We start from the raw sequence: 111,573 nt of genomic DNA, 5'->3' as shown, positions 1-111,573 counted from the left end.
CAAACGGTTGGACGCCATCTGATGCGCGGCCTCCGTCATGCCGTAAGCCTCGATCACCGGGCAGCCGAAGGTCTTCTCCAACTCGGCCATCACTTGCGCCGGCAATGACGCCGACGACGAGCGGATGAAGCGCAGCTTCGCCTCGGCAAGCTGCTCGGGATTGCGGGCGGCACGCGGCAGGATCGCCTGATGCATGGTGGGCACGGCGGTGTACCAGCTGGGCTTGGCCTCGGAGAGCCACTGGAAGAAACGCAGCGCGTTGAAGCCCGGCGTGCAGAAGACGCTGCCGCCGGCGGCGAGCGAGGACAGCACCGCGGCGATCAGCCCATGGATGTGGAACAGCGGCATGATGTTGAGGCAGCGGTCGGCCGGTGTCAGGCCGAGCGTCGCGCCGATATGTGCCGCCGACGCCGCAAGGTTGGCGTGGCTGAGCGGCACCAGTTTCGGACGCGACGTCGTGCCGGAGGTGTGGAGCAGCAGCGCAACATCGCTTTCCGCGGCGAAGCCAGACGAGACCGGCGATCCAACCGGCTCACCCTCGATCGTGAAGGTTCCAGACGGCGCGCCCTCCGGCACGACCAGCCGCAGCACCGGGATGCCGAGGCGCCCGGCAACCTCGACCGAGGGGCCTGCCTCATCCTTGCTCACGAGGATCGCCTTGACGCCGATATCGCTGAGATAAAAATCGAGCTCGTCGGCCCGGTAGGCCGGGTTGAGCGGGGCGGTGGACGCAGCCGCCGCCACCGCGATGAAGGATGTGGCCATTTCCGGGCCGTTCGGCAGCACGATGGCGACGCGGTCGCCGCGGCCGATGCCGAGCGCGTTCAAGCGCGCCACGGTATCGCGGATTAGGCGGCGCAGCCCGCCATGCGAGAGTGCCGTCCGTTCGGGCGCGGCGATGGCCGGCGCGTCGTCGGCGCCGGGGGCAAGACGATGGGCGAGATCGGTGGCGTTTTCGCTGTTTGTCATGGTTCCAGACGATGTTTCGAACGATCGGCTTATGTCCAGCAAAGGCCTGCTCAATATCCGAGCGCCAGGCCGTCCTTGCGCGGATCGGATGCGCCGGTCAGCGTGCCCTTTTCCCAATCGATCAGCACCGCCTGCCCACCGCCCAGCGGATGGTCGGGCTCCACAATGCGATGTCCACGCCGGCGCAGGCCTTCGATGGCCTCGGGATGCACGCTTCGCTCGGCCTCGACGACGTCGTGGTTGTAGAAAACGCGCGCCGCATCGATCGCCTGCTGCGGGTCCATGCCGAAGTCGATCACGTTGGTCAAAAGATGCACATGGCCGAAGGGCTGATAGCCGCCGCCCATGACGCCGAAGGGCATCATCGCGCGGCCGTTCCTGGTCATCATGCCCGGCATGATCGTGTGCATCGGCCGCTTGCCGGGCGCGATGGCGTTCGGGTGCTTGGGATCGAGGCGGAAGCTGGAGCCACGGTTTTGCAGCACGACCCCGGTCTTCGGGCCGACGACGCCGCTGCCGAAGGAATAATAAGTGGAGTTGATGAAGCTCACCGCGTTGCGGTCGCGGTCGACGACGCTGATATAGACCGTGTCGCTGCCCGGAAGATCGAGACGCGGCAGATGGGTCATGGCGCGCTCGGGATCGATCGCGGCGCGCAGGCTGTCGGCATAGGCGCCGGAAAGCAGCGCCTTGACCGGCACATCGACTTGATCCTGATCGGCGAAAAATGCATCGCGATCCTGATAGGCGAGCCGGCCCGCCTCAATCTCGAGATGCAGGCGCGCGGCGCCGTCGGGATCGAGCTTGCCCAGCTCGAAGCCCGAGAGCACGTTCAGCATCAGAAGCGCGGTCAGGCCCTGGTTGTTGGGCGGCATCTGGTGGATGTCATAGCCGCGATAAGAGGTGCTGATCGCGGTCCGGTAATCGCCCTTGGTGGCGGCGAAATCGTCGAGCGTATGCAGGCCACCGAGCGCGCGAAGCCGCCCGACCAGATCGTCCGCGACCTCGCCTTCATAGAAACCGGCGCGACCTTTCCTGGCGATGATGCGCAGTGTCTCCGCCAGCTCCGGCTGGCGATGAACATCGCCGGCCTTCGGCGGCTTGCCGCCCGGCAAAAAGATGCGCATCGCCACCTCGTCGGCCGTCAGGTCGGTCTCGGGATCCTCCCAGTCGAAGGCGACGCGGTCGTGCACGACATAGCCTTCTTCCGCATAACGGATGGCCGGAGCGAGCGCGTCGGCCAAACCCTTGCGGCCATGATCCTCAAGCAGCCGACACCAGGCGTCGACGGCGCCTGGGATGGTGACCGCGTGCGGACCCTGCTTCGGAAGCTCGCTGAACCCCTTGTCCAGATACCAGTCGACCGTCGCGGCCTTTGGCGCACGGCCCGAGCCGTTGAAGGCAAGCACGTTCGCGTCGCCCTTCGGGCAATAGAGGACAAAGCAGTCGCCGCCGATGCCGGTCGATTGCGGCTCGACCACGGCCTGCACCGCGGCCGCGCAGACCGCAGCGTCCATCGCGTTGCCGCCGGAGCGCAGCATGTCGATGGCCGCGAGCGTAGCGAGCGGATGCGAGGTCGCGGCCATCGCCTCGGTGGCGCGGACCGGGGAGCGGCCGGGAAACTGGAAATCACGCATGCGGGTCTGGGTATCCTTGTATCAACGTCCGCGGCCGAAAAGCTGGGCAGCGGACAACAAGACGATCGATAGCACGATCAGGCAAGTCGAAATGGCGGCGATCGTCGGATCGATCTGATCTCGCAGCGCATTGAACATGCGCCGCGTCAGCGTCGTGGTCTCGCCGCCGGAGATGAACAGCGACACCACCACCTCGTCGAAGGAGGTGATGAAGGCAAACAGCGCGCCGGAGACGATCGAGAAGCGTATCTGCGGCATCGTCACCTGGAAGAAGGCCGAGAAGCGGCCGGCCCCGAGGCTGCGCGCCACCATCTCCTGGTTCATGTCGTAGGACCGCAGCCCCGAAAGGACTGTCAGCACGACCAGCGGCAGCGCCTGCACTGTGTGCGCGATGACAAGACCGGTCAGTGTGTTGTTGAGGCCGATGCGGGCATAGAGGAAAAAGGTGCCAATGCCGATCAGGATGACAGGGATGATCAGCGATGCCGTGAGCAGCGCGTTGATCGCGCCGGTCAGCCGCAGTGTGCGGGCGTTGATGGCGTAGGCGGCGGCGGTGCCGAGCAGCGTTGTGACGATCGCCGTCATCACGGCAACCTTGACCGATACGACGGTGGCGTCGCGCCATTCGACCGAGCCGAAATAGCTTTCATACCAGCGCAGCGACCATTCCTGCGGCGGGAACTCTAAGAGCGACGAGCCGGAAAAGGACATGATGACGATGATCACCGACGGGGCGATCAGGAACAGCATGACAAGGCCGCCGAGCGCGTAGAGCCACAGGCGTTGCCGATGCGAGATGGGCAGGGCATTTTCCATACTCATCGCTCACTCCACACACCGGTGGCGCGGGCGCCGAGCAGCCAATGGAAGAGGCCAAGCAGCGCCAGCGTGACGGCGAGCAGCACGACGCCGAGGGCGGCGCCCGCGCCCCAATTGGAATAGAGGCTGGTGGTCTGCTCCATGCGCATCGCCCACATGATGACCTTGCCGCCGCCCATCAGCGCCGGGGTGACGAAGAAGCCGAGGCAGAGCACGAAGACGATGACCATGCCCGAGGCCAGGCCGGGCAGCGACAGCGGGAAGAAAATCTGCCGGAAAGTCGCGGCCGGGCTGGCGCCGAGATTCATACCGGCGCGCAAGCAGTCGACGTCGATGGTCTTCATCGAGGCGTAAAGCGGCAGCACCAGGAAGGGCAGCATGATGTGGGTCATGCCGATGACGACGCCGGCGAAATTGTTGGCGAGTGGCAGCGGCTGACCGATGACGCCGATATCCATCAGCCATGTGTTGACCAGCCCCTTGCGCTGCAGGATGACCAGCCAGGCATAGGTGCGCACCAGCACCGAGGTCCAGAACGGCAGGATGACGAAGATCAGGCAGACCCCGGCGGCGCGGCGCGGCAGTTGCGACAGCATATAGGCCAGCGGATAGCCGAACAGCACGCAGGCCCCGGTGACGACGAAGGCCACCTTGAAGGTGGTGACGAAGGTCTTGATATAGGAGGCCTGCTCGAAGAAGCGCGCATAATTGGCGGCGCTGAACTGGCCGCTCTCGTCGAACAGCGACAGCCAGAACAGCCAGCCGATCGGCACGATGATGACGGCGAAGACCAGAAGCAGTCCTGGCGACAAAAGCGCGAGCAGGCCCCGCGCTTCCCGCCGCGCGTCGGCGCGCAAGGCGTCGGTATTGAGCGCCCCATCGGGCCGTCCGGCGTGGTCGAGGCTGGCGGATGCGAGGCTCATTGGTCCGCCACCAGCACCACGTCCTGCGCATCGATGCCGAGCGTTATCGGCTCGCCCGGCGCCGGCAGTCTCGCCAACACGTCGGAGCGGCAATAGTCGCGCAAAATCACCTGCCGGCCGTCCTTGAGCGCCGCGTAGCAGACGAAGCTGTCGCCCTGATAGATGACGTCGCCGACCGTTGCCGGCAGCGCATTGATGTCGTCAGTCTGTTCGCCAGCGATCAGGCGCAGCTTCTCCGGCCGCACCACCATCAGGTGCCGGCCCGAGGACGGCGCGGCCGCTGTCATGCGAAGCTTCCTGTCCTCGTACCAAACGCTGCCGTTGCGGCTCTCGACCGGAACGAAGTTGGACTCGCCGATGAATCCTGCGACGAACTTCGTCCTCGGCCTGGCATAGAGCGCCTCGGGCTGGTCGATCTGCTCGATGTGCCCGGCATTCATGACGGCGATGCGGTCCGACATGGTGATCGCCTCACGCTGGTCGTGGGTGACGTAGACCGTCGTCATGCCGAGCCGGCGGTGCAGGTTGCGCAGCTCGATCTGCATGTGCTCGCGCAGGCCCTTGTCGAGCGCTGACAGCGGCTCGTCCATCAAGACGATGCGTGGCTCGAAGACAATGGCGCGGGCCAAGGCCACACGCTGGCGCTGGCCGCCGGAGAGCTGGTCGACACGGCGCTCGCCGAGGCCTTTCAGTTGCACAAGGTCCAGCGCCCTCTCGACACGCTCGGCCGTTTCGGCCGTCGACACGTGGCGCTGCTTCAGCGGAAAGGCGATGTTGTGGAAGACGTTCATATGCGGAAACAACGCATAGTTCTGGAACACCATGCCGATATTGCGCTTGTGCGGCGGCATGGTGATGATCTCCTGGCCGCCGACCTTGATGGAGCCGGCATTGGCCCGCACGAAGCCGGCCAGGATCATCAAGAGCGTCGTCTTTCCCGAGCCGGACGGCCCGAGCAGCGTCAGGAATTCGCCCGCCGCCACGTCGAGGCTGAGGTCGCTGAGGATGGAGACAGCACCGAAGCGCTTCTCGATACCGCTGATGCCTATGGGAAGCGCGAACTGCGCGAGAGACAAGAGCATCTCCTTCAACTCCGGATCATTTTTCGCGAAACGATGCGGAGCGGCGCCTCGTGGACGCCGCTCCGATGTCGTTATTGCTGGATCAGGTTGTTGAACTTCTCGGTCGCCTCGACGAGGGTATCGCGCCAGAAGGCGGGATCCTGCAGCACCTGTTTCTTGACGTTCTCCGGCGCGGAATTGATATCCTTGATCCGCTCCGGCGGAATCTTGCCCGTCTCGAAAGCCTTCTCGTTGGCCGGGCCATTGTCGACATAGAGCGGCAGGTTGGCCTGGAGGTCGGGGCTGACGAATTTGGCCAGCGCCTTCATGGCGACGTCCTTGTTCTTGGAGCCCTTCGGGATGACCATACAGTCGGCGGTGAGCACGCCCTGATCGAAGGAGAAGCTGACCGGCGCGCCTTCCTTCTTCAAGGTGCCGGCGCGGCCGTTCCAGATGCTCGCCATGTCGACCTCGCCGTCCTTGACGAGCTGCATGGCCTGCGCGCCGGAGGTCCACCAGGCATCGATATGGCCCTTGACCTTGTCGACAGATTGCAGCGCGCCGTCTATGTCGACCGGATAGACCTTGTCGATCGGAATGCCCTTGGCGAGTGCGGCGACGCTCAGCGTCTCCGTCGCCTGGCTGCCGGAAAGCGCGCGGCGTCCAGGGAATTTCTCGACATTCCAGAAATCGGCCCAGGTCTTGGGGCCCTTGTCGCCGAAAACATCGGTGCGATAGATCAAAACCACCGAGGTGTAGGAAATGCCGACCCAATCATCGTGGACAAGCTTCGGGTTGATGCCGCTCTTGTCGATGACGTTGTAGTCGAGCTTCTCGAACAGGCCTTCCTTGGAGCCGCGCGCGCATTCGTCGGCGCCGAGTTCGGTGATGTCCCATTTGACGGCATTGCCGGTGACCTGCAGCCGCACGTCGTCGAGGCCGTTGGTGGTATCCTGCTTGATGGTGATGCCGAGTTCCTTGGCCGTCGGATCGAAGAAGGCCTTGGTCTCTGCTTCCTGATAGGTGCCGCCCCATGAGGCGACGGTGAGGGTGTCGGCGGCCGAGGCCGGAACGGCGACCGTGGCCAGCAGGCCGGCGACGGCCAAGCCTTGAATACAGAGTCTCTTCGTCATTTTCGCTTCTCCAACCGGTGTTCCCGTTATCGTTGATTTGGTATGCGAATTTGTATACAATTTTGAGTGTAATTCGCTGGAAGCCGATGTCAACATGGGACATCGGGTTTTTGGTGGTGGAAAAGCAGGACGGTTCGGAGCGGCGGCTCGCCCCGAAACGGTCTGTTCAAGCAGGCGCTAAAAGGCACTAAACTGCGATTCCATGGCTGACCGTTGGAGGCGGAACGCTTGAAGGAGAGAAAGAACACGCTGCGCGACTCGGTGTTCGAGAAGCTCAAGGCGTTGATCATCACCGGCCAGATTCCGCCGGGCGGCCGCGTGACGGAAAACGAAATCGCCGAGCGGCTGAAGGTGAGCCGCACGCCGGTGCGCGAGGCCTTCAACCGGCTGGAGCGCGACGGGCTGGTGATCGGGCGGCCGCGCCAGGGTTATGTGGTGGCCGAGTTCAACCTGACCATGTTCCGCGAGGCCTTCGATATCCGCGAGCTGCTCGACGGGCGCGCGACCGAGCTGGCGGCGGCCAACGCGACCGCCGCCGACAAGGCACGGCTGCGCGAGATGCTCGCCGAATGCGAGCGGCTGGCGGCGATCCCGGACCGCAGCACGCGGGAGAAATTCGAGGAGCTCCAGGTCGGCATCGACCTGCACCGGGTGATCGCCGAAATCAGCGGCAATGAGATGCTGCATGGCATGCTTTGCGGCATCCTCGACAAATGCCAGCAATATGTGTGGACCGAGCTTCTGTGGCTGGACGAATGGAAGCTCACCCGCGAGGAACATGCCGGCATCGTCGACGCGATCTGCGCCGGCGATGTCGCCTTGGCCGGCGAGCGCGCCCGCGCGCATGTGCGCGGCTCGCGCGAGAACATCCTGCGCCTGCTGCAGGCCAAGTCCGACTATCAGGGATTCTTCGCCAAGGCGTCTTGAGCCTAGGTCCGTTCCATCAGTTGGAAAGCATGGGGCAGTTGGCGCCGCGCCGCAGGCTGACATGCGCCACGTCGCCGACGCTGAATTGAGTACCGTCGGCGCGGCGTGGGGCATCGATGACGATCGAAGTCCCCCGTCCGAGCTCGGCATGCAGGCGCAGCGTGCGGCCATGGAAGACGACGCCGCTGACCCGTGCCGGCGCAGTGCCTTCGCCGGCTTCACCGACAACCAGGAGATCTTCCGGCCGCACGCCGATGGTTCGCGTGTCGCCGGCGGCCGGCGTCTCGCCGCCGTCTGAGATCGCTTCCAGCGGCAGGTCGCCGGCGGCAAAGCGCAGGCGCTCGCCGTCGCGGCCGAGAAAGCGCGACTGCAACAGGTTCATGGTGCCGATGAAGGAGGCGACGAAGCGTGTCGCAGGCCGGTCGTAAAGTGTGGCCGGCGGCGCGATCTGCTCAATGCGGCCCTTGTTCATGACGACGATGCGGTCGGAGATCGACAGCGCCTCGGTCTGGTCGTGCGTGACCATGACGAAGGTGGTGCCCAGCCGCGACTGCAGCCGCTTCAATTCGACCTGCATCTGCTCGCGCAGATGCGCGTCGAGCGCCGAGAGCGGCTCGTCGAGCAGAAGCACGCGCGGCTCGCAGACGATGGCGCGGGCTAAGGCGACGCGCTGGCGCTGGCCGCCGGAGAGTTCGGAGACGCGGGCGCGCAGCTTGTCGGCAAGGCCTACCATGTCGAGCGCCTCGCGGACCCGCTTGGCCTGCTCGGCGCCGGTGAGTTTGCGCAGCGACAGGCCGAAGCCGACATTGGCGGCGACATCCATATGCGGGAACAGCGCGTAGTCCTGGAAGACCGTGTTGACCGGCCGGTCGAAGGGCCGCAGGCCGGTGATGTCGCGGCCGTCGAGCAGCACATCGCCGCTGGTCGGGCTCTCAAACCCGGCGATGACGCGCAAGCTCGTCGTCTTACCGCAACCGGACGGGCCGAGAAGGGTCAGGAACTCGCCGGGAGCGATGTCGAGATCGACATTATCAAGCCCGACAATGCCGCCAGGAAAAACCTTCGAAACCTTCTGCAGCCGAACGAGCGCGTCAGGCGCCATCACGCACCTCGGACGGTTTTGTCGTGTTGACCCAGAGGATCTGGCAACGCTCGGCGCCGGGATTGCGGAAGGCATGCAGCAGCGTGCTCTTGAAGGCGAAGCTGTCGCCGGCCTTGAGCACATAGGTCGTGGCGTCTACCACCAGCTCGACTTCGCCGTTCATGACGAAGCCGAACTCGTGGCCGGCGTGGGCGTAGGCTTCCGCCGTGCCGCCGCCGGCCTCGACCGTGACCAGCATGCCGGTCAGCGTCGCCGCCGGCGGCGACAGGAGCGCTTTGGCGATGCCTTCGGATTTCACCGGAATCTGCCGTCGCTTGTCGGCGCGTACGCAATAGAGATCGTTGACCGCTTCATTGCCGTCGGCGATCAGCGCCGACGGCTCGATGTCGAGCGCCGCCGCGAGCGGCCAGATCACCTTGACGCGTAGCGAGGACATGCCGCGCTCGATCTGGCTGAGCGCACCGATGGAGATGCCGGCCTTGGCCGCGAGCTCGGCCAGCGACAGCTTGCGCTCGAGCCTGAGCGCCCGCACGCGCCGGCCGACGCGGATATCGGCATCGTCTTTCGGCTTTGCCGCCGCTTCGTCAAGAATGTCCATGCGTTGGTCCTTGTTGTCTTTCCCCGGTGTGGCGCAGCGCCGCCAGGCCCACCCTTCTCCCCCTGCGGGAGAAGGTGGATCGGCGCGACAGCGCCGAGACGGATGAGGGGTGTTCCAGCGAAGTGAGACGTCTGTGTTCCCTGGAGCACCCCTCATCCGGCCGCTTCGCGGCCACCTTCTCCCACAAGGGGAGAAGGAGGAGCTAGTCAGCCCCCTGCCTTCACCTTCTCGAACATCTTCGCCATATCGTCATTCTGCTTCATCGGGCCGGTGAAGATGGTGCTCTTCAGCATCACGTCCGGATCTGCCGGCAGCTGCAGTTTCTCCAGCTCCTCCTTCGACACGCCGGCGAACGCGGTCGACAGCGAGCTGCCGTAGCCATAGGACTGGATCAGGAACTTGCCGGAGTCGGCGTCGAGCCGGCTGTTGATGAAGTCATAGGCGAGATCGACGTTCTTGGCGTCCTTGAGCATGACGAAGCCGCAGGCCCAGGTCAGCATGCCTTCCTTCGGCTTCATGAATTCGACCGGCACGCCCTGCTTCTTGAGCGAGGTGGCGGACGCATTCCAGGTCATGGCGGCGACGAGCTGGCCGCTGGCCAGCGCCTGCTCGACCGAGGTCATGTCGGTGGTGTAGCTCGACAGCAGCGGCCGCTGCTCGCGCAGCTTTTCGGCCACCTTGTCCATCTGGTCGGGCGTCATGTCGAAGGGGTTCACGCCCGCCAGCAACGCCGCGACGATCGGCGTGTCGTGCACGGCGTCGATGGTCGCCATGCGGCCGGCATATTGCTTGTCCCACAGAAGGTTCCAGCTCGCCTCGGGGTTCTTCACCAGGTCGGTGCGGTAGAGAATCGAGGTGTTGCCCCAATCCCAGGGCACCATCCACACCTTGCCGTCGCCGGCCTGCAAGTCGGGCAGGTTCTTGAACACCGGGAAGATCGAATCCCAGTTCTTGATGCGCTTGGTGTCGATCGGCTGCAGCAGGCCTTCCTTGTTCCAGCGCGCCACTTTGTCGTAGCAGGGATGCGCGATGTCCGGGCGGAAGCCGGCCTTGACCTTGGTGAAGGCGTCGTCATCATCGCCGAAGATCGTCGCCTCGACGCCATCGGGATGCGCGGCAAGGAAGCTCTTGTTGAAGTCGGGCAATTCGTAGCCCGACCAGGTGAAATATTGCAGCTTGTCGGCGGCAAGAGCGACTGTCGACGACAGCGCGAGCGCCAGCGCGGCAAGGCCAGCCCGGGCTTTGTGTCCGGCGATCGATTTCAGGTGGACTGTCATTTTCGTTCTCCTCTTCTTTGTTGTGGTTCAGGCTGGATTGCGGTGCGCAGCGCCGAGGCCGCGGTGGCGAAGGATTTCGGCTGTGCCCGCGATGATGAAGGAGACAGTGAGGATCACCGTGCCGAGCGCCATCACGGTCGGCAGCGAGCGCGGGAAGCGCAGCTGGCTCCAGATGTAGAGCGGCAGCGTCGGCTCGGTGCCGGCGAGGAAAAAGACGACGATGAACTCGTCGAAGGAAATCAGGAAAGAGAGCATGAAGGCCGACAGTATGGCGGGCAAGCTGAGCGGCAGCATCACGCGCCGGAACGTCGTCCAGTCGGAAGCGCCGAGATCGAGCGCCGCCTCGCGGATCGTCTTCGGGATTGCGGCGAAGCGGCTGCGCATCACCACGACCGTCGTCGGCAGCGCGACGAGGATGTGGCCGAGCACGATCGAAACGCGCGACGGGCCGAGGCCGATCAGATTGACCAGGATCAAAAGCGAGATGCCGACGATGACGCCGGGGATCAGGATCGGCAGGCGAGCGATGGCGCTGATGGTGGCGGCGATCGGCGAACGGCCGTAGAGGTCCATGTAGGAAACGGTGATGCCGCAAAGCGTCGCGCCGAAGGCGGCGATGACCCCGATGGCCAGGCTGTTGGCCAGGGCGCCGGACAGCGCCGGATTGCCGTAGAGCGTCCAGTACCATTCAAGCGTGAAACCCTGCAGCGGAAACGCCGCCTGGATCGAGTTGTTGAAAGAAAACAGCGGGATCAAGAGCACCGGCAGATAGAGGAAGACGAGATAGCCAAGCACGTAGACGCCGAGCCAGCGGCCGTCGCTATTGATGTCTGCCCGGGCGCTCATGTGCGGCTGCCGAACCGGCGGTCGGCGCCGCGCGCGACCAGCACCACGCAGAGGATGACCAGCATGACACAGACCGAGAGCGCGGCGCCGAACGGCCAGTCATTGGCTTTGCCGAATTGCGACTGGATCAGCGTGCCGATCATGGTGCTGGCCGGACCACCGACCATGGCCGGCGTGACATAGTCGCCGACCGTCGGCACGAAGACGACCAGCGCCGCCGCCAGCACGCCCGGCATCGAATTGGGCAGCACGACGCGGCGGAAGCTGGTGAAGGGCCGCGCGCCGAGATCGGAGGCGGCTTCGAGCAGCGATTTGGGGATCGTGTCCAGCGCCACGTAGATCGGCAGGATGGCGAAGGGCGCGTAGGCGTGCGCGAGTGTCACCACGACCGCGGCCGGCGTGTTGAGGAAGGCGAGCGTCGGCTCCTTCCAAAGGCCGGTCTCGATGAAGGCCGAGTTCAGAACGCCATTATAGGCAAGCACGATCTTCCAGGCGAAGACGCGCAAAAGGTAGCTGGTCCAGAAGGGCAGCGTGACCAGGAAGAGCAGCAGGTTGCGGCGCCGCCCGGCATGGAAGGCGAGGTAATAGGCGACCGGATAGGCAGTGACGACGGTGGCGAGCGTCACGAGGCCGGCGATGACCAGCGAGCGCAGCGTCACCGTCCAATAGAGCGGATCGGTGGCGACGGTGACGAAATTTTCGACCGTCAGACCAACCCCGAGCAGCGAGCCGTCATTTCCCCTGAAGGCGAGAAAGACCACCAGGCCAAGCGCGAACAGGATGAGGAAGAATGTGACCAGCCCGCCCGGCAGCAGCATGGCGAAACGGAAGACCGGCGAGATGCGGTTTTCCGGCAAGGGCCGTGTTGCGGCGATGGTCGACATCGAAGTGCCTGTTGGCTCCATCGGATTTTTGAAATCGCCTGATGTTTTTTCATATTCATGAAACTGTCAAGCAGATTCGCTTGTGCGCTGCACGCATTCGGCGTCAGCGTTCGAACGCGTCGAGCATGCGGTACCAGGTGATTGCCGCGGCGACGCCGACTTGGCGGAAAGCGTGGAACGGGATCGGCTTGATCGGCGACAGCGGAAACGGCAACTGCCTCACGTCGCCGCTTGCAAGGTAGTTTGCCGTGCGCTTGCCCAGCGCGCTCATCAGGCCGACGCCCCTGCCTTGGCAGCCGACAACCGCGAGCAGGCCTTTTTCCGGTTCATGCAGATGCGGCAGGTGATCCGGCGTCAGCGCCACGCGGCCGAACCAGCGCTTTTCGATGGCGATGCCGCCCAGCGCCGGATAGAGGCGGGTGAGCGCGCGTTCGCAATGTGCCCAGTCGGCGGCGCTTGAGGGCAGCGCCATGCGGCCGCGACCGCCCAGCACCATCCGGCCGTCGGGGCTCTTTCGGTAGTAGACCAGGATGCGACGGGAATCGGAAACGGCCTGACCGCCCGGCAGGATGCTTGCAGCAAGCTCGGCCGGAAGCGGCGCGGTGGCGATCTGGAAGGAATGCAGCGGCACAATCGTCTGGGCAAGACCAGGCAGCAGCCCGTCCGTATAGGCGTTGGTGGCGAGCACGACCGACTTGGCCCGCAATTCGGCGCCGCCTTGTGTCGAGACCCGCCATGCGCCGGCTTCCTTGGAGAGCTTCACCACCCGCTGTTGCTCGGCGATCCTGGTGCCGGCGGCCGCGGCGACGCGAGCGAGCTCGAGCGTATAGGACAGCGGATCGATGACGCCGGCCCGGCGGTCCAGCCAGCCGCCGAGATAGCCTTTGGCGCCGGTCATCGCCGCAATTCCCGCTTTGTCGAGCAGCTCGACGTCGGCACCCCGCGAGCGCCATTGGCGATCCCGGTTCGCCGCTGCCTTCAGCGCGGTCTTGGTGTGCGCGGCCTGGATCCAGCCATTGCGTGTGAACGGCACCGCCAGCTTCTCGTCACGGATCACGTCGAACACGGCATCGGCCGTCGAGGCGGAGAACGCGACCAGGGCTTCGCCGCGTTCCTTGCCGAAGTGTTCGATCAGCCATTCCGGATCGTATTTGAGGCCGGGGATGACCTGGCCGCCATTGAGGCCTGAAGCGCCCTGCCCGATCGCGCCGGCATCCAGCACCTGGACGGAACGGCCCGCGCGCGCCGCATGGAGCGCGGTCGACAGCCCCATGATGCCGCCGCCCACGATGACCACGTCAAGAACGCCGCCGGCCGAAAGCTCAGACTGGAACGCCGAGGCCGCCTGGGGCTTTCGCCAGATCGGATCGGAAAAGGCTTCGGCCAAGAGGATCACCTACGCGCTGGAGCTTCGTGAAAATCCTATTGCCGATTTCATGGATTTGAAAGGGCGCTTCGATGGGCCAGTTCGGCCGTGGCTGTGTGACAGCACATGCATCGTCGCAAATGTTGCGGCTGGCGGGATAGACGTTTCCGCGAAATCGGGGAAAAGTGCCGCGCGCGAAAAATTGAGAGGAATGATGCCATGACCGATCCGACCCGTCTGCCCGCCGATGGAATTTTCGTCGGCCGCGCCAAGACCAGCGCCGCTTCCCATCCGCTGGTGGTGACGGTGCGGGACGGCGAGGTGATCGACATTACCTCGAGCGCGGCGCCTACGGTGCGCGATCTTTGCGAGTTGAAGGATCCGGCTGACTATCTGCGCTCGGCCAAGGGCAAGGCGATCGGCGCGCTGGAAGAGATCGCGGCGAACAGCTTCGAGGCCAAACGTGACGCCGGGAAGCCGATCCTGCTGTCGCCCGTCGACCTGCAGGCGGTGAAGGCCTCCGGTGTCACCTTCGTCGTCAGCCTGCTCGAGCGCGTCATCGAGGAGCAAGCGCGCGGTTCGGCCGAAAAGGCCGACGCCATCCGAGCCGACATCGCCGGGCTGATCGGCCACGATCTGTCGAAGCTCAAGCCCGGCTCGCCGGAAGCGATGGAGATCAAGGCCAAGCTGATCGCGCGCGGCGCCTGGTCGCAATATCTCGAAGTGGGCATCGGCCCCGACGCCGAGATCTTCACCAAATGCCAGCCGATGGCTTCCGTCGGCTTCGGCGCCGATGTCGGGCTGCATCCGGTCTCCACCTGGAACAATCCGGAGCCGGAGATCGCCATGATCGCCGACAGTTCGGGCCGTATCGTCGGCGCCACGCTCGGCAACGACGTCAATCTGCGCGACGTCGAAGGACGCTCGGCGCTGCTCCTCGGCAAGGCCAAGGATAACAACGCCTCGGCCTCGCTCGGGCCGTTCATCCGGCTGTTCGACGAAACCTTCTCCATCGCCGACGTGAAGCACGCCACGGTGCGGCTCAGCGTCGAGGGCGAGGATGGCTTCTCGCTGGAGGGCGCGAGCTCGATGGCGGAAATCAGCCGTTCGCCGGAGGAACTGGTCAAGGCGGCAATGGGACCGCACCACCAATATCCCGACGGACTGGCGCTCTATCTCGGCACCATGTTCGTACCCTCGAAGGATCGCGGCGAGAAGGGCAAGGGTTTTACGCACAAGGTCGGCGACATCGTCACCATCTCGTCGGAAAAGCTCGGCGCGCTGGTCAACCGTGTAAGGCTGTCGCCGGACTGCCCGCACTGGACCTACGGCGCCAGCCATCTGATGCGCGACCTAGCCAAGGCGGGCCTGATCTAACCGCGCACCGAAGGGCGGTTGCTTGGAGGCCAATCCGTGCAGCGGATGGTCGATGGCGCCGCTTGCCCAACGAATATCACCGCTGCTGATGCAATCTGATGGGATTGCTGATGGCGCGCGCGCCTGTGCCAACATCCATTGGCGATGGAGGCTTGCCACTGCCTGAAAAAGAGAATGCTCTAGACGTTCCGGTCGGCGCGGGCAGGAGATGCGGCCAAGGTCGCGTCGCACCGATCCAGGAGGAGAGTTCAACATGGGAGGAAATCGAATGCTTTCGCGGCTAAGACTGCTCGTGCTTGGCTTGATCGCGGCTATCGCCATTCCGGCGATGGCCGAGGCCAAGACGTTCTACTGGATTTCGCATGGCGGCCCGGCCGATCCGGTCTGGACCTACTTCCTGGCCGGCGCCAAGCAATGGGCGAGCGACACCGGCAACAAGGTGAACACCTCGTTCCACAATGGCGATGTCGCCTCGCAGCAGGAAGCCGTCCGAGCCGCCATCTCAGCCAAGGCAGATGGCATCGTCACCACCAGCCCCGATCCGGGCAGCCTTGTCGAGATCGTCAAGGAAGCGCGCGCGGCCAACATCCCGATCATCAACTTCAACACGCCCGATCCGAAGGCCAACTTCAACGCCTATGTCGGCGGCGACAACGTCACCTTCGGCAAGCACTGGGCGCAATATCTGGTCGACAAAGGCCTGGTGAAGAAGGGCGATTTCGTCTGGATGCCGGTCGAGGTTCCCGGCGCCACCTATGGCGTGCAGGAAGAGGAAGGCATCAAGAGCGTGTTCGGACCGGCCGGCATCACCTATGAGGTGACAGAAGCGACACTCGACCAGGCCGAAGTGATCAACCGCATGGTCGATTATCTCACCGCCCACAAAGGCAAGGTGAAGGCGATCATCGGCCTCGGCGACCTCGTCACCGGCTCGATCAAGCGCGTGTTCGACCAGGCCGGCGTCAAGCCCGGCGAAATCCCGGTCGTCGGCTGGGGCAACTCGCTCGACACAACGCAGGAAGTGCTGAACGGCTACGTCAATGCCGGGCAGTGGCAGGATCCGCAAGCGACCAGCTATGTGGCGCTTTCGCTGGCCAACATGGCCGCCAGCGGCATTCCTCCGGGCTTCAACGTCATCACCGGCGCGCTCTATGAGAAGGACACCGCCGGCGTCTACGACAAGATCCTGTCCGGCAAATAATCCCTGACATCCACGGTCGCGGCTTTCGGGCCGCGGCCGCTTTCCTGTACCGTCGAGCCCTGCCTGATCGGAGTGGGCTTCAGCCAGTCATTCACGCCGCGGGCTCAATGGAAAACCGTTCCTTCATTCAAAGTTTCATCGCTCGAGCGGAATTCGGCCCGCTGGTGCTGCTTATCGTCGAGCTCGTCGTCTTCTGGGGCATCAATCCCGACTTCCTGTCGCCGCAGAACATCTCCAACATCCTGGCCTTCACCGTCGAGCTCGGCCTGATCGCGCTGGCAATGACCTTGCTGATGACATCAGGCGAATTCGACCTCTCAGTCGGCTCGCTGTTCGGCTTCTCGCCGGTGCTGATGTGGACGCTCTTCAACAGCGGCGTCACCTCGCTGGAAATGGGCCTGCTGATCGCGCTGATCGTCGCTGCCCTGATCGGGCTGGTGAATGGCTGGTTCGTCACCCAGCTCAAGATCCCGTCCTTCCTGGTGACGCTCGGCATGCTGCTTGTCGTGCGCGGCTCGGCGCTGTTCATCACCGACGGCTTTCCGCAGCGCACCTGGAGCGCGGAAGGCAGTTGGCTGGCGAACATCCTGGTCGGCGACTTCTATGTCGGACCCTTCCGCATCTACGCCTCGCTGTTCTGGTTCATCGGCGCCGCGGTCGTGCTGGGCTATGTGCTGACGCAGAGCCGCACCGGCAACTGGATCCAGGCCGCCGGCGGCAATCCGAACGCGGCCCGCGCGCGCGGCGTCAACGTCAGCCGCGTCAAGGTCGGCCTGTTCATCCTGTCAGCGGTGATGGCCTCGCTCGCCGGCGTGATCTCGTCGCTGCGCACCTCCGCGGCCAATCCCAACAGCGGCACGGGCTACGAGCTCGAGGTCATCGCCATGGTGGTGATCGGCGGCACGGCGCTGACCGGCGGACGCGGCACGATCATCGGCACGGTGCTCGGCATCCTGATCCTGCGCGTGATGCGCAACGGCATCGTGCTGATCGGCGTGCCGGGGCTCGCCTACAACATTTTCATCGGCGCGATCATCCTCGGCATGATGGCGCTGCATTCATGGCTCGAACGCCGGCACCAGGCGGGGACTTAAGACGATGGCCGAGCCTCTGATCCGCATGACAAACATCCGCAAGTCCTACGGGCGCGTGCAGGCGCTGGTGGACGCCAATTTCCACGTCAATGAAAAGGAGATCGTCGGCCTGCTCGGCGACAACGGCGCCGGCAAGTCGACGCTGATCAAGGTGCTGTCAGGCGCCGTGCCGCTGACCAGCGGCGACATCTTCATCCGCGGTAAGAAGGTCACGCTGCGCAGCACCAGCGATGCCATTGCCCACGGCATCGAGACGATCTACCAGGATTCGGCGCTGGTCACGCAGCTGTCGATCGCGCGCAACCTGTTCCTCGGGCGCGAGCCGATCAAGGCGCCGCGCTTCCTGAACCGCATGGACCAGGACGCAATGAACACGGTAGCGCGCGACCTGCTCAAGCAGGTCGGCATCACCAAGAACATCCCGCCGACGACACCGATCGGCTCGCTGTCGGGCGGCGAGCGGCAGGCCGTGGCGATCGCGCGCGCCATGCATTTCGACAGCGATCTCATCATCCTCGACGAGCCGACCAACAATCTCGGCGTCGCCGAGACGCAAGGGGTCTTGAGCTTCGTGCGCAGCGCGCGCGATTCCGGCCATTCCTGCATCTTCATCGCGCATAACATCCACCACGTCTTCCAGGTGGTCGACCGCATCGTGGTGATGCGCCGGGGCAAGGTGGTGGCCGACGACATCGATCCGAAAAAGACAACGGTCGCCGAGGTCGAGCGCGTCATCACCGGCATGTCGGACAAGGAAATCCGCGACGCGATTTCCGACGGCCCGCAGCAGCATGGCTGAGAGCTGACCGGCAGGCCGATCGGCGGCCGGCAGCCGCTTCACGCCCGCCGCTGGCACAGAATTGCATCAGCGCCTATGACTGGACCCATGAAAGCCACCGTAGCCGATATCGCCCGGAGCTGCGGCCTGTCGACCGCGACCGTCGACCGGGTGCTCAACAACCGCCCGGGTGCAAGCGCTGCCAACCGGCAGCGCGTGCTGGAGGCGGCCAAGCAGCTCGGTTATCTGCCGACGCTCGACCAGGTCGTGCTGCCGTCGAAGCCGGCGCATCTCGAATTCTTCCTGCCGATCGGGTCCAACGCCTTCATGGCCGATCTCGCTTATCACATCGAGGATTATGCCCAGCGCCTGCCCTTGGTCGCGTCCTGCCGCATTCACAATCTTGCCGGCATTTCGCCGGGCGCACTGCAGAGTGCCGTGGAGAACCTGTCGCTCAAGGCCAACGGCGTCGGCGTGATCGCCGTCGACCATCCGCGCACGCGCAACATCCTGCGCGAGCTGGTTGATGCCGGGATCAGGCTGGTCACGCTAATCTCGGATGTGCCGGCCGCGCCCCGCTCGGCCTATGTCGGCATCGACAACCGGGTGGCGGGCCGCACGGCGGCGCTGCTGATGGGCCGCTTCCTCGGTGGCCGTAAGGGACATCTGGCGATGGTGGTCGGCTCGCGCTCCTATCGCGGCCACGAGGAGCGCGAGATGGGCTTTCGTTCGGTGCTCGCCGAAGAATTTCCCGACCTCACGGTCTCAAGCGCGGCCGAAAGCAACGACGAGCCGGACGCCAGCTACCGCGCGACCGTCAAGGCGCTGCACGACGAAACGGATCTGCTCGGCATCTATTGCGTCGGCGCCGGACGCTCCGGCGTGGCCAAGGCGTTGCTCGAGATCAAGCCGCGTTTGAAGCCGGTCTTCATCTGCCACGACCTGACCAGGGAAACGCGCCGCTATCTCGTCGACGATCTTGCCGACGTCGTCATCGACCAGAATGCGCGGCTGATCGCGGAGCAGTCGGTGATCCGTCTGCTCGGCTCCATTGCCTCGTCGGCGCCATACCTGACGAAGAAATTCATCGAGCCGCGGCTGATCTTCAAGGAAAACGTCCCGGCGCAGTAGTGCGGAGCGCGCCCCTCGCTTATTTGTCTGACGATTGATCCCGCAATTCTGCACAGCAGCTATGCAGGTTTCGCAATTGCCGAATCGTTAGGCGCCCCGTATTTATCTGGGTGTCGGCCGTCTCCTCCTCCCAGATGTGATGCCGACGCTGAGTGCGGTACACCTCCTCCCGTGCCGTATTCGAAATCGAGCCCGCTGCCACCTCCTCCCGGCAGCGGGCTTTTTCTTTGCGTGCCAAAGGCGGAGGCGAAGCTACCTAATGCTGACCCGATACGCGCCTAGCCTTTCGCCGTCACCAGATTGGAGCTGAGGTCGAAAGCGACCCCCGATCCATCCGCATAAGACTGCAGCACGGGCGCGCTCCCGCTCATGATGTCCTCCACGACGTGCTTGCGTTCCTGATCGGCCATTGCCTTGCCGGCGGCGCTCATGCCGACCAGGGCCATCGTGTTCAACCGCAGGAGAGGCGCCCCGTCCTCAAAGCGTATCCTGCGCGATATTGTCCTTGATCGGACGTCGTGGAAGCCGGCGTCCCGGAGCAGCACCTCGATCTGCGCCGCATTCCCAAAGCTGTGGCGCAGGTCCACCACTGGACCGAGGAGGCGCTCGGCGACGCGGCGGAGATCCCGAAAGAAGGGGATTTCCTCATCGGGGCGCCACGTGGCAACGGCCAGCCGGCCGCCCTGCGCCAGTGCTCGCCGCATCTCCGCCGCCGCAGCGGACTTATCGGGAAAGAACTGCAGCCCTTGTTGACAGACGATCAAATCGAACTGCTCTCCGTCATGGAGGGGCAGTGCACCGGCATTGCCTACGCGCCAATCGATGTCTGGCGCCACGGTGCGCGCGACAGCAAGCATATCTGCGTTGATGTCGATGCCGAGGACATATCCGGCGGCACCGAGCCGTTCCCTGGCAACCCGGGCAACTATTCCCGTGCCGCAGGCGATGTCCAACACACGATGGCCTGGAGACAGCTTCAGTTCTTCGAAGGTCACTTCGGCCCAGGGGCGGAAGAGAGGACCCACGAGCCAGCGCTCATACATCTCCGGAAAACTTGCCTGACCCATCGTCTAGCGCCCGTTTCCGGAACAGCATAACAGAATCAGGACGAGGCGAAGAGATCAGCGCGCCCGGAACGAGGCGATCAGGCTTTCGGCCATGCGCACGAATTGCGCGCTCGGACCTTCGGCGCCGACGCTCTGCATCGAGACGCGCGCGCCTTCGAGCAGCAGCGACAGCGTGTCGGCGAGAAGCTCGGCCTGGCCGATGCCGGCATCGCGGCAAAGCGCGACCAGCTTCTCGCGCTGGGCTTCCTTCAGTTCCTTGATGACGCGCCTTGCCGGGTGATCGGTCTCGGTGAGCTCGACGGCGGCATTGGCCATGTCGCAGCCGCGGCTGTCGGCGCTGAGCAGCTCCGAAGCCTTTTGCACCCAAGCATGCAGCTGGGCGAGCTTGTCGCCGGGATGCTTGGCCTCGAATTCGTCCCAGATCCTCGAAGCCTTTGCCGCCGTTGCGCGCAGGCATTCGACAATCAATTCGTCCTTGGACTCGAAGTGACGGTAAAGCGTCATCTTGTTGGTGCCGGCAGCCTCGGTGATGGCGTCGACGCCCACACCCTTGATGCCGTGCTTGTGGAACATGTCCTGCGCCGTCTCCAGGATTCGGTCCCGGGGACGGGAACGCTCCGCAACGCCGTCAGTCATCATGCTCTCCTTTCGTCGTTTCCAAAAAAACCGTCGCCACCTCTTGACTAGGGTGTTACCGGTCTGTAACTTCCAGCATGTTACTTACTGGTAACACCTATATCACTCGCCGTCAAACGACAAGGCCCTCCGATAGCCCTGCCAGAGTGAGATAGGACGCAAAACCTGCCTGTCATGCGGCTTTGGCCGGTGAAGAACGAGAAAAAGCGGTTCGTGATCAAGCGATGCGGACCGAGCAAGGAGCCACTCCTATGCAAAAGCGCAAAGACCTGACGATCGACGAAGCCATCCGGGATCCGATGATCCGGCTGGTGATGAAGGCGGACGGGATCGACCCCAAAGCCTTCGAACGGATGCTGCGCCAGCGCGCGGCTGACCAGGCGCCGGGCAACATCCCGCCATCCTTCCTGCGGGATTCCGGCTCCGGCCGGGCCCGGCGCCTGCGCCATTTCGCAAACCCGTTCGGCGAGGCGTCCGCATCATGGTGAACTTCTTCATCCACCGCCCGATCTTCGCGTCGGCGATCGCCATCATCATGGTGCTCGCCGGTGCGATCGCCTATTTCCTCTTGCCCGTCTCGCAGTTTCCGGACATCACGCCCCCGCAGGTCGTGGTCAGCGCGCACTATCCGGGCGCCAGCGCCCAGGTCGTGGCCGATACGGTCACCACCCCGCTCGAGCAGCAGATCAACGGCGTGCAAGGCATGACCTACATGTCGTCGACGAGCTCGAATGACGGCTCGTCCACCATCACCATCACCTTCGACGTCGGCTATCCGCTGAGCACGGCGGCGGTCGACGTGCAGAACCGCGTCAGCCAAGCGGCATCCTCCCTGCCGGCCATCGTCAACCAGGGCGGCGTGACGATCAAGAAGCAGAACCCCAATTTCGTGCTGATCGTCGACCTCACCTCGCCCGACGGTTCGGTCGATCCGGTGGCGCTGAGCAACCTCGCCTATCTACAGGTGGTCGACCCGCTGAAGCGGCTGCCGGGCGTCGGCGACGTGCAGATCTTCGGCGAGCGCCGCTATTCGATGCGCGTCTGGCTCGATCCGGACAAGCTTGCCGATCTTGGCATCACCGCTGTCGACGTGCAGAACGCCATCGCCGAACAGAACGTGCAGGTGGCGGCCGGCAAGATCGGCCAGTCGCCGGCGCCCGCCGGCACCGCCTTCGAGATGCAGGTCAATGCGGTAGGCCGCCTTAGTGACCCGAAGGAATTCGGCGACATCGTCGTGCGCGCCAATTCGCAGAACGGCTCGCTTGTGCGGCTGCGCGACGTCGCCCGCATCGAGCTCGGCGCGCTGCAATATTCTTCCTCCGCCTTCTTCGGCAAGGACCCGACCGTGGTTCTGGCCGTCTACCAGATGCCGGGCTCCAACGCCCTCGACCTGCAGCAGCGGGTCAAGGACAAGATGCAGGAGCTGTCGAAGCGCTTCCCGAAGGGCGTCAGCTACGCCATGCATTACGACACGACGCGTTTCGTGTCGGCCTCGATGCACGACGTGCTGATCACGCTCGGCGAAGCGCTGGTGCTGGTGGTCGCGGTGGTGTTCATCTTCCTCCAGAGTTGGCGCACCACCATCATCCCGACCATCGCCATTCCCGTCTCGCTGATCGCGACGCTGGCGGTGATGTACATGCTGGGCTTTTCGCTCAACATGCTCTCGCTGCTCGGCATGGTGCTGGCGATCGGCCTCGTCGTCGACGACGCGATCGTCGTGGTCGAGAATGTCGAACGTCAGCTCGAGGCAGGACTCAAGCCGCTGGCCGCTACGCGCGCGGCGATGGCCGAGGTGACCGGTCCGATCATCGCCACCACGGCGGTGCTGATGGCGGTGTTCGTTCCCGTTGCTTTCATTCCGGGCGTCTCGGGCCGGCTCTACAACCAGTTCGCGCTGACCGTGGCGATCTCCGTCGGCATCTCCGCCTTCAACTCGCTGACGCTCTCGCCGGCGCTGAGCGCTGCATTCCTGCGCCATCGCGGCGAGACGCAGTTCGTGCTGTTCCGCTGGTTCAACGCCGGCTTCGACTGGCTGTCGCATGCCTATGCGCATGGGGTGCGCATTCTGATCAAGCTGCGCTGGATCATGCTTGGCCTGTTCGCGGCCGGCCTCGTCGCCACCTATTTCGTCTGGCAGAAACTGCCTTCGACCTTCCTTCCCGTGGAAGACCAGGGCTATTTCTTCGTCGTCATCCAGCTGCCCGACGGCGCTTCGCTCGAACGCACCGACGCGGTGGCGCAGAAGGCGCGCGACATCCTGCAATCGACGCCCGGCGTCGACATCGTCGGCTCGATCAGCGGCCTGAACTTCCTGACCAGCGCCGCGCAGTCGAATTCGGCGGTGGAGTTCGCGATCCTGAAACCATGGGACGAACGCGGTCCCGACCAGAGCGCCTCGAAACTGGTCGAGCAGGTGCGCGGCAAGCTTCTGCAGATGCCGGATGCGTTCGCGCTCTCCTTCGATCCGCCGTCGATCCCGGGCATCGGCACCACCGGCGGCTTCGAGTTCCAGGTCGAGGATTTGTCCGGGCGCGGCAGTGCGGCGCTGAATGACGTCACGCAGGCGCTGCTCGCCGAGGCGCGCAAGCAGCCGGAGCTCAACCCGCAGCAGCTGTTCTCATCCTTCTCGACCTCGACGCCGCAGTTCAACTACGACCTCGACCGCAGCAAGGCGAAGCTGCTCGGCCTTAACCTGCCGGACGTCTTCAACACGCTGCAGATCTATCTCGGCTCGCTCTACGTCAACGACTTCAACCTGTTTGGCCGCACCTTCCGCGTGACCATCCAGGCCGACAAGGACGCGCGCGGCGACGCCACCGACATCTCGCGGCTCTATGTGCGCAACGCGTCGGGCGGCATGGTGCCGCTGAGCACGCTGGGCAGACTGGTGCCGATCGTCGGGCCGGAGACCGTGCCGCATTACAACAACAACGCCTCGGCCCTGATCAATGGCGGCGCTGCCCCCGGCTTCTCGTCCGGACAAGCGGTGGCGGCCATGGAGCGGGCGGCGGCGAATGTGCTGCCGCGCGACTTCGGCTACGAATGGACCGGCATCACTTTCCAGGAGCTCAAGGCCGGATCGATCGCCTCTGTCGTGTTCGGGCTGGCGATCGTCTTCGTGTTCCTGATCCTGGCGGCGCAGTATGAAAGCTGGGCGATGCCTTTCATGGTGCTGCTGGCCGTGCCGCTCGCTTTGTTCGGCGCCTTCGTCGTGCTGTTGCTGCGCGGCATGCAGATCGACGTCTACTCGCAAATCGGCTTCGTCATGCTGATCGGCCTGGCGGCGAAGAACGCGATCCTGATCGTCGAGTTCGCCAGACGCCGGCGCGAGGAAGGCTTGACCATCGTCGAGGCGGCGATGGAGGCGGCACGGCTGAGGCTGCGGCCGATCCTGATGACCGCCTTCGCCTTCATCCTCGGCGTGCTGCCGCTGATGTTCGCGACGGGCGCCGGTGCAGCCAGCCGGCAATCGATCGGCACCACCGTCTTCGGCGGCATGGTGGCGGCGACGATCCTGTCGCTGGTCTTCGTGCCTGTCTTCTACGCCGTGATCGAGCAGTTGCGCGAACGTGGCGAAAGGGAACCTGCCAAGGCGCACGACGATGCGCCTCAGCAAGACGAAATTGAACCGACCGCCGAGCCGGCGCTTCAGCCGCTCGCCCAGGCGGCCGAATAAGATTGGAGATCAATTATGCGTAGATGGAAAATCGCTTTGGGAACGGCCGTCGCGCTCGGCGCGATCTCGGTGGCCAGCGTGCACTTTCTCGACATGGGCAATTTGAGCGGCGGCGCAGCGGGTGCTGCGCCAGCGCCGGCGGCCTTCGTAATGCCGGTGCCGGTGGTGAATGTCGTGAAGAAGACGCTGCCGATCTATCTCGACTACGCCGCGCGGGTGGAGTCGATCCGCAGCATCACGCTGCAGGCGCGCGTGCCGGGCTATCTGCAGGAGCAGACGGTTGCCGACGGCAGCGACGTCAAGCAGGGCGACCTGCTCTACCGTATCGCGCCCGACGACTATCAGGCCGCGCTGGAGCAGGCGAAGGCGCAGGTGCAGCGCGATAGCGCGACGCTCGAATATGCAAAATCCAATCTCGGCCGCGGCACCGACCTCGCCAAGGCCGGCTATCTCGACAAGGACAGCTTCGACCAGCGCACCAGCAATCTGCGCGCGGCCCAGGCCGCCCTTGCCGTCGACCAGGCGGCGGTGCGGACGGCCGAGCTCAACCTCGGCTATGCCGAAATCAAGGCGCCGTTCTCGGGACGCATCGGCCGCAACCAGGCTTCGGTCGGCACGCTGGTCAGCGTCGCCGGCACGGTGCTCAACACGCTGGTGCAGCTCGATCCGATCTACGTGACCTTCAATCCGAGCGAGAGCGATCTGGTGCAGATCGAGCAGGCGAAGGCCGCCGGTCCGATCGCCGTCGACGTGCTGTTGCCCGGCGAGACCCAGCCCAGCCAGAAGGGCGAGCTGACCTTCATCGACAACACGATCGACCATTCGACCGGCACGATCACGGCGCGCGCCACCATCGGCAACGCCAAGTTCACGCTGCTGCCTGGACAGTATGTGCGGGTGCGGCTGCATGTGAAGGAACAGCCCAACACACTGATGGTGCCGCAGGTGGCGCTGGGTTCCAGCCAGCTCGGCAAATACCTCTATGTCATCGGCAAGGGCAACACCGTCGACCAGAAGCTGGTGTCGCTCGGCCCGACCGACGGCGACCTGATTTCCGTAACCTCCGGCATCTCGGAGACCGACCAGGTGATCACGGGCAATTTGCAGAAGATCGGACCCGGAATGCCGGTTTCTCCCTTGCCGCAACCGAAACCGGCCAGCTGATAACCCCCATCAGTTTCCGGTCCGACGGCGCCCTCGATACCCACGTCGAGGGCGCCGTTTACTATTTGGGGTCAGACAATTCCGACCCCGAAAGGAACAGTCTTCTACGGACGGGTCCCTTGTTGGATTGTCGACAACCTGATTGTGTTACAGTCGGTTCATCAGAATATGACCTGACCCGCAACGGACACAAACGTGAAGATCAAGAGCATCAAGGCCTATCATGTCGTGCAGCCCTTCGTGGACGGTCCCTACCGCATGTCCAAGGGGCGGATCGCCGATTGCTTCGACGCGGTGATCGTCGCCATCACCTCGGACAGCGGCGTTACCGGCTGGGGCGAGATGGCGCCGCTTGGCAATTTCTACTCGGCCGCGTTTCCCGCAGGCACACGCGCGGGCGTGCCGGAGATCGCGCCGCATCTCATCGGCCAGGATCCACGCGGCCTTGCCGGCATCGGCCGGCTGATGGACACGGCATTCAAGGGCCACCCCTACATCAAGTCGGCGCTCGACATGGCGTGCTGGGATCTTGCCGCCCGCGCCGCCGGCGTGCCGCTGGTGACCATGCTTGGCGGCCGCGAGAGCGACATGGCGGAGACCTACCGGGTCGTCACCCACGGCACGCTCGATCAGATGGCAGCGCTTGCCAAAAGGATCATCGCCGAAGGCTGCCGGCGCCTGCAGGTCAAGGTCGGCGGCAATGTGCGCGACGACATCGAGCGGGTCTCGGCAGTGGCCGCCGCCGTGCCGAAGGGCACGGTGATCTTCTGCGACGCCAATGCCGGCTGGACGCCTTACCAGGCGCGCCAGTTCGCCGACGCCACGCGCGGCATCGACTACACGTTCGAGCAGCCATGCACGACGATCGAGGAGAACATGTCAGTGCGCCGCATGCTCGACAAGCCGATGGTGCTGGACGAATCCGTCACCTCGCTGGGCGAGATGCTGGAGATCCACCGCCGCGGCGCCGCCGACGGGCTGACGCTGAAGATCTCGCGGCTGGGCGGCGTCACGCAAACCCGTCTGATCCGCGACGTCGCCGTCGATCTCGGCTTCATGGTCACGGTCGAGGACACCGGCGGCGCCGAGATCGACACCGCCGCCATGGCGCATCTGTCGCTGTCGACGCCGCAGGAGCGCCGGCTGCACGCGATCGCCTTCCACGAATGGGTGACGGTGCGTACGGCCAGGAACGCACCGCCGGTGACCGGCAGCCATATGGGCGTACCCGACGGCCCCGGCCTTGGTATCGATGTGGATCCTGGCCTGCTCGGCAAGCCGTTCTTCGAGATCGGCTGAAGATGAAGATCAGGCGGGTCGAGTATGAGAACATTGGCGCCAGCGCGCCGTGCTACTCGGCCGCCACGCCTTTCATCTCGAGATAGCTTTCCATGGAATCGTCCAGCGCCTGCAGCCAGGGCGTATGATGGAGCGGCGACATGGTGCCGGTCATCAGCGAGCGGTAGGCGTTGTCGCGGAAGGTCATGATGTTTTCCATCTTGTGGTGCTCCCACTCCATGAAGGTGCGGTTGACCGCCTCGACGTCGAAGCCCGGATAGTCGGTCTGGTCCATCAGCTCCTTGGTGTAGTCGCCCTGGAACCAGATCATCTGCTCGGCGTCCTCCAGCGTCTCCTCGCGCGCCCGCCACTTGGCGCCGTGCTCGGCCATCGCTTCGGCGGATGGCAGCTTTATGCGACCTAACATCACGTCGCGCGCATACCAGGCCTGCGCGTCGAACATGTTGAAGGTGTAGAACTGGTCCTGCATGCCGATGTAGAAAAGCTTCGGGTTCTTCTCCCAGACGACGCCTTCATAGAGATCGAGCGGCCACATCCGGTTGGCGGTCTTGAGCTTGAGGTCGTCGGTGAGGAAGGGGAAGGAATGCAGATAGCCGGTGCAAAGGATGATGGCATCGACGTCCTTGGTCGTGCCGTCCTTGAAATGCGCAGTCTTGCCGACGACCTTCTGCAGCAGCGGCACCTCTTTCCAGTTCTCCGGCCATTTGAAGCCCATCGGCTTGGAGCGGTAGCTGGAGGTGATCGATTTGGCGCCGTATTTGTAGCATTGCGAACCGATGTCCTCGGCCGAATAGGAGCGGCCGATGATCAAGATGTCCTTGCCCTTGAATTCCATGGCGTCGCGGAAATCGTGGCTGTGCAGGATGCGGCCGTTGAAGGTGGGGAAACCTTCGAAGAAAGGCACGTTGGGCACCGAGAAATGGCCTGAAGCGACCACGACGTTGTCGAATTCCTCCGAGTAGGTCACGTCGTTGGTGCGATCATGCGCGGTGACGGTGAACTTCTTGGTCTCGTCGGAATAGGTCACCATGCGCACCGGGCTGTTGAAGCGCACCCATTCGCGCAGGCCGGATTTCTCGACGCGGCCCTTGATGTAGTCCCACAGCACGGCCCGCGGCGGATAGGAAGCGATCGGCCGGCCAAAATGTTCCTCGAAGGTGTAGTCGGCGAATTCGAGGCATTCCTTTGGGCCGTTCGACCAGAGATAGCGGTACATCGAGCCGTGCACCGGGTCGCCATGCTCGTCGAGGCCGGTGCGCCAGGTGTAGTTCCATAGGCCTCCCCAGTCGCTCTGCTTCTCGAAGCAGACGATTTCCGGGATCTCGGCGCCCTTGTCGGCGGCCGACTTGAAGGCCCTTAGCTGGGCCAGGCCTGACGGTCCGGCTCCGATGACGGCGACACGAGATTTCATTGCGGGCCTCCTCCTTTTGATTTCGACTTTTTTCTTGACGCAATTCCGGGCGGAAAACCGTTCGACACTTTTCCTGGAATTGCTCCCACGAAACAAATTTCACTGACAGTGACAGTAATTGGGTCTTTGGTGCTGTCAACAAACATCTGCGGCGGCGGCGTTTGCGTGAAACGGTTTTTGCGCACAAAGGCGGCGGCGTCACGTTGAAGCAGGCGCGCCCTGCAACCGCCAGCGGCTTGCTGTCGCGGTTGCGCTCTTGTATCGCCACCGAATATGTTCACCTTGAGTGAAATAAATCCGCGAGAGTCGGGGGCGACATGGCGAACAAGAATTCCGGCACCGATGCGGCAGCGAAGGGCAAGGCACCGCTAAAGCGCGTTTCGGCGGCCGGGCGCACGATACGCGCGCCGTTGACGCAAAATCCGCACGCCATCCGCGACACGCGCGAGAAAGTGCTGGAAGTGGCGATCGGCCATGAGGTGCGGGCGTTCCGCAAGAAGCTCGGCATCACCGTCGCCGATCTCGCCACCGCCACCGACATTTCGCTCGGCATGCTGTCGAAGATCGAAAACGGCATCACCTCGCCGTCGCTGACGACATTGCAGGCGCTGTCGCGAGCGCTGGGCGTTCCGGTGACCGCCTTCTTCCGGCGCTTCGAGGAAGAGCACAGCGCCGTCTTCGTCAAGGCTGGCGAAGGCGTCGATGTCGAGCGCCGCGGCACCCGCGCCGGCCATCAATACAACCTGCTCGGACATATCGGCGCCAACACCAGCGGCGTCGTCGTCGAGCCCTATCTGATCACGCTGACCGAGAATTCGGACGTGTTTCCGACTTTCCAGCATGCGGGCATGGAGTTCCTCTACATGCTCGAAGGCGAGGTCGTTTACCGGCACGGCAACAACCTCTATCCAATGAAACCGGGCGACAGCCTGTTCTTCGACGCCGACGCGCCGCACGGCCCGGAAGAGTTGACGCGGCTGCCGATGCGCTATCTGTCGATCATCTGCTATCCGCAAAACAGCGCGGGGTGAGACGTTCTGGTTCCTCGCCCCACGAAAGTGGGGAGAGGTGGCTCGGCGAAGCCGAGACGGAGAGGGGAGCGCCCTACGAAGGCCCCCTCTCCGTCCGCTTCGCGGCCACCTCTCCCCCGCCTTTGGCAGGGGCGAGGAACTCGCGCTTCGACGCTGGCACAATCGTGTCGCATTGGTCAGCAGCGGAGACGCGTGGTAAAAGCCGGCGCAAAAGAGAGTTTCGGCGATGAACAAATTCACTCCCGCAAAGCCCGCCGGCGCGCGCAGCGTCGATGAGATCACCGGCAGCCGGCGGCTGCGGCGCATGCGCAAGGCCGACTGGTCGCGACGGCTGGTACAGGAGAACCAGCTTTCGGTGAACGACCTGATCTGGCCGATCTTCGTCATCGACGGCAAGAACACGCGCGAGCCGATCGCCGCGATGCCGGACGTCTATCGCCTGTCCATCGACCTCGCGGTGAAGGAAGCCGAGCGCGCGGCCAAGCTGGGCATCCCGGCCATCGCCACCTTCCCCAATGTCGAGCTTGCGCTGCGCGATCAGACCGGATCGCACATCCTCGACCCCGACAATGTCATCAACCGCGCCACGCGCGCCATCAAGGACGCGGTGCCGGAGATCGGCATCATCACCGATGCCGCGCTCGACCCGTTCACCAGCCACGGCCATGACGGCATCCTGCGCGACGGCATCATCGTCAATGACGAGACGGTGGAGCAGGTCGCCGCGGCTGCCGTCATTCAGGCCGCCTCGGGCGCCGACATCATCGCTCCGTCCGACATGATGGACGGCCGCATCGGCGCCATCCGCGACGCGCTCGACGCCAACGGTTTCCAGGACGTGGCGATCATGTCCTACGCGACGAAGTTCGCCTCGGCCTTCTACGGACCCTATCGCGAGGCGGTCGGCACCGCCGGCCTGCTCAAGGGCGACAAGAAGACCTACTATATCGACCATGCCAATTCCGACGAGGCCGTGCGCGAGGCCGAGCAGGACCTCGCCGAGGGCGCCGACATGCTGATGGTCAAGCCCGGCCTGCCCTATCTCGACATCATCCGCCGGCTGAAGGACGAGCTGCGGATGCCGACCTTCGCCTATCAGGTGTCGGGCGAATATTCGATGATCAAGGCAGCGGCCGCCAATGGCTGGATCGACGGCGAAAAGGCGATGCTGGAATCGCTGCTTGCGCTGAAGCGGGCGGGCTGTGACGGCGTGCTCACCTATTTCGCGCCGGTGGTGGCGGAGATGCTGAGGGGCTAGCCTCGAACGCCCGCTCCGTTTTCGTGCGGGTAAGCCGCATGATTGGCCGTTCCCTCGTTGGAGACGGCACGCGGACGAAACCCACGCGCTCGAAGGTCGAGACATAGCCGGTGCTTGACGCACTGGGCGACAGCTCCGCGTCTATCGGATAGGCCTCCACGGCTGGCGCGCCGCTCTTGAAGGCAAGCGCCACCGCACCCTCGATCAATGCGGTGGCGATCCCCCGCCTGCGATAGCCGATGCGAATATAGAGACAAGACAGCGACCATACCGGCACATCGTCGCCAGCCCTCAGCCGCCAGACCCTGCCCAGATGCGGCAAGGCACTGCGCGGCGTTATCTGACACCAGCCGACGGCCTTTTCCCTTTCGAACGCAAGCAAACCTGGCGGCGGTCCTCTTTGCACCACCGTCTTGAACGCCGACCGGTTGCGATCAGCCGGTTGCATGCGGTAGCCGGCGCCGATGCGCCAGTACATGCACCAGCATCCCGCCGTCGCGCCCTTTTCGCCGAACAGGTCCTCGAGCGCGGGCCACAACTGCGGTGTGAGCACCCGTATGGCAAGCTTCTGATCCTGGGGTCGAGCGGTCATCGCGCAGGCATAACGTTACCCTGACCGGAGAAACGCTGTCACAGATCGCCTCGAGGAACAACCGGGCCGGTAGGATGGCCGATCTGAAAGTCGTCAGCCCGCTGGAATAAACTGCTTGCAATACGCAATCAGTTAAGCTATCCCAAAGACTGATTTCGAATTACAACTGGTTTAGGAGGCAGCCATGTCCAAGTTGCGTGTCAACGCTTTCACCTTGTCGCTCGACGGTTACGGCGCCGGTCCCGACCAAAGCCTCGACACGCCGCTGGGCGTCGGTGGCGAAAATCTGCACAAATGGATGATCAAGACCCGCTCTTTCCACCAGATGATCGGCAAAGATAGCGGGACCACGGATACCGACAACGATTTTGCGGTCCGCAGCTTCGAGAATATCGGCGCGTGGATCCTCGGCCGCAACATGTTCGCGCCGAGCCGCGGCGAATGGCCGGACGACAAATGGAAAGGCTGGTGGGGCGACAACCCGCCCTATCATGTGCCGACTTTCGTGCTGACGCACTACAAACGCGCACCGATCGAGATGGAAGGCGGCACGACCTTTTACTTCGTTACTGACGGCATTCATTCGGCGCTCGAACAGGCGAAGGCAGCGGCCGGCGGCAAGGATGTGCGGGTCGGCGGCGGCGTCTCGACCGTTCGGCAGTATCTGCAGGAGAGCTTGATCGACGAGATGCATCTGGCCATCTCGCCTGTCCTGCTCGGCTCAGGGGAGCATCTGTTCGCCGGGCTCGACATGCTGAAGCTGGGGTATCAGTGCACGGAACAGGTTGCCACGGCGGATGCCACGCATGTGATGATCGGGCGGGCGTAGGCCAGGCTTCTCCTTCTCCCCTTGTGGGAGAAGGTGGCCTCGCGAAGCGAGGTCGGATGAGGGGTGCTCCAGCTTGGCGACGAGCTGGAAATCGTCACCGCCTCATTTCTTCCAACACCCCTCATCCGTCTCGGCGCTGCGCGCCGATCCACCTTCTCCCACAAGGGGAGAAGGAGGGCGCCTCAATACTTCTCCGGCACGTAGAGTTCGCGCGGCAGGACCTGGCGCTCATATTCTGGATTGAAGACGCGCTCCGGCAGCGTGATTTCCTCGTGTGGAACCTCCTCATAGGGCATCTGCTGCAACAGATGGTCGATGCAGTTCAGCCGTGCCCGCTTCTTGTCGTTGCCCTCGACGATGAACCAGGGCGCTTCCGGAATGTTGGTGCGGGCGAAGGTCTCTTCCTTGGCCTTGGTGTATTGCTCCCAGCGCACACGCGACTGCAGGTCCATGGGCGAGAGCTTCCACTGCTTCATCGGATCGTGGATGCGCATCAGGAAGCGCATCTGCTGCTCCTCGTCGGTGATCGAGAACCAGTATTTCACCAGGGTGATTCCGGAACGGACCAGCATGCGCTCGAATTCGGGCACGTCGCGGAAGAACTCCTCGACTTGGTCCCCATTGGCAAAGCCCATCACCCGCTCGACGCCGGAGCGGTTGTACCAGGAGCGGTCGAACAGCACGATCTCGCCGCCCGCGGGCAGATGCGGCACGTAGCGCTGGAAATACCATTGCGACTTCTCGCGCTCGGTCGGCGCCGGCAATGCCACGACACGGGCGATGCGCGGATTGAGCCGCTGCGTGATGCGCTTGATGACGCCACCCTTGCCGGCGGAATCGCGGCCTTCGAAGACCACCACCAGCTTCTTCTTGTGGTAGGCGACCCAGGACTGCAGCTTGATCAGCTCCGACTGCAGCCTGAGCAGCTCGCGAAAATAGGTCATGCGCTCGATGGAGGGCGGATGCGACTTCTTGTAGATCTTGGCGATCTCGAGCGAGAGCGCCGGCTCGGACAGCTCCAGCTCATAGTCCTCGTCGAGCGTATCCTCGAGCTCGGCCTCCAGCCAGTCCTTGGCTCCGGAATTCGGTTTCAGTTCATTCATCGCGCTGCTCCGTCTGCCTGTCAGCCATCACCGCTTCGGAAGCCCCGGCCGGACACTCCGTAAGCCGACTGAGATACAGAGGCGCAATGACGGTTTTATTGCAATCGCCCGGCAGCTGCATCGACATGGAAGATATGTGATCGACCCCGTATCGATAGCGGGGCGACAAGCGGCGGGAATTGTCCTACAAATCCCTCGCTCTTTCCGGCGCTCGCCACGGCGCTTCTTCAAAACAAATTGCGAGGACCGACATGGAATACCGCACGCTCGGCCGATCCGGCTTGAAAGTCTCGACATTGACGCTTGGCACCATGACCTTCGGCGGCACCGGTCCGTTCGCCGCCGTCGGCAATTCGGATCTTTCGGAAGCCCAACGCATCATCGACACCTGCATCGATGCCGGCATCAACCTCATCGACACCGCAAACGTCTATTCCAATGGGCTGTCGGAAGAGATCATCGGCGAGGCGCTTGGCGGCAAGCGCAAGAACGATGTGCTGATCGCCTCGAAGGCGCGCATGCGTATCGGCACCGGCCCCAATGACGAAGGCCTGTCGCGCCATCACCTGATCCGCGAGTGCGAAAAGAGCCTGAAGCGGCTCAGGACCGACGTCATCGACGTCTATTTCGTCCACCAATGGGATGGGCTCACCCCGGTCGAGGAAACGATCGCGGCGCTCGACACCTTGGTCAATCAGGGCAAGATCCGCTATATCGGCTGCTCCAACTGGTCGGGCTGGCAGGTAATGAAGGCTCTTGCCGTCAGCGACAGCCGCCATCAGGCCCGTTTCATCACTCAGCAGATCCACTACACGCTGGAAGCGCGGGAGGCCGAATACGAATTGCTGCCGATCTCGGTCGACCAGGGCCTCGGCGTGCTCGTCTGGAGCCCGCTGGCCGGCGGACTGCTCTCCGGCAAATACCATCGCGACAGCCCGACCGCGCGCCAGATCGGCGGCTGGACGGAACCGCCGATCCGCGATGAGGATCGCCTGTGGCGCATTGTCGACGTGCTCAACTTCATCGGCAAGGCACGCGGCGTTTCGGGCGCGCAGGTGGCGCTTGCCTGGCTGCTCGGCCGACCGGCCGTAAGCTCGCTGGTGATCGGCGCGCGCAACGAGGCGCAGCTCAAGGACAACCTCGCCGCGGCAAGCCTGTCGCTCACCGAGGACGAACGGCAGCGTCTCGACATCGTCAGCCGGCCGCCGGTGCTTTATCCCTATTGGCACCAGCAGTTCACGGCCAGGGATCGTTTCGGGCCGGCCGACGAGGTGCTCGACCGCTCTCACGCTTAAAACGCTCAGCCGGCGATAAAGCGCCAGACTTCCGCGTCGGGCTTAATCTGCCCGCTCAGCACGAAATATTTGTAGAGGACGAGCAGCGAGATCGCCTGCTCGTCCTGCTCATTGCCGAATCTGCGGCAATAGGCATTGGCGGCGGCGGTTATCCGTCCCGCCTCGTCGGGATGTTTTTCGAAATAGGCCACCTTGTCGAGCAGGTCGGAGAAATCCGGCTGCAGGGGCACATAGTGGACGTTGGGCTCGACCTGGGCTTCGGCGAACCAGGTTTCGTAGGTCGGTTCCGGCATGAGGCAGAGTGAATTGGAGCTCATGATCCATTTCAGGTTCGTCGCGACATCATTGCCTTCGAGCGAGACGATGTAGCGATACTGTCGCTGCTGCTCGATGTTCAGGAACGGCTTGCGGTATCCGTCCGGCGCATCGGCCCTGTGGGAACCCGCATCGCAAATCGGCAGGTCGGCGGCTTTTTCGACGAAGCGGGTGCGAATCGGATTGTTGAGATGACCGCGCCAGACCACCATCGGACGCTTGGCGGCGAAAGACAGGTTGTCGGGCGGCATGTAGAAGTGACGGAACTTGTTCAGCTTCATCAGCACGCCGTTCGCATTGTCGTCGCCGATGGGCCGGTCCTTGACGATCCTCGGGAACTCCGGAACCCCGACAACGTCGCCGAATTCGAAATCGATCAGCAGGCCGGGATCGAAATAGCGCGCGAATTCCTTGAGGTCGTAATAATACATGCTGGAAGAGGACGGCAGCTTGCCGACGGCTACGGCGTCCGGACTGGGCACGAACGGGTGTTCCAGCTTGTTGTAGTAGTTCAGCCGCTCGCGAACCGTCTTGCCCGAAAGCATGGCCTGTTCAAGCCGGCTGGCGAGGCGGTCGCGAAACAGGGACTGCGGTGCGCGGTCGCGCGCGAAATTGCGCGCGTAATAGAACAGCTTTGCGGCGGTTCGAGAGAGTGTGGCCATACGTCCGCGAGTTCAGCAAGTTCCCCTCGTCTCCTACAGCATTCTCCCGGCCATGTTGCAAGCCCGCTAATGCAACCGGCGTTGTGTCGACGCTTTCCCTCAAGCCGCGACCACGGCAAACCCGCGTGCGCGCAAACCGCGCCGGTCGTCATGCAATGAGGTGACCAGCCGATCTCGGCTGCCGGCGATGTGAGCGGAAAGCAGTCGCGCCGCTTCATCGGCATCGGCGCTCCTGACGGCGGCGAGGATGGCATGATGTTCGGCCCAGGCACGGCCGAGCGCCTTCTCATCGCGCACCTCCAGCCAGCGCGCACGCGACAGCCTGGTCATCGCGTCGCGCACCGCCCTGAGCAGAAACTCGTTGCCGGAAAGCCTTGCCAGTTCGATGTGGAAATCCAGGCCGACGCGATGCCACTCCTCGCGCGGCGTCTCAGCATCGCAGGAATCGAGCATCGCCGCGATCACGTCGATGCCGCCACGGTCTTCGAGCGCCGCCGTGAGGCGAACCGCCGCGACTTCGACCGCCTCGCGGTAGACGGCGATCTGCCCGAGTTCGGCAAGGTTGATTGGCGCCACCGTCCAGCCGCGGCCGTCGCGGCCGATCAGCCCTTCCGTCTCCAGGCGCAGCAATGCGGCCCGCACCGGCGTGCGCGACGCGCCGAAGCGGCTCTCGATCCAGCGCTCGGTCAGCCGCTCGCCCGGGCCGATCTCCAAACCGAGGATCATCTCGCGAAGCTGTCTTTCGACATTTTGCATCTGCGACATTTGTCGTCCCGTTTTCCAAGCCGCGTTGACGGCGCTCGCATTTTGACGGATACCAGCTTGGTATCCCAAATTAGTATCCGCAACAACCCCAGCATTGGCACGCATGACATGACGCCCAAGGAACCCGAACAGAGCGGCTTCAACATCCATTGGCGACGCAATCTCGCCGTCTGCTTCGCCGGCTCGTTCAGCACGCTTGTCGCCATGACGCTGCTTCTCCCGTTCCTGCCGCTGTACGTCGAGCAGCTCGGCGCCGAGGGCCACGCGGCGATCGTGCAGTGGTCGGGCATCGCCTATGGCGCGACCTTCTTCGCGGCCGCGCTGGTCGCGCCTTTGTGGGGACGGCTGGGCGACCGCTACGGCCGCAAGCTGATGCTGGTACGCGCTTCGTTCGGCATGGCGATCTGCATGTCGTTGACCGGCATGGTTGAGAGCGTCTGGCAGCTGGTGCTGCTTCGATTGCTGATCGGTTTTGCCGGCGGTTATTCATCGGGTTCAACGATCCTGGTGGCGATGCAGACGCCCAAGGAGCGCTCCGGCTGGGCGCTGGGCGTGCTGGCGGCGGGCATCACGGCGGGCTCGCTGGTCGGACCGCTGCTGGGCGGCCTGCTGCCGCCGCTGATCGGCATCCGCGCGACCTTCCTGCTGTCCGGCGCCGTCATTTTCCTGGCCTTCCTGGCGACGACTTTCCTGATCAAGGAGAACCCGCCGGCGCCCAAGCCCGCCTCGACGACGAAGCCGAAAAGCGGCTGGTCGCAGATCCCCGACAAGCGGCCGATCGTCGCCATGCTGGCCACCGGCATGCTGCTCGCCTTCGCCACCATGTCGATCGAGCCGATCATCACCGTCTATGTGCAGCAGCTCGTCGAGGACCAGAGCAAGGTGACCATGGTCGCAGGCGTCGTCATGTCCGCGGCGGCGCTGGGTACCATCCTGTCCTCGTCCTGGTTGGGAAAACTCGCCGACCGCGTCGGCCACTGGAACGTCGTGGTCGGTGCGCTGGCGGTCTCGGCATTGCTGCTCATTCCGCAAGCCTACGTCACCAATGGCTGGCAATTGATCGGCCTGCGCTTCCTGATGGGCCTGGCGCTGGGCGGACTGTTGCCCTGCATCACCAGCGTCATCCGCCACAATATCCCTGATGGGGTCGGCGGCAATGTGCTTGGCCTGGCGATCTCGGCGCAATATGTCGGCCAGGTCGCGGGACCGCTGTCCGGCGGCTTCGTCGGCGGGCATTTCGGTATGCGCTCGGTGTTTCTGGGCACAGCGGTGCTGATGGCGCTCGGTGCTGCCTATAACTGGATTGTCCAGTCGCGCCGGGCGCGGCATATGCTGCTCGAAGCTGGCGAATCCTAAACCGGCGCCTCCACCTCAACCGCAGCATGGAGATCCAGGATGAGCATTGCCGGGCAGGCATCAGATGGCGGGAGCCGCATCCTCGTGCTGGCAGCCGGCCTCGTCGGCGCGGCCGGCGTAGTGCTGTCGGCGACGGCGGCGCATCGCGGTGGCGCCTTCACCGGCACGGCGGCCAATTTCCTGCTGATGCATGCGTCGGCATTCCTTGCCATCGGCCTTGCCGGCGGCAATCGCTGCCTCAGAATCGCCAGCCTCGTCCTGCTCGCGGGCCTGCTTCTGTTCTGCGGCGATCTGCTCGCCCGCGACTTTCTCGGCTCGCGGCTGTTCCCGATGTCGGCGCCGATCGGCGGTACACTTTTGATCGCCGGCTGGGTAGCGATCGCCGTCTCGGCGCTGTGGCGTCCTCGGCCGTAGGTATTTCCGGCGAGCGTTTTTAATCGGCGCGCCGCTTGTGCTTGCGCGCAGGCAGGTCGTTGGCGCGGCGCCGCTCGGGCTGCTCGGTTCCGCGCGTGATGCCCCAATAGTTGCGGTAGATGTCCTGAAAAAGATGACCAATCGGATGCATGACTGCTTCTCCTCAAGTTGAATCGATCCAATGCGTGGACACGAAAAATGGCCACGGTTCAGCCGCGCTTGCGCTCCACGAGGAAGCGCAGTTCGCGGCGCCAGGGACCCACTCTGCCGCGCCGCTTCTGGCTAATGGCCGCCGAGGCGATGCCCCAGTCGTTGCCGTAGATGTCCTCGAACAAGTAACTCACCGGATGCATGGCACCCTCCTGTTGAAACCGCTCCGTCAAAAAGCGAGCGGACTTGGATCGATTCAAATCATAGGCCTCAATCACGCGAAGTCAAGCAGGATTTGAATCGATCCAACAAAAATGTTAGATGACCAGCAGCAATTCAGCGGTCATGTTCTTCCCGTGACCGGATTCGGAGGAACGACATGGCATCACTCCTCGAAGGCCAGGCAAGACCGATCAGGCTGGCCGACATCGCCAAGGCCGCCGGCGTCTCGCATGGCACGGCCTCAAATGTTTTCAGCCGTCCCGAGATCGTGCGCGCCGAAGTGCGCGAGCGGGTCAAGGCGGTGGCGGAGCAGATGGGTTATGCCGGTCCAGACCCGAAAGGCCGCCTGCTGCGCGCCGGCAAGGTCAACGCCATCGGCGTCGCCACCACCGAGCCGCTCTCCTACTTCTTCGACGATCCGTTCGCCCGCGTGATGATGGCCGGCATTTCCGAAGCCTGCGATGCCACCGGCGCGGGCATCGCGCTGGTCTCGGCCGCCAATCAGGAAAAGCTGGCCTGGAACATTCAGAGCGCGCTTGTCGATGGTTTTGTACTGTTCTGCATCGAAGGCGGCTCGCGTCTTGTCGACCTGACGCGCGAGCGCAGGTTGCCCTTCGTTGCGCTGGAGCTCGGCTTCCAGGACGAGACCGTATCGGCCATCGGCGTCGACAATGTCGCCGGCGCCAGGCTCGCCGCGCGCCATCTCGCCGAGCTTGGCCATCGCCGTTTCGCCGTCCTGTCGCTGGGCTTTGCCGACAACCGAACCGGCTTCGTAACGCCGGAAGCGGTGCGCAGCGCGGTCTACACCGGAACGCGCGATCGCCTTGCGGGCTATTTCGAGGAGCTTTCCCGCTTCGGCATCGATACGGCGAAAATCCCGGTCTATGAGACCGAGAACGAGGAAAAAAGCACCAGGGCCGGCCTCGAGGCGATCTTCGCCAGCGGCGAACCGCCGACCGCCATCCTGGCGATGTCGGACCGCATGGCGCTGATCGCCATCGACTGGCTGAGAGCAAGGGGGCTCGACGTTCCCGGCGATGTCTCCATTGTCGGCTTTGACGGCGTGCCGGACGGCGCGCTGTCCACGCCGCCACTGACCACCATCGCCCAGCCGATCACCGAGATCGGCCGCCGCGCCGCGCGCATGATTCTCGACCATGATGGCGCGGTGCGGCGCGAGACGATGGGCGTCGAGTTCGTCGTCAGAGGTTCGACCGGGCCGGCACCGAAAGCCTGAGCGGGCTCAGGCAATTCGGATAGATCGCAGGCATTTCCTCGCCCTGCGGCTAGTAGCCGCCCGCCCGCGCCGGCAGCGGCTGCACGCCGAATGTCGCACGCGCAGGCTCCTCGCGCACCGGCTTGGCGCGGGATGGGCCGAGGCTGGCAAGCCATTCGAGGTAGAGCGCGAGCGCGAGCTGCATGGCGATGCCTGCCGCGATCAGCAGCGTGTCGTAGGCCGGGCCGCCCGGGTTGATCAGCTTCAGCACCTGCGCCGCCATGGCAAGCAGCGTGCCGGCGATGAAAACCGGCAGCGAGCGCTTGCCCAGGATCGCGAGCGGATTGTCGGGCCGGACGCGGAAGAGGTTGGAGACCGTCGGCAGCGCGACGATCAGATAGCTGACCGCAAGAATGTGCAAGAGCCGCGGCAGCGACAGGAAGGTCTTGTCGAAGCCGCCGATCACCACCGGCAGGTTGAACCATGTGATCTGACCCCAGAGCGGAGTGTGCACCCAGATCGCCGCGCCGACCACATAGATGCCGGCGACACCCAGCAGCCACGGATTGACCAGGATGCGCCCGCCGCGCTTCACATGCAGCATGGCGGCAAGGCCGATGTTGAAAAGGAATTGCCAGGACAGCGGATTGAGGAACCAGAGGCCGGGCTCCGGATAGTTCGGCGGCGCGATCTGCCAGATGCCGGCGACGAGCCACAGCAAGCCGGACGCGATCAGCGCCGGCACGGGCCGATAGCTGACGAACAGCACGAAAGCAGGCGCCGCCAGAAGCAGCGCCGCATAGACCGGCAAGATGTTGTTGTAGCCGAGCTGGTGGCCGAGCGTGACGATGCCGAGCAGCGCCTGCGGCGTGTTGCGCATCAAGGGTTCTATGTTGATCATCGCCAGCATTTCCGGCCGGTGCGCGAACAGCGCGGCGGCGCTAAACAGCGCGATCACCACCATCGTGATGACGATGTGGGAGATGTAGAGCACCCCGGCGCGCCGCCACATCTTCAAGGTCGCGAGCAACCGGCCGCCCGGCTTGAACTTCGTGCCGTAAGCCAGCGCCACCGAGATGCCGGAAATCAGCACGAAGGCTTCCGCCGCGTCGGAAAAGCCGAAATTCTTATAGGTCCAGTTCTCGAAGACGGTGCCAGGCACATGGTCGACGAAAATGGTGAGCAGCGCGAGCGCGCGCAGCACGTCGATACGCGTGTCACGATCGTTGATACGTGTGTCACGATCATTGATGCGCGTATCGCGCTCTCCGACACGCTTATCGCGGTCGTTGGGAACAGGGGTGGTCATCGACAAAAGGCCTCAAAGCTGGTTGTTCATAGCCAGCAAATGCGACCCCCGGGGCGCACCGCTTCGATTCCTCCCACGGGGGAGTGTATCGGCGGAAAAACGGCCCGAATTGCGCCTGGTTCAATCAACTTTCGCGGAGCGCGAAAATATTCCGTTTTGAAGCCGGCAAATCAACGAATCTCTCATGGAATCAAATGGATATGAGCGCTTCCGAATATAGCGATAAAAACAGTATCCTGCGCCGGGACCTCGCCTTTCCTTACCGTCTGCTGAGGCCGGCGAACGCAAGCGGCGAGTGCCTGTTCGTGCTGCACGGGTCAGGTGTCGACGAGACGACGATGCTGCCGCTGGCAAGGCAGATCGCGCCGCGTTCGGTGATCGTCGCGGCGCGCGGCCGCATTCCACAGGAGGACGGATTTCGCTGGTTCGAGCGAATCACGCCGACCAGTTTCGAGCAGGTCTCCATCCATGCCGAGACGGCCGCCTATGCCCAGTTCGTGACGGAGGTCGCGGAGGTGCAGCGGCTCGACCTGCAACGCGCGACCTTCCTTGGCTATTCGAACGGCGCCAATGTCGTCTCCAGCCTGATGCTGCTCCATCCCGGCATTGTCAGACAGGCAGCGCTGTTGAGGGCGATGCCGGTGCTCGACATCTCCCCGATGGCCAACCTCGGCGGCAGCCGCGTGTTGATCATTGCCGGGGCGGCCGACCAGACCTATGGCCCTTTCGCCTCTGCCCTGGTGACACTGTTCAGCGAACGCCAAGCCGAGGTCGACGCGCGCATCGTCGCCTCGGGCCACGAGTTTGGCGATGCGGACGCCGCGATCCTGCGGCAGTGGCTGGCAGCGCCTGTCGCGGTCGCCTGACTGGGCCAGGCGGGGCCCGGTGCGGCCATCAACGATCGAGACCATCGCGGCATGTTATAGGAACATCGTCCAGACACGCGTTGAGGGGCTGCTCGACCGGCCTCGCCCGATCCCCTCACCCATGTCCCATCCGGTTCCAGGCGTCCAGGCCGGCGATCTTGTAGGCCTCGGCCAGCGTCGGGTAGTTGAAGGTGTTGTTGACGAAGAAGTCGACCGTGCCACCGAGATTGATCACGGCTTGGCCGATATGGATGAGCTCGGTGGCGCCCTCGCCGACGATGTGGGCGCCGAGCAGGCGGCGCGTCTCGACCGAGAACAACAGCTTCAGGAACCCGCTGCTGACGCCCATGATGTGGCCGCGCGAGGTTTCGCGGAAGCGCGCCAGGCCGACCTCATAGGCTGCGCCGCTGTCGCGCACCTGCTCTTCCGACAGGCCGACCGTCGAAATCTCGGGCACGGCGTAGATGCCATAAGGAAAGCTCTCCGGCGGCGGCGGCAGGTGAACCCCGAAGGCGTGGCAAGCCGCCACTCGCCCCTGCTCCATCGACGTCGAAGCCAGGCTCGGGAAGCCGATAACGTCGCCCGACGCGTAGATGTTCGGCACGCTGGTCTGGAAAGTCTGCGGATCGACCTTGATGCGGCCGCGGGCGTCGGCCTCGATGCCGACCGTGTCGAGGCCGAGGCTGGCGACATTGCCGGTGCGACCGGCGGCGTAAAGCACCATCTCGGAGCGGATGGTGCGGCCGTCCGCCAATGTCACCTCGGCATGGTCGGGTTTCGAGGCGATCTCCTTCACCGTGCTGCCGAGGCGGATGGTCATGCCGCGGTCGCGCATCTGGTGGATGAAGTCGTCGACGATTTCGCGATCGATGAAGTCGAGGATGGTGTTGCGCGGTTCGACCAGTGTCACCGGCACGTCGAGAGCGGAAAAGATGGTGGCGTATTCGACGCCGATGACGCCGGCGCCGATCACCGTCAGCGTGCGCGGCAGATGATGGAGCTCCAGCATCTCGTCGCTGTCGAAGACGCGCTTCTTGTCAAAGGGCACGTCGGCCGGGCGGTGCGGCCTGGTGCCGACGGCGATCAGCGCGTTGGCGAATCCGACTTCGCTGTAGTCGCCATTATCGGCGGTCAGGCTGACCTTGTTCGGCGTGAGGAACTTCGCCGCGGCGCGCGCGCTCTTCACCGTGTTGCGCATGAACTGGTGCTGCAGCACCTCGACCTCATGGTCGAGCGTCTTGTGCAGCCGGTCGACCAGATCCGAGATCGAAATGTCCTGCTTGACCCGGTAGCCGCGTCCGTAGAAGCCGCGTTCGCGCCAGCCCGAGAGGTTGAGCACCGTCTCGCGCAGCGTCTTCGACGGGATGGTTCCGGTATGCACCGAGACGCCGCCAAGGCGCCGGCCCCTGTCGACCACCAGCACCGACTTGCCAAGCTTGGCCGATTGCACCGCGGCGCGGCGCCCCGAAGGGCCGCTGCCGATGACAAGCATGTCGTAGTCCATGTCCCGTCCCCTTTGTGCGCCGCAGCAAGCTAGACCGGGAAGAATGTCATGTTCAACAGGCAACACCATTCCCTCGGCGGGCGAATCCGCCGATGCAACCAAAAGCATGAGAAACCTTAACCGGACGGCAAGGCTTGCGTGCAATGGTCCATGTCGAGGGGACCACCGGGGTAACAGAGTTGGCGATTTCCAAAAGCGATGCGCTGCCTGGCGCAGAGACCGGTTTCTGGTCCGGCCTTCAGAGCAGCGCGGTTCTCGCCGACCTGCGCGAGGGCCTGTTCCGTTTCATCGCGCTGGTGGTCGCCGCGGTCTTCGTCTATCGCGGTGCGCGTCACCTCGTCATCGATCCGGGCCGGCTGAACATCCTGCTGCTCATGATCTCCGACGTTCTGACCTTTACCTGGCTGCTGCTGGCGCGCCGGCCGATTGTCCGCGACTGGAGCCCTTTCACGGTATTCATCTCGGTGACGGCTGCTTTCGGTTCGGGTTTCGTATCGTTCCAGGATGGAATCGCCGTCATCCCGCTCTATATCGCGGCGCCGCTGCAATTCCTGGCGCTGTGGCTGGTGATCTGGGGTAAGATGTCGCTTGGCCGCTCCTTCGCCATCCTGCCGGCCAACCGCGGCGTCGTCACCGGCGGCGCCTATCGGTTCGTGCGGCACCCAATCTATGCCGGCTATCTGGCAGGGCACATCCTGTTCCTGCTTTCGAGCTTCTCGCTCTACAATTTCGCCGTCTACGCGATCATTACCCTGTTCCAGATCCATCGCATCCTGCGCGAGGAGCGCATCCTGGCGCTGACCGAGGAGTATCGCGACTATCTCGGGCGGGTTCGCTACAGGCTCTGTCCCGGCATCTTCTGACGTCGCGCCCGACGGTGGCGGGCACGTTCCTTGAATTCCAGGCCGCCCTCACCATTTGAAAAGGCGGCAGGCATTCCCATGGGGATGCTGCGATCGAGGAACGGATATGAACGCACGCGTATTGGACGGCGAGATCATCACGACCAGGTTCGAGGACACCCGCGCCTATCGCGGGGTGCGGACAAGGCGCATTTTCGCCTTCCTGCTCGACTATTTCTTCGTCGCGCTGCTGACCATTCCCTTCGCCATTCTGGTCGCCATTCTCGGCCTGTTGACCTTCGGCCTCGGCTGGGCGCTGTTTTCGATACTGGTGCCGATGGTCGCCATACTCTACATCTGGAACACGCTGGGCAGCCGCGACCAAGCGACGACCGGCATGAAGATCATGGGCATCCGCCTGGAGAAGCTCGACGGCAGCCGCATCGACGGCATGACGGCCGTGGTGCACTCGGTGCTGTTCTGGGCCGGCAACGTCATCCTGACGCCGCTGGTGCTCCTGGTCACGCTGTTCTCCGACCGCAAGCGCACGCTGCACGACCTGCTGCTCGGCACCGTAGTAACCCGCACCGATATCTGACGGATTCACGGCCGTGCGCATCAAACCGCCGCGCGCCTGTGCTTAAATATGAACAGGCCAAGGCCATCGCGGCAGCATAATCCTGTTGAATTTTTTGGCGACCGGGCCAAAGGTAGGGCGATTCGCAGGAGCGTTTCCAAGATTAGATGACGCAGCATCCGACCCAGTCGCCGCAGTTCTTCCTGACCGCGCCGTCGCCGTGCCCCTACCTGGAGGGACAGTTCGAGCGCAAGGTGTTCACGCACCTTGTCGGCGACAAAGCTCCGGAGATGAATGACCTCTTGACGCAAGGCGGCTTCCGGCGCTCGCAGAACATCGCCTACCGTCCGGCCTGCGAGTCGTGCCGCGCCTGTGTGTCGGTCCGCATCCTGGCGCAGGAATTCAGCCCCAGCCGCAACATGCGCCGCGTGATCCAGCACAATGCCGACCTCGTCGGCGCCATGCATGACGCGCAGCCTTCGACGGAGCAATACTCCCTCTTCCGCAGCTACCTCGACGCCCGGCATCGCCGCGGCGGCATGTCGGACATGACCGTGCTCGACTATGCGATGATGGTGGAAGACACGCATGTCGACACCAAGATCATCGAATACCGGCGTCGCGGCCCCGACACGTTCATCACCGGCAAGGGCCATGGCGAGCTGATAGCCGTCGCGCTCACCGACAAGATGGCCGATGGCCTGTCGATGGTCTATTCCTATTTCAATCCCGACTTCGAGGACCGCTCGCTCGGCACGTTCATGATCCTCGATCACATCGCCCGCGCCAAGGCGATGGGACTGCCCCACGTCTATCTCGGCTACTGGGTCAACGGCTCGCGCAAGATGAATTATAAGATGCGCTTCATGCCGCAGGAGCATCTCGGCCCGAAAGGCTGGGAACGCTACGACCACGAAGCGGTCAGTCGCTGAACCTCCCCACGCTTCATCCTTAACTGTTTCAAGGAGGAGGACACCGGTCTTTCGGCCCTCAGGCTGGAACGAGCGCGGCGTGGCCGCTGTGCGCCTGCTCAAGATAGTTTGCGAGAATGCCCAAGTGTCCACCCACACCGACCACCAGAAAGGTCTCCTGATCACCGCCATAGGCGGCCTCACACTGACCGTCGACATACCGCTGATCCGGCTCGCCGACGGCACACCCTGGACGATCATGATGTTGCGCACCGCCACCACCTTGCTGGCCGGGCTGGTGGTGTGGACCGTCTGGCGGTCGTTCGACCGGAACGCGCCCCGGCTCATCCCGGGCTGGTCGGGACTTGCCGTGGCCTTTTGCTACGGCATGACCGGAATATGCTTCGTCACGGCGGTCTATCACACCTCGACGGCCGACCTTGTGTTCATCCTGGCCTTCAACACCGTGTTCGCGGCACTGCTGTCATGGCTCTTCCTCAAGGAAAGACCGCAGCCTGCAACCGTCATCGCCATGCTGGCGATGATTTTCGGCGTGCTGATCATCGTCGGCGGCTCCGTCGGCACCGGGCATCTGTTCGGCGATTTCATGGCGCTGTGCTCGACCTTCTTCGTCGCCCTCGCCATCACCATTTCGCGCGCCAGCGGCAAGGATATGGGCTTCACCGCGCTGGTCGGCGTCATCCTGCCGCTGGCGCTCGCCGTCTTCATGGTTTCAGGCGAAGGCGTTCACGTGAACGCACCGTGGTGGATCATCTTCAACGGCGCCGTGATCATGCCGATCTCGTTCTTCTGCCTTGCCAACGGACCGAAATACATTTCAGGCCCGGAAGTGGCGATGTTCTATCTGCTGGAGACGGTGCTGGCGCCGGTCTGGGTCTGGCTGATCTTCGCCGAGGAGCCGACGCGCAACAGCCTGATCGGCGGCTCGATCCTGATCGTGACGCTGGTCGCGCATTCGCTGTGGCAATTGCATGAGGGCCGCAAGCGCCGTGCTGCGCTTGCCGTGGTTCACCCGGCCTGAACTTTCCTCGGCTCGGCCGCCGCTTCGATCTGTGGCGGCGCGCCGGCCTCGTAGGCGACAGGCGGAAGCTCGTCCATGATCTCGACCTCGCGCAGCCATTCGCGCCAGATGGCGACGAGCAGCGCCATCAACACCGGGCCGATGAACAAGCCGAGGAAACCCATCGTCTTGACGCCGCCGATCAGGCCGAAAAAGGTCGGCAGGAACGGCAGCTTGATCGGGCCGCCGACGAGCTTGGGCCGCAAGGTCTTGTCGACGATGAAGAGCTCGACCGCGCCCCAGATGAAGAGCGCCGTGCCGGCGAAAAGCTTGCCGCTGGCGGCGAGGTAGATCGACACCAGGGTGAAGGAGAGCGGCGCGCCGCCCGGGATCAGCGCCATGATGCCGGTGAGCGCGCCGAGCGTCACCGGCGACGGGACGCCGGCCAGCCAATAGGCGATGCCGAGCACCAGGCCCTCGCCGATGGCGATGATGGTCATGCCCGTCACGGTCGAGGAAATGGTTGCCGGCACGACGCGCGAGATACGTTCCCAGCGCGTCGGCAGGATGCGTTCGCCGAGGCGATCGACCTGGGCCGCGAAAGACTCGCCGTCGCGATAGGCGAAGAACAGCGCGATCATCATGAACAGAAGCGTCAGAATCAGGCTGAAGGCGCTGCCGCCGGCGGCCAAGGCGCCGCGATAGATGCTGCCGATGTTGGAGCCGCTGATCAGCTGGATCAACTCGCCGATGCCGCCGGGATGGCCGAGATAGGCCGTCCACTGCTCGTTCAGCCACTGGCCGACGACCGGTATGGCGGCGATCCAACCCGGTGTCACCGCGCCGTGGCGATTGGTCTCGATCGCCCAGGTGACCCACTCGCGCAGCTCGTTGATGGCATAGGTGCCGGCAAGCGCGATCGGCACCACCAGGAAGGTGAGGATGAAAAAGATCGCCAAGGTCGCGCCGACCGTTCGGTTGCCGCCGACGCCAACGAGCAGCCGGCGGTACAGCGGCCAACTGGCAAAGGCGATGACGAGCGCCGCCAGCACCGGGAACAGAAAGCCGTGGAAGAAATAGACGCCGGCAGCGACGATCAGCACCAGGAGCCAGCGCGCCGCCGACAGCGGCGGGATGACGGCCGCCCTGAGCGGCGTCGACAGGCCGAACAGGCGCTGCCCCGGCTTCTGGATCTCGGCGCGCTTCAACCCGGCGTTGCTCCCTGCCTGATGGTTCGATGGATGCTTATGCACCATCATAGTGCAGCAATCGTGACGATAGTCCAAATAGTGCCTTTCCTTCTCCCTTGTGGGAGAAGGTGGATCGGCGCGCAGCGTCGAGACGGATGAGGGGTGTTCCAGCGGAGTGAGGCGTTGGTGACCCCATATTGCGGCATCCAAAGCTGCTCAAGTCCGTGTCAAGCTGGAACACCCCTCATCCGTCGCCTTCGGCGACACCTCCTCCCGCAAGGGGAGAAGGAAAGGTGCTGCTTCACCCAAATTTCCCCGTCCTGGGGAAACCCTTCGGCACCATGCGGCCGGCGGCGGCGCGGGCTCCGATCCATTCGGTCAGTTCCTCGCGCGACTTGGTGAAAGTGCGATCGGCCGAATCCTGCCAGGAGAGCCCGGTCTCCAGGGTGAAGGTCTTCAGGTCCAGCACGCCGCCGTCCTTGTATTTCTGCAGCCGCACACCCTTGCCGCGCGCCATTTCCGGAATTTCGGCCAGCGGGAAGACCAGCATCTTGCGGTTCTCGCCGACAATAGCGAGATGGTCGCCCGAAACCGGGATGCAGCGCTTGGCCTCGTCCGGCGCCTTGACGTTCATCACCTGCTTACCCTTGCGGGTGTTGGCGACGACCTCTTCCTCCGAAACGACGAAACCGTTGGCGTCGTATGAGACGAGCAGCAGCTTGCGTTTGGGATCATGGACGAAGGCAGTGACGATGTCCTGGTCGTTCTCCATGTCGACGATGATGCGGATCGGCTCGCCATGGCCGCGCCCGCCCGGCAGCCGATCGGCGCCGATGGTGTAGAACTTGCCGCCGGTGGTGAAGACCAGGATCTTGTCCGTGGTCTGGGCATGGAAGGCGAGCTTCAGGCTGTCGCCTTCCTTGAAGGTGAGCTGCGAATGGTCGGTCAGGTGGCCCTTCATGGCACGCAGCCAGCCCTTTTCCGACACAACGACGGTGACCGGCTCGCGCTCGATCATCGCATGCGCGATGTCGGTCAAGTCGTGCTCGGGCGCATCGGCAAAGTGGGTGCGACGCTTGCCGAGCTCGGTCTGCGGACCGAACGTGTCACGGACCTTGGCGACTTCCCACTTGATCGTCGACCATTGCTTGGCGTCGGAAGCCAACAGGGCCTCGATCTGCTTCTTCTCGGCGGTGAGGCCGTCGAATTCCTTGCGGATCTCGATCTCTTCTAGCTTGCGCAAGGCGCGCAGGCGCATGTTGAGGATGGCTTCGGCCTGGTTGTCGGTGAGCGACCAGCGGGCCATCATCACCTGCTTGGGCTCATCCTCCTCGCGGATGATCCTGATGACCTCGTCGATGTTGAGATAGGCGATCAGATAACCGGCGAGGATTTCCAGCCGCTTCTCGATCTCGCCGAGCCGGTATTTCGAACGACGGATCAAAACCTCGCGGCGGTGGTCGAGCCACTCCTTGAGCACGCCCTTCAACGACAGGACGTTCGGCACCTTGCCGCGCGACAGCACGTTCATGTTGAGCGGGAAGCGGCTTTCGAGCTCGGTGAGCTTGAACAGCGATTCCATCAGGATGCCGGGATCGACCGTGCGGCTCTTCGGCACCAGCACGATGCGGATGTCCTCGGCGCTCTCGTCGCGGATGTCCTCGAGGAGCGGCAGCTTGCGCGCCATCAACAGCTCGGCGATCTTCTCGATCAGCCTGGCCTTCTGCACGCCGTAAGGGATCTCGGTGACGACGATGCTCCAGGTGCCCCTGCCCTGGTCTTCCTGCTCCCATTTCGAGCGCACGCGGAAACCGCCGCGGCCCGTCTCATAGGCTTCGAGGATCGAGGCGCGGCTGTCGACGATGATGCCGCCCGTCGGGAAATCCGGCCCCTGGACGAAATCCATCAACTTCGCCACCGGCGCTTCGGGATGCTCGATCAGATGGAGTGCTGCGTCGCAAAGCTCGGCGGCGTTGTGCGGCGGGATCGAGGTCGCCATGCCGACGGCAATGCCCGACGAGCCGTTGGCGAGCAGGTTGGGGAAAGCGCCCGGCAGGACGGACGGCTCCTCGTCCTCTTCATTGTAGGTCGGCCGAAAATCGACCGCGTCCTCGGTGATGCCGGCAAGCAGCTCGCTCGCCACTTCGGTCATGCGCGCTTCGGTGTAGCGCATCGCCGCGGCGTTATCACCGTCGATATTGCCGAAATTGCCCTGCCCGTCGACCAGCGGGTAGCGCATCGAGAAATCCTGCGCCAGCCGTACCAGCGCATCGTAGATCGATTGGTCGCCATGCGGATGGAACTTGCCCATCACGTCGCCGACGATGCGGGCGCATTTGGCGAAACCCTGATCGGGGTTGAGCCTGAGCAGCCGCATGGCATGCATGATGCGGCGATGGACCGGCTTCAGTCCGTCGCGCACATCCGGCAGCGCCCGGTGCATGATGGTCGACAGCGCGTAAGCGAGATAGCGCCGCTCGAGCGCTTCCTTCAGATCGACCGGTTCGATTTTATCGCCGCCGCCATTGTCATCAGGCGGCAAAAGCCTTTTTCCCATGAATTTGGACTAGCTGAGCGGGTGATTCGCGGCAAGCGCCGCGTGAACGTCGGCGCATTCGCCGTGGCTATAGATGCGCAGCCGGCGGTGTGAAGAATTTCACGGAAGCGGCCCCGCGGCGGCTGCAATTTGCCGCCGATCTGCAACAGGCTTAGTCGGCAACACGAGGCCGACCAACATCAATCCGTTACATGCGGCCGCTATCTGGCAATGCAACGCGCTGGCGGAGGAAAGCCGCGGTCTTCATGACAAATTCACCGCATCGGGCAATAGCTGCCGACCGGCGTTTGCTTTTCATCGCCGTTTTCGACAAATGGGCCCGGAAATGCCTTTTTCCCGTCCCGTTCGTCACGGAATGGTGATGGAGCAGATGTCAAAAATAATTTCACAATAGCCAATCAGGACAGGGAACTCGCCATGACAATCCAACGCTCAACACTCAAGAAACTGGCCTTTTCGACCTTTCTGCTGACGCTGCCGCTCAATTCGGCCTTCGCCGCCGATCCGGCGGTGGCCGAGCGCATCAAGGCGGCCCTTGCCGCCCAGGGCGTCGAGATTTCCTGGACAGGCGTCTCCGGCGACGATTCGAACGCCGTCCTGCAAGGTGTTTCCATCAAGCCGGCGGCCGAGAAGGAAGCGCTGCCGATCGGCGACGTGAAGCTGGAGGGGGTCAGCGAGGCCAATGGCAGCTATGAGATCGCAACCCTCTCGACCTCGCCTTTCGAGCACAGCAAGGACGGCGTGACGCTCAATCTCAGCCCGGTGGTCGTCCACGACATGAAGGTCCCGGCCGAAGGCGGCACCGATCCGCTCGGCTCGCTGATGATGTACAAGTCGGCGGAACTCTCCAACATGACAGTCAAGGTCGGCGACAAGACGGCTTTCGCGATGGACGGGCTTGCCGTCCAGATCACCCCGCCGGCCGACGGCAAGGCGATGGACTTTACCGCCAACACCGAAAAATTCACCGCCGACCTATCGCTGGTCGACGATCCGAAGTCCAAGGAAGCGATCGATGCGCTCGGCTACCAGAACATCTCGGGCAACATCGCGATGGCCGGCACCTGGCAGCCGAGCGACGGCAAGATGGAGCTGTCGAAATATGACATCTCGGTCGAGAATGCCGGCACGCTCGGCATGACCTTCAATCTCGGCGGCTACACGCTCGACTTCATCAAGTCGATGCAGGAGATGCAGAAGAAGCTCGCCGCCCAGCCGGAAGGCGCCGACAATTCCGCGCAAGGCATGGCCATGCTCGGCCTGATGCAGCAGCTTTCCTTCAACGGCGCATCGGTGCGCTTCGAGGACGATTCGCTCACCGGCAAGGTGCTCGACTATGTCGGCAAGCAACAGGGCATGTCGGCCAAGGACGTCGCCAACCAGGCCAAGGCGATCGTGCCGTTCGGCATGGCGCAGCTCAACAATCCCGAGCTGACGGCGGAAGTCTCGGCGGCAGTCAATACCTTCCTCGACAATCCAAAGAGCCTGGAAATCTCGGCCGAGCCGCCGTCGTCGGTGCCGTTCGCGCTGATCATGGCCGGCGCCATGTCCAACCCGCTCGACCTGCCGAAGACGCTTGGCGTCAAGGTCAAGGCGAACCAAGACTGATCGGACAGTCAGCTGCAAAGAAAAGCCCGGCAGCGATGCCGGGCTTTTCTTGTTGAAGGCGATTCTTGTAGGAAAAAGAAGATCCTGGCTACGGCTTTTAGCCTTCCTTCTTCGCCGCAGCGACGCGCAGCGACAGCTCGCGCAGCTGCTGCGGAGTCGCTTCCGAAGGCGCGTTCATCAAAAGGTCGTAGGCCTGCTGATTCATCGGGAACATGGTGATCTCGCGCAGGTTCTTGGCCCCCACGAGCAGCATGACGATGCGGTCAACGCCGGCCGCCATGCCGCCATGCGGCGGCGCGCCATACTGGAAGGCACGATAAAGGCCGCCGAAGCGCTCCTCCACGGTTGCGCGGTCGAGACCGACCATCTCGAAAGCCTTGACCATGGTTTCCGGCAGATGGTTGCGGATGCCGCCCGACGCTATTTCGAAGCCGTTGCAGACCATGTCGTACTGGAACGCCTTGATGCTGAGGGGCTCCTGGCCGTTCAGCGCATCGATGCCGCCCTGCGGCATCGAGAACGGGTTGTGGGCGAAGTCGATCTTCTTCTCGTCCTCGTTCCATTCGAAGAACGGGAAATCGACGATCCAGCAGAGCTCGAAACGCTCGCGATCGACGAGGTTCAGCTCCTCGCCGGCGCGGGTGCGCGCGGCGCCTGCGAAGGTGACGAACTTCTTCGGGTCGCCGGCGACGAAGAAGGCGGCGTCGCCATCGGCAAGGCCGAGCTGCTGGCGGATCGCCTCGGTGCGCTCCTCGCCGATGTTCTTGGCGATCGGACCCGCGCCTTCGAGTTTTTCGCCTTCCTTGCGCCAGAAGATGTAGCCGAGGCCAGGCTGCCCCTCGCCCTGCGCCCAGGAATTCATGCGGTCGCAAAAGGCGCGGCTGCCGCCGGTCTTTGCCGGAATGGCCCACACCTCGGCTTTCGGATCGTTGGCAAGGATGTTGGCGAAGACCTTGAAGCCGGAGTCGCGGAAATGATCCGAGACCGCCTGCATCTCGATCGGGTTGCGCAGGTCAGGCTTATCGGTGCCGTAGGTGCGCATCGCCTCGTCATAGGGAATGCGGCGGAATTCCTGGGTCACCGGCTTGCCGGCGGCAAAGGTCTCGAAGACGCCGCGCAGCACCGGCTCCATGGTGGAGAGCACGTCGTCCTGCTCGACGAAGCTCATCTCGAGGTCGAGCTGATAGAATTCGCCAGGCAGGCGGTCGGCGCGCGGGTCCTCGTCGCGGAAGCAGGGCGCGATTTGGAAATAGCGGTCGAAGCCGGAGACCATGATCAGCTGCTTGTACTGCTGCGGCGCCTGCGGCAACGCGTAGAAGGTGCCGGGGTGGATGCGCGACGGCACCAGGAAATCGCGCGCCCCTTCGGGCGACGACGCGGTGAGGATCGGCGTCGAAAACTCGGTGAAGCCGACCTCCCCCATGCGCTTGCGCATCTCGGCGATGATTTTTGTCCGCGCGACGATGTTCTTGTGCAGTGTCTCGCGGCGCAGATCGAGGAAGCGGTATTTCAGGCGGATGTCTTCCGGGTAGTCCGGCTCGCCGAACACCGGCAGCGGCAGCTCCTTGGCGGCCGACAGGACTTCGATCTCGCGCGCGAAAATCTCGATTTCGCCGGTCGGCAGGTTCGGATTGACGGTTTCCGGCAGCCGCGCCTTGACCTCGCCGTCGACGCGGATCACCCATTCGCCGCGCAAGGTCTCGGCGGCCTTGAAGGCCGGCGAATCCGGATCGGCGACGATCTGGGTCAGGCCGTAATGGTCGCGAAGATCGATGAAGAGCAGTCCGCCATGGTCGCGCACGCGATGCACCCAGCCCGACAGGCGGACGGAATTGCCGACGTCGTTCTTTCTCAACTGGGCACAGGTGTGGCTGCGGTAACGATGCATAGTCATGGGGTAAAGTCCGGAAATTGCGGGCGTCGGCCCGGCTCGAAAATTGGCGCGAAAAGCGCATGAGAGGCCGGCTTTGTCAAGGCAAGCGGTCACACAGGCGCGCCGCTGCGACTGTTCAGGCAAAGTGGACTTGCACACCCCGGCTTTGGAAATCGGCGAGCGTGGCAGCAGGCGCGGTCCTTTCCACCACGAGATGGCGGATCGCAGCCGCTTCCGCCACGCGATAGGGTGCGGCGGTGGCGAGCTTGTCGTTGGTGACTGCAATGACGATGCCAGCGCTGTTTTTCGCCATGGCGCGTTTCACTTCGGCTTCGGCCGAATCGAAGGCGGTGACGCCGCGCGCGACATCCAGCCCGCAGGATCCGAGAAAGAACAGATCGGCGCCGAGTTGCGCCACGGCGGCCAGCGTATCTGTCCCGACGCAGGTTCCGAGATCGGGCACATAGCGGCCGCCGAGCACGATCAGCTCGACCAGGGGAAGGTCCGTCAGAGCCGAGGCGACGCCCAGCGAATTGGTGGCGACGGTCAGCTCCATATCGCGCGGGATCGCCCGGGCGATCGCCTCGTTGGTCGTGCCGCCGTCGATGAACAGCGACTGCCCCGCGCCGAGCAGCGCAACAGCCGCCCTGGCGAGCCGGGTTTTTTCCTCGACCGCATGACGGCTGCGCTGGCTGAGCGGCGCGGCTGCAAAGGGCCCCGATGGGACAGCGCCGCCATAAACGCGACGCAACTGCCCGGCCTTCGCCAGTTCCCTCAGGTCGCGGCGCACAGTGTCCTCCGATACGCCAAAACGGCTGGCGAGCTCGCCGGCCAGCACCTTTCCGTCGGCCGCAAGCTGGTCGCGAATGAGTTGGTGGCGTTCTTCGGTGAGCATGCGCGATCCTGTTTATTTGTGCACGTTGTTGCATGTTTTGCCTGTTCATGCAAGAAACAGAGTCGCCGGCAGCCTGAGAGCCGCCGCCCCTTATCGGATTTGCCTGATGACCCTTGGCCTGAAATTCGCCCCCCAGCACCGCGTCTATGCCGGCTTCGCGATCTATTCCTTTGCTATGGGCAATATCTTTCCGCGGCTGCCCGACATCAAGCGGGCCATGCAGATCGAGGACGGCACGCTGGGTCTCGCCCTGATCGGGACGCCCATCGGCACTCTGATCGCGCTGACGCTGGCGACGCCGATCCTGGAGCGCGTCGGGTTTCGCCGCGCGCTGCTGTGGCTGGTGCCGCTGCTTGGCTTCGCCTATGCCGTCGCGGTGCATGCGTCGGGCCCCGCCGCCCTGTTCCTGATGCTGCTCCCGGTCGGATTGATGATCGGCAGCATCGAGATCATCTTGAATGTCGAGGCGGACAGGACCGAGTTCCTGCTCAAGCGCCGGATCATGAACCGGGCGCATTCGTTCTGGAGCATCGGCTTCTTCGGCGCCGGCCTGTTCGGCGGCGCGCTGGCGCATCTCGGCCTGTCGCCGCAACTGCATCTGGCGCTGGTGGTGCCGACGGTGGCGGTTGCGATGGCGCTGTTCCTGGGCGGCTTCGAACCCGCGCCTGCCCGTTTCGCCGCGACCGGCGACAAGCCGCCGATATTCGCCCGTCCGACGCTGCCGATCCTGATCCTCGTGGCGGTGACACTGTCGGCAATGCTGATGGAAGGCGCCAGCATGGACTGGTCCGCCATCTATATGCGCACAGTGTTCGACTCGGGCCCCTTCGTTGCCGGCTTCACCGTGGCGCTGTTCGCCTTCTCGCAGGCAACGACACGCTTCTTCGCCGACAGCTTTGTCGACCGCCATTCGCCGAGCGGCGTAGCGCGCGTGCTGCTGGCAACAATGGCGGTCGGCGTGTTCATCGTCTTCTTCTCACCCCTACCCTTCATCTCGATGCTGGGCTTTGCGCTTCTAGGCATCGGCAGCAGCGCCATCTTTCCGCTGGCGATCTCGGCTGCGGCGCAGCGTACCGACCGTCCGGCGGCGATCAATGTCGCGGCCCTGTCGCAGATCTCCTTCGTCGCCTTTCTGCTTGGCCCGCCGCTGCTCGGCTTCGTGTCGGACCACTGGGGCATCCGCTCGGCCTATGGCATCGGTATCCCCTTCATCCTGCTCAGCCTGGCCACAGCCGGCGTGCTTGGCCGACGGCCATCGGCCGAAGCCGCGGATACCGCAAGGCAAAGCGTGGAGGCGCAGGCCGGCGAGGCCTGAACCGCCCCGCCGGGCCAGCGCATATCGCCATCGCGCGAAACTAGCGGTGCGTGACGACGTCGCGGCGCTTGACGAATGCCCGCGCGGCTGAAATTGAAAGAGGCCTAATATTGTGCCAAAAGCGATTTGATGCAGGTCATCACCACACAAGAAGAACTCGAGAGCGTTGTCGCGGCGTTCGAAAAGTCGGAATTCGTTACCGTCGATACCGAATTCATTCGCGAGACGACCTTCTGGCCGATCCTTTGCCTGATCCAGATGGCCGCGCCTGGGATTGAGGCGCTTATCGATCCGTTATCGCCCGGCATCGACCTGAAACCGTTTTTCCGGCTCATGGCCAACGAAGCGGTGCTGAAGGTTTTTCACGCGGCGCGCCAGGACATCGAAATCATCGTCCATCTCGGCGATCTGGTGCCGCATCCGGTGTTCGACACCCAGGTGGCGGCGATGGTCTGCGGCTTCGGCGACAGCGTTTCCTACGACCAGCTCGTGCAGAAGGTCACCGGAGCCCGGCTGGACAAGTCCTCGCGCTTCACCGACTGGCGGCACCGGCCGCTCTCCGACAAGCAGCTCGAATACGCGCTTGCCGACGTCACCCACCTGATCGAGGTCTACCAGCATCTCAGCGCCGAGCTGAAGCGCGAGAATCGCGGCCACTGGCTGAACGAGGAGATGGATGTCCTCACCTCGCGCGAGACCTACGATCCGCATCCCGAAGATGCCTGGAAAAGGCTGAAGATGCGGCTGCGCAAACCGCAGGAGCTGGCGATCGTGCAGGCGGTGGCGGCCTGGCGCGAACGCGAGGCGCGCGAGCGCGACGTGCCGCGCGGCCGCGTGCTCAAGGACGACGCGATCTATGAGATCGCCCAGCAGGCGCCGCGCGATGCGGCCGCGCTCGGCAAGCTGCGCACCACGCCGAAAGGCTGGGAACGCTCCGCCACGGCAACCGCGCTGCTCGGCGCGGTCAACGCGGCGCTGGCGCTGCCCAAGGACGCGATGCCGAAACTGCCGAAAAGCGTGCAGCCGCCGGAGGGGTCGAGTGCGGCGGCGGAACTGCTCAAGGTGCTGCTCAGGATCGTCGCAGAGAAGGAAGGCGTGGCCACCAAGGTGCTTGCCTCCAGCGACGATATCGACCGCATCGCCGCCGAGGGCGACGAAGCCGACGTGGCGGCATTGCAGGGCTGGCGGCGCGCCGTTTTCGGCGAGCAGGCGCTGAGGCTGGTACGCGGCGAGATCGGCATCAAATTCGACAAGCGCCGGATCGCGTTGTTCGAGCTGTAGCGCCTTTTCCTTCTCCGCTTGTGGGAGAACCTGGATCGACGCGCAGCGCCGAGACGGATGAGGGGTGTTCCGGCGGAGTGAAACGCTGGCGATCTCCTATCGCGGCATCCAACGCTGGCTTAAGTCCGTGTCAAGCTGGAATACCCCTCATCCGGCCGCTGCGCGCCACCTTCGCCCACAAGGGGAGAAGGGAAAGGCGAGCCTCACACCACCTCGAGCAGGTGGAGCGCGAACCAGATCCAGGCGATGAGAAGTATGCCGGCGCCAAGGAAGAAGGCGCGGCTGCGGTGCAGCACATGGTTTCTGTCGAGATGCACCCAGGCGTGGACATAGCGCGTGACTATGAACAGCCACATTAACGCTAGCGTCAGGTAGTTCACGCCATTGGTGACGAACAGCGCCAAGCACAGCACGTGAAAGAGAACCGGCAGCTCGAACTGGTTGATCAGGTTGTTGGCGACGGTGACGCTCGAGGCCGGCTCGGTTGAGCGGACCTTGTACTGGCCGATCCTGGCTTCGCCGGACTTAACGGCGAGATAGCGCCGCTTGAACATCACCAGATAGACGACATAGACCAGAAGAACATGCGCCAGCATCGGCCAGAAGATGGCTGTCTGGCGCATCTGCTTGTCCTCAGCCTCGCCGCCCGGCCAGCGCGAAGACCGCGATGACGAAGACCGGAATCGCCAGCAGCGCGAATTTGGTGACGGTCAGCGAAGAGGCGAAGGCCAGCGAATCGGGATTGGCAAGCTGGAAATCGGAGAGCAGCCGCGCCATGGCAAAATTCTGGGCGTAGTCGGCGACCGCATAGGGCGCCACCAGCGTCAGGGAGAACAAGGCCTGCAGTTGCGCCGGCATGGCGCGGAAGGTGCTGAGTCGCCGCCCGAAGGCGAGGATAAGGCTCACCAGCGTCAGCGACAGCAGCGCCGGGAACAAAAGGTCGAAGGTCAGATAGTGCCAGACGATGATGATCTCGCCGCCGCGCCGGCCGAGCGCGGTGAGCCACGCCATGCCTTCGTCGGGCGTGAAGCCGGCGACGCGCATGTCGAGTGAGGCCAGGCCGCCGCTCAAGCGCTGGAAATAGAGAAACTCCAGCGCCGTCATGACGAGGAACAGCGCAATCGAGGCGATGGAGAGCGCTGCCGCGTGACGCGACAGCCGAAGCACCGCCACGCTCAAGTCACGCCACAGTCCCCGCCGGCGGTCAGGCCGATCGGCCTGCCGATCAAATTCCGCCCGGGTAATTGGGGCTTTCGCGGGTGATCGTGACGTCATGGGCATGGCTTTCACGAAGTCCGGCGTTGGATATGCGCACAAAAGTGGCGCGCTCGCGGAAATCTGCAAGATCACGTCCACCCACATAACCCATAGCGGCTTTCAGGCCGCCTGCAAGCTGGTGCAGCACGCCAGCCACAGGTCCTTTGTAGGGGACCTGCCCTTCAATGCCCTCCGGGACCAGCTTCAGCGTGTCGCGAACTTCAGCCTGGAAGTAGCGGTCGGCCGAGCCGCGCGCCATGGCGCCGACCGAACCCATGCCCCGATACGCCTTGAAGGAGCGACCTTGGTGCAGATAGACCTCGCCGGGGCTCTCGTCGGTGCCGGCAAGCAGCGAACCGATCATGGCGGCGCTTGCTCCGGCGGCAAGCGCCTTGGCGAGATCGCCTGAATATTTGATGCCGCCATCGGCGATGACGCTGACGCCGGCCCTGCTGGCCGTCTCGACCGCCGACATGATTGCCGACAGCTGCGGAACACCGACACCGGCGACGATTCTGGTGGTGCAGATCGAACCCGGGCCGATGCCAACCTTGACGGCGTCGGCGCCGGCATCGATCAGCGCCCGCGTGCCGTCGGCCGTGGCGACATTGCCGGCCAGGATGCGCACGGAGTTCGACAGCTTCTTCGCCCGCGTCACCGCATCCAGCACGCGCTGCGAGTGGCCATGCGCGGTGTCGATGACGAGCAAGTCCACGCCGGCGTCAATCAGGCGCTCGGCGCGCTCGAACCCGTCATCGCCGACGCTGGTGGCGGCCGCCGCGCGCAGGCGCCCCTGCGCGTCCTTGGTGGCGTGCGGGTTGAGCTGCGACTTCTCGATGTCTTTGACGGTGATCAGGCCGACGCAATTGCCGTTCCTGTCGACCACTACCAGCTTCTCGATGCGATGCTTGTGAAGGAGACGCTTGGCTTCGTCCTGGTCGACATTCTCCTTGACCGTGATCAGGTTCTCACGCGTCATCAGCTCGTAGACCTTCTGCGCCGGATCGGAGGCGAAGCGCACGTCGCGGTTGGTGAGGATGCCGACGAGGCGGCCGACCGTGTGGCCGCCGGTGCCGCCATTTTCGACCACCGGAATGCCGGAAATCGAATAGGTGCGCATCAGCGCCAGCGCATCGGCCAGCGTGGCGTCGGGGCCGATGGTGACTGGGTTCACCACCATGCCGGATTCGAATTTCTTCACCTGCCTGACCTGCTCGGCCTGTTCGGACGGCGAGAAATTGCGGTGGATGACGCCGATGCCGCCGGCCTGCGCCATAGCGATCGCCAGCCGCGCTTCGGTGACGGTGTCCATGGCTGCCGACAGGATCGGCACGTTGAGATCGATGTCGCCTGCAATTCGGGTGCGGATGTCGGTCTCGCCAGGCATGACTTCGGAATGGCCGGGCTGCAAGAGCACGTCGTCGAAAGTCAGCGCCAGCGCGCCGGTGGACGTTTCGATGATTTTTGCCATGGCCAGTCCTTTTGAATGCGGAAAAGGCGCCGGGCCGATTGGCCAGCGCCGACTCTCTTCTTCCCTTTCAGGATTGGCGCTGGCTGGTAACACGTCCTGTCGCGGTTGAAAAGCCGATCGTTGCGAGACGGCCTATTCGATGCCGAGAAGAGCATCGAGCAAAGCGTGGCGCGGCAACTCAAAAGGATTGACGACAGTTACGCCGCCCCACGTAAAACCGTCTTGAAGATCTTCTGACAAAAGGAGCCGGCAACCCGCTTGCGAAGCGGCGGAAAGAATGACGGCATCCCAGACGCCGAAACGATGGTCCGCAGCAAGATCGACAGCCGTCATCATCACTTCCGGCGTTGTTTCAATAACCGGGAAGGCGTCGCGCCAGCTAAGCAGTGTATCGCGAGCCTCCTGGGGCGACCTTCTAGCTTTGCGAAGCAGAACATTGAACAGTTCACCCAGCACCTGGACCGGAACAACCACAGCGCCTTGCGGAACGTTCCGTAGCAATTCGAGGGCGAGGTCGCGCTTCTCAGGATCATTGACGCCCTCCGCGTAGGCAAGGACGTTGGTATCCAGCGCGATCTTCACGGGTTATCCTCATAAAGATCCTCGCGAGTCCAGCGTCCTGCATTGACGATCGGCTGCCTCTCGAGTCGCGACAGCAGAGCTGCGCGCGACCGGGAGGCCACGCCCTCGTGCTTGTCCGCAGGCACGATCCGCGCCACTGGCCGCCCATGGCTGGTCACGACGTAGCTCTGCCCCTCGCGTACTTCACGCAGGATATGAGAGAATCTGCGATTGGCGTCGGCTGCAGAAACAGTTTCGTCCATGGTTGCACCTATAATGTAGTTATTATTACTACATAGCGGCCGGCCTTGCATTTGACAAGTCCGGGTACCGTGACGCCAACCAGGACTGCGCTCCCGCAAAAGTGACAGCAATTTAATGCGACATCAGGGGCGAGGCGTGATAACCGCCCGGTCGCACCGGTTCGCCCCCAAGCCGGGCCTAGATTCGCGAAGACAGATCAGGGCGTTTCCCTTGAACCGCATCATCCCGCTCATACTGGCGGTCGCATTGTTCATGGAGAACATGGATTCGACCGTGATCGCGACGTCGCTGCCGGCGATCGCTGTCGACATCCACACGAGCCCGATCGCGCTGAAGCTGGCGCTGACGGCTTATCTGGTGTCGCTGGCGATCTTCATTCCGATCAGCGGCTGGATGGCCGACCGGTTCGGCGCCAAGAACGTCTTTCGCGCTGCGATCGGTGTCTTCATCGCCGGCTCGGTTGCCTGCGCGTTTTCCAATTCACTGCCGGCTTTCGTTGTGTCGCGCTTCCTGCAAGGCATGGGCGGGGCGATGATGACGCCGGTCGGCCGCCTGGTGCTGGTGCGCGCCACGCCCAAGAGCGAGCTGGTCGCGGCGATGTCCTGGCTGACCGTGCCGGCGCTGGTCGGCCCGCTCGTCGGCCCGCCGATCGGCGGCTTCATCACCACATACTTCACCTGGCACTGGATTTTTCTGATCAACGTGCCAATCGGCTTTATCGGCATGTGGCTCGCCACCCGCTATCTGCCCAGGACGGAGCCCGCCGAGACGCCGCCGCTCGATTTCCCGGGCTTCGTGCTCTCCGGCCTTGCCGCTTCCGGCATCGTCTTCGGCCTTTCCGTCGTCAGCCTGCCGGCGCTGCCGCCGATGGCCGGCTTCATCACCATTGTAGTCGGCGTGGTCTCGGGCGCGCTCTATCTCCTTCATGCGCGGCACGCCAGGAATCCGCTGCTGGCGCTGGAGCTGTTCCGCAACCAGGTTTTCCGGTCCTCGGTGCTCGGCGGCTCGCTGTTTCGCATCGGCATCGGCGCGGTGCCGTTCCTTTTGCCGCTGATGTTCCAGATCGGCTTCGGGTTGACGCCCTTCCAGTCCGGCATGATCACCTTCGTCTCGGCGATCGGCGCCATCGGCATGAAGTTCGTGACCGCGCTGATCTTCAGGCTCGCCGGCTTCCGCCGCGTGCTGATCTGGGGCTCGCTTGTCGCGGCCGCATCGATCGCCATCTACGGCCTGTTCACGCCGCAGACGCCTTACGCCCTGATGCTGGCGATCCTTTTGGTCGGCGGCTTCATCCGCTCGATGTTCTTCACCGGCGTCAATGCGCTTTCCTATGCCGAGATCACGCCCGCCGACACCAGCAAGGCGACACCGATCACGGCGGTTTTCCAGCAATTGTCGATCGCGCTCGGCGTGGCGCTGGCCGGCGGCGTCCTCGAAGTGTCGACCTCGATCCATGGCGGACCGCTGACCCTGCGGGATTTCCACATCGCCTTCTTCATCGTGGCAGCCGTCTCGGCGGCGGCATCGATCACCTTCATGCGGCTTGCGCCGAAGGCCGGCAACGCGGTCTCGGGCCACGGCCGGCTGACCAAGCCGAAGACGCTGGAAACGGTGGGGACCGCGGGGAAGTGAGCGCCGCTTCTCCTTCTCCCCTTGTGGGAGAAGGAGAAGGCGCTAGCCTTTGAACTCCTTCGCCAGCAAATACAGCTCCACCGATTCATCGCGCGAGGCCGGCGGTTTCACATGATGGACGGATCGGAAATTCTGCTTCAGCAATGACAAAAGCTCGTTCTCGGCGCCGCCCTGAAAAGTCTTGGCGAGGAAATGTCCGCCGGGCTCCAGGACGTGCAACGCGAAATCGGCCGCGACTTCGCACAGATGCATGGTGCGCAGATGGTCGGTGCGGCGATGCCCGGTCGTGGGTGCCGCCATATCGGACAGCACCACATCCGGCCGGCCGCCGAGCGCCTCGGCAAGTTTTTGCGGCGCGTCGGGATCGAGGAAATCCATCTGCAGGATGACGGCGCCCGGAACCGCGGCCATCTCGAGATAGTCGATGCCGACGACATGTGGGTTTTCCGCCGTCGACTTCGTCCGCGCGGCCGCTACCTGGCACCAGCCGCCGGGCGCAGCGCCGAGGTCGATGACCTTCATGCCGGGCTTCAGCAGATGATGCTTGTCGTCGATCTCGATCAGCTTGTAGGCGGCGCGCGAGCGGTAGCCGTCGGCCTTGGAGCGCTGCACATAGGGATCGTTCATGTGGCGCTCGAGCCAGCGGCGCGAGGATTCCTTCAAGCCGCTCTTCTTCTTGATCCTGGTCTTGAGGACGCGAATGCCGGCGGAACCCGGCTTATCCGGTTTTCTAGCCATCAACGGCCTCGCCGGCCATCGCGCCAGACACCGTCGTCGGCCATCAATTCGCTCAGGATCCCCTCGCGCAGGCCGCGGTCGGCGACGCGCAAGCGCTCGGACGGCCAGACACCGCGGATCGCTTCCAGGATGGCGCAGCCGGCGAGCACGAGGTCGGCGCGGTCGGCGCCGATGCAGGGGTTGGCGCAGCGCTGCTGGAAATCCCAGCCGATCAGGCGCTCGATCATGCGGTCGACGCTGTCGCGGTCCATCCAGAGGCCATCGACGCGGCGGCGGTCGTAGCGATCGAGATCGAGATGCACGCCGGCCAGCGTCGTCACCGTGCCGGAGGTGCCGAGCAGGTGGAAATTGGGACTTGCCAGCACATGTGCCAGCCGGTCGCGGCCGTCGAAGACCTTCAACCGCGCGGCCACGTCGTCGACCATGGCGGCAAAGGTCTCGCGCGTGACCGTGCGGCCGCCGAAGCGCTCGGCGAGCGACACCACGCCGACGGGCAGCGAGGTCCAGGAGACAATATGGTTGGCGAGCCGCGGAGAGCGCCGTCCGGTCAGGTCGATCAGCGCGATTTCCGACGAGCCGCCGCCGATGTCGAACAGCACCACGCCTTGCGTGTCGCGCTCGACCAGCGAGCCGCAACCGGAAACGGCAAGGCGGGCCTCGGTCTGGCGGTCGATGATCTCGAGCTTGAGTCCGGCCTCGCGCTCGACCCGATCCAGGAACTCGACACCGTTTGCGGCCGAACGGCAGGCTTCGGTGGCGATCAGCCTGGCTTTCCTGATCTTGCGGTTGCGCAGCTTCTCGCCACAGACCTTCAGCGCCTCGACCGCGCGATCCATCGCGGCCTGGCTGAGCCGGCCGCTGGCGGTCAGCCCCTCGCCCAGCCTGACGATGCGCGAGAAAGCGTCAATGACGCGGAACTGGCCGTGACGGCCAGGCACCGCGACCAGCAGCCGGCAATTGTTGGTGCCGAGGTCGAGCGCGGCGAAGACAGGCAATTCCTGTTGCGGCGGACGCTGCGGGGCCGCCAGCCTTGGCTCAACCGGCGAAAGCCCGCTCGGAGGCTGTTTTGTCGCCGTGGCGGCAGGCGCGGCATGCGGCACGGCGACGTTCTCGTCACGCGCGAACACCTTGCGGCCGCGCTTGCGCTTGCGTCGCTTGCGCGTCTTGCCTTTCGGTTGATCGCCATGCTGGTCGGCCTGGCTTAGGCCAATCTGTCGCTGGCCGGCATGTCTTTGGTGCGCACCCGCGTGGCGGCTGAATCGCGCCGTGTGCGGGCCCGCCGATTGCGTCGGCGATGCCCCGGACATGCCCACTGCCGACGCGCCCGCGCCGGTATCGTGGTCTTCCACTTCAGTTCCTTCCGGCGCCGCGCGAACCGGTAGCGGACGCAGCAGGCACCTCGATTTGTTCAAGTTGCCAACAGAGTAGCAGCGCAGTTCACAATCACCAAGAGCGCGAGGCCGAATTTCGCTAACGTCGCATTTTGCCAGATCACGTTGGGGCAATGTCTTGCCGGTTGAATAGCCGGCTTCAATCAGGCATGTCTGAAATGAAGGTTCGAAGGGTTGGGCAACATCAAAATCAATGAGTTGCAACGCATGATGACGACGCCATGAATTGGAGGCGCTATTTCTGGCCGGTCATAGGCATCGCGGCCGTGGCGTTCTCGCTGTGGCTGCTCATCCACGAACTGCGCGGCGTTTCGCTCGACGACGTCTGGGCCGGCATTGCCGCCATCCCGCCGCGCGGCTGGGTGCTCGCGGCCCTGAGCGCGGTCGTCGCCTATGCCTCGCTCGCCGGCTACGACCACATCGCGCTGCTGCATATCGGCAAGAAAGTATCGTGGCTGTTCGTCACGCTGTGCTCCTTCACCACTTACGCGGTGTCGCACAATATCGGCGGCTCGGTGTTTTCCGGCGCGGTCATCCGTTACCGCGCCTACGGCACGCGAGGACTGACCGGCCAGGAGGTCGGCGTGCTAGTGGCGATCTGCTGGTTCACCTTCATCCTGTCCAGCGTTTTCCTCGGCGGCCTCGTGCTGTTGCTGGAACCCCAGATCATCGACCGTTTCACGGGCACGCCGCATCACGGCGCCGCATTCGCCGCCGGGCTCGCCATGCTCATCCTTGTCGGCGCCTACGCCTTCGGCAGTTGGCTGCGACTGAGACCGCTGAAGATAGGCAGCTTCCAGCTGCACTATCCGGCGCTGCCGATCGTGGCGCGGCAATTGCTGATTGGGCCGGTCGAACTGCTCGGGGCCGCCGCGATCATCTATTTTGCCCTGCCCGAGATCGGCAATCCCGGCTATTTCGTGGTGCTCGGCGTGTTCATGGTATCGTTCTCGATCGGGCTCCTGTCGCACGCGCCTGGCGCGCTCGGCGTGTTCGAATTCGTCTTCCTCACCGGGCTTTCGGACATGGATCCGGTCGGCGTGCTCGCCGCGCTTCTGGTGTTCCGCCTGTTCTATCTCATTGTTCCGCTGCTGATCGGCCTTGGCGTGGTGCTCTATTTCGAGCATTCTCAATACAGCAAAGGCGAGAGCTGAGCCTTCGGCGCCCGGCGGCAGAGCCGATGCATGTCGCCCATACGTGCGGAACGGCTTTGGGAGAACGACAGGCATCGGACAAAGGCTCAAAAAGCCTGCGTTGATCTCAGCTGCGGGCTTGACTATTTTCCGATGGCGGCTACAAGGCAGCGCTCGCGGCACATGAGCCGTCCGCATCGCGCGATACCAGACGCGCCTGCTGGGGAATAGGTTAACGGTAGACCCACGGACTCTGACTCCGTTAGTCCTGGTTCGAATCCAGGTTCCCCAGCCAAACTGGATGTCCTGTGGACGACTTGGTTCCACAACCTTCTTTCGCGTCCCCCATGTACGATTCTCCGGCTTCGCCGTGCCGCGATTTCACGCGGGAGACGCGTCTGTTCGACCAATGTGCAGACATTCGATCATAGAAGGCGTTGTCGACGCGCCTATCGAGTTTGAACGGAGACTCAGATCCGCGCGAAGAGCGGGCATCACAATGGCCGTTCTGCATGGCCGGAGTCCTGCCGAGGCGGTTGACCGTGGGGGTCTGTGACCTAGCTTAGGGTTCAGAATGGACCGTCCGGACTCCCCAAAAATGCGGATTGGAACGCACCGTGGGAGAACTTTTGGGATATTGACGATGGAGAGGTGCGAGTCGGCTTTTCGGGACATTGGCGGCGGGCGACAACCGGCGGCCACGGTATCTTCGAGCTTCGGTTCGAGCGCACATCTTCTGCGCCGGCATCTTCTGCCGGCGCATGACCGCGCTCCGCAACGCAACAAATACATTCGCACCGCACTGGAAGGCTCGAAGCAGTGACAGCTTCGAGAGCAGCAGCAGCTTTAGCCAGCATCGGGGAGAAGACCCAAACACCGCTTCGCGAACTTAACTTGCACCCAAGACCACATGGGCACGACGATGCCAAATCATCTTGCCGAAATTTACACGAATAACACAGATCTCGCCATCCTGGCCGGGATTGCGATACTCGTACTGGCGGGCGTCTTTCTTGTGCTCCGGCATGCCCTTGTCGCAGTGCTGCGGAGTCGCCCGAAACCAAATGCCTACCTGAAAGAATGCAAGCCTGTTCCTCTCGAGGAGGTTCCTTGGGTCTGGGAACGCCCGGTCGACCTTGCAACCGGACCTGGTTCTTCTCAGGCTGTCGTATCCTCGGATGCGGATGCCCGGCCTCAGGATGCAAACTACCGTCAGTTCGGGGTGCGAATCGAGCATTTCGAGATGATCTCCGAAGCTTATGAGAGTTCGCCAGGCGACCTGCCCAATCCCTTCGCTTCCCCGACAAACAGCGCTACGGACTCACCTCCCCGTGTTGGCTGGCCTATCGGTCTTGTATCAGGCCTGGGCATCGCCACGATCTGCCTGGCCGTGTCGCTTGGCTATACGATGACGAGACAGAATTGGGTCGAAAGCGCCCCCGCCATTTCGCAGGCCCAGAATCCCTCCCAGCCAAATTTTTCGCGATCCTTCACGGTTCCGGCGAGTGCTGCATTGGATATGGAGGGACCAGCCCAGGGCGACGGGCGTACGAATGCCGCATCGCCTGGCCCGGATCTCGCGGCTGCCAAGGCTGAAGTCGAGGCTGCTCGTGCTCAGGCATCCGCCGCGAGGAATCTGGCCGGCCAGGAGCACCGAGCTGTGGAAGAAGAGCGCGCCAGAAGCGCCTCTCTGCAGAGTGCGCTCTTGGAATCGCGCAAGCAGGTCGATGCGCTGAGGACAAGCATGGCAGCAGCCGACGACGCATACGGGGAGCGTTTGCGCAACGAACTCACGGCAGCCCGCACGTATGACGCATTGCAGCGCATTGCGGGAGATGCTCGCAGGCTGCTGGGCGAGAGCATCAACTATGTCGTTACGCAGATGCCGGCTGATCATCTGGAGCGTCAGCGAACTGAATTGATGGCCCGCGACCTATCCCAAGCGCGGGCGCAAATTTCACAGCTTCAGGCCACGGCCGCCGCGGACCGCGCCAGTGCCAAGGCCTCGCTTGCGCAAGTGAACGCATTGCTTGACGACGAGCGCCGGAAGTCGATGGACCTTCGTGGCGACCTCGCCGCAATGGAACTGTCCAAGGCCGCGATCGCGGATAAGGCTGAGCGGGAACGAACCGGTGCAGCCACAGCGGGAGGACGGGTGGAGCAGACCGCAACCGAGACTGCCCAGACCCTCGCCCGAGAACGCGCTTCCGCAGCATCGACCCGTGAGGACCTCGATAAAGCCCGCCTCGAGCGCGACGCGGCTGAACAGGAACGAGCCAAGGCTGTCAAAGCAAAAGAGCATGCGGAGCAGACCGCAGCCGAGACGGCGCAGGCTCTGACACGAGCACGCGCTTCCGCAGCATCGACCCGTGAGGACCTCGATAAAGCCCGCCTCGAGCGTGACGCGGCTGAACAGGAACGAGCCAAGGCTGTCAAAGCAAAAGAGCGTGCGGAGCAGACGGCAGCCGAGACGGCGCAGGCTCTCGCCCTTGCGCGCGCTTCCGCAGCATCAACCAACGAGGACCTCGATAAAGCCCGCCTCGAGCGTGACGCGGCTGAACAGGAACGAGTCAGGGCTGTGTCAGCAAGACAGCGTGCCGAACAGTCCGCAGCCGAGACTGCGCAGGCTCTGACACGGGAACGCGCTTCCGCAGCATCGGCCCGTGAGGACCTTAATAAAGCCCGCCTGGAGCGCGGCACGTCCCCAGCACTTTCAGGAGAGGTCACCAGGCTGAACGAAGCTCTGGACAACCAGCGAGAAGCCACTGTTTCTCTGGCCCGCGACCTGGCTGCCAAACGCGCGGACAATGACAAGCTCAGAGCTGAGCGCCGCAGCGCGCAAATTGAGCAGCCGCTGCAGCCTCGCTCTGGCCGCGCATCGGCCGGCACCGGTCAGATGAAGGCTGTCAGCCAGAAGACGACTACGCGCAGCAAGCTTCGCAACTCTTCGCAGGTGATCCGCGTGCGTACTATCGCGCTTCCCTTTGCCCTCCGGCCAATACACCCGACGTCGGATTGAATTCAAAACGATTGCGACGGCGGTGAACGCTCCAGTCATTAGCCTGTACCATTCGCAACACACGGAGGCCCGGAAAAGGGGATCGCAAAGAGTTCCGCGCTCTGCGCTATGTCAGACCGATCACGCTGCCTTTCGCGTTCAATTCGCACTCGACCGGCGCCTCACGCGTCTCCACCCGTCCCTGATGCATATAGTCGATGCTGACCTGAATGGGAGCCGAGATCTTGCGTTTGCTCAACCGACGTATGGAACCTGCGCTGCTGACGCGCACGCTGGCCGCACCAAACTTGGCGGCGGCCTGCTCGATTGCGTCCTGACAGGCGCGAATGACCTTATCCGGGACACCGGGCAGCGCTTCGATCGGGTGGACCGCTGATGGAACAGTGTTGTCGTCGAGAGGCTGCAGGGCGGACGGGAGGTCGAGCGAATGTCCGCCGCCTGTGGACAGGTCGACAATGGCAGCTGGAGTTGACGGTATTGAGGCCGTTGGAGTGGTGCTGATCCCGTCATCGTTCGACGACGGACTGCCGCTGGCGCCTACGGGATCAGCGGGATCGCCGGCAGGTCCTTTGCCCTTGCCTTTGCCGTTGCCGCCGTTGTCATGGCCGCCATGGCCCCCGTTGTCACCCTGATGGCCGCCACCGTCATGCCCCCCGCCGTGCGGGCCGGCGGCTGCAGTCCCAGCGCAAGCTACCGCGATCGAGCAAGCAAATGCCAAATAAGCCAAGCTGAATCCAAGGGATTGACGCACGGTAGTCTCCAAATGTGCCCAGCTGTCCTTGCGCGGCATGCGGTCAAAACGTCTAAACCGCCGCTGCCCCAAGGCAAAAACTCGCGAATACGGTGCCCACGGAATTAACTAGCGGATGAATCCGCTGCATCAAGGATGCTGTGGGGGCGATCGCGATAGCGGCAACACAGCAATTTTTCCCAAGACCCAGAAACCACAACGCCGCAAGTTATCGCGGCGATGTTCCAGCTCCCTGCTCGCCTTGGAGAAAGCGATGACGACCACAATGTCCCCTTTTCTCACCGCCCTCACCTCCGATGGCCCTTCCACCGACTGGGCGAAAGACATGGACCTGTACGCTTGGCTGATCGGCAGCTGGGACATGGACACGGTCCACCATCTCGACGATGGCACGATCCGGAAATGGGATGGGGAATGCCATTTCGGCTGGGTGCTCGAAGGCCGCGCCGTCCAGGACCTCTGGATCAGGCCGAGGCGCCCTGCCCCGTCGATCATGTACGGCACCACCTTGCGCGTCTTCGATCCCGGCATCGACGGCTGGCACATCATCTGGAGCGATCCGCTCAACCAGGATTACTCACGCCAGGTCGGGCGGGCCGAGGGCAACGACATCGTCCAGATCGGCCATGACTCGCGCGGCCTGCAAGCCCGTTGGCGCTTCACCGAGATCACGGCCGACAGCTTCCATTGGATCGGCGAGGAAAGGATGACTGAGAGCGATCCCTGGCGGGTGACTTACGAGCATTTTGCGCGGCGGGCAGGTTCCTGACGCACTGTCTGTGGCCGATCGCAGATTTCCAGGACCGCTCCTCCTTCCGCGCGCGCTCGCCGTAACGAACCACGATCATACGGCCTCGACGATGCTGATTGGGGTGCGTGCCGACGCCTACCCGCGTCCCGGCGCATAGGCGGCCTTCAACTGCTTACTTTAGCCTTTCACCGTCAAGTGCCGGGATCGCTCGAACATCGCCAGTTTGTGCCCATATGTCATCCGCACCTCGGATCGGCACCCTTCGCATCTGAACATTGTGACGATGCGCTTCATATATTAGCGATCAACGATATATTAATAGCTACAGTGCAGCCTGTTCGACTCGGGAAATCTCCCGATCGACGATCCGGCACTCGGTGTGCCGAGACGCTCGACCGATGCGGAGCAAAACGCATGAGTGTCGAAACAGCATTGGCGCAGCTACTGCGCATGATCCACCGTCGCGCCCTGAATTTGGCAGCACTACCGGACGATGAGAGAGATCCATACTACGACAGCATCCGCCGGTCCTGTTGCGGAGCGGCCGAGCACATCGGTCAATCCCCCGACAATGCCGCCATCACCGCAAACAGCATGGTCGAATTTACCCGGGCGATGGTCGGCATCATCGAGGCGGGGCGCGGATAAATCGCGCGTCAACACGCTCGCGACGAGCTCGGGAGGTGCCGACAAGCGCGGCTACGGCGCGTTGCTTGCGGCTCGCGCGGTGACGATTGCCATGCGCAGGCCGTCGATCGGGCTTCCGAGCGATCGCTATCTCAGATCCCGCCCCAGATGTTCGAGGACAGATGCTTGGTTGTCGGCATCACCGGCCAGCAAATATCCAGCTGATTGTCGGACGGCATGCCGTTCCGTATCCGCGTTGGCCTGCGGGCATCCTGCGCATATTTCAACGCCGCGCCCATGCGATTCAATGTCTTCAGGATCGACATAAAGTTTATCCTCAATTCGCCATGGCTGTAACGGGGCAATCCCGCCGCCTTCTTGATGGCGCCCTAGATGACCGACGAGCGTTTCCGCCGCATTGCACGCAAGCGCAAGGCTCGTAACGAGACAGACAGGCTTTGAAACATTTGTATGCGAACGAACCGCCATCGCTTGCGAGGCGTCTGGCCGGCTCGGCTACTACCGCTGCCGTTTCGAAACAAATTTGCGTTCAAGCGCCATCAAACCGAAACCAAACCGCAGGAAAACCGCCATCGACCGGCTTGACCGGAATTTAAACAAAGGAAAAATCGAAATGTCCAAGATTGTTCGCAATGCAATTTTCGCTATTGTTGCTGTCGCCGGCTTTGCCGGCACGGCTTATGCTCAGCAGGCGGCCGTCAATTCGTGCAGCAACCATGACGATTACTACGCCATGTGCCTGGGCGCGAACAACGGCGGCCACCATGATGGCCGCGGAAGCGATCGCCGTTAATCGACTATCCGCTGAAAAAGCCCCGCAGGCATCTCGCCGGCGGGGCTTTTTCGCGCTTCACCACATCCCACCGGAAGACCTATGCCCTCGGGTTGCCAGGCCATTGCTGCAAAAGTTCGGAAAGAACGGCATTTCAAATTGCGACGAGTGGTGAGCCATGCTGGCAGCCACGCCCAGCTTTTACGCCGGCAGGCCACAATGAATCACGGCGAGTCGGCGGCCGTTAAGGCAGCCGCCGCATTTAATTAGCGTTAACTAATTATAGACCGCGCTGTTCTATTCTGACACAGCGCGGTCTACTGCCACACAATGACCGTGCAGGCGGCTCTGGCCCAATCCACCCCCCCCAAGCTGGAGCCGCCACTCTCACCATACTCGGCCCGGTTGAACTAATTCTTACCAAATATCCTTTCTGGTGTGTTTCGCAGAAAGGTTGCCTTGTAGCCAAATGCTCGGTCGGTCGAGCACGATGCTTGGCCCTGATCGCGGTTCCGTTGCCAGGAATCACTCTCGTTACAACGCGGCAGTCTGGCGGTCGCAGGACTGAAACATTGCTACTTTAACGTGCTATCGGTGGGTGCATAGGAGCGTGTGGCAAAATGTCGATTCCTCAAAACCTGAATGAGACAGATCTCAGATTCGAATGTCCAAGATGCCGGCATCCGATTATCCGGAAAGGCTCCTGGTTCAAGTCCGTGGCTACATTCAAATGCGGGGGCTGCCAGACACCGATACGGCTTGGATATCCGGCAAAGCTCCGATTGTTCGAGAAACACAGCCAGTCAGCTAGCCCCAATCGCATCAGCCAAGCCTAATAGATACGCGTCATCTCATCCCGACCAGGCGATGTCTCCGTTGGATCAGTCTTTGAGTATAGTGGCCGTCCCTGGTCGACTTGTTTTCAAAAAACAAGAACGCGGTTGAACCGCGCCTTTTTTACTTCAGTGCCGACGATCACTGGCTACGGTGCCCTACTCTGCCGCCGCATACCCCGCGATACCCTTGATCTCGAGAAAATCCTCCAGACCGTATTCGGCATATTCGCGACCGTTGCCGGACTGCTTGTAGCCGCCGAAGGGCAGGCCCGCGTCCCAGGCCGGGTAGTTGATGTAGACGGTGCCGGAGCGCATGCGGGCGGCCGCCTGGCGCGCCTTCTCGATGTCCTTGGCCTGGATATAGGAGGCAAGGCCGAAGACAGTGTCGTTGGCTTGCTCGATCGCCTGCTCGACCGTGTCGTAAGGCATGATCGACAGCACCGGTCCAAAGATTTCTTCCCTGGCGATGCGCATGTCGTGCGTCACGTTGGCGAAGACCGTGGGGCGGACATAATAGCCGCGGTTGAGCTCGGCCGGGCGGCCGGGGCCGCCGGCAACCAGGGTGGCGCCTTCGTCGATGCCGCTCTGGATCAGGTCCTGGATCTTATCGAACTGCGGTTGGCTGACCACCGGACCGAGCTTCGACGTGGGCGCATCGGCCGGGCCGACGGTGAATTTCTCTGCCGCCTTCTTCGCATAGCCGGCGGCCTCGTCATGGCGGTCGCGCGGCACGAACATGCGGGTCGGCGCGTTGCAGGACTGGCCGCTGTTGCCGAAGCAGCCGGCGACGCCCTTGGTGACGGCCCGCTCCAGATCGACATCGGGGAACAGGATGTTGGCCGACTTGCCGCCGAGCTCCTGATGCACGCGCTTGACGGTGTCGGCCGCCGCCTTGGCGACCAGGATGCCGGCGCGGGTCGAGCCGGTGAAGGACATCATGTCGACATCCGGGTGGCTGGCCAGCGCCTGGCCGACGCCCGGGCCGTCGCCGTTGACGAGGTTGAAGACGCCTTTCGGCACGCCGGCCTCGTCGATGATCTCGGCGAAGATGATGGCGTCGAGCGGCGCGATCTCGGACGGCTTCAGCACCATGGTGCAGCCGGCGGCAAGCGCGGGACCGACCTTGCAGGTGATCTGGTTGAGCGGCCAGTTCCACGGCGTGATCAGGCCGACGACGCCGATCGGCTCCTTGACGATGAGCGAGGTGCCCTTGATGTGGCGGAAGGGAAAGGTCTTCAGCACCTCGGCCATCTTCTCCAGATGCGCAAGGCCGACGCCGACCTGGCTGTCCAGCGCCATCTGGCGCGGCGCGCCCATCTCGCGGGACACGGCGAGCGCGAGGTCCCTGCTGCGCTTCTTGTAGATTTCGATGACGCGGTTGAGGATATCGAGCCGCTCCTCGACCGAAGTGAAGCCGAAAGTGGCGAAAGCGCGCTTGGCCGCCGCCACCGCCTTGTCGACATCGGCCTTGGAGCCCAGCGAAATCTGCGCGAAAGCGTCCTCGTTGGAGGGATCGATGACGTCGAGTGTGCTGGGCACAACAGGATCGACCCACACGCCATCGATATAGAACTGCAGATTGTGTGACATGGTTCTCCTTGGGCGGGATATCTGATGTGATTGGGGGGCGATCGCCGGATCGTCGCATCGCGTCAGAGATGACGATGCGGCAAGAGCGATGTCAAACGCAAGGGCGGGCGATTGAGCCAGGCGGCTACAGAAGAGTGTGCCCCGCCGCGACCAGAAGCCCCCTTGCCGCGGCTTCATCCTTCTCTTTGACGAGCAGATGGTCGCCATCGAAAGTGGATACCAGAAAAATGCCGAGTTCGTTTTCCGACAATGGCTTTATTACCGACAGCACGATGCCTGTTTCGTCGAAGGCAAAGGGACCCTGGAGTTTCAGGGCGACCCAGTCCCTGTCGTGCTGCACCCCGTCCGGCACCCGCTCCTGCAGGCAGACAACCGAAAGCTCGTCCTCGGTCCTGGTGATGCTGACGAAGCCCGGTCCGTCGGCCCAGCCGGGAATGCTCTCTTTTGCTGCGAGGCGCGAAACCGCATACCGCCCCGAGAGTGGCTTCAACCGGACCCTGATTGCCATCCGAACCTCCTCTGTTTGTCGGCGATCACGGATTCGATGCACGTCTGAGCGGCAGCAATCTGCTCCAAACCGAGATTCTCCGTCAACTTGGGAGCAATCCTACAGAGATCATCGATGGCGTTCTGCATCATGCCAGCTTCTTGCTCATATAGACCGTCGTGCCGTTCATGAACGGTTCTTCGCGGTCGATCGTATAGCCGTGCTTCTTGTAAAGCGACACATTGGCTGCGAAGGCGCCATTGGTCAGCAAGCGCAATTCGAAGCGGCGCGCCGCGCGCGCCTTGTGCTCGGCCCGTTCGAGCAGCAGCCGGCCAATGCCCCTGCCCTGCGCGTCCGGCGCCACGCAGACATTCTCGATCCAGAGGTGATCCTCCTCCAGCATGGTCTCGATCATGCCGACAATGCGATCGCTCTCGACGGCAAGTTCAAACGGATGCTCGGCAACTGCTCTGTCATAGTCGGCGCGCATCGGCATCGGCTCGCGGCCGATCAACGGCACCCATCTGGAATAGGCGGCGCGCACGATGTCCCTGATCGTGGCAGCGTCAGCACGTTCGGCCGGCCGAAACCGGATGGAAGAATTGGTCACAGCAAGGCTCCAGACATGAAAGCCCCGCCGGCGGATGTCGCGGCGGGGCGGGAAACGAACAAACCGGAATTTATTCGGCCGGTGTTTGTCGTCGCGCAATCGGCTTACCGCTCCCCATCGTATAGAGGCGACATCGCTTGGTGATGACGGGTGCAAAAACGAACATGGCGCCACGCTGGGACAGGAAGGTTCAGCCCGTCAAGATTTTGAGATTGGCCCAGCCTGTCGAATTCGGGAGGTGTTCCATCGTCAGCTTAAAAACCAATCGTTCGTGAAAATCGATCATTCCAACCAGAACAAATCGTTGGAAAGATTTGTTCGGGAATGGCATTCCTCCCGCACACTCGCCTGGAGAATTGCATTGTCTTCCGCCATCCACATCGCGAACGATATTCCGACAAGCCCGATTTCTGCCGATCTGGCCGCGGGCCGCAAGCGGCTCGATTCAGCGTGGAACGGCATTATCCCCGGCATCGTGCTGGTGGCGATGATCACCGCTGTGGCCTTCTCGGCCCACAATGTCTCAGGCTTTGCCTTGTTCAGCCCGATGATCCTGGCCGTGGTGGCCGGCACGATCTATTCCAACGTGCTCGGCCTGCCCGCCCACGCCAAGGCCGGCATCGCCTTTTCGCAAAAGCGCCTGCTGCGCTTCGCCATCGTGCTGCTCGGCTTCCAGCTCACGTTCGGCCAGGTGTCGGGCATCGGCCTTGGCGGCGTCGGCATCGTCGCGGCCACGCTTGGCGCCACCTTCCTTTTCACCGTCGCGCTCGGCAAGCTGATCGGCGTCGATGCCAAGCTCGCGCAGCTGATCGCCGCCGGCACCTCGATCTGCGGGGCTTCGGCAATAGTCGCCACCAACATTGTCACCGGCGCGCGCGACGAAGACGTGACCTACGCGGTTGCCGCCATCACCCTGTTCGGCACCATCGCCATGCTCGGCTTTCCGCTGCTGGCGCCGGTCTTCGGTCTCGACCAGCACGCCTTCGGTCTGTGGGCCGGCGCCTCGATCCATGAGGTGGCGCAGGTGATCGGCGCCGGCTTCCAGAACGGTTCGCAGGCCGGCGAGACGGCGACCATCGCCAAGCTGACGCGCGTCGCCATGCTGGCGCCGATGGTGATCGCGCTCGGTGTCATGGCGCGCCGCGGCAGCAGTGATGCTTCCGGCGCCAGGCCGCCCATGCCTTGGTTCGTCGTCGCCTTCGTCGCGGTGGTGGCGCTGAACAGCCTGATCGCGATCCCGGCGCAGATCCATTCGGCGATCGCCCTCGCAGCACAGATCATGCTCACCATGGGCCTCGCGGCCATGGGCTTGCAGGCCGATATTTCGGGGCTTCGCTCGCGCGGACTGCGGCCGCTGATGCTGGCCTTCTCAGCCTTCATCTTCATCGGCTGCTTCAGCCTGATGCTGGTGAAGTTCGTGTAAGGCAGGCCGGGGGTCGCCTCACCTATCAGCCTTCATCATCGTCCTCGAACTCACAGGCCGCGACATAGATCGCGGCGAGCTTCTCGATGCCTGCCTGGTCTTCCTTGTCGAAGCGCCCGGGCAGCGGACTGTCGAGGTCGAGCACGCCGAACGCGCCTTCGGCATCGCGCAGAAGCACGACCAGCTCCGAGCGCGAATCGGCATCGCAGGCGATGTGGCCGGGAAATTCGTTGACGTCCTTGACCAGCATCGACATGTCGAGCTCGATGGCCTTGCCGCAGACGCCCTTGCCGACGGCGATGCGAACGCAGGCGGGCTTGCCCTGGAAGGGTCCGAGCACCAGCTCGTCATCGGAGGCGAGGAAATAGAAGCCGGCCCAGTTGAGGTCGGGCACCATCTGATAGATCAGCGCCGCGGTGTTGGCGGCGTTGGCGACGGAATCGCCCTCGCCTTCGAGCAGCGCTTTCAATTGCGTGGCCAACTCCTTGTAGAAGACCGGCTTGTTGCTTGTGTCGATTGCCGTTGCCGCAAACATCGTGTTGTTGCTCCGTTGCAAGCCAGCCGAGGGGCGGGCTACAGTTTGTTCTTCTCTGCCACCAATGCAGCACGTGGGAAATACAAAAACGTGAGCGACAGCCTCGCCAGCCGAAAACGCGACCGTGCGCCGCCGGAACCGCGCGAAGCGCCCCTCACCTTCGCAGTGCTGGTTTTCCCTGGCTTTCCAATGATGGCATTTTCGTCCGTCATCGAGCCGCTGCGCGCCGTCAACATTCTTGCCAAGCGCGACTGCTATCGATGGATGATCGTCGGCGCCGATAGGGGTACGGTTGAGGCATCGAACGGCGTCGTCATCCAACCCGGTTTCTCGGCCGCCGACGCGCCGAAGGTCGACCGCATCGTCGTGTGTTCCGGTGGCGATGCCGACCACGTCGTGGCCGATGAAGCGATGAGCTGGATCCGCAAAAGCCTGCGCGGCGGCGCGCATATCGGCGCTGTCGCCGACGCCGCATTCTTCCTTGCCCGCGCCGGCCTGCTCGACGGGCACGCCTGCACCTTGCACTGGACCAGCCAGGCAGCCTTCAGCGAGGCTTTTCCGGATATCGAGCTTCGGCGCGATCTCTTCGTCATCGACCGCAAGCGCTTCACCTCGGCCGGCGGCGTCGGCAGCCTCGACATGATGCTGGAAATCATCACGCGCGACTATGGCGCCGAAATCGCGGCGGGCGTCGCCGAATGGTTCGTGCACTCGCCATTGCGCTCCAGCGTCGACCGCAAGCTGATGCCGCTCAGGCTGCGCACCGGCGTCCAGAACGAGCTGGTTCTGTCGGCCATCGCCATCATGGAGGATGCGGTCGAGGAAAGGCTCGGCATGGCGGAACTGGCGGAACGGCTCGGCGTGTCGGCCGACAAGCTCGAGCGCAGTTTCCGCGCCGAGCTGGATATCTCGCCCAATGGATATTACCGGAGGCTGCGGCTGAAGCGCGCCGCCGACCTGCTGGCGCATTCGACGCTGATGGTGAGGGATGTGGCGCTGGCCTGCGGCTTTGCGTCGATGTCGAGCTTTGCAAGGGCGTTTCGCGAGGAGCATGGGCACGCGCCTAAGGCGATGCGGCGGCATTAGGTGGAGTGGTGCGGCTCCACGCTCCTTCGTCATCCTAGGGCGAAGCGACGCGCAGCGGAGCGAAGACCCTAGGATCCATGCCGTGACCTGAAAGCGTCTCGGCGATGCAGAATTGGCACCCGGCCGCAGCAAGGATTTTCTGCACCGCTGGGTCTGCGCGCGTCGCTTCGCTCCTTGCTCGCCCTAGAACGACGAAGTTATGATGCGGCATCCGGCACGACAATCGCGGAATTCCGCACAAGCTTCAACCCCGGCCCGGCTATGTTCGCCAAGAACAGGAGGCCTGCCCATGAGCATCGTCGTATTCGACCCCGACAGCACCGAGGATGTGGACTTCAAGGACCGCATGCGCCATCCCGTCGCGGCCGATCCGGCCGGCGGCATGTGGCTTTCGGACACGGAGCCGTCCTTCATCGACGCTGACGCGCTGCGCAAGGGGCGGCTGGCCAAGCTGCGCGCCTGGATGCGCGAGGCGGGTTATGGCGGCGTCGTTTTGTTCGATCCATACAACCAGCGCTACGCCACCGGCTCGCGCAACATGTTCGGCTATTTCCTGCGCAACTCGACGCGCTATTTCTTCATCCCGACCGAAGGGCCGATCGTGCTGTTCGAATATCCGCAGAGCTACCATGTCTCGATGGTGCTCGACACGATCGACGAGGCGCGGCCGTCCAAGCTCGTCTGGTCGTCGGTGTCGGGCCGCGACGACGAGACCGCCGGGCCGTTTGCCGACGAGATCGCCGAGCTTCTGAAGAAGCATGGCGGCGGCTCGATGAAGCTCGGGCTCGACCGCTGCAGCCATCTGCAGGCGCTGGCGCTGCAAAAGCGCGGCTGCGAGGTGAAGGACTGCCAGGGCGAGATACTGGCGGTGCGCGCGGTCAAGACGCCGGAGGAAGTGAAATGCCTGCTGGCCTCGATGGCGGGCGCCGAGGCCGCGGTGGCGGCGGTGCGCGAGGCGATCAAGCCTGGCGTTTCCGAGAACGAGCTGTTCGCGATCATGTATGGCGAGGTGATCCGGCAAGGCGGCGAGTTCATCGAGACCCGGCTGCTCACCTCGGGACAGCGCACCAATCCATGGTTCAACGAGGCGAGCGGGCGCAAGATCAGGCCGGGCGAGTTGCTGGCGCTCGATACCGACACGATCGGCTGCTACGGCTATTATTCCGACTTCTCGCGTACCTTCCGCTGCGGCCCGGGCAAGCCAACGCCCTATCAGAAATCGCTTTACCGCATGGCGCATGACCAGGTGCAGCACAACATCTCGATCGTGAAGCCCGGCATGGCGTTCCGCGAGATCGCCGAGAAGGCCTGGAAGATCCCGGACCGCTTCGTCGACCAGCGCTACACCTCGGTCATGCACGGCGTCGGCATGCATGGCGAAACGCCCTTCATCGCGCACGCGATGGACTACGAGACCTATGGCCGCGATGGCATCATCGTGCCCGGCATGGTGGTGAGCGTGGAAAGCTATATCGGCGAGAAAGGCGGTCGCGAGGGCGTCAAGCTCGAGGATGAGATTCTGATCACCGAGACCGGCACCGAGCTGCTTTCGCGGTTTCCGTATGAAGACGAGTTTCTTGACAATTAGCGCCGACGCATCGACAGCACATTTCGCATGAAAACACCCATTTCCATCCGACGCGGCACGGTGGCCGCGGTGTTCATCGATCTCCAGGAGGAGCATCGCAAGGACAAGCGCTATCTGGTCGAGGGTTTTGCCGACATCCTCGCCAATGTGCAGCGCCTGCAGGAGGCGGCGCGGCGCAACTTCGTGCCGCTCTATCATTGGGCGTATATCGTCGATCTCGCCGCGGCGCGGCCGTTCCACCCGGTCGATGAAAGCGGCAAATCGGCCTTTTCCGACAAGGACGATCCGCTGACCGCAATCTGCCATGAAGTGGCGCCGCAAAATGGCGAAGCCACGCTGGTCAAGCAGGAAGCAAGCGCCTTCGCCAGGAACGATTTTGGCGACAAGCTCAAGACCTCGGGCATCGAATGGCTGGTGATTGCGGGCGTTTGGACCGAGGCCTGCATCGACGCGACGGTGAAGGACGCGGTAGCGCGCGGCTTTCGCGTGCTTTTGGTCAAGGATGCCTGCGGCAGCGCCAGTGCCGCCATGCACCAGACCGGCATCCTCAACCTCGCCAACCGCCTCTATGGCGGTGCCGTCACCAACACGCTCGATGCCTGCCGGCTGTTGGCGGGAGACACCGTGAAGGTGTGGCAGGTCGAGGGCTCGGTGCCGCTGCGTTTCACCTTCGAGAACGCTGCGCAGCTATACGCCGAGCTTTGACGGCAGTGACCAGAGCCCAAACCGATCCGTCGAGCCGCGGCCAATATGCCGACCGGCTCGATCCGGAGTTGTGGGATTATATCGACGAGGTCAACAGCTGGTACCCGCCGGAGATCGTCGCCGCGCCGACCGCGAAGCAGCGCGCGGTCTACAATCGGATGTGCGCGGCTTTTCATCAGGCTCGTCCCGAAGGCGTGACGACTAAAGACGGCCTCGTCGCGACGGCGACGCATCCGATACCGGTGCGGCACTATCGCATGGCGGGCAAGGCGGCGGCGGCGACCGTCGTCTATTACCATGGCGGCGGTTTTGTCCTTGGCGACCTCGATAGCCATGACGACATCTGCGCCGAAATCTGCGCCGGCACCGGTTTCGAGGTGGTCTCGGCCGACTACCGGCTGGCGCCGGAGCATCTGCACCCGGCCTCTTACGACGATGCGCTTGCCGTGTTCGAATGGGTCGCCGCGGCGAGCACACTGCCGATTGTGCTTTGCGGCGAAAGCGCCGGCGGAAATCTCGCTGCCGCGGTGGCGCAAGCGACGCGGCGCCATGAACGGCACGCTGTTGGCCAGATCTTGATCTATCCGGAGCTGGGCGGCGACGAGACCGGGCGCTCTTATGTCGAGCATGCCGAAGCGCCGCTGCTCAGCGTAAGCGACATCGAGTTCTACCGTCGCATCCGGTCCGCGCCCGGGCAGTCACAGGACGATCCAACGTTCTCGCCGCTTCGAGACCACGATTTCTCCGGCCTGCCGCCGACGATCATCGTCACCGCCGAATGCGATCCGCTGTCGTCGGACGGCGAAGTCTATCGCGAGCGCATCCTTGTCGCCGGCGGCCACGCCTGGTGGCGCGAGGAGCCGAGGCTGGTGCACAGTTTCTTGCGGGCAAGGATGACGGTGCCGCGCGCGGCGGAGGCGTTCGCGAGGATTGTTGCTGATGTTCACGCGCTCGGCGCAGCGACGGAGCGCTGATCTTCCCCTGGAGTCTTGAGAGAGATCCTGCAGGGCAGAGGGCCGGTGAAGGACCGCGGCCCCGGAAGATCAAGGTTCCTCGCCCCACGAAGTGGGGAGAGGTGGCTCGGCGAAGCCGAGACGGAGAGGGGAGCGCCCTACGAGGCCCCCGCTCCGTCCGCTTCGCGGACACCTCTCCCCCGCCCCTGGCGGGGGCGAGGAACCCAAGCCTTGCGACGCTGCGGAATCGTTCCTACTCGCCCACCAATTCTCTCAGCGCCATGCGCTTGTAAGCCGCGACCAGCCTGTCGCCCTCGTCCCGCTCGACCGAGATAGCCAGCCGCACCGCCGCCTCGCCCATCTGCCAGACGAGAAACGCGGCCGTCTCCAATTCGATCGGATCGGCATCAGGGCGAATCCGCTTCAGCACCGCGAGCAGGAAATCGGCATTGGCGCGGCTGTCGGCGAGCTCCAGTTCGCGCAGCGCCTTGTCGGCTTGCGTGCCCGACCAAATGTCGCGCATCACCGGCTCGGCCAGGAACAGCCGGTAATAGATATCGACCAGCTCCGAAAACGACTTCCGTAGGCCTTCAGCATCGCTGACGTCCTTCAGCGCCGCGGAAATACAGGCCTGGCTTTCGGCCGTGTAGCGCTCGGCCAGCGCCCAGACGATCGCCCGCTTGTCCGGGAAGAACTGGTAGAGCGAGCCGATCGACACCCCCGCCCGTTCCGCCACCTCGCCCATGCGCATCGCATCGCTGCCTTGCTCGGCAATCAAGGCCGAGGCGGCGGCAAGCATGCGCTCGACCCGCTCGCGGCTGCGCTGCTGGCTCGGCGACCGGCGCGGCGCAGCAATGTCCGCCTGGTTTGGCCTCGCGGCGGTTTTCTCATCCATGGCTCTCTCCTTGGGCGATTTCTCGGAAACCGGCTTGACTCACAAAATACGATGGTTTATCACGTTTTGCAAATGTGAGGATTACTCGCATTTAGGAATCGAGCAGAACCCGGCATCTGGAGCAACTGAGATGATGAAACTTCTTCCTACCCTTACCTTTGTCGCCGCGATCGGCTCCGGCGTCGTCGGCGGCGTCTTCTTTGCCTTCTCGAATTTCGTCATGGCAGCACTTGCCCGGCTGCCCGTCCCAAGCGGCATCGCGGCGATGAATTCGATCAACGTCACGGTGATCACGCCGACCTTCATGACGGCGCTGTTCGGCACCGGCCTCATCTGCCTCGTGCTGATTGCCGGCGTCTTCTTCGGCTGGAGCCAGTCCGGCTCGTACTGGCTGCTTGCCGGTGCCGTGATCTATTTCGTCGGCAATCCGATCGTGACCATGGTCTTCAACGTGCCGCTCAATGACGCCTTAGCCGCCGTCGATCCTGCCAGCGCCAACGGCGCCGCCGTGTGGGCAAACCACCTGAGCGAGTGGGTGATGTGGAATCACGTCCGCACCGTCACCGCGATAGTCGCGATGGCTTGCTTCATCATGGCATTGATCTGAAAAACGGCAGCCCGCGAATGCAACCCCCGAAGGCTGCGTCCAACTTTCGGGGAGTTCGTCAGGCGGGGTCTTTTTTGCGATCCTTGCGATCGGCGTGGCCGAGGTCGCGGTCGGGATCGATGACATCGCGAACCAGCTGCTTGAGCCTTGCCGCGTCCGGAAAACCGCCGTCGCGCTTGCGCTCCCAGATAAGCACGTCGTTGCAGGAAATGGTGAAGATGCCGCCGGTGCCCGGCACCAGCGTCACTTCGCCGAGATCCGTGCCGAAGGTCGAGAGCAGCTCCTGCGCCATCCAGCCGGCCCGCAACAACCACTGGCACTGCGTGCAATAGGTGATGCGGATGATGGGCAGCGGCTTCTCGCTCATATCGTATCGCGTGGCCGGTCAGGCCGCGCTGAGCTTGGCCATCGTCTCGTCGTCGACCTCGAAATTGGCGTAGACGCTCTGCACGTCGTCATCGTCCTCGAGGGTGGCGACCAGCTTCATCAGCGACTGCGCCCGTTCTTCGTCGACCGGGACGTTGTTCTGCGGCTGCCAGATCGGCTTCACCGATTCCGCCTCGCCGAGCGCGGCCTCGAGCGACTTCGAAACGTCGCCGAGATTCTCGAAGGCGCAATAGATGGTGTGGCCTTCCTCGTCCGATTCCACGTCGTCGGCGCCGGCCTCGATCGCTGCTTCCATCACCTTGTCGGCGCTGCCGGCCGAGGCCGGATAATAGATCTCGCCGACACGGTTCCACATGAACGACACCGAGCCGGTTTCGCCGAGCGCCCCACCGGCCTTGGTGAAGGCGGCGCGCACATTGGAGGCCGAGCGGTTGCGGTTGTCGGTCAGCACTTCCACGATCAGCGCCACGCCGCCGGGGCCGTAGCCCTCATAGCGCACGGCCTCGTAATTTTCGGCGTCGCCTGCGGAAGCCTTGTTGATGGCGCGCTGGATGTTGTCCTTCGGCATCGACACCGCCTTGGCGTTCTGCACGGCAAGCCGCAGCCTCGGGTTCATCGCCGGGTCCGGCGTGCCGGTCTTGGCGGCGACGGTTATTTCGCGCGCCAGCTTGGAAAACATTTTCGACCGCACCGCGTCCTGGCGGCCCTTGCGGTGCATGATATTCTTGAACTGCGAATGGCCAGCCATGGCACCCCTGTCGTGTTCGGCTAGAGCACCGCGGCGCGCGAGACCGCTCGCCATCCGCAAAATGCTCGAATTCAAATTTTCAGAACGCCCCGGGCATGCCTGCGAAGGCGCGCGGCGCTCTTTGTCGGAATGGCCGGCTTATAGATAAATCGGCTCAATTCGTCCAGACGCACCGTCATGCCAACGCCGAAGAGGGCGGTTCACCCCTCCAGATCGGACTTCAGCCGATCGAGAATGCTGATGGCGTGGCCGGCATACTGGCTGATCCAGCGGTCGTGAATCTGTTTGATCGGCAAGGCATTGAGGTGGTTCCAGCGTTCGCGTCCCTCGCGCCTCGCCACCACCAGATCGGCCTCCTCCAAGACTTTCAGGTGCATCATCACCGTGCAGCGGTCCATATCCGGGAAAGCCTCGCACAGCGCGCCGGTGGTCTGCGGCTCATCCTTCAGGCGATCCAGCAATTCGCGCCGGCGCGGATGCGCCAAGGCCTTGAAAACATGGTCGTCGGAGGTTTGACTTGACATGTTATATTTCTATAACATATCGTTTCAAGCAGCAAGGAAGGAGCTGTGGATATGGCCCTTGGTTTCAGGATTTCCGGACGCATCGGCAAACCGGTCGCCGAGGTCTTCGACGCGGTCGTCAATCCGACAAAGCTCAGCGGCTATTTCACCACCATCGGCGGCGCCTCGGCTCCGCTTGTCACCGGCACTACCGTCACCTGGTGGAAGTCCGTGCCGGTGGAGGTCGACGAGGTAACCAAGGACAAGCGCATCGTGCTGCGCTGGGACGCCACCGATGACGATGGAAAGCCCGCCTACAAGACCCGCATCGAGATGAATTTCGAGCCGCTTGAGGACGGCGGCACCTTCGTCACCATCGCTGAAGAAGGTTGGCACGAAGGCGAGGCCGGCCTGAAGAAATCCTACCTCAACTGCGAGGGCTGGTCGCAGATGCTGGCCTGCATGAAGGCCTATCTCGAATATGGCATCAATCTGCGCGACGGCTATTACCGCAGCGAGCTGCGCGGCGAGCCGGCCAACGAGACCAACATCTGAGGCCGACATTCAGGTCCCGATATTCGGCAGGAGGAGGTCGCCCGATGACGAAAGCAACGCCATTCCTGATGTTCGAGGGAAAGGCCGAGAAGGCCATGACCCTCTATTGCGAGACCATTCCGGAGAGCCGTGTGCTCGACATCACGCGCTATGGCTCGGGCGAGGACGGGGCGGAAGGAACGCTCAAGCTGGCGCGCGCATTGATCGGCGGCGTCGAGGTCAGGATCTACAACAGCCCCGTCCACCACGCCTTCACCTTCACGCCGTCCTTTTCCTTCTTTGTCGACTGCTCGTCCGAAGAGGAGCTCGAACGGATTGTCGGCGTACTCTCGGAGGGCGGCGGCTTCCTGATGCCGGCCGGCAATTACGGCTTCAGCCAGCGTTTCGCTTGGCTCAACGACCGGTTCGGCGTCTCCTGGCAGATCAACCTGCCGTAACGACATCCAACGCAATCGAGAGGATCGGCAATGGACACCGAGATTATCGGCGGCATCAACATCGCCATGAAGGTGCCCTCGCACCAATACGAGGCAACGATCGCCTTCTATCGCGATGTTGTGGGGTTGAAGCCGTTTACCGCCAAGGCGCCGGCGATCGGTTTCGAACTTGGTCCCAATCGCCTCTGGATCGACGAGGCGCCGATGATGAGCCAGGCCGAAATCTGGCTGGAGCTTTTCACACCGAACTTCAAGAGCGCGGCCTCCCATCTTGCCAGGGCCGGTGTCGTGCGCTGCGACGCAATAGAACCTCTGAGCGAAGGCTTTCGTGGCGGCTGGATCACCAACCCGGCCAACATCATTCACTTGGTGCGGGAGCCGGACGCCTGGTGAATCCTGCCGGAAAGGAGAACCGTATGGAGCTCAGAGAATCTCCCATCGCCGAAACCGCCATGCTGATCCGTCGGCCGCTCGCCGAGGTGTTCGAAGCGGCGGTCACCACGAAATTCTGGTTTACGCATTCCAGCGGTCGCCTGAATGAGAGCAAGCCAGTCGAATGGGAATGGCGCATGTATGGCGTCTCGACCAAGGTCGAGGTGAGCGAGATCGTCCCCAACGAGATGATCATCATGCAGTGGAGCGATCCGCCGACCACCGTCGTCTGGACATTCACCGAGATGCCGGATGAAGCGACCTTCCTCGAAATCCGCAATTTCGGCTTCGCCGGTTCCGCCGATGAGCAGGTGAAGCAGGCTGTCGAATCCACCGGCGGCTTCGCGCTGGTGCTTGCCGGCGCCAAGGCCTGGCTGGAACAGGGCCTGACGCTCGGCTTGATCGGCGACCGTCACCCGAAGGGTGTTTCGGCCTAGCGGCTCACCGGCGCGGTGGCGAGCCTCAGTGCCCCTCCCCCGACCCCTGCCTCTTACGCCGTCGCGCCAGCATGTTGAGGCCTTCGACCAGCGCGGAAAAGCCCATGGCGGCGTAGATGTATCCCTTGGGCACATGATACCCCATGCCGTCGGCGATCAGCGTCATGCCGATCATCAAAAGGAAGCCGAGCGCCAGCATAACGATAGAGGGGTTCCTGGCGATGAAATTGGCAAGCGGCGTCGCCGCCAGCATCATCGCGCTCACCGCCACGATTACCGCGATATACATGATGGCGATCTCGTCGGTCATGCCGACGGCAGTGATGATGGAATCGATCGAGAACACGAGGTCGAGCAGGAGGATCTGGAAGATCGCTCCGGCAAGGCTCATCTGCAGCGTGCCGCCGACCATCGTGTCCTGATGATCCTGCGGGTCGACCGTGTGATGGATTTCCTTGGTCGCCTTCCAGACCAGGAACAGGCCGCCGGCGATCAGGATCAGGTCGCGCCAGGAAAAGCCGTGGCCGAGGGCGGTGAACACCGGCGTCGTCAATTGCACGATGATCGAGATCGTGGCGAGCAGGATCAGTCGCATGATCAGCGCCGCCGAAATGCCCAGCCGGCGTGCGCGGGCGCGCTGCGCCTCCGGCAGCTTGTTGGTCAGGATCGAGATGAAGATCAGATTGTCGATGCCGAGCACAATCTCGAGCACCACCAGCGTCAAAAGCGCGACCCACGCAGTCGGATCGGAAACAAAATGAAAGTGCGGCGCCAGAAATTCGACAAGCTGCATGAAGGTCGTCCCCTCTACGATCTAGAGCAGTTTTCGCGGGTTTCGTCGCCAGTTAGGTATTGATCTCGCTTATATCAATGTCACGACCAGAAGGACGGCGCCGTCTCTTCCAGCCGCGGCCCGCGACGAAACGGCGCGATTTTTTCGGCAAGCCCGGTGCGGTCCGAAATATCGACGCCGACGCCGCAGAGCGTCGCGGGCCCTGACGACGCCTCGAAACGGCCCTTCGGCACCTTGGAAAGGAACCGGTTGAGCGGCTCTTCCTTATCCATGCCGAGCGAGGAATCATAATCGCCGCACATGCCGGCGTCCGAAATATAGGCGGTGCCGCCATTGAGGATCTGATGGTCGGCGGTCGGCTGATGTGTATGCGTGCCGACCACCAGGCTGGCGCGGCCGTCGACGAAATGCGCGAAGCACATCTTCTCCGAGGTCGCCTCGGCGTGGAAATCGATGATGGCCGCATCGGCCTGCTCGCCGAGCGGGCAGGCGGCAAGCTCACGCTCGCCGGCCTGGAAAGGGTCGTCGAGCTCGGGATGCATGAAGACGCGGCCCATGATGTTGGCGACCAGCACGCGCGCGCCATTGCGGGCGATATAGACGCCCGAGCCACGGCCCGGCGTGCCCCTGGGAAAATTGGAGGGACGCAGGAAGCGCTCCTCGCGCGGCGCGAAGATCAGCGCATCGCGCTGGTCCCAGACATGGTTGCCGGTTGTGACGACATCCGCGCCGGCCGCGAGCGTCTCGCGAAAGATCTCTTCGGTGATGCCGAAGCCGCCGGCCGCGTTCTCGCCATTGACGATGACGAAATCGAGCTTGAAGTCGGAAATCAGCCCCGGCAACTGCTCCCAGACTGCCGTGCGCCCCGTCTTGCCAACCATGTCGCCGAGGAAGAGAAGTCTCATGCGGCGCTGCGCGTACCGAGCGCCCGCGATACCGTTTCCGGCTCCTTGGCGATGACCTGCAAATAGGCCTGTGCCGCCTGGTCCGGCTCTGTTCTGCCCTGCTCCCAGTCTCTAAGCGTGCCGAGCGGAATGCGATAGCGGACGGAAAATTCCTCCTGGGTAAGATGCAAGGCCCGGCGGATCACTTTGACACGGGCAACAGATGCCACTCCCGGCCGATCCGTGCTGAGCGGTGGATTGTCCTTATCCGCCAGGGCGCCAGCCTCCGCCTCCGCGTCGCTCATGCTGCGCAGACGCTCCCAATCGGATTCAGTCCCTGCGTGCTTGATCATATGCTTTCTGCTCATGGCGCGTCGCCTTTCTGGCGGAGATCAGTCTTATTCGGTCGCCGCGTTCAGTGTAAACCACCGTCAGCACCAATCCATTGACGATTCCGATGCCAATGAAGCGCTCCTCTTCGTAATCCATGGAGCGATCCTAATAATGCAGAGCACGGATGTCGTCGAACAGGCGTTTGGCATCCGCAAATGCCACACCGTGCTTGGCAAGATTGCTCGTCGCCTTCTGGTCGTCCCATTCGAATTCAAGCATGCTAGCCTACTGGAATTCAGTAGTATTTGCCAGGTGGGCGCCCGCGTCAAGTCGTGAACCGGCGCAACCCGCTCTCGGTCAGTATTTCCGGAATGATGACGTCATGGTTCTCATCCGGCACCCGCTCGACTTCCTGGCAATCGAAGGCGATGCCGATCAGCCTCGGCGTGATGCCCTTGTCGGCCAGCCTGGCAATGGCGCGGTCGTAGTAGCCGGCGCCGTAGCCGATACGGTGGCCGCGGCCGTCGAAGGCGGCGAGCGGCACCAGCATGAGCGTCGGGTCGAGCACTTCCGCCTCTTCATGCGGCCCGACCGTGCCGAATCCCATCTCGACCATCGGCGCGCCGCGCACCAGCTCGCGAAAGACGATCGTGGTCTTGTCGAGGATCGCCGGCAGGCAGAGCCTTGCGCCCTTCTCGCGCAGCGCGAACATCAGCGGCCGCACATCGACCTCGGAGCGCATCGGCCAGAAGCCGGAGACGACCCGACCGGGTTCAAAGTCGATTTTTTCCTTCGCGGTCTCGGCCATTTCGAGCGCGATCTCGACGCGCCAGAACTCGTCGAGCGCATCGCGGCGCGCCAGCGCCTCCTTGCGAAGCTGTTTTTTCAGGTCTTTGGAAGGTGACATGCGCCGACGCTAGAAAGGGTCAGATTTGGATGGAGATTTAGGAGCGACGCTTTCTAGCGCAATTCCAGGAAAAGTGCGCAGCGGTTTTTCCGTCCGGAATTGCGTCAAAACGGAGAGAAGGCGCATGTCTCCCGAAAACGGGAGAGCGGCGATCCACACAACCGGTGGAGAGGTCGATCCCGGGTGCCTACAAAGTAGGTGGGCGCCGTGTGAGAAAACCCACGGGTCTTCCCAGGGACAGCTCCCTAAGGATCGATAAGGCCCCGGGGATAAGTTTCTCCTGCCGGGAAGCGCAGACCGCCGTCGACAAATATAGGCCGATGATTAGCCGTGCGCCAGAGAAACGGGTCACCATTTGCGCATAATTCGTCTTGCGGACCGTCCCGATGGGAAGCTGTCCGGCAACCGCCCTTGCGCGGCCCGTCCAGCCTCCTTACGGTCCGCCGCACGGACAGGAGAAAAGATGCGTTTCGAAGGCACTGCGGCCTATGTCGCCGACAAGGATCTGATGGTTGCGGTCAATGCCGCGATCGCGCTGGAGCGGCCCTTGCTGGTCAAGGGCGAGCCCGGCACCGGCAAGACCGAGCTTGCCCGCCAGGTGGCTTCGGCGCTCGGGCTGGAGTTCATCGAATGGAACGTCAAATCGACCACCAAGGCGCAACAGGGCCTCTACGAATATGACGCCGTCTCGCGGCTGCGCGACAGCCAACTCGGCGACGAGCGCTTCAACGACATCGCCAATTACATCAAGCGCGGCAAGCTGTGGGATGCCTTCGCTGCGCAGAAAAAAGTCGTGCTTTTGATCGACGAAATCGACAAGGCCGACATCGAATTCCCCAACGACCTCCTGCAGGAGCTCGATCGGATGGAGTTCTTCGTCTACGAGACCGGCGAGACGATCCGCGCCGAGTTCCGGCCTATCGTCATCATCACCTCGAACAACGAGAAGGAACTGCCGGACGCCTTCCTGCGCCGCTGCTTCTTCCACTACATCCGCTTCCCCGACATCGACACGCTGCACCGGATCGTCGAGGTGCATTACCCCGGCATCAAGCAGAATTTGGTGCGGGCGGCACTAAGCCAGTTCTACGAGATCCGCGACGTGCCGGGCCTGAAGAAGAAGCCCTCGACCTCCGAAGCGCTCGACTGGATCCGCCTGCTGGTCGCCGACGACATCGCGCCCGAGGATCTGCGCACCGATCCGAAGAACATGCTGCCGAAGCTGCATGGCGCGCTGCTCAAGAACGAGCAGGACGTGCACCTGTTCGAGCGCCTGGCCTTCATGGCCAGACGGCAGCAATAGCGCTTTCTCCGGCTGTGGACCGTTGCCGGCAATCGGTCGCTGCCGCAGCTTCGGACCGAAAGCACTGGAGGAGAAAAGATGTCCGAGATCGCCATTCGCCCGTTCGCGCAGTCCGACAACGCCGACTGGCGGCGCTTGTGGACTGCCTACCTCACCTTCTACGAGACCAAGCTGCCGGACGAGGTCTACGACGTCACCTGGAAGCGTTTGTTCACGGCAGGCGAATTCGAGCCGAAAGGTTTCATCGCCACGTTCGACGGCAAAGCGGTTGGGCTGACCCACTACCTCTACCATCGCTCCTGCTGGTCACTGGTCAACAACTGCTACCTGCAGGATCTGTTCGCCGATCCGGAGGTGCGCGGCAAAGGCGTGGGCGCGGCGCTGATCAAAGCGGTGCGGGACGAGGCCGGCAAGATCGGCGTCAAGAATGTCTACTGGATGACGCACGAGACCAACGCCACGGCGCGCCGGCTCTACGACCATGTGGCAAGGCGGACCGGATTCATCGAGTACGATTTGCTATAAGGGACTGATGTTCATCCCCTTCTTCCTAGAACTGAAGGCCGCGCGGGTTCCTGTTTCGCTCAGGGAATATCTGTCGCTGCTGGAGGGACTGGAAGCGGGGCTGGTCGACTATGACGTCGAGGCTTTCTACTACCTCGCGCGCTCGGCCCTGGTGAAGGATGAGCGTCATATCGATCGTTTCGACCAGGTCTTCGCGCATGTCTTCAAGGGTGTCGAGGCGCTCGGCGGCCCCGATGCCGTCGATGTCGTCAACATCCCCGAGGAATGGCTGCGCCGTTTGGCGGAAAAGCACCTGACCGAGGAGGAAAAGAAGCTGATCGAAGCGCTGGGCGGTTTCGACAAGCTGATGGAGACCTTGAAGCAGCGCCTCGAGGAGCAAAAGGGGCGCCACCAGGGCGGTTCGAAATGGATCGGCACCGGCGGCACCTCGCCCTTCGGCGCCTATGGCTACAACCCCGAAGGGGTTCGCATCGGCCAGCATGAAAGCCGGCATCGCCGCGCGGTGAAGGTCTGGGACAAGCGCGAATTCCGGAACTTCGACGACACCGTCGAGCTCGGCACCCGCAACATCAAGGTGGCGCTGAAGCGGCTGCGCCGCTGGGTGCGCGAGGGCGCCGAGGAGGAGTTCGACCTGCCCGGCACCATCCACGCCACTGCCGAGCACGGCTATCTCGACGTCAAGACCCGGCCCGAGCGGCGCAATGCCGTGAAGCTTCTGATGTTTTTCGATGTCGGCGGCTCGATGGACGACCATATACGCGGCGTCGAGGAACTGTTTTCCGCCGCGCGCGCCGAGTTCCGCCAGCTCGAATATTTCTACTTCCACAACTGCCTTTACGAGCGCGTCTGGAAGGACAATCACCGGCGGCTGGCCGAGACAATCCCGACCTTCGATCTCATCCACAAATACGGGCCGGACTATAAGGTGATCGTTGTCGGCGACGCCTCGATGAGCCCTTACGAGATCGCCCACCCCGGCGGCTCGGTCGAGCACTGGAATCCCGAGGCCGGAAGTGTGTGGCTGGCCCGCCTGCTGCAGCAATGGCCGAACGCGATATGGCTCAATCCCGAAGCTGAGAAGAACTGGCGCTACACGCACTCGATCCAGTTGATCAGCGACATCTTCGGCGGCCGCATGTTCCCGCTGACATTGGCCGGGCTTGAAGCTGCGACCAGGCAGTTGTCGCGCAAGCACTAGCTCGCTTTCACTGGCGGCATTTGTAACAGATGCCTATGTTTGTGCGAATAACCGTTGCAAGCAACAACGAGCCGCCAAGGCCGAGGAGATTTCATGGACACCCACGCCTATCCCGTCACCCGCACCGATGCCGAGTGGCGCGCCCGGCTGACCCCGGAGCAATATGCCGTGATGCGCCATCACGGCACCGAGCGCCCCGGCAGCTGCGCCCTGCTCTACGAAAAGCGCGCCGGCACCTTCTATTGCGTCGGCTGCGACCAGCCGCTGTTCGAATCCAAGCTGAAGTTCGAGAGCGGCACCGGCTGGCCGAGCTTCAACGATCCGGTCCCGGGCTCGATCGAGACCACCGTCGACCGCAGCTACGGCATGGTCCGCACCGAATGCCATTGCGCCCGCTGCGGCAGCCATCTCGGCCATGTCTTCGAGGACGGCCCGCCGCCGACCGGCCTGCGCTACTGCATCAATGGCGTGGCGCTGCGCTTCGAGCCTGCGGCCTGACTGGGGTTTCCAGTCTTCGCAAAGGGCGGCCTCGGCCGCCCTTTTTCATGCTCCATCCGGCACTACACAACGACCGTTGCGATCAGCCAGAGCGCGGAACCGAGCATCATCAGCTGCGCCTTGAAACCCCCGGCCTTCTCCGCGGTCCGCCAGACGGCGACCGCCAGGAAGATGGTGTAGGGAACGGGAAGGAAATGCACCGCCAGCACCAGCCAGAGCGGCAGCTTCAACCCGAGCAGGACCAGCGCCAGCGCCGAAGAGGCGATGCTCAGAATGGTACCGACCAGCAGCATATCGCGCCAGAACAGCCGGTCGAGCGGAACCTGGCCTCTCCAGCGCGAACGGAAAAAATCCCTCATCGCCCGCGACCTATCGCTGCCCGAGAATTTCGGTCACGGCTTCTTCGAAGCGTGAGCATTCCCGCACCAGCCAGTCGCTCATGGCCGGCCAATTGTCCTCGGCGTAGCAGTTCACCCGCCACATCGAGTTGATGCCGAGACCTTCGCAGCTCTGCTCGGGCCTGAGCTTCAGCCTGGATTCGATCGCCGGCTGGAACGGCTTCAACCGCGACCAGGACTCCGTGGCGCCGAACTTCTCGTTGCGTCCGAAGAACACGCCGACATGGTTCTGCGCCGGCGCGACATACATCGAAAGAACCAAAGCGAAATCCGGCAGCCCGCGCTGCCAGAACCATGGCCCGCGCCGAGCGAGCCTTTGCCTTTCTTGCGGGTGCCGTTCGGCGAACAGCGCCCAGAAGCCGCGATGGCGGAACTCCGAGGCGCGACGGCCGCCGAAGTCGAATTCGTTCATGGCCGGTCTCCGGCCATGAGGCTTACGCCATGCCGAGAGCGGCCTTGTAGAGATCGAGGATGGACTCCTCTTCCTGGCGCTCGGCCTGGTCCTTCTTACGCAACCGCACGATGGTGCGGATCGCCTTGGTGTCGAAGCCGGTGCCCTTGGCTTCGGCATAGACATCCTTGATGTCGTCGGAGATCGTCTTCTTCTCTTCCTCGAGCCGCTCGATGCGCTCGATGATGGTGCGCAGCTGGCCGGCGGCTACAGTCTGGCTGGTCTCGGTGATTTCGTCGGCCATTTTTCTCTCCGCGTCTTCTGGAGCAGTGGCGATTCCCGCCACGGCAAATTGGAGCGGGTTCCCTGCCCGAGCGGGCGCGGCGGGTCAAGACACTTGTCGAGCGCCTGTGGACGGCTGCGCACAGCCAAAGGTGTGCCGAGATTCAGGTCAGGCCGAGTCGAAAATGACGGATTCCGAGAACCGGAGCGGAGCGTACTTAAGTACGTGAGCACCGGAAGCGCAGGAAGCCGGCGTTTGCAGGCCGGCCTCACCTGAATATCGGCACACCTTATTTGAATGCGATCAACAGATCCTTCGCGTCGATCTGATCGCCGGCCTTCACCAGCACCTCGGCGATCTCGCCGTCGCGTTCGGCATGCAGCGCGGTTTCCATCTTCATCGCCTCGATCGAAAGCAGCACGTCGCCCGCCTTGACCGCCTGTCCGGGCGCGACGGCAAGCGCCGATACGACGCCGGGCATCGGCGCGCCGACATGTCCCTCATTGCCGGGCTCGGCCTTGCGGCGTGCCTTGGCCGCGGAAGCGCCATGCGCCCTGTCCGGCACTTTGACGCGGCGTGGCTGGCCGTTGAGCTCGAAGAACACGGTGACCATGCCCTTGTCGTCGACATCGCCGAACGCCTGGCAGCGCACCACCAGCGTCTTGCCCTTCTCGATGTCGAGGAAGATCTCGTCTTCCGGCTTCATCCCGTAGAAATAGGTCGGCGTCGGCAGCACGCTCACCGGCCCGTAGGTCTCCTGCGCGGCCGCGAAGTCGGTGAACACCTTCGGATACATCAGCCAGGAGGCGAATTCATACTCCGAGAGCTTGCGGTCGAGCTTGCCCTCGATGTCGTTGCGGCTCGCCTTGAGATCGGCTGCTTTTAGCAGCGAGCCCGGTCGAACCGTAATCGGCTTCTCGCCCTTCAGCGCCTTCTTCTGCAGCGCAGCCGGCCAGCCGCCGGGCGACTGGCCGAGATCGCCGCGCAGCATCGACACGACGGAGTCCGGGAAGGCGATGTCCTTGGCCGGGTTCTCGACATCGGCGACGGTGAGATCCTGGCTGACCATCATCAGCGCCATGTCGCCCACCACCTTCGACGACGGCGTCACCTTGACGATATCGCCGAACATCAGGTTGACGTCGTGATAGGCCTGCGCGACCTCATGCCAGCGCGTCTCGAGCCCGAGCGAGCGCGCCTGTTCCTTGAGGTTGGTGAACTGGCCGCCCGGCATCTCGTGCAGGTAGACCTCCGAGGCAGGCCCCTTGAGATCGCTCTCGAAGGCTGCGTACTGGTTGCGCACCGCTTCCCAGTAGAAGGAAATGCGGCGGATCCATTGCGGATCGAGACCGGGGTCGCGCTCGGTGCCCTTCAGCGCCTCGACGATCGAGCCGAGGCAGGGCTGCGAGGTGTTGCCGGAGAAGGAATCCATCGCTGCGTCGATAGCGTCGGCGCCGCTCTCCACCGCCGCCAGCACCGTCGCCGCCGACAGCCCTGACGTGTCGTGCGTGTGGAAATGGATCGGCAGGTCGGTCGCCTCGCGCAGCGCCTTGAACAGCACGCGCGCCGCGGCCGGCTTCAAAAGGCCGGCCATGTCCTTGACGGCGATGATATGCGCTCCGGCCGCCTCCAGCTCCTTGGCCAGCCCGACGTAGTATTTGAGGTCGTATTTGGCGCGGGCCGGATCAAGGATATCGCCGGTATAGCACATCGCCGCCTCGACCAGCTTGCCCTCGGCGCCGACCGCGTCCATGGCGACACGCATGTTCTCGACCCAGTTAAGGCAGTCGAAGACGCGGAACAGATCGACACCGCCCGCCGCCGCTTGGGCGACGAAATGCTGGACGACATTGTCGGGATAATTGGTGTAGCCGACGCCGTTGGCGCCGCGCAAAAGCATCTGCAGCAGAAGGTTGGGCGCCGCCTCGCGCACTTTGCTCAGCCGCTCCCACGGATCCTCGGTGAGGAAGCGCATGGCGACGTCGAACGTCGCGCCGCCCCAGCATTCCAGCGACAAGAGCTGCGGCAATGCCCGCGCATAGGTGCCGGCGATGCCGGCGATGTCATAGGTGCGCATGCGCGTGGCGAGCAGCGACTGGTGGCCGTCGCGCATCGTCGTATCGGTGACCAGCACCTGGCGCTGCTCTCGCATCCAGGCCGCGAATTTCTCGGGGCCAAGCGCATCGAGCCTCTGCTTGCTGCCGTCCGGAATATGGCCATTGAGATAGGGCACCACGGGTGCCGCCGCATTCGCCTTCGGCATCGGCCGCCCGCGCGTCTCGGGGTGGCCGTTGACGCTGACATCGGCCAGGTAGTTGAGCAGCTTGGTGGCGCGGTCCTGCCGCTTCACCTGCTCGAACAGCTCCGGCGTCGTGTCGATGAACCTCGTCGTGTAGGAATTGTCGGCGAAGCGCGGGTGGTTGATGATCGCTTCGAGGAAGGTGAGGTTGGTCGCGACGCCGCGGATGCGGAACTCGCGCAGCGCCCGGTTCATGCGCGAGATCGCCTCGCCGGGCGTCGGCGCCCAGGCCGTCACCTTTTCGAGCAGCGGATCGTAGAAGCGGGTGATGACCGCGCCCGAATAGGCGGTGCCGCCGTCGAGCCGGATGCCGAAGCCGGCCGCCTCGCGATAGGCGGTGATGCGGCCATAATCCGGAATGAAATTGTGCTCCGGATCCTCGGTGGTGATGCGGCACTGCAGCGCGTGGCCGTTCAGCCTGATGTCCTTCTGCGCCGGCACGCCCGATTGCTTCGTGCCGATGGCGAAGCCGTCGAGGATGTGGATCTGCGCCTTGACGATGTCGATGCCGGTCACCTGCTCGGTGACGGTGTGCTCGACCTGGATGCGCGGATTGACCTCGATGAAATAGAACTTGCCGGTGTCGGCGTCCTGCAGAAACTCGACCGTGCCGGCGCCGATATAGCTGGTCTCGCGCGCGATCTTGAGCGCATAGCCGCAAAGCTCCTGGCGCAGCTCCTCGCTGAGATAGGGGGCCGGTGCGCGCTCCACGACCTTCTGGTTGCGGCGCTGGATCGAGCAGTCGCGCTCGAACAGATGCACGGCATTGCCATGCGTGTCGCCCAGCACCTGCACCTCGACATGGCGGGCGCGCTCGATCAGCTTTTCGAGATAGACCTCGTCCTTGCCGAAGGCGGCTTTGGCCTCGCGCTTGCCTTCCATCACCTCGCGCGCGAGGTCGGCCTCGGCGCGGATGGCGCGCATGCCGCGGCCACCGCCGCCCCACGAGGCCTTGAGCATCACCGGATAGCCTATTTGCGCGGCGAGCTTCTTGACCTCGTCCATGTCGTCCGGCAGCGGATCGGTTGCCGGGACGACCGGGACGCCGACTTCAATCGCCAGGTTGCGCGCGGCGACCTTGTTGCCGAGCCGGCGCATCGTTTCCGGCTTCGGGCCGATGAAGGTGACGCCTGCCTCGGCGCAGGCCTCGGCGAATTCCGGGCTTTCCGACAGCAGGCCGTAGCCGGGATGGATGGCATCGGCGCCCGACAGCCTGGCGACCCGGATCACCTCCTCGATCGACAGGTAGCTCTCGATCGGACCCATGTCCTTGGCCAGATGCGGTCCGCGGCCGACCTGATAGCTCTCGTCGGCCTTGAAGCGGTGCAGCGAATATTTGTCCTCCTCCGCCCAGATCGCCACAGTTTTGAGGCCGAGCTCGTTGGCCGCGCGGAACACGCGGATGGCGATTTCGGACCGGTTGGCGACGAGTATCTTCGTGATGGCCAAGGAGTAGGCTCCAGCAGCGGAAGGGAGATGAACCGGCGCAATGATTAACGTGAAAATGCTGCAGCGCAAACAAATTTGCGCGACAGCTAAAACGATTTAAGTCGCCTGTTTGCGCCAAATCATTATTGCTGTTCTTCGAACACGGATCATGGGTGGTGGACGGTATTGCCCGGGGGCGCGGCGCGGAGCTTCCGGTTGGCCTCGCCCGCAAACGAAAATGCCCGGCGCGAGCGCCGGGCATCCCCGAAAAGTCGGCTTGAGTTTGCCGGCTTATTTCTCGAAGTAGCTGTACTTGCCGTCGTCGCCCTTCTTCCATTCATAGATGACATAGTCAGGACGGGTGATGTCGCCCTTGCTGTCGTAACCGATGTCACCGATGGCGGTCTTCCAGGTGTTGGCCCTGATCGTCTCCGCAACCTTCTGCGCGTCGTCGGCCGAGCCGGTCTTGGCGATGGCCTGGGCGATGATCTGCACCGCGGCATAGGAGTAGAGCGTGTAAGCTTCCGGCTCGAAGCCGTTGGCGCGGAACTTCTCGACCACTTCCTTGGCGGCCGGATTCTTGCGCGGATCCGGAGCGAAGGTATTGAGCGTGCCGGCAACGGCGTCGCCCGCGATCGAGGCCAGTTCGTTGGAGACGATGCCGTCGCCCGAGAACAGCGGCGCCTTCAGGCCCTGATCGGCCGACTGACGGATGATCAGGCCGGCTTCGGTGTGCAGGCCGCCCCAGTAGATGAGCGTGACGCCGTTTTCCTTCATCTTGGCGATGAGGGCCGAGAAGTCCTTGTCGCCGACATTCACGCCTTCGTACAACACTTCCGTGATGCCGTTGGCGTTGAGGTTCTTCTTGGTCTCGTCGGCGAGGCCCTGACCATAAGGCGTCTTGTCGTGGATGATGGCGATCTTGGCATCCTTGAAGTTCTTGGCGATGTAGTCGCCGGCCACCTTGCCCTGCTGGTCGTCACGACCGCAGGTGCGGAAGGTGTTCCACATGCCGCGCTCGGTGAACTTCGGGTTGGTCGCGGCCGGCGTGATCTCGAGCATGCCGTTTTCCTGGTAGACTTCCGAGGCCGGGATCGACACACCGGAGTTGAAGTGGCCGTCGACGAACTTGACGCCGTCGGCGACGAACTTGTTGGCGACCGAGATGCCCTGCTTGGGATCGGAGACGTCGTCACCGATCTCGAGCTTGAGCTGCTGGCCGAGGATGCCGCCCGCCGCGTTGATGTCGGCGACCGCCTGTTCCGCGCCCTTCTGCAACTGCGCGCCGAAGGCGGCGTTCGGGCCGGTGATCGGACCGGCGACGCCGATCAGGATGTCGGCCCACGCGCTGCCGCTGAACGCGACGAACGCGGTCAGCGCCACGGCGGACAAAAGTGATTTTTTCATTGAAACGCTCCCATTTACGGAGTGGGCGTGGATGATACTTTCATGCGATGCCCACCCTTATCGCAGAAAGCATAGAATGCCGATTTTCAGGCACTTGTCACGCCGATTCATCCCCGAAACGGCGTAAATGGTGAACGTCAACCTTTCGGTTTCCAGCTTAACAAGGAAGCTCTTTCATAGAGCCAGTTATACTGCGTGACCATTTGGTTGGTGCGCGTGTATTGATAGCCGAGGAAGCCCAGTATCATCAGGACGATGGTGTCGACGATATAGTAATGCAGCGAGAACATCGTGCCGCCGAACAAGGCGTGATGGATGAACCTGACGCCGATACCGAGACCGAGCAGGAAGAAAAACAGCCGCAGATACGTGCTCCAGGTCTGAGCCGCCGCTTTGCCTGTCATCCATGCCGCCCCGCCGCCAAGCAGGCCTGTGACGAATAGAAACTGCCAGATCGAGGCTTCTTCGTAGATAATGCCCTGCATGATCGATGTCCCCAGATCTTAGCATGATCCCGAAAAGTTGCAGACTTTTCGGAGAAGATCATGCTTCAAGAACAAAACCTTAGAGCGAGATGGCGATCCTGGGAAAGTCATCGCGCTCTAATGATGTCCGCCTTCGAGATAGGCGGCGCGCACTTCCGGATTTGCAAGCAATTCCTTACCGGTGCCGCTCATCGTCACATTGCCGTTGACCATGACATAACCGCGCGTGGCGAGCTTGAGCGCGCCGAAGGCGTTCTGCTCGACCAGGAACACAGTCAGCCCCTGCGTCTTGTTGAGCTCGCGGATGGCGTCGAAGATCTGCTTGACGATCAGCGGCGCGAGGCCCAGCGAGGGCTCGTCCAGCAACAAAAGCTTCGGCCGCGCCATCAGCGCGCGCCCGATCGACAGCATTTGCTGCTCGCCGCCCGACAGCGTGCCGCCGCGCTGGGCGATGCGCTCTTTCAGCCGCGGGAACAGCGTGAACACCCTCTCGACGTCCTCGTCATAATGCTTGAGGTTGTCGAGGCTGGCGCCCATCTGCAGATTTTCCATCACCGTCATGCGCGGAAAGATGCGTCTGCCTTCCGGGGATTGCGCGATGCGCAGGCGTGCGATCTCATGCGTCGGCATCTTGGTGATGTCGGTGCCGGCGAAGGTGATGGTTCCGGTGCGGGCGCGCGGCGCGCCGAAGATGGTCATCATCAGCGTCGACTTGCCGGCGCCGTTGGCACCGATCAGTGCCACGATCTCACCCTGGTCGACGCTGACATCGACGCCGTTCAGCGCCCGGATGTTGCCGTAGTAAGTCTCGACACCCTTGATGTCGAGCAGCGTTGTGCCGGCCATTATTTACGCCCTCCACGCTTGCCAGGTGCGGGCTTGGCCGCTGCGTCCTTGCCCTTCGAAGCGCTGTCGGCCTTCGCGGCCGGAGCCCCGGCGGTTGTTTTCTTCGGCGCGGCCTTCCCAGTGCTCCGCTTCGCGGCCGGCTTGGCTGTAGGCTTGCTGGCTATCGACGCAGCGCGCGCGTCGACTTGCGCCGCCTTCGAGGCGCCCTTCGAGACCGTGACCCGCTCGCCCTCATTCCCATGTTCGACCGAATCGGAAACCGGCCCCGCCATCATCGAGGCGGAATTTCCCGGCCCATGCGCGGAATCGGGGCCGGTATCTAGCTGCTCGATCACGTCCTCATCGCCGACCTCGGTCAGCACCGTCTCGACCTCCTCGTCGTCGACGCCGAGATAGGCAGCGATGACGCGCGGATCGGTGCGGACCGACGCCGGATTGCCGTCGGAGATCTTGCGGCCGTATTCGAGCACGACGACATGGTCGGAGATCTGCATCACCACCGACATGTCGTGCTCGATGAGCAGGATCGACGTGCCGGTGCTCTTGATGCCCATCAACAGCTCGTTGAGCGCCGCAGATTCCTTCGGATTGAGGCCGGCGGCCGGTTCGTCGAGGCACAGGAGCTCCGGCCCCGTGCACATGGCGCGCGCGATTTCCAGGCGCCGCTGCGCGCCATAGGGCAGGTCGCCGGCCGGATCGTCGGCGCGATCGACAAGATCGGCCTTCTCCAGCCAGTGCCTGGCGAGCTCGATCGACTCGGCCGAGGCCTGGCGATAGCTCGGAAAGCCGAACAGGCCGAGGAGAGTATAGCCCGAAGCCTTCATCAGCTTGTTGTGCTGCGCGACCAGGAGGTTCTCCAGCAGCGTCATGCCCGAGAACAGGCGGATGTTCTGGAAGGTGCGCGCCACCTTGGCGCGGGCCGGGATCTCGTGGTTGGGCAGGCGCTCGAGCAGATAGGTCGAGCCGTCCCCCCGGTTCAGCGTGATCATGCCTTCAGACGGCTTGTAGAAGCCGGTGATGCAGTTGAACACCGTGGTCTTGCCGGCGCCGTTCGGGCCGATCAGCGCGGTGATCTCGCCGCGCCTGGCCTGGAACGACAGGTCGCCAATGGCGACTAGGCCGCCGAACCTCATCGACAAATGCTCGACCTGCAGGATGAAATCGTTCGAGGAAGGGGTCGCGTTCATCAGCCGTGCCCCTCCTTGGTGAAGGAGCTTGAAACCGCTCTTCGCTCCTTCAGGAAGGCCGTCGGCTCGCGGCTGCCGACGAAGCCGCGCGGCTTCCACAGCATGACGATGACCATGGCCATGCCGAAAAGCAGCATGCGGTAGAGTTCAGGCGTGAAATCGGGACCGAAGACCCGCTTCAGGAAGTCGAGCTCCCGCAACGCTTCGGTGCCGCCGATCATCACCAGCGCCGCTACGGCGATGCCGACCAGCGAACCCATGCCGCCGAGCACGACGATGGCGAGGACAATCGCCGATTCCAGGAAGACGAAGGATTCGGGGCTGACGAAACCTTGCCTTGCGGCGAAGAACGAGCCGGCGAAGCCGCCAAACATGGCGCCGGTGGCGAACGCCGTCAGCTTGGTGGTGGTGGTGTTGATGCCGAGCGAGCGACAGGCGATCTCGTCCTCGCGCAGCGCTTCCCACGCCCTGCCGACCGGCAACCGCCGCAGCCTGATGGTAACGAAGGCGGTCAAAAGACAGAGTCCGAGGATCAGATAGTAAAGGAAGATCTTGTAATAGGCGCTCGATGTGGCGATGTGCAGCACCTTGGCGATGTAGTTCGGATCCGAGACGTTGAACGACATCAGGCCGAAGAAGGAGACCTTTGGAATGCCGGAAATGCCGGCCGAACCGTTTGTCACCTCGCGCCAGTTGATCAGGACGAGGCGGATGATCTCGCCAAAGGCAAGGGTGACGATCGCCAGATAGTCGCCGCGCAGCCGCAGCACCGGGAAGCCGAGCATGACGCCCCAGAAGGCGGCCATGCAGCCGGCGGCCGGGAGCAGGATCCAGAACGACAGGCCGAAATGCGTGCCGAGCAGCGCGTAGGCATACGCCCCGACGGCATAGAAGGCGACGTAGCCGAGATCGAGCAGGCCGGCGAGGCCGATGACGATGTTCAGCCCCCAGGCCAGCATCACATAGATCAGGATCTGGATGCCGAAATTGTCGACCCACTTCAAAGAGCCCTGAAACCCTCCCGCTATCGATCCTGTTACCAGCGCAAGCACCAGCACGACGATGATCGGATAGAGCGCCAGCGCGCTGATGCCCAACGCCGAGAAGTGGGCGTGGATGAAGGCCCGGAAATAATACATTACCCAGGCGACGGCATAAATGATCGCCAGCGCCCGCACAAAGCGCGCGTAGCCGGCAAGGTCGGGTCCGAGCAGCCCGTCAAGCGAGCCGGCCAGCACGAACAGCAGGGCTGCGACAACGACCGCGGCTACGAAATAAGGCATCCTGAAGAAGCGTGCCGCCATGGTGTCGGGCAGCAGGCCTGTGTCGATGTCGGCGATCTTCAGGCTGGCCACGAAGGGCTGGCCATAGGCGACATACAGGAAGCGGCCCCCGGCGGTGGCGATGACCACCAGGGCGAGCAGGCCCCAGCGCTGCACCAGAATCAGTTCGTTGGAGATATTCTGGTCGGTCCTGAGACCGATAAACAGCACGAACAGGCCGAGCGCGATGGCGCCTGCATAGAGCGCTTCGCGAAAAGCGCGCTGAACTGGAGTAGCGACGGCGTCGCGCTCCGAAGACACGGTAACGGCCATCAGGATCAGACCTTTTCGACTTCAGGCCGGCCGAGGATGCCGGAGGGCAGGAAGATGAGCACGATCGCCAGGATCGAGAAAGCGGCGACGTCCTTGTAGTCGATCGAGAAATAGGCCGACCACATGCTCTCGATGAAGCCGATGAGCAATCCTCCGAGCACCGCGCCGGGCAGCGAGCCGATGCCGCCAAGCACGGCCGCCGTGAAGGCTTTCACGCCCGGCACGAAGCCGTCCGAGAACACCACGACGCCGTAATACATCAGGAACAGCGTGCCGGCGACGGCGGCGAGAGCTGCGCCCATGATGAAGGTGATGGAGATGGTGCGGTCGACGTCGATACCGAGTAGTGCTGCCATCTTGCGATCTTGCTCGCAGGCGCGTTGCGCCCGCCCGAGCGCTGTCCGGTTGACGAGATACCAGAAAATCGCCAGCAGCACGATGGTGACGATCACGATGAGGATCTGCTTCAGCGAAACGCTCACACCATCAACAGTGTAGACTTGGCTGACCAGCGGCGGGATCGGCTTGTTGCGCGGGCCTTGCGTGACCTGCACGAAATTGGACAACGCGATCGACATGCCGATGGCGGTGATCAGCGGCGCCAGCCGGAACGAGCCGCGCAGCGGCCGGTAGGCCACCTTCTCGATCGTCCAGTTGTAGAGGCTGGTGAGAAGCATGGCGACGATCATCATGATCAGAAGCGCCACCACGACCGGCACCGAATAGAACAACGCGCCAAGGATCAGGAAGACGATGAGGGCGGTGAAGGCGCCGACCATGAAGATATCGCCATGGGCGAAATTGATCATGCCGATGATGCCGTAGACCATCGTGTAGCCGATTGCGATCAGGCCATAGATAGATCCCAGCGTCAGCCCATTGATAAGCTGCTGGACGAAATACTGCATATTTACGCGGCTCCCCTGGAATGTCGCCCGTTTCCGGGTCGCACTCCTTTTCGTATTTCCCCTAGTCGTAAAGTCTCGAGCCCGGATTGCAACGTGATTTTTCAATCGCCGGGCGTGTTTTGGAAGCACGCCGCCCGATTGTCCGTTTTTCGTACCCGGCCCCCTGGACTATCGCGGAACCTATCATTGGCACAACGCAATGTCTTTGACGATTCAGCCCTATAATGCCCACCCGCTCGAAGAAATCGCCGTCAAAATAAGTTGATGAGAAGATTTCTTGCGCGAACAGAGGCTGCCCATGTTGGGCGGCATGCCTTCCGTTGGGTGAGGCTGTGACGCTTATGTGACGACGAATCCATGCGCGAACGGATCGCGGTCGTCGATGAAGATGGTGTTCAGGCCCGTCATCCGTGCCCAGCCGCCGATCGAGGGGATGATCGCCGGCTTACCGGCCACGCTGACCTCCTTTTCGACCCTGCCTTTGAACAGCGAGCCGATGATCGATTCATGCACGAAACTGTCGCCGGCCCTGAGCTTGCCCTTGGCATGGAGCTGCGCCATGCGGGCCGAGGTGCCGGTGCCGCAAGGGCTGCGGTCGATCGCCTTGTCGCCGTAGAAGACGGCGTTGCGCGCGTCGGCCTCGGCATGTTTCGGCTTGCCCGTCCACAGCAGATGCGACAGCCGGTTGATGCCGGGGTTCTCCGGATGCACGAAGGAGTATTTCCCGTTGAGGCGCTGGCGCACAACCGGGCTCCAGGCGATGAGGTCGCCGGCCGAGTGATCGGCAATGTCCCGGTAATTCTTCTGCGGCTCGACGATGGCGTAGAAATTGCCGCCATAAGCGACGTCGACGCTGATCTCGCCGAGCACCGGGCAGTCGACGGTCAATCCTTCGGCATAGAGGAAGGACGGCACGTTGGTGATGCGCACCTCCTCGACATACTCGCCGACCTGTTTGTATTCGGCGATAACCAGGCCGGCCGGCGTGTCGAGCCTGAGCACGCCCGGCGTCTTCGGCTTCACCAACCCGTGCTCGATGGCCATGGTGACGGTGCCGATCGTGCCATGCCCGCACATCGGCAGGCAGCCCGAGGTCTCGATGAACAGGATGGCGATGTCGCAGTCCTCGCGCGTCGGCGGGTAGAGGATCGAGCCCGACATCACGTCATGGCCGCGCGGCTCGAACATCAGTCCGGTGCGGATCCAGTCATATTCGGCGAGAAAATGCGCCCGCCGCTCCATCATGGTCGCGCCCTCGAGCAACGGCCCGCCGCCGGCGACCAGGCGCACCGGATTGCCGCAGGTGTGGCCGTCGATGCAGAAGAAGGATTTTTTGGCCATGATGGACTCTTTTTCAGAAACGCTGCGGACTGAAGGGCGTGAGATCGAGCGGCGGAGTCTGCCCGAGAACGAGATCGCGGATCAAGCGGCCGGTCGCCGCCGACTGGGTCAGGCCGAGATGGCCGTGGCCGAAGGCATAATAGACGTTCGGCGCGCGCGCCGCGCCGATCACCGGCAGGGAATCCGGCAGCGAGGGGCGAAAACCCATCCACTCGCGGCCTCCCGACGGATCAAGCCCGGGCAGGAAACGCTTCGCCTTCTCCAGCATCGCCTTGGAACGGGCGAAATTTGGTGGCCGCTCGATGCCGCCGAGCTCGACGGCGCCGCCGACGCGCAAGCCGGTCTCGAGCGGCGTGATGACGAAGCCATGGCCGGAAAAGATCAGCTGCCGTTTCACGTCGAAGGCCGACACCGGCAGCGTCGTGTTATAGCCGCGCTCGGTTTCAAGCGGGATGCGGTCGCCGATATCCCTTGCCAGGAGATGAGACCAGGCGCCCGCGGCGATCAGAAGCGTCTTTGCCGCGCGCCTGCTGCCGTCGGCCAGAACGATCGTGGGGCCCTTTGCATCCTCTTCTATGCGCGCGACCCGCGCATGCTCGAAACGGGCGCCGAGCTTTTCCGCATAGGCCCAGATCGATTTGCCGAGCAGCTTCGGATCGGCGACCGTCTTCCAGCCCGGCACGAAGGTGGCCTTGACGAAGCGCGGCGAAAGACCCGGCTGGAGCCCAGCCATCTCTTCGCCCTCGACATGGCGGAAGCCGATGCCGAAACGCTGGCGTTCGGCCCAGCCGGGCAGCGAGGCGCGGAACTCCGCCTCGCTCTCATAGAATTCCAGCGACCCATCCTCGCGCAGCATCGGCCGCGTGCCGGAGCGGTCGAGCAGCCCCATCCATTCGGCTTCGGCGAGCTTCATCATGCTCGCCTGCGTGGCGAGGCTCGTCTCGTAGTGCTTCGCCGCGCCCGCCCGCCAGAAGCGGATCAGCCAGGGCAGAAGTTTCGGCAGATAAGCCGGTGGGATGGTCAAAGGTCCGAGCGGATCGGCGAGCCATTTCGGCAATTGCCGGATCATGCCTTTATGCGCCAGCGGCAGTACGTCGGAGAAGGCGAAGGCGGCGGCATTGCCGGAGCTCGTCTCCTCGCAGATGCCCGTGCGGTCGAAGACGGCGACGCTGCGCCCCGCTTCCGAGAGCAGGGCCGCAGCGCAGATGCCGATGATGCCGCCGCCAATGATGGCGATGTCGTCCGCTTCTCCCCGTACACCGGCAGAAGATGCCCCAGTGGCGGAGCGCCGCTCCTGTTTCGAGGATTTGGAATTTCGTTGCACGTCAGGGCTGTCCCTATTCGGCCGCAGCCAAGCTGTCCGTCGATCGAGGAGACGTCTGCAGCGGCGGCAGCTTCGGCCGCACCGCCAGCGCATCCCGGACGATCTTTTCGACCGCCTTGCGGCGTTCACCCGACAGCGGCTGGCGCGGCATGCGCACGCGATCATTGGTACCGATCGCCAGCACTTCGGCAAGCTTGATGTTTTGGACCAGATAGGTCGAGACATCGAGGTCGAGCAATGGCCGGAACCAGCGGTAGATCGCCAGCGCCTCGTCGCGTCGGCCCTGTTGCATCAACTGGTAGATCGCGACCGTCTCGCGCGGGAAGGCGGTGACGAGGCCGGCGACCCAGCCGATGGCGCCGACCGACAGCGCCTCGAAGGCAAGGTTGTCGACGCCGGTGAAGAGGTCGTAGCGGGTGCCGAACCGGTTGATGATCTCGGTCGATCGGCGGATGTCGTCGGAGGATTCCTTGATGGCGACGAAACGCTTGTCCGACGCCAGCTCCTCCATCAGGTCGAGGGTTACGTCGACGCGATAGGCGAGCCGGTTGGAATAGATCATCACCGGCAGGTCGCCTGCTTCGGCGACGGCGCGAAGGGCGGCGACCGTCTCTTGCGGGTCGGTGTGATAGATCGGGCTCGGCACCACCATCAGGCCGTCGGCGCCTTCCTTGGCGGCGCGTTTGGCGATAGCAGCCGCCTCACGCGTGCCGGGCTCGTTGAGGGTCAAGAGCACCGGCTTCTTCCCGGCAACTTTCTGCGCCGCCTTCAGCACCTCGATTTTCTCGTCAGGCGACAGCATGGGTCCTTCGCCGAGCGAACCGCATACGATAATGCCGTCGCAGCCGGCCTCCATCTGCAGCCCGTAGCAGCGCTCCATCTCGGCATGGTCGAGACGGTCGTCGGCGGTGAATTTGGTCGTGACTGCGGGGAAAACTCCGGCCCACATGGCTACTTCTCCTCTGATATATCAGTCGTATATCTATTAAGAATTAGCCTGTCAACGCTGAATCACTTATGATATATGAAAAATATATCAGGAGCCCGCCATTGATCTCCCCGCTGATATCCGTCGAGGCGAACGCGACCTTCGAGCCGGCGGCGACCAAGGCCTATCGCGCGCTTGAGTATATGATCGTCACGCTCGAGCTGGCGCCGTCGGGCTTCGTCACCGAAGGCGCGCTGATCGAGCGGCTGGGTCTCGGACGCACCCCCGTGCGCGAGGCTATCCAGCGGCTCGCCTGGGAAGGGCTTCTCGACATCAGACCTCGGGCCGGCATCGCGGTCGCACCGCTTCACGCCGGCGACTGGCTGCGGGTGCTGGATGCGCGGCGCGGCATCGAGGTGGTGCTCGCCCGCTCGGCCGCCCGCTTCGTCACCCGCGAGGCCGCCGACCTGTTCCATGAAGCGGCCCTGGCCATGCAGAAGGCGGTGATCTCGAGTAATGTGCTTGCCTTCATCCAGGCCGACAAGGCGCTCGACGAAGCGCTGGCGATCGCCGCCGACAACCCCTTCGCGGCGCGTGTGGCGGCCCCCTTGCAGACCCACAGCCGCCGCTTCTGGTATCGCTACAAGGCCGATACCGGTCTCGCCGAATCGGCCGAGCACCACGTGGCGCTGATCCGTTCCATCCTCGACGGCGACGAGGAAGCCGCCGCCAAGGACGCCAAGAAGCTGATAGCGCTGCTGCGCGGTCATGCCGAGGTGGCCGCCACGCGCTGAGCAGGACCAGCGCCTGCTCGAGGCGCTTCAGCCACCCGGCTGCCCGACCGCGGTGGCCAGCGTGTCTTCCCACCCCTCGCCGGCGGCCAGGATGCAGCTCTGGCCTTTGACGTCGGTCATCAGGATGGTCCAGGTTCCGCCGGCCGAGACAAACACCTCGAAGATGGCGACCTGTCCGGCCACGCCATAGCCCAGCCGCTTCTCCTCGAATGCCTCCGCCAGCCTCGCGACCAGATAGTCATGGCCGCCGCAGATGACTTGCGCCCGCGCCGGAACTGCCGGCAGCGCCATCATGGCGCCAACGGCCGCAAGCTTGACCCATTGAAACGAAAATTCGCGTGCCATGGGGCACCTCCTTTGCCGTCGCATTCCGGCAAAGGGAGGCACATTCGGCCGCCTCAGTGTGCCGGAAGGCTCCAGGCCGGATTGGACGTCTTCATCGCGTCACTCCTTCTGGCTTCCGGTCTGTCGTCGGGAGATCATGACTCCCTGAGATTCGATATGGTGAAGCTCCGCTCCGTAAACAAGCGGCGCCGCGGAGAGCGCCTTGCTTGGCGCCACTTGACGCCCGACCGTGGGAGCCGTTGTGGCGCGCACCCCGGCTCCCTGCTGGTTTCAGGCGCCCGGCATCGCCGCGGTGATCGTCGGGCTGTCCCAGCCCTCGCCGACGGAAAGCACGCAGCTCTGGCCTTTGGTATCGGAGGCGAGCACCGTCCAGCTTCCCTGGTCGGAGACGAATATCTCGAGCACGACGTTCGGATTGATCAGGCCGCGCCCAGCCTCGGTTTCGTGGAACTTGTCGCCAAGCGCCTTGATGATGTCGGCGCGCGCCGCGCATTGCGCCGCCGCGCTCGCCGGCGCGGCTCCAACGGTCATCGCCGTCGCCGCCAATATTGCCGCCACAACAAATCGTGTCATCTGACACCTCCTCGCGCCAGACGAGAACCCCGGCTTGAACCGGCGCTGCTTGGTTGCCTGCACGCATGGCAGGAATAAAGCCTAAGGCAGATGGTGCTCTGTTGGTTCCATCACACGGCGATGGAATTATTAGAATATGCGGACGCACGCATGACGCGATGCGCCGGAATTCATGCGCCTGAAGTTGTGCTTCGCCTTCGTCCATAAAAAGAAAGCGCGGCTTGCGCCGCGCCTTCTCAATGTTGGTTTGGACGACCGTTCGGGCTAGTTCATCGTCGGGATGACAAACTCGGCGCCGTCCTTGATACCCGACGGCCAACGCGAGGTGACCGTCTTGGTCTTGGTATAGAAGCGGAACGCGTCCGGACCGTGCTGGTTGAGGTCGCCGAAGGACGACGCCTTCCAGCCGCCGAACGTGTAATAGGCGATCGGAACCGGGATCGGCACGTTGATGCCGACCATGCCGACCTGGACTCTGGACGCGAAATCACGCGCGGCGTCGCCGTCGCGGGTGAAGATGGCGACGCCGTTGCCCATCTCGTGGTCATTGGCGAGCTTGATGGCGTCCTCGTAGCGCGGCGCGCGCACCACCGAGAGCACCGGCCCGAAGATCTCTTCCTTGTAGATGCGCATGTCGGCGGTCACGTTGTCGAACAGGCAGCCGCCCATATAGTAGCCGTTCTCATAGCCTTGCATCTTGAAGCCGCGGCCGTCGACGACGAGCTTGGCGCCTTCCTTGACGCCGATATCGACGTAACCCTTGACGCGCTCCAGCGCCTGCGCGGTCACCAGCGGACCGAAATCGGCGGAAGAGTCGGTCGAGGGGCCGACCTTGAGGCTCTCGACGCGCGGCACCAGCTTTTCCATCAGACGGTTGGCGGTGTCGTTGCCGACCGGGACAGCCACCGAAATCGCCATGCAGCGTTCGCCGGCCGAGCCGTAGCCGGCGCCAATCAGCGCATCGACGGTCTGGTCCATGTCGGCATCGGGCATGATGATCATGTGGTTCTTGGCGCCGCCGAAGCACTGCACGCGCTTGCCCGATGCCGTGCCGCGCGAATAGATATAGTGCGCGATCGGCGTCGAGCCGACGAAGCCGATGGCCTTGATGTCCGGATCGTCGAGAATGGCGTCGACAACTTCCTTGTCGCCATTGACGACGTTGAGGATGCCGGCCGGCAGGCCGGCCTCGATGAACAGTTCGGCAATGCGGATCGGCACGCCCGGATCGCGCTCCGACGGCTTCAGGATAAAGGCATTGCCGCAGGCGATGGCCGGCGCGATCTTCCACAGCGGGATCATGGCCGGGAAGTTGAACGGCGTGATGCCGGCGACGACGCCGAGCGGCTGGCGCATCGAATAGACGTCGATGCCCGGGCCGGCGCCGTCGGTGAACTCGCCCTTCATCATGTGCGGAGCGCCGATGCAGACCTCGACCACTTCGAGGCCGCGCTGGATGTCCCCGCGCGCATCGGCAATAGTCTTGCCGTGCTCACGCGCCAGGATGTCGGCCAGCTCGTCATAGTCGCGGGCGACCAGCTCGAGGAATTTCATCAGCACGCGCACGCGGCGCTGCGGGTTGGTGGCCGCCCATTTCGGCTGCGCCGCCTTGGCGTTCTCGACCGCGGCGCGCAGCTCCGCCTGCGAGGCCAGCGCCACCGTGCCGCGCACGGAGCCGTCCATCGGCTGCATCACATCCTGCTTGCGCCCGCTGGTGCCGGCGACACGCTTGCCGCCGATGAAATGACCGTATTCGATCATGCTTTTCTCTCCCTGTTCTGATGATGACGCATTGTCCGCCTTTGCGGCGGCGATGGCAACGCGAGCCAAAACGCAACCGTTGTGCGGAAAATAGACAACGATCCCGAGGTGTGCATTAATTGCCGCAAATGATGGATTGCCGAAAAGGCCGAAGCTTGCGTTCCTTCACACCCCCCTCTGGCCTGCCGGCCATCTCCCCCGCAAGGGGGGAGATCAGACGTCACGAAGGCTTTCGCCAATCACCAACGATTGAAAAGAAGCGCCATCAGAGAAGCTGCCAATCTCCCCCCTTGCGGGGGAG

The 111,573-nt window shown here is 63.4% G+C and carries 109 protein-coding genes, 1 tRNA gene, 1 other RNA gene and 2 pseudogenes (1 of these 113 only partly in view); 47 read left to right on the top strand and 66 right to left on the bottom strand.

What is annotated here, in order from left to right; all coding sequences use genetic code 11:
• From LB525_RS21670 to LB525_RS21645, 6 genes are all read right to left on the bottom strand, one after another.
• Positions 1-969 carry the 5' portion of an acyl--CoA ligase gene (locus tag LB525_RS21670; protein ID WP_224546853.1) on the bottom strand. The gene continues 561 nt to the left of window position 1, outside the view, so only the first 969 of its 1,530 coding nucleotides appear in the window; its start codon is at positions 967-969; the stop codon falls past the left edge of the window.
• 50 nt (positions 970-1,019) lie between these two features.
• A complete protein-coding gene (ggt, locus tag LB525_RS21665; protein WP_224546852.1) occupies positions 1,020-2,606 on the bottom strand; it encodes a gamma-glutamyltransferase in 1,587 nt (528 codons plus the stop codon).
• A gap of 21 nt (positions 2,607-2,627) precedes the next feature.
• Positions 2,628-3,428 (bottom strand): ABC transporter permease, encoded by an 801-nt coding sequence (locus LB525_RS21660; protein ID WP_224546850.1) that lies wholly within the window; start codon positions 3,426-3,428, stop codon positions 2,628-2,630.
• Positions 3,425-4,348, bottom strand: a complete 924-nt coding sequence (locus LB525_RS21655) for an ABC transporter permease (RefSeq protein ID WP_224546848.1) — start codon at positions 4,346-4,348, stop codon at positions 3,425-3,427. The genes LB525_RS21660 and LB525_RS21655 overlap by 4 nt, the downstream gene beginning before the upstream one ends.
• A complete protein-coding gene (locus LB525_RS21650; protein ID WP_224547043.1) occupies positions 4,345-5,424 on the bottom strand; it encodes an ABC transporter ATP-binding protein in 1,080 nt (359 codons plus the stop codon). The genes LB525_RS21655 and LB525_RS21650 overlap by 4 nt, the downstream gene beginning before the upstream one ends.
• Positions 5,425-5,501: 77 nt before the next feature.
• Positions 5,502-6,542 (bottom strand): ABC transporter substrate-binding protein, encoded by a 1,041-nt coding sequence (locus LB525_RS21645; RefSeq protein WP_224546846.1) that lies wholly within the window; start codon positions 6,540-6,542, stop codon positions 5,502-5,504.
• Between the two features lie 228 nt (positions 6,543-6,770).
• Here LB525_RS21645 and LB525_RS21640 point away from each other — a divergent pair, with 228 nt between their 5' ends.
• On the top strand, positions 6,771-7,469 hold the full coding sequence (locus LB525_RS21640) for a GntR family transcriptional regulator (protein ID WP_224546828.1): 699 nt from the start codon (positions 6,771-6,773) through the stop codon (positions 7,467-7,469).
• A 16-nt stretch (positions 7,470-7,485) separates the two neighbouring features.
• Here LB525_RS21640 and LB525_RS21635 read toward each other — a convergent pair whose 3' ends face one another.
• The 6 genes from LB525_RS21635 to LB525_RS21610 form a co-directional block, all read right to left on the bottom strand.
• Positions 7,486-8,571 carry an ABC transporter ATP-binding protein gene (locus LB525_RS21635; protein WP_224546826.1) on the bottom strand — a complete coding sequence of 362 codons (1,086 nt, stop codon included), beginning with the start codon at positions 8,569-8,571 and terminating at the stop codon, positions 7,486-7,488.
• Complete coding sequence (locus LB525_RS21630) at positions 8,561-9,169, bottom strand: cupin domain-containing protein (protein ID WP_224546824.1); 609 nt, start codon at positions 9,167-9,169, stop codon at positions 8,561-8,563. Before LB525_RS21630 ends, LB525_RS21635 begins: the two co-directional genes overlap by 11 nt.
• A 206-nt stretch (positions 9,170-9,375) precedes the next feature.
• On the bottom strand, positions 9,376-10,446 hold the full coding sequence (locus tag LB525_RS21625) for an ABC transporter substrate-binding protein (protein WP_140845782.1): 1,071 nt from the start codon (positions 10,444-10,446) through the stop codon (positions 9,376-9,378).
• A 27-nt stretch (positions 10,447-10,473) separates the two neighbouring features.
• Complete coding sequence (locus LB525_RS21620) at positions 10,474-11,292, bottom strand: ABC transporter permease (RefSeq protein WP_224546822.1); 819 nt, start codon at positions 11,290-11,292, stop codon at positions 10,474-10,476.
• Positions 11,289-12,176 (bottom strand): ABC transporter permease, encoded by an 888-nt coding sequence (locus LB525_RS21615; protein ID WP_140845780.1) that lies wholly within the window; start codon positions 12,174-12,176, stop codon positions 11,289-11,291. The genes LB525_RS21620 and LB525_RS21615 overlap by 4 nt, the downstream gene beginning before the upstream one ends.
• 103 nt (positions 12,177-12,279) lie before the next feature.
• Positions 12,280-13,563 (bottom strand): NAD(P)/FAD-dependent oxidoreductase, encoded by a 1,284-nt coding sequence (locus LB525_RS21610; protein WP_224546819.1) that lies wholly within the window; start codon positions 13,561-13,563, stop codon positions 12,280-12,282.
• A 198-nt stretch (positions 13,564-13,761) separates the two neighbouring features.
• Here LB525_RS21610 and LB525_RS21605 point away from each other — a divergent pair, with 198 nt between their 5' ends.
• The 5 genes from LB525_RS21605 to LB525_RS21585 all read left to right on the top strand — a co-directional run bounded on the left by LB525_RS21605 (position 13,762) and on the right by LB525_RS21585 (position 19,123).
• Entirely contained in the window at positions 13,762-14,919 is a 1,158-nt protein-coding gene (locus LB525_RS21605) for a fumarylacetoacetate hydrolase family protein (RefSeq protein ID WP_140844209.1), read from the top strand.
• Positions 14,920-15,187: 268 nt separating this feature from the next.
• The gene (locus LB525_RS21600) at positions 15,188-16,120 is read left to right on the top strand and encodes a substrate-binding domain-containing protein (protein ID WP_140844574.1); all 933 of its coding nucleotides are present in this window, start codon (positions 15,188-15,190) and stop codon (positions 16,118-16,120) included.
• Positions 16,121-16,227: 107 nt separating this feature from the next.
• Positions 16,228-17,214 (top strand): ABC transporter permease, encoded by a 987-nt coding sequence (locus LB525_RS21595; RefSeq protein WP_224546817.1) that lies wholly within the window; start codon positions 16,228-16,230, stop codon positions 17,212-17,214.
• 4 nt (positions 17,215-17,218) lie between these two features.
• On the top strand, positions 17,219-18,013 hold the full coding sequence (locus tag LB525_RS21590) for an ATP-binding cassette domain-containing protein (protein ID WP_224546815.1): 795 nt from the start codon (positions 17,219-17,221) through the stop codon (positions 18,011-18,013).
• Positions 18,014-18,100: 87 nt separating this feature from the next.
• Positions 18,101-19,123, top strand: a complete 1,023-nt coding sequence (locus tag LB525_RS21585; protein ID WP_224546813.1) for a LacI family DNA-binding transcriptional regulator — start codon at positions 18,101-18,103, stop codon at positions 19,121-19,123.
• Between the two features lie 278 nt (positions 19,124-19,401).
• On the opposite strand, the gene LB525_RS21580 is transcribed toward LB525_RS21585, so the two are convergent.
• Together LB525_RS21580 and LB525_RS21575 are read right to left on the bottom strand one after the other, a co-directional pair.
• Positions 19,402-20,190 (bottom strand): class I SAM-dependent methyltransferase, encoded by a 789-nt coding sequence (locus LB525_RS21580; RefSeq protein ID WP_224546794.1) that lies wholly within the window; start codon positions 20,188-20,190, stop codon positions 19,402-19,404.
• A 54-nt stretch (positions 20,191-20,244) separates the two neighbouring features.
• Entirely contained in the window at positions 20,245-20,826 is a 582-nt protein-coding gene (locus LB525_RS21575; protein ID WP_140544202.1) for a TetR/AcrR family transcriptional regulator, read from the bottom strand.
• A gap of 182 nt (positions 20,827-21,008) precedes the next feature.
• On the opposite strand from LB525_RS21575, the gene LB525_RS21570 reads away from it, so the two are divergent.
• The 4 genes from LB525_RS21570 (at position 21,009) to LB525_RS21555 (ending at position 26,968) form a co-directional block, all read left to right on the top strand.
• Positions 21,009-21,314, top strand: coding sequence for a hypothetical protein (locus LB525_RS21570; protein WP_224526609.1), 306 nt, complete (start codon positions 21,009-21,011; stop codon positions 21,312-21,314).
• On the top strand, positions 21,308-24,505 hold the full coding sequence (locus LB525_RS21565; protein ID WP_224546792.1) for an efflux RND transporter permease subunit: 3,198 nt from the start codon (positions 21,308-21,310) through the stop codon (positions 24,503-24,505). The genes LB525_RS21570 and LB525_RS21565 overlap by 7 nt, the downstream gene beginning before the upstream one ends.
• 15 nt (positions 24,506-24,520) lie before the next feature.
• A complete protein-coding gene (locus LB525_RS21560) occupies positions 24,521-25,669 on the top strand; it encodes an efflux RND transporter periplasmic adaptor subunit (protein WP_224546790.1) in 1,149 nt (382 codons plus the stop codon).
• A gap of 195 nt (positions 25,670-25,864) precedes the next feature.
• Positions 25,865-26,968 (top strand): mandelate racemase/muconate lactonizing enzyme family protein, encoded by a 1,104-nt coding sequence (locus LB525_RS21555; RefSeq protein ID WP_224546788.1) that lies wholly within the window; start codon positions 25,865-25,867, stop codon positions 26,966-26,968.
• A gap of 52 nt (positions 26,969-27,020) precedes the next feature.
• On the opposite strand, the gene LB525_RS21550 is transcribed toward LB525_RS21555, so the two are convergent.
• Entirely contained in the window at positions 27,021-28,379 is a 1,359-nt protein-coding gene (locus LB525_RS21550) for an NAD(P)-binding domain-containing protein (protein WP_224546786.1), read from the bottom strand.
• 317 nt (positions 28,380-28,696) lie between these two features.
• Here LB525_RS21550 and LB525_RS21545 point away from each other — a divergent pair, with 317 nt between their 5' ends.
• Positions 28,697-29,410, top strand: a complete 714-nt coding sequence (locus LB525_RS21545) for a helix-turn-helix domain-containing protein (protein WP_224546785.1) — start codon at positions 28,697-28,699, stop codon at positions 29,408-29,410.
• A 226-nt stretch (positions 29,411-29,636) separates the two neighbouring features.
• The gene (gene hemB, locus LB525_RS21540) at positions 29,637-30,668 is read left to right on the top strand and encodes a porphobilinogen synthase (RefSeq protein WP_140842672.1); all 1,032 of its coding nucleotides are present in this window, start codon (positions 29,637-29,639) and stop codon (positions 30,666-30,668) included.
• On the opposite strand, the gene LB525_RS21535 is transcribed toward hemB, so the two are convergent.
• A complete protein-coding gene (locus tag LB525_RS21535; protein WP_224546783.1) occupies positions 30,625-31,146 on the bottom strand; it encodes a GNAT family N-acetyltransferase in 522 nt (173 codons plus the stop codon). The genes hemB and LB525_RS21535 overlap by 44 nt on opposite strands.
• Positions 31,147-31,444: 298 nt before the next feature.
• Between LB525_RS21535 and LB525_RS21530 the strand changes: the two genes are divergently transcribed.
• The gene (locus LB525_RS21530; RefSeq protein ID WP_224546780.1) at positions 31,445-32,089 is read left to right on the top strand and encodes a dihydrofolate reductase family protein; all 645 of its coding nucleotides are present in this window, start codon (positions 31,445-31,447) and stop codon (positions 32,087-32,089) included.
• A 182-nt stretch (positions 32,090-32,271) separates the two neighbouring features.
• Here the strand turns inward: LB525_RS21530 and ppk2 are convergent, their stop codons facing one another.
• Positions 32,272-33,192, bottom strand: a complete 921-nt coding sequence (ppk2, locus tag LB525_RS21525; protein WP_095767696.1) for a polyphosphate kinase 2 — start codon at positions 33,190-33,192, stop codon at positions 32,272-32,274.
• Between the two features lie 251 nt (positions 33,193-33,443).
• On the opposite strand from ppk2, the gene LB525_RS21520 reads away from it, so the two are divergent.
• Positions 33,444-34,487, top strand: a complete 1,044-nt coding sequence (locus LB525_RS21520) for an aldo/keto reductase (RefSeq protein WP_224530732.1) — start codon at positions 33,444-33,446, stop codon at positions 34,485-34,487.
• 5 nt (positions 34,488-34,492) lie between these two features.
• Here the strand turns inward: LB525_RS21520 and LB525_RS21515 are convergent, their stop codons facing one another.
• Entirely contained in the window at positions 34,493-35,464 is a 972-nt protein-coding gene (locus LB525_RS21515; RefSeq protein ID WP_140842664.1) for a glycosyl transferase family 90, read from the bottom strand.
• Between the two features lie 99 nt (positions 35,465-35,563).
• Entirely contained in the window at positions 35,564-36,229 is a 666-nt protein-coding gene (locus LB525_RS21510; RefSeq protein ID WP_140842662.1) for a GntR family transcriptional regulator, read from the bottom strand.
• Positions 36,230-36,337: 108 nt separating this feature from the next.
• On the opposite strand from LB525_RS21510, the gene LB525_RS21505 reads away from it, so the two are divergent.
• Entirely contained in the window at positions 36,338-37,585 is a 1,248-nt protein-coding gene (locus LB525_RS21505; protein ID WP_224530798.1) for an MFS transporter, read from the top strand.
• Positions 37,586-37,624: 39 nt separating this feature from the next.
• Positions 37,625-37,999, top strand: coding sequence for a DUF423 domain-containing protein (locus LB525_RS21500; RefSeq protein ID WP_224530734.1), 375 nt, complete (start codon positions 37,625-37,627; stop codon positions 37,997-37,999).
• A gap of 19 nt (positions 38,000-38,018) precedes the next feature.
• Here the strand turns inward: LB525_RS21500 and LB525_RS28590 are convergent, their stop codons facing one another.
• Together LB525_RS28590 and LB525_RS21495 are read right to left on the bottom strand one after the other, a co-directional pair.
• Complete coding sequence (locus tag LB525_RS28590; protein ID WP_263483149.1) at positions 38,019-38,150, bottom strand: hypothetical protein; 132 nt, start codon at positions 38,148-38,150, stop codon at positions 38,019-38,021.
• 58 nt (positions 38,151-38,208) lie between these two features.
• Positions 38,209-38,352: a hypothetical protein gene (locus LB525_RS21495; RefSeq protein ID WP_224546778.1), complete on the bottom strand. Its 144-nt coding sequence runs from the start codon at positions 38,350-38,352 to the stop codon at positions 38,209-38,211.
• 176 nt (positions 38,353-38,528) lie between these two features.
• Here LB525_RS21495 and LB525_RS21490 point away from each other — a divergent pair, with 176 nt between their 5' ends.
• Entirely contained in the window at positions 38,529-39,608 is a 1,080-nt protein-coding gene (locus LB525_RS21490; RefSeq protein ID WP_224546776.1) for a LacI family DNA-binding transcriptional regulator, read from the top strand.
• A 49-nt stretch (positions 39,609-39,657) separates the two neighbouring features.
• On the opposite strand, the gene LB525_RS21485 is transcribed toward LB525_RS21490, so the two are convergent.
• On the bottom strand, positions 39,658-40,896 hold the full coding sequence (locus LB525_RS21485; protein ID WP_224546775.1) for an OpgC family protein: 1,239 nt from the start codon (positions 40,894-40,896) through the stop codon (positions 39,658-39,660).
• A 200-nt stretch (positions 40,897-41,096) separates the two neighbouring features.
• Here LB525_RS21485 and LB525_RS21480 point away from each other — a divergent pair, with 200 nt between their 5' ends.
• Positions 41,097-41,762: an alpha/beta hydrolase gene (locus LB525_RS21480; protein ID WP_224546765.1), complete on the top strand. Its 666-nt coding sequence runs from the start codon at positions 41,097-41,099 to the stop codon at positions 41,760-41,762.
• 115 nt (positions 41,763-41,877) lie between these two features.
• Here LB525_RS21480 and sthA read toward each other — a convergent pair whose 3' ends face one another.
• Positions 41,878-43,266, bottom strand: a complete 1,389-nt coding sequence (gene sthA / locus LB525_RS21475) for a Si-specific NAD(P)(+) transhydrogenase (protein ID WP_224546763.1) — start codon at positions 43,264-43,266, stop codon at positions 41,878-41,880.
• 143 nt (positions 43,267-43,409) lie between these two features.
• On the opposite strand from sthA, the gene LB525_RS21470 reads away from it, so the two are divergent.
• The 4 genes from LB525_RS21470 (at position 43,410) to LB525_RS21455 (ending at position 46,638) form a co-directional block, all read left to right on the top strand.
• Positions 43,410-44,129 carry a methyltransferase family protein gene (locus tag LB525_RS21470; protein WP_224547041.1) on the top strand — a complete coding sequence of 240 codons (720 nt, stop codon included), beginning with the start codon at positions 43,410-43,412 and terminating at the stop codon, positions 44,127-44,129.
• A 106-nt stretch (positions 44,130-44,235) separates the two neighbouring features.
• Complete coding sequence (locus tag LB525_RS21465; protein ID WP_224546761.1) at positions 44,236-44,706, top strand: RDD family protein; 471 nt, start codon at positions 44,236-44,238, stop codon at positions 44,704-44,706.
• A gap of 146 nt (positions 44,707-44,852) precedes the next feature.
• Positions 44,853-45,617 (top strand): arginyltransferase, encoded by a 765-nt coding sequence (locus LB525_RS21460; protein ID WP_095767708.1) that lies wholly within the window; start codon positions 44,853-44,855, stop codon positions 45,615-45,617.
• Positions 45,618-45,741: 124 nt separating this feature from the next.
• The gene (locus tag LB525_RS21455; protein ID WP_224547039.1) at positions 45,742-46,638 is read left to right on the top strand and encodes a DMT family transporter; all 897 of its coding nucleotides are present in this window, start codon (positions 45,742-45,744) and stop codon (positions 46,636-46,638) included.
• On the opposite strand, the gene LB525_RS21450 is transcribed toward LB525_RS21455, so the two are convergent.
• Both LB525_RS21450 and parC read right to left on the bottom strand, forming a co-directional pair.
• Positions 46,626-47,825 carry an AI-2E family transporter gene (locus tag LB525_RS21450; protein ID WP_224546759.1) on the bottom strand — a complete coding sequence of 400 codons (1,200 nt, stop codon included), beginning with the start codon at positions 47,823-47,825 and terminating at the stop codon, positions 46,626-46,628. The two genes, LB525_RS21455 and LB525_RS21450, sit on opposite strands and share 13 nt — an antisense overlap.
• 283 nt (positions 47,826-48,108) lie before the next feature.
• Positions 48,109-50,364, bottom strand: coding sequence for a DNA topoisomerase IV subunit A (gene parC / locus LB525_RS21445; RefSeq protein WP_224546757.1), 2,256 nt, complete (start codon positions 50,362-50,364; stop codon positions 48,109-48,111).
• A gap of 417 nt (positions 50,365-50,781) precedes the next feature.
• On the opposite strand from parC, the gene LB525_RS21440 reads away from it, so the two are divergent.
• Positions 50,782-51,972 (top strand): hypothetical protein, encoded by a 1,191-nt coding sequence (locus LB525_RS21440; RefSeq protein WP_095767710.1) that lies wholly within the window; start codon positions 50,782-50,784, stop codon positions 51,970-51,972.
• Positions 51,973-52,069: 97 nt separating this feature from the next.
• Here LB525_RS21440 and aspS read toward each other — a convergent pair whose 3' ends face one another.
• Positions 52,070-53,860, bottom strand: coding sequence for an aspartate--tRNA ligase (aspS, locus tag LB525_RS21435; protein ID WP_224547037.1), 1,791 nt, complete (start codon positions 53,858-53,860; stop codon positions 52,070-52,072).
• A 121-nt stretch (positions 53,861-53,981) separates the two neighbouring features.
• Complete coding sequence (locus LB525_RS21430) at positions 53,982-54,740, bottom strand: DeoR/GlpR family DNA-binding transcription regulator (protein WP_224546754.1); 759 nt, start codon at positions 54,738-54,740, stop codon at positions 53,982-53,984.
• Positions 54,741-54,846: 106 nt separating this feature from the next.
• On the opposite strand from LB525_RS21430, the gene LB525_RS21425 reads away from it, so the two are divergent.
• A complete protein-coding gene (locus LB525_RS21425) occupies positions 54,847-56,055 on the top strand; it encodes an MFS transporter (protein WP_224546752.1) in 1,209 nt (402 codons plus the stop codon).
• Positions 56,056-56,184: 129 nt separating this feature from the next.
• Positions 56,185-57,336 (top strand): ribonuclease D, encoded by a 1,152-nt coding sequence (gene rnd, locus LB525_RS21420; protein ID WP_095767714.1) that lies wholly within the window; start codon positions 56,185-56,187, stop codon positions 57,334-57,336.
• A 203-nt stretch (positions 57,337-57,539) separates the two neighbouring features.
• Here rnd and LB525_RS21415 read toward each other — a convergent pair whose 3' ends face one another.
• The 5 genes from LB525_RS21415 to LB525_RS21395 form a co-directional block, all read right to left on the bottom strand.
• A complete protein-coding gene (locus tag LB525_RS21415) occupies positions 57,540-57,959 on the bottom strand; it encodes an MAPEG family protein (protein WP_095767715.1) in 420 nt (139 codons plus the stop codon).
• A 10-nt stretch (positions 57,960-57,969) separates the two neighbouring features.
• The gene (locus tag LB525_RS21410; protein ID WP_224546750.1) at positions 57,970-58,515 is read right to left on the bottom strand and encodes a hypothetical protein; all 546 of its coding nucleotides are present in this window, start codon (positions 58,513-58,515) and stop codon (positions 57,970-57,972) included.
• A 46-nt stretch (positions 58,516-58,561) separates the two neighbouring features.
• Complete coding sequence (guaB, locus tag LB525_RS21405) at positions 58,562-60,064, bottom strand: IMP dehydrogenase (protein WP_224546748.1); 1,503 nt, start codon at positions 60,062-60,064, stop codon at positions 58,562-58,564.
• 132 nt (positions 60,065-60,196) lie between these two features.
• A complete protein-coding gene (locus LB525_RS21400; RefSeq protein ID WP_224530769.1) occupies positions 60,197-60,646 on the bottom strand; it encodes a PIN domain-containing protein in 450 nt (149 codons plus the stop codon).
• Positions 60,643-60,888 carry a type II toxin-antitoxin system Phd/YefM family antitoxin gene (locus LB525_RS21395; protein WP_095767718.1) on the bottom strand — a complete coding sequence of 82 codons (246 nt, stop codon included), beginning with the start codon at positions 60,886-60,888 and terminating at the stop codon, positions 60,643-60,645. The genes LB525_RS21400 and LB525_RS21395 overlap by 4 nt, the downstream gene beginning before the upstream one ends.
• Before the next feature lie 211 nt (positions 60,889-61,099).
• Between LB525_RS21395 and LB525_RS21390 the strand changes: the two genes are divergently transcribed.
• A complete protein-coding gene (locus tag LB525_RS21390; RefSeq protein ID WP_224546746.1) occupies positions 61,100-62,521 on the top strand; it encodes an MFS transporter in 1,422 nt (473 codons plus the stop codon).
• Between the two features lie 42 nt (positions 62,522-62,563).
• Here LB525_RS21390 and LB525_RS21385 read toward each other — a convergent pair whose 3' ends face one another.
• Positions 62,564-63,259 (bottom strand): RlmE family RNA methyltransferase, encoded by a 696-nt coding sequence (locus LB525_RS21385; RefSeq protein ID WP_095767720.1) that lies wholly within the window; start codon positions 63,257-63,259, stop codon positions 62,564-62,566.
• Positions 63,259-64,608 carry a Ppx/GppA phosphatase family protein gene (locus tag LB525_RS21380; protein WP_224546744.1) on the bottom strand — a complete coding sequence of 450 codons (1,350 nt, stop codon included), beginning with the start codon at positions 64,606-64,608 and terminating at the stop codon, positions 63,259-63,261. Before LB525_RS21380 ends, LB525_RS21385 begins: the two co-directional genes overlap by 1 nt.
• Before the next feature lie 263 nt (positions 64,609-64,871).
• Here LB525_RS21380 and LB525_RS21375 point away from each other — a divergent pair, with 263 nt between their 5' ends.
• The 3 genes from LB525_RS21375 to LB525_RS21365 all read left to right on the top strand — a co-directional run bounded on the left by LB525_RS21375 (position 64,872) and on the right by LB525_RS21365 (position 68,802).
• Positions 64,872-65,804 carry a YbhN family protein gene (locus LB525_RS21375; RefSeq protein ID WP_140842624.1) on the top strand — a complete coding sequence of 311 codons (933 nt, stop codon included), beginning with the start codon at positions 64,872-64,874 and terminating at the stop codon, positions 65,802-65,804.
• 200 nt (positions 65,805-66,004) lie between these two features.
• Positions 66,005-66,078 (top strand) — tRNA-Gln (locus LB525_RS21370).
• 615 nt (positions 66,079-66,693) lie between these two features.
• Positions 66,694-68,802: a hypothetical protein gene (locus LB525_RS21365; protein ID WP_224546742.1), complete on the top strand. Its 2,109-nt coding sequence runs from the start codon at positions 66,694-66,696 to the stop codon at positions 68,800-68,802.
• Positions 68,803-68,908: 106 nt separating this feature from the next.
• Here the strand turns inward: LB525_RS21365 and LB525_RS21360 are convergent, their stop codons facing one another.
• Positions 68,909-69,553, bottom strand: coding sequence for a hypothetical protein (locus LB525_RS21360; RefSeq protein WP_224546740.1), 645 nt, complete (start codon positions 69,551-69,553; stop codon positions 68,909-68,911).
• Between the two features lie 253 nt (positions 69,554-69,806).
• Between LB525_RS21360 and LB525_RS21355 the strand changes: the two genes are divergently transcribed.
• Entirely contained in the window at positions 69,807-70,322 is a 516-nt protein-coding gene (locus LB525_RS21355) for a hypothetical protein (RefSeq protein WP_224546738.1), read from the top strand.
• Between the two features lie 396 nt (positions 70,323-70,718).
• Complete coding sequence (locus LB525_RS21350; protein ID WP_140633997.1) at positions 70,719-70,952, top strand: hypothetical protein; 234 nt, start codon at positions 70,719-70,721, stop codon at positions 70,950-70,952.
• A gap of 131 nt (positions 70,953-71,083) precedes the next feature.
• On the opposite strand, the gene LB525_RS21345 is transcribed toward LB525_RS21350, so the two are convergent.
• Positions 71,084-71,257, bottom strand: a complete 174-nt coding sequence (locus LB525_RS21345) for a hypothetical protein (protein WP_224546736.1) — start codon at positions 71,255-71,257, stop codon at positions 71,084-71,086.
• Between the two features lie 308 nt (positions 71,258-71,565).
• Between LB525_RS21345 and LB525_RS21340 the strand changes: the two genes are divergently transcribed.
• Positions 71,566-71,745 carry a hypothetical protein gene (locus LB525_RS21340; RefSeq protein ID WP_224546735.1) on the top strand — a complete coding sequence of 60 codons (180 nt, stop codon included), beginning with the start codon at positions 71,566-71,568 and terminating at the stop codon, positions 71,743-71,745.
• Between the two features lie 971 nt (positions 71,746-72,716).
• Here the strand turns inward: LB525_RS21340 and LB525_RS21335 are convergent.
• The 3 genes from LB525_RS21335 to LB525_RS21325 all read right to left on the bottom strand — a co-directional run bounded on the left by LB525_RS21335 (position 72,717) and on the right by LB525_RS21325 (position 75,247).
• Entirely contained in the window at positions 72,717-74,150 is a 1,434-nt protein-coding gene (locus tag LB525_RS21335) for an aldehyde dehydrogenase family protein (protein ID WP_224546733.1), read from the bottom strand.
• Positions 74,151-74,274: 124 nt separating this feature from the next.
• Entirely contained in the window at positions 74,275-74,658 is a 384-nt protein-coding gene (locus LB525_RS21330; RefSeq protein WP_224532758.1) for an ACT domain-containing protein, read from the bottom strand.
• A gap of 127 nt (positions 74,659-74,785) precedes the next feature.
• Positions 74,786-75,247 carry a GNAT family N-acetyltransferase gene (locus LB525_RS21325; protein ID WP_224546731.1) on the bottom strand — a complete coding sequence of 154 codons (462 nt, stop codon included), beginning with the start codon at positions 75,245-75,247 and terminating at the stop codon, positions 74,786-74,788.
• Positions 75,248-75,608: 361 nt separating this feature from the next.
• On the opposite strand from LB525_RS21325, the gene LB525_RS21320 reads away from it, so the two are divergent.
• Complete coding sequence (locus LB525_RS21320) at positions 75,609-76,670, top strand: YeiH family protein (RefSeq protein WP_224546729.1); 1,062 nt, start codon at positions 75,609-75,611, stop codon at positions 76,668-76,670.
• Between the two features lie 25 nt (positions 76,671-76,695).
• Here the strand turns inward: LB525_RS21320 and LB525_RS21315 are convergent, their stop codons facing one another.
• Positions 76,696-77,205, bottom strand: a complete 510-nt coding sequence (locus LB525_RS21315; protein ID WP_095767767.1) for a GAF domain-containing protein — start codon at positions 77,203-77,205, stop codon at positions 76,696-76,698.
• A 189-nt stretch (positions 77,206-77,394) separates the two neighbouring features.
• Here LB525_RS21315 and LB525_RS21310 point away from each other — a divergent pair, with 189 nt between their 5' ends.
• The 4 genes from LB525_RS21310 (at position 77,395) to LB525_RS21295 (ending at position 81,558) form a co-directional block, all read left to right on the top strand.
• The gene (locus LB525_RS21310; RefSeq protein WP_224547035.1) at positions 77,395-78,291 is read left to right on the top strand and encodes a GlxA family transcriptional regulator; all 897 of its coding nucleotides are present in this window, start codon (positions 77,395-77,397) and stop codon (positions 78,289-78,291) included.
• A gap of 289 nt (positions 78,292-78,580) precedes the next feature.
• Positions 78,581-79,879: a M24 family metallopeptidase gene (locus LB525_RS21305; protein WP_224546727.1), complete on the top strand. Its 1,299-nt coding sequence runs from the start codon at positions 78,581-78,583 to the stop codon at positions 79,877-79,879.
• A 27-nt stretch (positions 79,880-79,906) separates the two neighbouring features.
• On the top strand, positions 79,907-80,584 hold the full coding sequence (locus tag LB525_RS21300) for an isochorismatase family protein (RefSeq protein ID WP_224546725.1): 678 nt from the start codon (positions 79,907-79,909) through the stop codon (positions 80,582-80,584).
• A complete protein-coding gene (locus LB525_RS21295) occupies positions 80,581-81,558 on the top strand; it encodes an alpha/beta hydrolase (RefSeq protein ID WP_411971040.1) in 978 nt (325 codons plus the stop codon). The genes LB525_RS21300 and LB525_RS21295 overlap by 4 nt, the downstream gene beginning before the upstream one ends.
• A 232-nt stretch (positions 81,559-81,790) precedes the next feature.
• On the opposite strand, the gene LB525_RS21290 is transcribed toward LB525_RS21295, so the two are convergent.
• Positions 81,791-82,432, bottom strand: coding sequence for a TetR/AcrR family transcriptional regulator (locus LB525_RS21290; RefSeq protein WP_224546721.1), 642 nt, complete (start codon positions 82,430-82,432; stop codon positions 81,791-81,793).
• A gap of 130 nt (positions 82,433-82,562) precedes the next feature.
• On the opposite strand from LB525_RS21290, the gene LB525_RS21285 reads away from it, so the two are divergent.
• Positions 82,563-83,039 carry a DUF1772 domain-containing protein gene (locus LB525_RS21285; protein ID WP_140841718.1) on the top strand — a complete coding sequence of 159 codons (477 nt, stop codon included), beginning with the start codon at positions 82,563-82,565 and terminating at the stop codon, positions 83,037-83,039.
• 58 nt (positions 83,040-83,097) lie between these two features.
• Here LB525_RS21285 and LB525_RS21280 read toward each other — a convergent pair whose 3' ends face one another.
• The 3 genes from LB525_RS21280 to LB525_RS21270 form a co-directional block, all read right to left on the bottom strand.
• Positions 83,098-83,406: a SelT/SelW/SelH family protein gene (locus LB525_RS21280; RefSeq protein WP_224546719.1), complete on the bottom strand. Its 309-nt coding sequence runs from the start codon at positions 83,404-83,406 to the stop codon at positions 83,098-83,100.
• Positions 83,407-83,424: 18 nt separating this feature from the next.
• Positions 83,425-84,174: a YebC/PmpR family DNA-binding transcriptional regulator gene (locus tag LB525_RS21275; protein WP_140752658.1), complete on the bottom strand. Its 750-nt coding sequence runs from the start codon at positions 84,172-84,174 to the stop codon at positions 83,425-83,427.
• Between the two features lie 200 nt (positions 84,175-84,374).
• Positions 84,375-84,698 carry an ArsR/SmtB family transcription factor gene (locus tag LB525_RS21270; RefSeq protein WP_224546717.1) on the bottom strand — a complete coding sequence of 108 codons (324 nt, stop codon included), beginning with the start codon at positions 84,696-84,698 and terminating at the stop codon, positions 84,375-84,377.
• Positions 84,699-84,749: 51 nt separating this feature from the next.
• On the opposite strand from LB525_RS21270, the gene LB525_RS21265 reads away from it, so the two are divergent.
• From LB525_RS21265 to LB525_RS21250, 4 genes are read left to right on the top strand one after another with little or no spacing between them, the layout of a single operon-like run.
• Complete coding sequence (locus LB525_RS21265; RefSeq protein WP_095767252.1) at positions 84,750-85,232, top strand: SRPBCC domain-containing protein; 483 nt, start codon at positions 84,750-84,752, stop codon at positions 85,230-85,232.
• A 44-nt stretch (positions 85,233-85,276) separates the two neighbouring features.
• The gene (locus tag LB525_RS21260; protein ID WP_224546715.1) at positions 85,277-85,669 is read left to right on the top strand and encodes a VOC family protein; all 393 of its coding nucleotides are present in this window, start codon (positions 85,277-85,279) and stop codon (positions 85,667-85,669) included.
• Positions 85,670-85,699: 30 nt separating this feature from the next.
• On the top strand, positions 85,700-86,062 hold the full coding sequence (locus LB525_RS21255) for a hypothetical protein (protein WP_224546712.1): 363 nt from the start codon (positions 85,700-85,702) through the stop codon (positions 86,060-86,062).
• A 23-nt stretch (positions 86,063-86,085) separates the two neighbouring features.
• A complete protein-coding gene (locus LB525_RS21250; protein ID WP_224546710.1) occupies positions 86,086-86,538 on the top strand; it encodes an SRPBCC family protein in 453 nt (150 codons plus the stop codon).
• A gap of 25 nt (positions 86,539-86,563) precedes the next feature.
• Here the strand turns inward: LB525_RS21250 and LB525_RS21245 are convergent, their stop codons facing one another.
• The 6 genes and pseudogenes from LB525_RS21245 to ssrS all read right to left on the bottom strand — a co-directional run bounded on the left by LB525_RS21245 (position 86,564) and on the right by ssrS (position 89,757).
• Positions 86,564-87,331 carry a TerC family protein gene (locus LB525_RS21245; RefSeq protein WP_095767249.1) on the bottom strand — a complete coding sequence of 256 codons (768 nt, stop codon included), beginning with the start codon at positions 87,329-87,331 and terminating at the stop codon, positions 86,564-86,566.
• Between the two features lie 80 nt (positions 87,332-87,411).
• Positions 87,412-88,236, bottom strand: a complete 825-nt coding sequence (locus LB525_RS21240; protein WP_095767248.1) for a YmdB family metallophosphoesterase — start codon at positions 88,234-88,236, stop codon at positions 87,412-87,414.
• Positions 88,233-88,568 carry a helix-turn-helix domain-containing protein gene (locus LB525_RS21235; RefSeq protein ID WP_224546708.1) on the bottom strand — a complete coding sequence of 112 codons (336 nt, stop codon included), beginning with the start codon at positions 88,566-88,568 and terminating at the stop codon, positions 88,233-88,235. Before LB525_RS21235 ends, LB525_RS21240 begins: the two co-directional genes overlap by 4 nt.
• Positions 88,546-88,827: pseudogene (locus LB525_RS28735) on the bottom strand (BrnT family toxin). Before LB525_RS28735 ends, LB525_RS21235 begins: the two are co-directional and overlap by 23 nt.
• 46 nt (positions 88,828-88,873) lie before the next feature.
• Positions 88,874-89,455: a 5-formyltetrahydrofolate cyclo-ligase gene (locus tag LB525_RS21225; protein ID WP_224546703.1), complete on the bottom strand. Its 582-nt coding sequence runs from the start codon at positions 89,453-89,455 to the stop codon at positions 88,874-88,876.
• 146 nt (positions 89,456-89,601) lie between these two features.
• Positions 89,602-89,757, bottom strand: a non-coding RNA gene (gene ssrS, locus LB525_RS21220) — 6S RNA.
• Positions 89,758-89,918: 161 nt separating this feature from the next.
• Between ssrS and LB525_RS21215 the strand changes: the two genes are divergently transcribed.
• The 4 genes from LB525_RS21215 (at position 89,919) to msrB (ending at position 92,979) form a co-directional block, all read left to right on the top strand.
• On the top strand, positions 89,919-90,758 hold the full coding sequence (locus tag LB525_RS21215; RefSeq protein ID WP_224546692.1) for an AAA family ATPase: 840 nt from the start codon (positions 89,919-89,921) through the stop codon (positions 90,756-90,758).
• A gap of 78 nt (positions 90,759-90,836) precedes the next feature.
• On the top strand, positions 90,837-91,283 hold the full coding sequence (locus tag LB525_RS21210) for a GNAT family N-acetyltransferase (protein WP_224546690.1): 447 nt from the start codon (positions 90,837-90,839) through the stop codon (positions 91,281-91,283).
• A 7-nt stretch (positions 91,284-91,290) separates the two neighbouring features.
• Entirely contained in the window at positions 91,291-92,481 is a 1,191-nt protein-coding gene (locus LB525_RS21205) for a vWA domain-containing protein (RefSeq protein WP_224546688.1), read from the top strand.
• 93 nt (positions 92,482-92,574) lie between these two features.
• Positions 92,575-92,979 carry a peptide-methionine (R)-S-oxide reductase MsrB gene (gene msrB / locus LB525_RS21200; RefSeq protein WP_224546686.1) on the top strand — a complete coding sequence of 135 codons (405 nt, stop codon included), beginning with the start codon at positions 92,575-92,577 and terminating at the stop codon, positions 92,977-92,979.
• Between the two features lie 62 nt (positions 92,980-93,041).
• On the opposite strand, the gene LB525_RS21195 is transcribed toward msrB, so the two are convergent.
• The 13 genes and pseudogenes from LB525_RS21195 to LB525_RS21135 form a co-directional block, all read right to left on the bottom strand.
• Positions 93,042-93,338: a hypothetical protein gene (locus LB525_RS21195; protein WP_224546683.1), complete on the bottom strand. Its 297-nt coding sequence runs from the start codon at positions 93,336-93,338 to the stop codon at positions 93,042-93,044.
• Between the two features lie 10 nt (positions 93,339-93,348).
• The gene (locus LB525_RS21190; protein ID WP_224546681.1) at positions 93,349-93,789 is read right to left on the bottom strand and encodes a hypothetical protein; all 441 of its coding nucleotides are present in this window, start codon (positions 93,787-93,789) and stop codon (positions 93,349-93,351) included.
• A 22-nt stretch (positions 93,790-93,811) separates the two neighbouring features.
• The gene (locus LB525_RS21185; protein ID WP_095767239.1) at positions 93,812-94,072 is read right to left on the bottom strand and encodes a DUF2312 domain-containing protein; all 261 of its coding nucleotides are present in this window, start codon (positions 94,070-94,072) and stop codon (positions 93,812-93,814) included.
• A 268-nt stretch (positions 94,073-94,340) separates the two neighbouring features.
• Positions 94,341-97,799: a pyruvate carboxylase gene (gene pyc, locus LB525_RS21180; protein ID WP_224546679.1), complete on the bottom strand. Its 3,459-nt coding sequence runs from the start codon at positions 97,797-97,799 to the stop codon at positions 94,341-94,343.
• Positions 97,800-98,069: 270 nt separating this feature from the next.
• Positions 98,070-99,185, bottom strand: a complete 1,116-nt coding sequence (locus LB525_RS21175; protein ID WP_095767237.1) for a branched-chain amino acid ABC transporter substrate-binding protein — start codon at positions 99,183-99,185, stop codon at positions 98,070-98,072.
• 137 nt (positions 99,186-99,322) lie between these two features.
• Positions 99,323-99,670 carry a DUF6867 family protein gene (locus LB525_RS21170; protein WP_095767236.1) on the bottom strand — a complete coding sequence of 116 codons (348 nt, stop codon included), beginning with the start codon at positions 99,668-99,670 and terminating at the stop codon, positions 99,323-99,325.
• Between the two features lie 117 nt (positions 99,671-99,787).
• A complete protein-coding gene (locus tag LB525_RS21165) occupies positions 99,788-100,516 on the bottom strand; it encodes an ABC transporter ATP-binding protein (protein WP_224528140.1) in 729 nt (242 codons plus the stop codon).
• Positions 100,517-100,542: 26 nt separating this feature from the next.
• Positions 100,543-101,703: pseudogene (locus LB525_RS21160) on the bottom strand (ATP-binding cassette domain-containing protein); the annotation flags it as partial.
• The gene (gene livM, locus LB525_RS21155; protein WP_095767233.1) at positions 101,703-103,298 is read right to left on the bottom strand and encodes a high-affinity branched-chain amino acid ABC transporter permease LivM; all 1,596 of its coding nucleotides are present in this window, start codon (positions 103,296-103,298) and stop codon (positions 101,703-101,705) included. The gene livM and the pseudogene LB525_RS21160, both read right to left, overlap by 1 nt.
• A 5-nt stretch (positions 103,299-103,303) precedes the next feature.
• Positions 103,304-104,206, bottom strand: a complete 903-nt coding sequence (locus tag LB525_RS21150; protein ID WP_224528143.1) for a branched-chain amino acid ABC transporter permease — start codon at positions 104,204-104,206, stop codon at positions 103,304-103,306.
• A gap of 339 nt (positions 104,207-104,545) precedes the next feature.
• Positions 104,546-105,547 carry a 4-hydroxyproline epimerase gene (locus LB525_RS21145; protein WP_224546676.1) on the bottom strand — a complete coding sequence of 334 codons (1,002 nt, stop codon included), beginning with the start codon at positions 105,545-105,547 and terminating at the stop codon, positions 104,546-104,548.
• A gap of 13 nt (positions 105,548-105,560) precedes the next feature.
• Entirely contained in the window at positions 105,561-106,871 is a 1,311-nt protein-coding gene (locus LB525_RS21140) for an NAD(P)/FAD-dependent oxidoreductase (RefSeq protein WP_224546674.1), read from the bottom strand.
• 13 nt (positions 106,872-106,884) lie between these two features.
• Positions 106,885-107,820, bottom strand: a complete 936-nt coding sequence (locus LB525_RS21135) for a dihydrodipicolinate synthase family protein (protein ID WP_224546672.1) — start codon at positions 107,818-107,820, stop codon at positions 106,885-106,887.
• A 68-nt stretch (positions 107,821-107,888) separates the two neighbouring features.
• Here LB525_RS21135 and LB525_RS21130 point away from each other — a divergent pair, with 68 nt between their 5' ends.
• Complete coding sequence (locus LB525_RS21130; RefSeq protein ID WP_224546670.1) at positions 107,889-108,593, top strand: GntR family transcriptional regulator; 705 nt, start codon at positions 107,889-107,891, stop codon at positions 108,591-108,593.
• Positions 108,594-108,620: 27 nt separating this feature from the next.
• Here the strand turns inward: LB525_RS21130 and LB525_RS21125 are convergent, their stop codons facing one another.
• The 3 genes from LB525_RS21125 to LB525_RS21115 all read right to left on the bottom strand — a co-directional run bounded on the left by LB525_RS21125 (position 108,621) and on the right by LB525_RS21115 (position 111,272).
• Positions 108,621-108,938 carry a hypothetical protein gene (locus LB525_RS21125; RefSeq protein WP_140841766.1) on the bottom strand — a complete coding sequence of 106 codons (318 nt, stop codon included), beginning with the start codon at positions 108,936-108,938 and terminating at the stop codon, positions 108,621-108,623.
• A 270-nt stretch (positions 108,939-109,208) separates the two neighbouring features.
• On the bottom strand, positions 109,209-109,511 hold the full coding sequence (locus LB525_RS21120) for a hypothetical protein (protein ID WP_140841768.1): 303 nt from the start codon (positions 109,509-109,511) through the stop codon (positions 109,209-109,211).
• A gap of 264 nt (positions 109,512-109,775) precedes the next feature.
• The gene (locus LB525_RS21115) at positions 109,776-111,272 is read right to left on the bottom strand and encodes a CoA-acylating methylmalonate-semialdehyde dehydrogenase (RefSeq protein ID WP_224546667.1); all 1,497 of its coding nucleotides are present in this window, start codon (positions 111,270-111,272) and stop codon (positions 109,776-109,778) included.
• Between the last annotated feature and the right edge of the window lie 301 nt (positions 111,273-111,573).

It is taken from the genome of Mesorhizobium sp. CA16 (assembly GCF_020165175.1).
Classification (GTDB): Bacteria; Pseudomonadota; Alphaproteobacteria; order Rhizobiales; family Rhizobiaceae; genus Mesorhizobium.
The sequence above is the reverse complement of the archived record's forward strand: the minus strand, read 5'-3'. Positions and strand labels throughout refer to the sequence as shown.

What these genes read in the sequence shown, in the direction of transcription:
- LB525_RS21645 (WP_224546846.1), bottom strand. Translation starts at nt 6,542, where the DNA reads ATGACGAAGAGACTCTGTATTCAAGGCTTGGCCGTCGCCGGCCTGCTG.
- LB525_RS21375 (WP_140842624.1), top strand. Translation starts at nt 64,872, where the DNA reads ATGAATTGGAGGCGCTATTTCTGGCCGGTCATAGGCATCGCGGCCGTG.
- LB525_RS21580 (WP_224546794.1), bottom strand. Translation starts at nt 20,190, where the DNA reads ATGGGTCAGGCAAGTTTTCCGGAGATGTATGAGCGCTGGCTCGTGGGT.
- LB525_RS21150 (WP_224528143.1), bottom strand. Translation starts at nt 104,206, where the DNA reads ATGCAGTATTTCGTCCAGCAGCTTATCAATGGGCTGACGCTGGGATCT.
- LB525_RS21190 (WP_224546681.1), bottom strand. Translation starts at nt 93,789, where the DNA reads ATGAACGAATTCGACTTCGGCGGCCGTCGCGCCTCGGAGTTCCGCCAT.
- LB525_RS21145 (WP_224546676.1), bottom strand. Translation starts at nt 105,547, where the DNA reads ATGGCCAAAAAATCCTTCTTCTGCATCGACGGCCACACCTGCGGCAAT.
- LB525_RS21545 (WP_224546785.1), top strand. Translation starts at nt 28,697, where the DNA reads ATGGCGAACAAGAATTCCGGCACCGATGCGGCAGCGAAGGGCAAGGCA.
- guaB (WP_224546748.1), bottom strand. Translation starts at nt 60,064, where the DNA reads ATGGCAAAAATCATCGAAACGTCCACCGGCGCGCTGGCGCTGACTTTC.
- LB525_RS21485 (WP_224546775.1), bottom strand. Translation starts at nt 40,896, where the DNA reads ATGACCACCCCTGTTCCCAACGACCGCGATAAGCGTGTCGGAGAGCGC.
- LB525_RS21550 (WP_224546786.1), bottom strand. Translation starts at nt 28,379, where the DNA reads ATGAAATCTCGTGTCGCCGTCATCGGAGCCGGACCGTCAGGCCTGGCC.
- LB525_RS21415 (WP_095767715.1), bottom strand. Translation starts at nt 57,959, where the DNA reads ATGCGCCAGACAGCCATCTTCTGGCCGATGCTGGCGCATGTTCTTCTG.
- LB525_RS21535 (WP_224546783.1), bottom strand. Translation starts at nt 31,146, where the DNA reads ATGTACTGGCGCATCGGCGCCGGCTACCGCATGCAACCGGCTGATCGC.
- LB525_RS21430 (WP_224546754.1), bottom strand. Translation starts at nt 54,740, where the DNA reads ATGCTCACCGAAGAACGCCACCAACTCATTCGCGACCAGCTTGCGGCC.
- LB525_RS21460 (WP_095767708.1), top strand. Translation starts at nt 44,853, where the DNA reads ATGACGCAGCATCCGACCCAGTCGCCGCAGTTCTTCCTGACCGCGCCG.
- LB525_RS21170 (WP_095767236.1), bottom strand. Translation starts at nt 99,670, where the DNA reads ATGCAGGGCATTATCTACGAAGAAGCCTCGATCTGGCAGTTTCTATTC.
- LB525_RS21620 (WP_224546822.1), bottom strand. Translation starts at nt 11,292, where the DNA reads ATGAGCGCCCGGGCAGACATCAATAGCGACGGCCGCTGGCTCGGCGTC.
- LB525_RS21625 (WP_140845782.1), bottom strand. Translation starts at nt 10,446, where the DNA reads ATGACAGTCCACCTGAAATCGATCGCCGGACACAAAGCCCGGGCTGGC.
- LB525_RS21480 (WP_224546765.1), top strand. Translation starts at nt 41,097, where the DNA reads ATGAGCGCTTCCGAATATAGCGATAAAAACAGTATCCTGCGCCGGGAC.
- LB525_RS21440 (WP_095767710.1), top strand. Translation starts at nt 50,782, where the DNA reads ATGACAATCCAACGCTCAACACTCAAGAAACTGGCCTTTTCGACCTTT.
- LB525_RS21365 (WP_224546742.1), top strand. Translation starts at nt 66,694, where the DNA reads ATGGGCACGACGATGCCAAATCATCTTGCCGAAATTTACACGAATAAC.
- LB525_RS21500 (WP_224530734.1), top strand. Translation starts at nt 37,625, where the DNA reads ATGAGCATTGCCGGGCAGGCATCAGATGGCGGGAGCCGCATCCTCGTG.
- LB525_RS21635 (WP_224546826.1), bottom strand. Translation starts at nt 8,571, where the DNA reads ATGGCGCCTGACGCGCTCGTTCGGCTGCAGAAGGTTTCGAAGGTTTTT.
- LB525_RS21205 (WP_224546688.1), top strand. Translation starts at nt 91,291, where the DNA reads ATGTTCATCCCCTTCTTCCTAGAACTGAAGGCCGCGCGGGTTCCTGTT.
- LB525_RS21115 (WP_224546667.1), bottom strand. Translation starts at nt 111,272, where the DNA reads ATGATCGAATACGGTCATTTCATCGGCGGCAAGCGTGTCGCCGGCACC.
- rnd (WP_095767714.1), top strand. Translation starts at nt 56,185, where the DNA reads ATGCAGGTCATCACCACACAAGAAGAACTCGAGAGCGTTGTCGCGGCG.
- LB525_RS21560 (WP_224546790.1), top strand. Translation starts at nt 24,521, where the DNA reads ATGCGTAGATGGAAAATCGCTTTGGGAACGGCCGTCGCGCTCGGCGCG.
- parC (WP_224546757.1), bottom strand. Translation starts at nt 50,364, where the DNA reads ATGGGAAAAAGGCTTTTGCCGCCTGATGACAATGGCGGCGGCGATAAA.
- LB525_RS21135 (WP_224546672.1), bottom strand. Translation starts at nt 107,820, where the DNA reads ATGTGGGCCGGAGTTTTCCCCGCAGTCACGACCAAATTCACCGCCGAC.
- LB525_RS21520 (WP_224530732.1), top strand. Translation starts at nt 33,444, where the DNA reads ATGGAATACCGCACGCTCGGCCGATCCGGCTTGAAAGTCTCGACATTG.
- LB525_RS21660 (WP_224546850.1), bottom strand. Translation starts at nt 3,428, where the DNA reads ATGAGTATGGAAAATGCCCTGCCCATCTCGCATCGGCAACGCCTGTGG.
- LB525_RS21515 (WP_140842664.1), bottom strand. Translation starts at nt 35,464, where the DNA reads ATGGCCACACTCTCTCGAACCGCCGCAAAGCTGTTCTATTACGCGCGC.
- LB525_RS21270 (WP_224546717.1), bottom strand. Translation starts at nt 84,698, where the DNA reads ATGTCAAGTCAAACCTCCGACGACCATGTTTTCAAGGCCTTGGCGCAT.
- LB525_RS21310 (WP_224547035.1), top strand. Translation starts at nt 77,395, where the DNA reads ATGATGGCATTTTCGTCCGTCATCGAGCCGCTGCGCGCCGTCAACATT.
- LB525_RS21165 (WP_224528140.1), bottom strand. Translation starts at nt 100,516, where the DNA reads ATGGCCGGCACAACGCTGCTCGACATCAAGGGTGTCGAGACTTACTAC.
- LB525_RS21225 (WP_224546703.1), bottom strand. Translation starts at nt 89,455, where the DNA reads ATGTCACCTTCCAAAGACCTGAAAAAACAGCTTCGCAAGGAGGCGCTG.
- LB525_RS21530 (WP_224546780.1), top strand. Translation starts at nt 31,445, where the DNA reads ATGTCCAAGTTGCGTGTCAACGCTTTCACCTTGTCGCTCGACGGTTAC.
- LB525_RS21350 (WP_140633997.1), top strand. Translation starts at nt 70,719, where the DNA reads ATGAGTGTCGAAACAGCATTGGCGCAGCTACTGCGCATGATCCACCGT.
- hemB (WP_140842672.1), top strand. Translation starts at nt 29,637, where the DNA reads ATGAACAAATTCACTCCCGCAAAGCCCGCCGGCGCGCGCAGCGTCGAT.
- LB525_RS21130 (WP_224546670.1), top strand. Translation starts at nt 107,889, where the DNA reads ATGATATATGAAAAATATATCAGGAGCCCGCCATTGATCTCCCCGCTG.
- LB525_RS28590 (WP_263483149.1), bottom strand. Translation starts at nt 38,150, where the DNA reads ATGCATCCGATTGGTCATCTTTTTCAGGACATCTACCGCAACTATTGG.
- LB525_RS21505 (WP_224530798.1), top strand. Translation starts at nt 36,338, where the DNA reads ATGACGCCCAAGGAACCCGAACAGAGCGGCTTCAACATCCATTGGCGA.
- LB525_RS21210 (WP_224546690.1), top strand. Translation starts at nt 90,837, where the DNA reads ATGTCCGAGATCGCCATTCGCCCGTTCGCGCAGTCCGACAACGCCGAC.
- LB525_RS21595 (WP_224546817.1), top strand. Translation starts at nt 16,228, where the DNA reads ATGGAAAACCGTTCCTTCATTCAAAGTTTCATCGCTCGAGCGGAATTC.
- LB525_RS21185 (WP_095767239.1), bottom strand. Translation starts at nt 94,072, where the DNA reads ATGGCCGACGAAATCACCGAGACCAGCCAGACTGTAGCCGCCGGCCAG.
- LB525_RS21265 (WP_095767252.1), top strand. Translation starts at nt 84,750, where the DNA reads ATGGCCCTTGGTTTCAGGATTTCCGGACGCATCGGCAAACCGGTCGCC.
- LB525_RS21385 (WP_095767720.1), bottom strand. Translation starts at nt 63,259, where the DNA reads ATGGCTAGAAAACCGGATAAGCCGGGTTCCGCCGGCATTCGCGTCCTC.
- LB525_RS21255 (WP_224546712.1), top strand. Translation starts at nt 85,700, where the DNA reads ATGGACACCGAGATTATCGGCGGCATCAACATCGCCATGAAGGTGCCC.
- LB525_RS21465 (WP_224546761.1), top strand. Translation starts at nt 44,236, where the DNA reads ATGAACGCACGCGTATTGGACGGCGAGATCATCACGACCAGGTTCGAG.
- LB525_RS21280 (WP_224546719.1), bottom strand. Translation starts at nt 83,406, where the DNA reads ATGAGCGAGAAGCCGCTGCCCATCATCCGCATCACCTATTGCACGCAG.
- LB525_RS21330 (WP_224532758.1), bottom strand. Translation starts at nt 74,658, where the DNA reads ATGGCAATCAGGGTCCGGTTGAAGCCACTCTCGGGGCGGTATGCGGTT.
- LB525_RS21240 (WP_095767248.1), bottom strand. Translation starts at nt 88,236, where the DNA reads ATGAGACTTCTCTTCCTCGGCGACATGGTTGGCAAGACGGGGCGCACG.
- LB525_RS21630 (WP_224546824.1), bottom strand. Translation starts at nt 9,169, where the DNA reads ATGGACATTCTTGACGAAGCGGCGGCAAAGCCGAAAGACGATGCCGAT.
- msrB (WP_224546686.1), top strand. Translation starts at nt 92,575, where the DNA reads ATGGACACCCACGCCTATCCCGTCACCCGCACCGATGCCGAGTGGCGC.
- LB525_RS21355 (WP_224546738.1), top strand. Translation starts at nt 69,807, where the DNA reads ATGACGACCACAATGTCCCCTTTTCTCACCGCCCTCACCTCCGATGGC.
- LB525_RS21290 (WP_224546721.1), bottom strand. Translation starts at nt 82,432, where the DNA reads ATGGATGAGAAAACCGCCGCGAGGCCAAACCAGGCGGACATTGCTGCG.
- aspS (WP_224547037.1), bottom strand. Translation starts at nt 53,860, where the DNA reads ATGCATCGTTACCGCAGCCACACCTGTGCCCAGTTGAGAAAGAACGAC.
- LB525_RS21235 (WP_224546708.1), bottom strand. Translation starts at nt 88,568, where the DNA reads ATGATCAAGCACGCAGGGACTGAATCCGATTGGGAGCGTCTGCGCAGC.
- LB525_RS21655 (WP_224546848.1), bottom strand. Translation starts at nt 4,348, where the DNA reads ATGAGCCTCGCATCCGCCAGCCTCGACCACGCCGGACGGCCCGATGGG.
- LB525_RS21585 (WP_224546813.1), top strand. Translation starts at nt 18,101, where the DNA reads ATGAAAGCCACCGTAGCCGATATCGCCCGGAGCTGCGGCCTGTCGACC.
- LB525_RS21425 (WP_224546752.1), top strand. Translation starts at nt 54,847, where the DNA reads ATGACCCTTGGCCTGAAATTCGCCCCCCAGCACCGCGTCTATGCCGGC.
- LB525_RS21600 (WP_140844574.1), top strand. Translation starts at nt 15,188, where the DNA reads ATGCTTTCGCGGCTAAGACTGCTCGTGCTTGGCTTGATCGCGGCTATC.
- LB525_RS21575 (WP_140544202.1), bottom strand. Translation starts at nt 20,826, where the DNA reads ATGACTGACGGCGTTGCGGAGCGTTCCCGTCCCCGGGACCGAATCCTG.
- LB525_RS21305 (WP_224546727.1), top strand. Translation starts at nt 78,581, where the DNA reads ATGAGCATCGTCGTATTCGACCCCGACAGCACCGAGGATGTGGACTTC.
- LB525_RS21395 (WP_095767718.1), bottom strand. Translation starts at nt 60,888, where the DNA reads ATGGACGAAACTGTTTCTGCAGCCGACGCCAATCGCAGATTCTCTCAT.
- LB525_RS21260 (WP_224546715.1), top strand. Translation starts at nt 85,277, where the DNA reads ATGACGAAAGCAACGCCATTCCTGATGTTCGAGGGAAAGGCCGAGAAG.
- LB525_RS21245 (WP_095767249.1), bottom strand. Translation starts at nt 87,331, where the DNA reads ATGCAGCTTGTCGAATTTCTGGCGCCGCACTTTCATTTTGTTTCCGAT.
- LB525_RS21120 (WP_140841768.1), bottom strand. Translation starts at nt 109,511, where the DNA reads ATGACACGATTTGTTGTGGCGGCAATATTGGCGGCGACGGCGATGACC.
- LB525_RS21285 (WP_140841718.1), top strand. Translation starts at nt 82,563, where the DNA reads ATGATGAAACTTCTTCCTACCCTTACCTTTGTCGCCGCGATCGGCTCC.
- LB525_RS21340 (WP_224546735.1), top strand. Translation starts at nt 71,566, where the DNA reads ATGTCCAAGATTGTTCGCAATGCAATTTTCGCTATTGTTGCTGTCGCC.
- ppk2 (WP_095767696.1), bottom strand. Translation starts at nt 33,192, where the DNA reads ATGAATGAACTGAAACCGAATTCCGGAGCCAAGGACTGGCTGGAGGCC.
- livM (WP_095767233.1), bottom strand. Translation starts at nt 103,298, where the DNA reads ATGGCCGTTACCGTGTCTTCGGAGCGCGACGCCGTCGCTACTCCAGTT.
- LB525_RS21125 (WP_140841766.1), bottom strand. Translation starts at nt 108,938, where the DNA reads ATGGCACGCGAATTTTCGTTTCAATGGGTCAAGCTTGCGGCCGTTGGC.
- LB525_RS21565 (WP_224546792.1), top strand. Translation starts at nt 21,308, where the DNA reads ATGGTGAACTTCTTCATCCACCGCCCGATCTTCGCGTCGGCGATCGCC.
- LB525_RS21345 (WP_224546736.1), bottom strand. Translation starts at nt 71,257, where the DNA reads ATGTCGATCCTGAAGACATTGAATCGCATGGGCGCGGCGTTGAAATAT.
- LB525_RS21275 (WP_140752658.1), bottom strand. Translation starts at nt 84,174, where the DNA reads ATGGCTGGCCATTCGCAGTTCAAGAATATCATGCACCGCAAGGGCCGC.
- sthA (WP_224546763.1), bottom strand. Translation starts at nt 43,266, where the DNA reads ATGGACTACGACATGCTTGTCATCGGCAGCGGCCCTTCGGGGCGCCGC.
- LB525_RS21315 (WP_095767767.1), bottom strand. Translation starts at nt 77,205, where the DNA reads ATGTTTGCGGCAACGGCAATCGACACAAGCAACAAGCCGGTCTTCTAC.
- LB525_RS21490 (WP_224546776.1), top strand. Translation starts at nt 38,529, where the DNA reads ATGGCATCACTCCTCGAAGGCCAGGCAAGACCGATCAGGCTGGCCGAC.
- LB525_RS21215 (WP_224546692.1), top strand. Translation starts at nt 89,919, where the DNA reads ATGCGTTTCGAAGGCACTGCGGCCTATGTCGCCGACAAGGATCTGATG.
- LB525_RS21250 (WP_224546710.1), top strand. Translation starts at nt 86,086, where the DNA reads ATGGAGCTCAGAGAATCTCCCATCGCCGAAACCGCCATGCTGATCCGT.
- LB525_RS21335 (WP_224546733.1), bottom strand. Translation starts at nt 74,150, where the DNA reads ATGTCACACAATCTGCAGTTCTATATCGATGGCGTGTGGGTCGATCCT.
- LB525_RS21300 (WP_224546725.1), top strand. Translation starts at nt 79,907, where the DNA reads ATGAAAACACCCATTTCCATCCGACGCGGCACGGTGGCCGCGGTGTTC.
- LB525_RS21495 (WP_224546778.1), bottom strand. Translation starts at nt 38,352, where the DNA reads ATGCATCCGGTGAGTTACTTGTTCGAGGACATCTACGGCAACGACTGG.
- LB525_RS21195 (WP_224546683.1), bottom strand. Translation starts at nt 93,338, where the DNA reads ATGAGGGATTTTTTCCGTTCGCGCTGGAGAGGCCAGGTTCCGCTCGAC.
- LB525_RS21510 (WP_140842662.1), bottom strand. Translation starts at nt 36,229, where the DNA reads ATGTCGCAGATGCAAAATGTCGAAAGACAGCTTCGCGAGATGATCCTC.
- LB525_RS21615 (WP_140845780.1), bottom strand. Translation starts at nt 12,176, where the DNA reads ATGTCGACCATCGCCGCAACACGGCCCTTGCCGGAAAACCGCATCTCG.
- LB525_RS21605 (WP_140844209.1), top strand. Translation starts at nt 13,762, where the DNA reads ATGACCGATCCGACCCGTCTGCCCGCCGATGGAATTTTCGTCGGCCGC.
- LB525_RS21470 (WP_224547041.1), top strand. Translation starts at nt 43,410, where the DNA reads ATGGTCCATGTCGAGGGGACCACCGGGGTAACAGAGTTGGCGATTTCC.
- ggt (WP_224546852.1), bottom strand. Translation starts at nt 2,606, where the DNA reads ATGCGTGATTTCCAGTTTCCCGGCCGCTCCCCGGTCCGCGCCACCGAG.
- LB525_RS21590 (WP_224546815.1), top strand. Translation starts at nt 17,219, where the DNA reads ATGGCCGAGCCTCTGATCCGCATGACAAACATCCGCAAGTCCTACGGG.
- LB525_RS21175 (WP_095767237.1), bottom strand. Translation starts at nt 99,185, where the DNA reads ATGAAAAAATCACTTTTGTCCGCCGTGGCGCTGACCGCGTTCGTCGCG.